Source organism: Amycolatopsis sp. FDAARGOS 1241 (assembly GCF_016889705.1).
Classification (GTDB): domain Bacteria; phylum Actinomycetota; class Actinomycetes; order Mycobacteriales; family Pseudonocardiaceae; genus Amycolatopsis.
On the sequence record NZ_CP069526.1, the window covers coordinates 7,840,001 to 7,955,343 of the forward strand.

A 115,343-nucleotide genomic window follows, 5' to 3' on the forward strand; every position below is an offset into this window, starting at 1 on the left:
GCTCACGTCCGCCGGATCGGGTGATCGACACCGACGCGATCGCGGCGATCACCGCGAGGCCCGCCGCGACGTACCAGGCCAGCGCGTAGTCGCCCAGCTGGTCGCGCACGGCGCCCGCCGCCGAGGCCGCGAACGCGGCGCCGAGCTGGTGGAAGGCGAAGACCCAGCCGAACACGATCGGGCCCGCTTCGCCGAAGGAACGGATGCAGAGCGCGACCGTCGGCGGGACCGTGGCGACCCAGTCGAGCCCGTAGAAGAGGATGAACGCCCACATGCTCGGCTGCACCGAATCGGTGAACAGCTGAGGCAGCATCGCGAGCGAGAGCCCCCGCAGCGCGTAGTAGACACCGAGCAGGATGCGCGGATCGACTCGGTCGGTGAGCCACCCCGACACGATGGTCCCCACCACGTCGAACACCCCGACCAGGGCGAGCAGGTTCGCCGCGGTGGTCTGCGGCATGCCGTGGTCGTGCGCGGCCGGCACGAAGTGGGTGCCGACCAGGCCGTTGGTGGTCGCGCCGCAGATCGCGAAGCCGATCGCCAGCAACCAGAACGACCGCGAGCGCATGGCCTGGAACAGCACCGCGAGCGCCCGTCGCGCCGAACCGCCGCGAGGCGCGGGCTTCGCGACCTCCGTACCTTCCGGCGCGCCGTATGCGACGGTGCCGAGGTCCGCGGGGTGGTCGCGCACCACGAGCAGCACGACGGGGACGACGGCGAGCGCCGCGATCGCGATGACCAGCGACGCCGTGCGCCACCCGTTGCCCACGGCCAGCGCCGCGACGATCGGCAGGAACACCAGCTGGCCCGTCGAGCCGGCCGCGGTCAGCACGCCCGTCACTGCGCCGCGGTGGCGCACGAACCAGCGCGTGGTGACGGTCGCGGCGAAGCTCATCGCCATCGAGCCCGTGCCCGCGCCGACGAGCACGCCCCAGCACAGGATCAGCTCCCAGCTCGCGCTCATGAACACCGTGCCGCCCGCGCCGAGCGCCACGACGAACAGCGCCGTCGCGGAGACGCGGCGGATGCCGAAGCGCTCCATGAGCGCGGCCGCGAACGGCGCGAACAACCCGTAGAGCACGAGGTTCACCGACACCGCCGAGCCGATGGTCGCGCGCGACCAGCCGAACTCCTCGTGCAGCGGGTCGATCAGCACGCTCGGCGCGGCGCGGAAGCCCGCGGCGGCCAGCAGGGCGATGAACGCGGCGGCGGCCACGTACCAGGCTCGGTGGACGCGGGGCGCGGTGCGGGTCTGGACGGTCACGAGCAGACAGTCTGCGGGGTTCTCCCGATACCTCGGAAGTGGCCTGAAGGACATCGTCCGCAAGGATCGGGCCACGAGTACGCTCACCGCCATGCGCTGCCGACGCTTCCTGCCGGCGCTGCTGCTGCTCGGGCTCGTCGGCGGGTGCACAGCGCCCTCGCTGCCCTCGGCCGACGACCTGCTGGGCGCGGCAGAGGCGAACTTCGCCGGTGTCCGCAGCGTCCACTTCTCGGTGGTCGTGAACGGCGTGCTGCCCGGCCTGCCCCTGAGCACGGCCGAAGGCGACGCGACGGTCGAGGGCGGCGGTCGCGCGGCGGGCAACGCCGAGCTGGCCGGGCCCACGAGCGACCGCAAGTTCTCCTTCACCGTCGACGGCACGCACGCGACCACGCACGACACCACGGGCAAGTCCTGGTCCGGCCCGGCGACCTTCACCGTCTCGCGCTTCCTCGGGCCCGACGGCGGGCTCGCGAAGCTGCTCAACTCGCTGCAGCACCCGCAGACGGAGACGCAGGAGCCCGTGCACGGCGTCGAGATGTACCGCGTCGGCGCGACTGTGCCCGCGAAGGTGGCGACAGGGCTGGTGCCGCAGGTCCACTCGGACGTGAACGTGAAGGTGTGGGTCACCACCGCCGAGCCGCGGCGGTTCGCGCGGCTCTGGCTCCAGGTGCCGCCCCCGACCGAGAAGGACAGCCCGGTGATGTACGAGCTCGAACTCTCGAAGGAGAACCAGCCCGTACCCGCTCCCCCGGCGTAGCTAGCTACCCGCGCACCGCGTCCCGTCAGGCGGCGTCGTGCCGTCGACGAGGTACGCGATCCCCGCCTTGTCGACGCAGGAGTTGCCCTGCAGGAACACGGTGTGCTGCGTGCCCTCGAAGGTGAGCAGCGAACCCTTCAACGCCTTCGCGAGGTTCACGCCCGCCTGGTAGGGCGTAGCCGGGTCGTTCGTCGTGGAGATGGTCAGCGTCTTCGGCAGCCCTTCGACGCTCGGCTCGTGCGGCCGCGACGTGTTGGGCACCGGCCAGAACGCGCACGCGTCCTTGGCCGCGCTCGCGGGCCGTCCGTCGTCGAGGAACGGTGCGACCCGCACGTACTTCTCCTGCGCGGCGAGGATCTCCTGAGGGTCCGTCACGGGCGGGTCGTCGACGCAGCGGATGGCGGTGAAGGCGTCCTGCGTGGTGCCGTAACGCCCGTCCGGGCCGCGCTCGTTGTAGATGTCGGCGAGCTTCTCGAGCGTCGCCCCTCGCTGCCGACGCAGCTCCTTGAGGCCCGTGTTCAGGTACTCCCACAGGTTCTGCTGGTAGAGCGCCTGGATCGCGCCGGTCGTGGCGTCCTCGTAGGAGAGCTTGCGGCCATCGCCGACGGGCACCGGGAAGTCGATCAGCGGCCGCGTCAGGTCCTGGAACTGCTTGGTCGCGTCGGCCGGGTTGTTGCCGAGCGCGCAGTCCTGCTGAGCGGCACACCACTTCGCGAACTGCGTGAACGCCCCGCCGAAGCCCTGACCTTGCGCGACGAGCGAGTCCTCGGAGTCCTGGATCGGGTCGACGGCGCCGTCGAGCACGAGCGCGCGAACGTTGCGCGGGAACTCCTCGGCGTAGGTCGAGCCGAGGCGGGTGCCGTAGGAGTAGCCGAGGTAGGTCAGCTTCTCGTCGCCGAGTACCGAGCGCAGCACGTCCAGGTCCTTCGCGACGTCGCGCGTGCCGACGTGCTCGAGCATGTCGTCGCCGTACTTCGTGCGCTGGGCGCACTTGGCGGCGAAGTCCTTCTCGTGCCCCTCCTGCTTGGCCACGCCCTGGGGCGAGCCGTCGGTCTCGCTGTCGTCGGCGCGGTCGGCGTCACGTTCGGGGTCGGTGAGGCAGCGGATCTGCGGTTCGCTCGCGCCGATGCCGCGCGGGTCGAAGCCGACGAGGTCGAACCGCTTGCCGAGGTCGTTGTTCTTGACCTGGTCGATGAGACCGGCCGCGGCGACCGTGCCGGAGGCGCCCGGACCGCCCGGGTTCACGACCAGGGAACCGATGCGGTCGTCCGGTTCGCTCGCCTTGTGCCGCAGCACGCCGAGGGTGATGGTCTGTCCGTCCGGTTTGCCGTAGTCCAGCGGCACGGTCAGCCGCGCGCACTGGATGTCGGACCGGCGGAAGGCGGACTGCGCGTCGTCCGAGGTCGCGTAGGGTGCACAGTCTGACCAGGTCATGCTCTGCCCGTAGAACCGCGCCAGCCCCGGCGGCACCGCCGGCACCGGCCCGACGGGCGGGTGCGATTCCGTTGTCGGGGAGGGCGCGACCTGACCGTCGTTCGACGTGCACGCGGCTAGCGTGCCGCCGAGCAGCACGGCCGCCGCGACGGCGGCGATCCGGTGGGCGCGAGAGCTGGCGCCGGCGAAGGGAGACACGGTTTGATCGTGCCATCCGGCGGCGGAACTCCGGCGCACCACCGGTGCGTTGGGTAAGCGGCGTTGTCCAGAGCGCAGCGGCGACCGGAGACACGGGCAAGACAGGACAGGAGACCAGGGGTGGCACTGATCAGCCGGGTGGGCAAGCGGCTCCGCCGGATCATCCAGCGGCCGGGCAGCGTCGAGCTGACCCGCTACGAAGCGCTGCTGCCCGCAGTCGGGAAGCTCGAACCCGACCTCGAGAAGCTGTCCGACGCCGAGCTCACCGAGCGCGCCGGGAAGCTGCGCGAGAGTCTCGACGGCGCGCAGGCGTTCAGCGACGACCAGCTGGTGGAAGTCGGGGCCCTCGGCCGCGAAGCCGCGCGGCGCGCGCTGGGCGAGCGCGCGTTCGACGTGCAGGTGCTCGGCACGATGGGTCTGCTCACCGGGCACGTGGTCCAGATGGAGACCGGTGAGGGCAAGACGCTCGCCGGCGCGCTGGCGGCCGCGGGGTACGCGCTGCGCGGCAAGCGCGTGCACGTCGTCACCGTCAACGACTACCTGGCCCGCCGCGACGCGGAGTGGATGAAGCCGGTGTACGACCTGCTCGGCGTGTCCGTCGGCTGGGTCGAGCCCGCGCACTCACGTGCGGAGCGCAAGGAGGCCTACGGCCAGGAGGTCACCTACGGCGCCGTCGCCGAGATCGGCTTCGACGTGCTGCGCGACCGGCTCGTGACGCAGGTCGACGACCTGGTGCAGCCCGCCCCCGAGGTGGCGATCGTCGACGAGGCCGACTCGGTGCTGGTCGACGAGGCCCGCGTGCCGCTCGTGATGGCCGGTTCGATCGACCACAACGACGCCGACGAAGAGGTCGCCACGGTCGTGCGGCGGCTGCGGCTGGGCCTGCACTACGAGACCGACACCGACGGCCGCAACGCGTGGCTGACGCCCGCCGGCGCGTCCGTGGTCGAGAAGTCGCTCGGCGGCATCGACCTCTACGACGATTCGGGCTCCGACCGGCTGGCCGCCGTGAACGTCGCCCTCCACGCCCACGCGCTGCTCACCCGCGACGTCGACTACCTGGTGCGCGACGGCAAGGTGCAGCTCATCAACGCCGCCCGCGGCCGCGTCGCCGAGCTGCAGCGCTGGCCGGACGGCCTGCAGGCCGCCGTCGAGGCGAAGGAGCAGGTGGCGGCCACCGACCGCGGCGAAATCCTCGACTCCATCACGGTGCAGGCGCTGCTCGCGCGCTACCCGTCCGTGGCGGGCATGACCGGTACCGCCGTGGCCGTGGCCGAGCAGCTGCGCGAGTTCTACCGCCTCGAGGTCGCGGTGATCCCGCCGAACACACCCAACGTCCGCGAGGACCAGCCGGACCGGATCTTCGGGTCGCCGTCGCAGAAGCTGCGTGCGATCGAGGAGGAGATCCGCAAGGTGCACGAGACCGGGCGGCCGATCCTCGTCGGCACGCAGGACGTGGCCGAGTCCGAAGAGCTCGCCGACAAGCTCGCGAAGGCCGACCTGCCGTGTGTGGTCCTCAACGCGCGCAACGACGCCGAAGAAGCCGCGATCATCGCCGAAGCGGGCAAGAAGGGCGCGGTCACCGTGTCCACGCAGATGGCCGGTCGGGGTACCGACATCCGCTTGGGCGGCACGGACGGCGCCGGCCGTGAGGAGGTCGCCGAGCTGGGTGGCCTGCACGTGATCGGCACCGCGCGCTACCCCTCGAGCCGGCTCGACGGCCAGCTGCGCGGGCGGTCCGGCCGCCAGGGCGACCCGGGCAGCGCGATCTTCTTCGCGAGCCTCAACGACGACCTGGTCCTGTCCAACGCCCCCGACATCCCCGAGGGCATCGACGCCGATCCGGAGACCGGTGAGATCACCGACCCGGCGGCGCTGCGGCAGATCAACCACGCCCAGCGCGTCGCCGAGGGCGTCGACCTGGAGATCCACCGCAACACCTGGCGGTACACGCGGCTGATCGAGCGGCAGCGCACCGAGTTGCTGGAGCACCGCGACAAGGTGCTGCACACGGCGTTCGCGGCCGAGGAACTCGAGAAGGCGCAGCCGGAGAAGTTCGCCGAGGTCAAGGAGAAGCTGGCCGACACCGAGCGGCTCGAGCAGCTCAGCCGCGAGGTGCTGCTCTTCCACCTCGACCAGCTCTGGTCCGACCACCTGGCGTACCTGACCGACGTGCGCGAGAGCATCCACCTGCGCGCGCTGGCCCGCGAGACGCCGCTGGACGAGTTCCACCGCGCGGCGATCCCGGAGTTCCACAAGATCATCCCGGAGTCGGCTTCGCGCGCGGCCAAGACGCTCGAGGAAGCCGAGATCACCGACAACGGCATCGACCTCGCCGACGCCGGCGTGCGCCGCGCGAACACGACGTGGACCTACCTGGTGCACGACAACCCGTTCGACTCGGACTTCGAGCAAACGGTGAAGAAGGTCCGCAGCATGATGCGGATGAAGCGGTCCTGACGTCGTTCCCGGAGCCCGGTCACCGGCGTCGGTGGCCGGGCTTCGTTTTGCCCACATTTCACTCGGCGGGGCCGCGCGGCTGGGTGAGAATGACCGCATGCCGCAACTGCGCATCGCCCTGGCCCAGGTCAACACCACCGTCGGCGACCTCGACGGCAACACCGCGCTGACCGTCGAGTGGACCCGCCGCGCCGCGCAGGCCGGTGCCCACGTGGCCGTGTTCCCCGAGATGTCCCAGACCGGCTACCCGGTGGAGGACCTGGCACTGCGCGCGACCTTCGCGCACGCGTCCCGCGATTCTCTCGGCGAACTCGCGCGCCGGCTCGACGACGCGGGCTGCGGCGAGGTGCTCACCTACGTCGGTTACCTCGACCACGACGAAGCCGGCCCGCGCGACGCCGCCGCGGCACTGTATCGCGGGCAGGTCGTGGCGAAGCAGTACAAGCACCACCTGCCCAACTACGGCGTGTTCGACGAGCACCGCTACTTCAAACCGGGCACGGAACTCGAGGTCGTGCGGCTGCACGGCGTCGACATCGGCATGGTGATCTGCGAGGACATCTGGCAGGACGGCGGCCCGGTCTCCGCGCTCGGCCGGGCAGGTGTCGACTTGGTGGTGGCACCGAACGCTTCGCCGTACGAACGGTCGAAGGACGAGCAGCGGCTGCCGCTCGTCGCGCGCCGCGCGGCGGAAGCCGGGGCGCCGCTGGTGTACACGAACCAGGTCGGCGGCCAGGACGACCTCGTGTTCGACGGCGACTCCCTCGTGGTGGCCGCCGACGGGACGCTGCTCGCGCGGGCGCCGCAGTTCGTGGAGCACCTGCTGGTGCTCGACATGGACCTCACCGCGGGCGGCCACGCCGCCGACGGTGAGCTGGCGGGGCTGCACGTCCACCGCCGCGTGCTGAGTGAGGACCCGGCGCCCGCGTACCCGGCGCTGACGCACCCCGCGCTCAGCGAGCCCCTGTCCGACGAAGCCGAGGTGTGGTCGGCGCTGGTCGTGGGCCTGCGCGACTACGTGCACAAGAACGGTTTCACGTCCGTGACCTTCGGGTTCTCCGGCGGCATAGACTCCGCGGTGTGCGCGGCGCTCGCGGCCGACGCGCTCGGCGGCGACAACGTGTACGGCGTCTCGATGCCGTCGAAGTACTCGACGGAGCACTCCCGCGACGACGCCGCCGACCTCGCGCGGCGCATCGGCGCGCACTACCGCGTGGAACCGGTGGCGGACATGGTGGCGACGTACGTGGACCAGCTCTCGTTGACGGGCCTGGCGGAGGAGAACATCCAGGCGCGCACGCGCGGGATGCTGCTCATGGCACTGTCCAACCAGGACGGTCACCTCGTGCTCGCCACCGGCAACAAGACCGAGCTGGCCGTGGGCTACTCCACGATCTACGGCGACGCGGTGGGCGGGTTCGCGCCGATCAAGGACGTGTTCAAGACGCACGTGTGGCAGCTCGCGCGGTGGCGCAACGAAGAGGCGGCCAAGCGGGGCGAGACGCCGCCGATCCCGGAGAACTCGATCACCAAACCGCCGTCGGCGGAGCTGCGGCCGGACCAGCTGGACACCGACTCGCTGCCCGACTACGCGCTGCTGGACGACATCCTCGACGACTACGTGGAGGGCGACCGCGGCTACGCGGATCTCGTCGCCGCCGGGTTCGAGCCGGCGACCATCGACCGCGTGGTGCGCATGGTCGACCGGGCCGAGTACAAACGCCGTCAGTACCCGCCGGGCACGAAGATCACGTTCAAGGCGTTCGGGCGTGATCGGCGGCTGCCGATCACGAACGCGTGGCGGGAGCGGAAGGCCTGAGCTGCTGAGGGGTCGGCCGAGGTCCTAAAAGAGCGTCGGTTCGTCGGGGAGGGCGCCTTCGATGACGAGCATGCGGCGTTTCGTTTCGACTCCGCCAGGTGCGGAGAAGCCGCCGTGTTTGCTGCCCGCGGCGAGGACGCGGTGGCAAGGCACGATGATCGGGAACGGGTTGTTACCCATTGCCTGGCCGACGGCTTGGGCGGCGCCTGGCATGCCCAGGGCGTGGGCGATGTCGCCGTAGGTCATGGTTTTGCCCGGTGGGATCTGCCGGGCGATTTCGTAGGCGCGGCGGTTGAACTCGGGCTGGCTTTCGAGGTCGAGGGGCAGGTCGGAGAGGTCGGGGCGGCCGCCGGCGAGGAGGTCGGTGATTTTGTCGATGGCGGTGCGGATTTCGGGCGGTGGTTCGGTTCCGGTGACGTCGGTGGCGGCTGGGTGGCGGCGGGAGAGCCATGAGCGCGTGCTTGCCGGGGAGCTGCCGGGGAGGGCGGTGCCGATGATGGTGGTGTCGCGCCAGGCGAGGCCGCAGGTGCCGATGGCGGTATCGAAGACGGCGAATTCAACTGGCATGTGGTCAGGGTAGGAGGTGGGGGTGACAGGAATGGGGTGGTGCGGGCCGCTGTGGCTGGGTTTCGGTGGTGATGCGGATCTGCGCAGGGTGTGTTGCGGGGCGTTGTGGGGTTGATGCGGTCCTGCGCACGGGCGTGTTGTGGGGCGTATGCACCCCGAAGCGCGACTGTGACTACGGCCGCTGACCCCGGGTCAAGGCGGGAAAGCGTGCCTTGACAAGGGGTCGGCGGCCGTGTTTTGGCTTCGGATCGAGGTGCCGGGCAGGGGTTGGGGCAGGACTTCTGGCGTAGGTAGGCGGCGGTGGCGTAGGTGGGGTTGCGTCGCCCTGGGTGGGTGGTGGTTGCTGGGTGCAGGGGGCGTGCGCAGCCGGGGGACGTGGCTGCGGGTCCTGGTGCTAGCGGGCGCGGGTGAACGGGGGTAGCGGCATGACGACGACGTAGGCGATGCCGACGATCAGGAACGCCGCCCGCACCACGAGTTGCACGCGGGTGAAAACGCCTTCCAGGTGGCCGGGTCCCAGCAGCGACGCGGCGAGGACCAGCGCCCACGTGAGCAGCACCAGTGCGAAGCCCGCGACGGCCCACTCGCGCCAGCCCGGTGGCCACCAGAGCACGAGGCTCAGCGAGCCCGCCACGAACGCGAGGTTGGCGAGGAGCCCGACGGCCGTGGTGCCCGGTACGAATGCGTCCGCCACCAGCACGGCGCCGAAGAAGGACACGGAGCTCGCGGTGAGCCGGCCCGTCCAGTGGACGGGTGCGAGGCGCATCAGCGGCGGACCGGCCAGCAGGAATGCGAGACCCGAGAACCCGGAGGTGGTCCGGAACAGCGGCGACGCCGGCAGCAGGTCCTCGGCGGGCTGCTCGGTCGGTGACACGCCCGTGGGCACGAAGAACTCGAGCAACCAGGCGGAATACACCACCACACCGAGTCCGACGAGGACGACCGCAGTGAGTCGCGCAGTGCGCACGCGAACACCCTAAGCGGAGGTGTGCGACGTTGCTCGCCCTGGTGTCACAGGCGTGACTTTTCCCGCACCCCAGGGACAACAGCGGACGCCGTGACGTGGGCGGCGTCAGGCGTGGGGGCGCACGAACGGGAACAGCACCGTCTGCCGGATCGAGGCGCCGCTGAGCATCATCAGCAGGCGGTCGATGCCGAGCCCGAGGCCGCCCGTCGGGGGCATGCCGTGTTCAAGCGCGAGCAGGAAGTCCTCGTCGAGTTCCATCGCTTCGACGTCGCCGCTCGCGGCGCGCAGCGACTGGGTTTCGAGGCGCCGGCGCTGTTCGATCGGGTCGGTGAGCTCCGTGTACGCGGTGCCGACCTCCGAGCCGAACGCGATGAGGTCCCAGCGTTCGGCCAGCAGCGGATCGCCGCGGTGCCGGCGCGTCAACGGCGAAACGTCCGTCGGGTAGTCGGTGTAGAAGGTGGGCAACACGGTCGTGCCCTCGACGAGGTGCTCGTGGGCCTTCAGCACGAGGTCACCGTGTCCGGCGTCCTCTCCCACCGGCACGCCGGCCGCGTGGCACAACCGCCGCAGCGTCGCCACGGAGGTGCCGGAGTCGATCTCCTCGCCCAACGCTTCGGAAACGGCTTCGTGCACCGGGATCACGGGCCAGTCGCCGGAGATGTCGTACTCGGTCACGTGGCCGCCGGTGTCGTGGCGGCGCACCACCTGCTCGCCGAACGCCGCCTCGGCCGCGTGCTGCACGAGCTCGCGGGTCAGGTCGCGCATCGAGTTGTAGTCGGCGTACGCCTGGTACGCCTCGAGCATCGTGAACTCCGGGTTGTGCGTGGCGTCGACGCCTTCGTTGCGGAAGTTCCGGTTGAGCTCGAACACGCGCTCCACCCCGGCGACACACAGCCGCTTGAGGTAGAGCTCCGGTGCGATGCGCAGGTACATCCGCATGTCGTAGGCGTTGATGTGCGTGACGAACGGCCGCGCGTTGGCTCCACCGTGGACTGTCTGCAGCATCGGTGTCTCGACCTCGAGGTAGTCACCCCGGTGCAGGCGTTCGCGCACCGCGCGCACCACCGTGGACCGCAGCCGCAGCATCTGCGCCGACTCCGGGTTCACGGCCAGGTCGAGGTAGCGCTGCCGCACGCGCGTCTCCGGGTCTATGAGGCCCTTCCGCTTGTCCGGCAACGGGTGCAGGCATTTCGCGGTGACGGTCCACTCGTCCACGAGCACGGACAGCTCACCGCGCCGCGACGTCACGACCTCGCCGCTCACGCCCACGTGGTCACCGAGGTCGACACCCGTGCGCCAGCCGGCGAGGTCGAGCACGGCGGCGTCGAGCATCAGCTGCACCTCGCCCGAAAAGTCCTTGATGCGCGCGAAACACAGGCCGCCGAGCGTCCGCAGCGCGAGCACCCGCCCGGCCACGCGCACGCGGTGCCCGGTGCGGCTGTCCGGCGCCAGGTCGGCGAACTTGCGCGTGACGTCGCCGAGGAGGTCTTCGCGACTGAACCCCACGGGATACGGGTCGATGCCGAGCTCGCGCAGCCGGTCCAGCTTCGCGACGCGCACCCGCACCTGCTCCGGACGGCGCGCCGGCTTCGGCACGATTCGCGCGGCTTCCTCGTCGAGTCGCCGGACCTCGGCGACGAACTCGTCGGTCACCGTCTCGTGCCGCAGCACGCGCACGCGGCCGGTGGGCACGAACCCCTCCAGCGCCCCCGCGACGATGCTGACGCGTGGCAGCCGGCGGGCCGAGGAATAGCAGAGGAACCGTGGTTCCCAGTCCGGGCCGTACTTCGCGTTGGACCGGTACAGCGATTCGAGCTGGAAGAACCGCGACGCGAGCCCGAGCACCGAGCGCCACAACCGCAGCACCGGGCCGGCGCCGATGCGCTCGCCTTCGGAGAACACCGCGCGGAACATGGCGAAGTTGAGCGAGATCCGCTGCGCGCCCAGGTGCGGTGACGCGGCGACGACCTCGGCGACCATGAACTCGTTGAGCCCGTTCTCGGCATCGCGGTCGCGGCGCATCAAGTCGAGCGAGAGCCCGCGCCGTCCCCACGGGACGAACGACAGCAGGCCGCGCAGCTCACCCGCGGCGTCGTAAGCCTCGACCATCACGTTGCGCGCGTCGCTCGGGTCGCCGAGCCGGCCGAGCGCCATCGAGAACCCGCGCTCGGTCTCCGCTCCGCGCCACTGCTGCGCGCGCGTGAGCAGGCGTTGCATCTCCGGTTCCGGGATCTCGCCGTGCCTGCGCACCCGCGCGGTGTAGCCCGCGCGCTCGATGCGCTTCACGGCTTGGCGCACGGACTTGCGTTCGGGACCGGAAAGGGAGAACTCGCGGACGTCCAGCACCGCCTCGTCGCCGATCTCCAGCGCGCGCAGCCCCGCCGCCGCGTACACCTTCGCGCCGCGCTCACTCGCGCCGAGGACCCCGGGAACCCAGCCGTACGAACGGGTTTCGTCGAGCCAGGCACGCACCGCGTCGGGCCACGCGTCCGGGTCGCCGACGGGGTCGGCGCTGGCGACGCTGGTGCCGCCGAGCACGCGGTAGGTGACGGCGGCGCGGCCGCTGCGCGCGAAGACCACGCTCTTGTCGCGGCGGGTGGCGAAGTAGCCGAGGGAGTCGTCGTCGCCGAACTCCGCGAGCAGGCGGCGCAGGCGCAGCTCCTCGTCGTCGGTGCGCAGCCGGCGGCTGCGGACGCCGCGGAACAGCGTGTACAGCGCGGCGGTGGCCACGAACGTCGAGCCGAGGTCGAGCACGAGGTCGATCCACGCCGGGCCCTCGCCGACGCCGATCCGGCGCAGCTGCAGGTTCTCACCGGTCGCGTGGTTGACCGCCCAGGCGAAGCGCTCCCACGCGTCGCCGAGCGTGCCGGGGAACGCCTCCGTGAGGCCCCAGCCGATCGCGACCACGGCCAGGAGGCCACCGAAGAGCACTGCCAGCCCATCGCGCCACGCGCCGGGCGCCAGGCGCGCCGGGAACGCGGGGCGCAGCTTGAGCAGGAACCAGATCAGCAGCAGGGACACGCCGTCGGCGATCGTCAGCACGCCGAGCTGCATCGGGATGTGCCGGATCTGCATCGGGCCGAGCGCGAGCAGGTCCGGCGCCCACAGCAGCACGGCCTGCAGCACGAGCGTGATCGCCAGGCCACCGACCTGGAACAGCAGCAGCGTGTACAGCGCGGCTTTCTTGCGCCGCCGCAGCGCCGAACCCAGCACGACGAGCAGCAGCACGATGACGAGGCTCGCGTTGGTCGGCACGCTCAGGGCGGAGAACGCCATGTCGATGCCGTTGAGCACGTGCCCGTGGGCACCGCCGGCGATGAGGAGGACCACGGAGAAGACCGCGGCGAGCTGCACGACGGTCGCGACGAGGCCACCCGCCCTGGCCTGCCAGGCGGGAATGCGCGTGCGCGCGCTCGCTGGGGTTCCCATCGGTGCCTTCCTCGCGAAACGGTCGATGTCGCCTGCAGAGACGTCAGTGAACAGCGGTTGGTTGTCCCACCGCATCACCCGGGAGGCTGGAGCCCGGGTCCTCCTCGAGGAGCACACCACGCCCGTGTGAAGCTCATCGCACGTCCTAGAGTGCGCCCTCCCGGCGTGTCACGCTTTGACCTGTTCTGACTCCACGACCCGGGGACCTCACCGAGGCCTCGAGGGAAGGACGGTCGACGACGATGTCTGCCAACCCGAACGGATCCGACGAGGTAGCCGCCCCGTACGGAACCGGGCCCGCGCCGGCGCAACCCGCCCCCGCGCGCAAGGTGCGCATCCACCACCTGCGTGAGCTCAAGGAGCGCGGCGAGCCGTGGCCGATGCTCACCACCTACGACATGTACAGCGCCCAGCTCTTCGACGAAGCCGGCATCCCCGTGCTGCTCGTGGGCGACTCCGCGGCCAACAACGTGTTCGGTTACGAAACCTCGCTGCCGGTGACGGTCGACGAGCTGCTGCCGCTGGTCCGCGCCGTCACGCGCTCGGTGAAGCGGGCACTGGTGGTGGCCGACCTGCCGTTCGGCTCGTACCAGCTCTCGCCCGAGCAGGCGCTGGCCACGTCCGTGCGGTTCATGAAGGAGGGCCGCGCCCACGCCGTGAAGCTCGAGGGCGGGCGCCGGTTCGCCGCGCACGTCGAGGCGCTCACCTCCGCCGGCATCCCCGTGATGGGGCACATCGGCTTCACCCCCCAGAGCGAGCACAACCTCGGCGGTTACCGGGTGCAGGGACGCGGCGAAGCGGCGGACGTGCTGCTCGCCGACGCGCTCGCGCTGCAGGAAGCCGGGGCGTTCTCCGTGGTCATGGAGATGGTGCCCGCCGAAGCCGCGAAGCGCGTGACGCACGAGCTGCAGATCCCGACCGTCGGCATCGGTGCCGGGCCGGACTGCGACGCGCAGGTGCTCGTGTGGCAGGACATGGCGGGCCTGCGCCGCGGCAAGGCGCCGCGGTTCGTGAAGCGCTACGCCGATCTGGCGGGCGTGCTGCAGAACGCGGCTTCGGCGTTCGCCGAGGACGTGCGGCGGGGCGAGTTCCCGGCCGCGGAGCACGCGTTCCACTGACCCTCCTGCGATCCGGGGCTCACCGGCGGCGAAACCGTTCGGCGAGCTCCGGGTCGTTCTCCCACCAGAGCCCACCGGCGGGCGCCTCACCGGATTCGATCTCCTCGTCGAGGCGCTCGTCGACCTGCTTCGCGCGCTTCTCGTCGTCGCGCACCCAGCGGACGAACAGCGCACCGACGAACGGCAGCCCCGCCACGTCACCGCCGATCCACAGCACACCGGCGCCGATGATCTGATCGGTGCGCGGGTCCGGGCCCCAGCCCGGGTGCGCCGTCGCGTAGTGCGCGGGCGCGAGCAGCGGGCCGAGCCACAGCACGAGGCCGAGCGCGCCGTCGAACACGACCTCGGTGAAGGAGATCCACACCGACACGAGGTGCGAACCGCCGCGCGGCGTCGGGTCGAGGCCCACGCGGCTGTAGAAGTAGAGGAACCCGGCCGCGACGAGCATCGCCCGCACGAGTCCGCCGAGCACCGCGTGGTCGAGGGAAAGGGCGTACAGCGGCGTGAGGTAAATGATCAGGAACGGTGCGATCAGCACGACCGTGACCGAGAGCGGAAACGTCAGGAACCGCGCGAACGGGCTTCGGCCGTGGTGGCGCAACCAGCCGGCGAGCTTCGGCGGCGCGACCCGCATCAACAGCGTGATCGGCGCGCCGAGGGCGAGCAGCAGGGGCGTGACCATGAGTAGCACGGTGTTCTGCGTGGCCCGCACCCAGAAGAGCGTGGTGTCGTAGGTGCCGAGGAACGAGCAGGTGACGACGACGATCGTCGCGAGACCGCAGAGGAACGCCGTGGTCCGCCCGGGCGGCCAGCTCTCCTGCCGGCGTGCGGCGACGAGGTAGGCGGCGCCGAGGGCGAGCACGATCACGACGGCCGGAACGTCGAGCGTCCAGGCCGTGAAGATCGTCGTCCCGCTCAGCGGAGGCAGATTCTGCACCGTTTCGATGAGGCCAGTGTCCCCTTCCGGAAATCGCGCCGGGACACCACCCTCAGAAACTGAAGACGAGCAGGCTGCCGATTCCGGCGACGACGCAGTAGATCGCGAACGGCGTCAAGGTGCGCGTTTCGAAGTATTTCGTCAGAAAACGGACAGAAATGTAGGACGCAATACCGGCGACCAGGCTGCCGGCGAGCGCCGGGCCGAGCGACGGGCTGTTCTCCGGCGTGAACAGCGACGGCAGTTTCAGCACACCCGCGGCGAGGATCACCGGGGTGGCGAGCAGCCACGCGAAGCGGGCCGCGTCCTCGTGCCCGAGACCGCGGCGCAGGCCCGCGACCATCGTGATGCCGGAGCGGCTGATCCCGGGCAGCAGCGCGAGGATCTGCGCGGAGCCGATGAGCACGGCCTCTTTGACGCTGAGCTTCGACAGCCGCGCGTCAGTGGCTTCCTCGACGGTGATCGCACGCATCACGAGCGTGTCCTCGGCGCTGAAGTCGACGGTGTCCTCGGTGTCCTCGATGTCCCGGCTGTCCTGGCTGTCCTGGCTGTCCGCGGTGCCCCTGCCCGTGGTTTTCGGTGCGCTGCGGGAGAAGCGCTCGGCCGCGTACAGCACACCGCCGTTGAGGATCAGGAAGATCGCCGACGGGACGGGTTTGCCCAGGAAGTCGCGCAGCAGGCTTTCGAGCAACAGCCCGGCGATACCGACGGGGATCGTGGCGAGCACGAGCAGCCACGCGAGGCGCTGGTCGTTCGTGCGGACCTCGCGGTCGCGGATGGACGTCAGGAACCCGCCGATGATGCGGACCCAGTCGCGCCAGAAGAACAGCACGAGGGCGAGCGCGGTGGCCACGTGCATCGCGACGAGCACCGCCAGATAGGGCGAATCCTCCCCGATGCTCAGATCGCGCTGCCAGGATCCGCCGATCAGCGCGGGCAGCAGGATGCTGTGCCCCAGACTGGACACGGGAAACAATTCCGACACACCTTGCAGCGCGCCGACGACGATCGACTCGACATACGTGACCGCGGACATTCGCGAGCCTTTCTCGCGTCGGTTCGGGTTTTCCTCGCGCAAGCTACCCACTGCGGGGTAAACCCGGGGCAAGGGGGCGAAAAACCTCGGCGGTCCACCCTGTGCATGTTCACATCCATGAACACTAATCATGTCCTTGACTGGTGTTCGGCTGGTGGCTTAGCGTGGTTACCGACACCTGATGGTGCGACGCACCCGAGGAGGCCGGGATGCCGGGAGCAGCCGGAGCTTCACGCGCCGCTCGCCCCTCGCGGTCCGCGCCACGGTGAACGAATCGCCGACGCGGCCAGGCATGGCCGCCGACGCGACACGGACGGGGGCCCGCTCAGCCCGGCGGCGGGGGCGGGCCTCCACCTTCCTCGACCGGGCGAGGCTCCGGCCCGGTGACCGCCGCCATCCGCGGGCAGCACGCGAGGAATCCGTGCCAGGCAGCGAAAATCACCCGAGTGCCACCCGCGCCACCTGCCACCCGCGCGCGGGGTTTCCGGCAGAGTGGCCGGTATGGACGACCTCTACCCGCCGCTGCAGCCCTCGGCCGAGGGGATGCTCGACGTCGGCGACGGGCACCGGGTGTACTGGCAGGAGGCGGGAAACCCGCTGGGCAAGCCCGTCGTCGTGGTGCACGGCGGGCCCGGCAGCGGGATCGCGCCGATGGCGCGGCGGCACTTCGACCCCAGTGCGTACCGCATCATCCTGTTCGACCAGCGCGGCGCCGGGCGGAGCACGCCGAGCGCGGCCGACCCGGGCGCCGACCTCGCAGCGAACACGTTGTGGCACCTGGTTTCCGACCTGGAACTGCTGCGCAGCGGCCTGAATGTCGAGCAGTGGCAGGTCTTCGGCGGCTCGTGGGGCGCGACGCTCGCCCTCGCATACGCCGAAACTCACCCCGATCGGGTGACGGAGCTGGTGCTGCGCGGCATCTTCACCGCGCGCCAGAGCGAGTTCGACTGGATCTACCGCGGCGGTGCGGCACACCTGTTCCCCGCCGAGTGGGAAGACTTCCTCGCGCCGCTGCCGGAAGCGCACCGGAAAGACCCGCTCAAGGGGTACGGCGAGCTGCTCGCTTCGGAGGACCGCGCCGTCCGGGAGCGCGCCGCGATCGCGTGGAGCACCTGGGAGGGCGCGACGGTCGCGCTCGTGCCCCAAGAGGCCTTCGTGAACCGCTACGCCGACCCGTCGTTCGCGCTCACGTTCGCACGGCTGGCGGTGCACTACTTCGGCCACGGCGCCTGGCTCGACGACGGCCAGCTGATCCGCGACGCGGGCAAGCTCGCCGGTATCCCGGGTGTCCTCGTGCAGGGCCGCTACGACGCGGTCTGCCCGCCCATCACCGCGTACGAGCTGCACCGCGCGTGGCCGGGGTCGGTGCTGCGCATCACGGAGGGCGCGGGCCACGCGGTGAACGACCCGGGCACCCTCGCGGCGCTGCGCAAGGCGACCGACGACTTCCGCTAGGCGTCCAGCAGGACCCGGAACAGGCCCTCGAGCGTCGCGACGAGCGCGGGTTCGTCCGCCTCGTTCAGCGCGGTGCTGCCGATCACCTTGCGCATCAACCAGAATCCCGCGATCAGCGACAACGCGATCGCCGCGCGCTCGGTGCCGCGAGTGCCGGGGACCACGTCGTAGACGTGCCGCTCCACGTGTTTCTCGATGCCCACCCGCAGGATCTCGGCGGCCCGCGGGTTGGGCGCCGACCGGAGCATGAGCAGGAACGGGTCGAGGCTGTCGGCGTCCGGCTGCGTGCGGCGGACGAGCGCGGCGGCGACGTCGCGCGCGAGCGTGGCCGGGTCGCCCGTCAGCACGGTGCGCTCGGTCATCGACACCTCAGCCACCTCGGCGAAGAGCCCCTCCTTCGAGCCGAAGTAGCGGTTCACGAGCATCGCGGTGACGCCGGCGGACTGCGCGATGTCGCGCACGCCCACGCCGTCGTAGCCGAAGCGCGTGAAGGCCTCGACGCCCGCGCGCAGAATCGCTTCGCGAGTCGCCGTGGCGTCACGCCGTCGTGGTGCGGTCATGTATACGAGTGTAGACTAGAGTTATATCTACACCCGTAGACTTATGGAGAAACCGAAATGGACCTGAACCTGACCGGCCGCCGCGCGCTCGTCACGGGCTCGAGCTCGGGGCTCGGTGTGGCGATCGCGGAACTGCTCGCCGAGGAAGGCGCCGACGTGGTGGTGCACGGCCGCGACGAAACCCGAACCCGTGCGGTCGCCGGGAAGATCGGCGCGAAGAGCGTGGCCATCGGCGACCTCGCGACCGAGGGAGGCGCGGCCGCGGTGGCCGATGCAGCCGGCGACGTCGACGTGCTCGTCAACAACGCCGGCGCCTACGAACACCGCGGCTGGACCGACGCGACCCCCGAGGAGTGGACGCGGACCTACGAGGTCAACGTCGTCTCCGCCGTCCGCCTGATCCGCCTGCTCGTCCCCGGCATGCGTGCCCGCGGCTGGGGCCGCGTGATCCAGATCGGCGGTGGTCTCTCGGGCCAGCCGACGGCGACGCTCCCCCAGTACACCGCGACCCTCGCCGCGCGGCACAACCTCGCGGTTTCCCTGGCGCGCGAACTGAAGGACACCGGCGTGACGTCCAATGTGGTCGCTCCCGGCGCGATCCTCGTCGACGCCGTGCAGCGCTACCTCACCGACCTCGCCCCCGAGCACGGCTGGGGCGAGGAGTGGCCCGACATCGAACGCAACGCCGCGCGCGACTACGTGCCCAACGACATCGGGCGCTTCGGACGGCCCGAAGAGATCGCCGGCGCCGTCGCGTACCTCGCGAGCCCGTATGCCGACTACGTCAGCGGGGCCACCCTCCGCGTGGACGGCGGCACCATCCGCTCCGTGGCTTAGATCCTGCCGCCCGACGAGCTGTCGCCGCCGGAGAGCCGCTGCGCGAAGTACACCGGTACCGTCGACACGATGATCAGCACGGCCGCCACGACGTTGACCACCGGGGCCTGGTTGGGGCGGAACAGGTTGTTGTAGATCCAGATCGGCAACGTCTCCATGCCGGTGCCCAGCGTGAACGTCGTCACGATGATCTCGTCGAACGACAGCGCGAACGCCAGCAGCCCGCCCGCCAGCAGCGCCGAGCGCAGCATCGGGAACGTCACCAGCCGGAAAGTGGTGACGCCGTCGGCGCCGAGGTCCATCGACGCCTCTTCGAGGTTGCCGCCCAGGCGCCGCAGGCGGGCGACGACGTTGTTGAACACCACGACGATGCAGAACGTCGCGTGGGCGATGATCGCCGTGAGCAGCCCGAGGTCGATGCCGAGGATCGTGCGGAACGCGTTGTTCAGCGCGATGCCCGTCACGATGCCGGGCAGCGCGATGGGCAGGATGATCAGCAGCGAGATCGAGTCACGGCCGAAGAACTTATAGCGCTGCAAGGCGAACGCCGCCATCGTGCCGAGCACGAGCGCGATCGCCGTGGCCGCGAGACCCGCCTCGACGCTGGTCCACAACGCGTGCAGTGCACCGGCGTTGGTGACCGCGCGGCCCCACCATTCGAAGGTGAAGCTCTTCGGCGGCCAGCCGAACGTGGTGTCCGCGTTGAAGGAGTTGAGCAGCACCACCAGCAGCGGGAAGTAGATCACCGCGAACCCGACCCCGAGTGCCGTCCACAGCAGCACCCGGGCGGTCTTCGACATCCGCACGGCGGTCTCCTAGAGGTTGTCCAGCGCGCCGGTGCGGCGCACGGCGGCCAAGTACACGAGCATGATCACGACCGGCACGAGGGCGACGGTCGCGGCGAACGGCAGGTTGTTGGCCGCGCCAATGTTGTCGTAGACGACGTTGCCGAGCATCTGCGACGTGCCGCCGACGATCTTCACGGCGATGTAGTCGCCGAGCGACAGGGAGAAGGTGAAGATCGAGCCCGCCACGATCGCGGGGAACGCGACCGGCAGGATCACCGACCGGAACGTGCGGAACGAGCGCGCACCGAGGTCACCGGACGCGTCGACCAGCGAGTCGGGCAGCCGCTCCAGGCCGGCGTAGATCGGCAGGATCATGTACGGCAGCCACAGGTAGGCCAGCGTGATCACGGTGGCCGCGACGCCGTAACCGGGGCCGGACAGGCCGAACGGGCTCAGCAGCCAGCTGATCGCGCCGTTGCCCGACAGCATCGTGCGCCACGCGTAGGCCTTCACCAGGTAGCTCGCCCACAGCGGCGTCATCACGGCGATCACGAGGATCCGTTGCGCCTTCGGGGAAGCGAGCTTCGCCATGGCGAACGCCATCGGGAAGGCGATGATCGCGTCGATCACCGTCACCAGCAGCGCGATGCCGACGGTCCGCAGCGTGATCGTGCGGTAGACCGAGTCGGAGAACAGGGTGGCGAAGTTGTCGAACGACCAGTCCGTGACCACCTTGCCGGTGAACACGTCGGTCGACCAGAACGCGGTGACGAACAGGGCGGCGAGCGCGCCGAGGTAGGCGAGGCCGAGCCACAGCAGCGGCGCGGTGAGCAGGATGCCCAGGCGCAACCGGGGTTTGCGGAAGAAGAAGGCCGAAGCGCGGCGGCTCGGCGTGCTCACGGCGGTCATGTCCTGCGCTTTCGGGTAACGCTTGAAGGAGAGGGGAAAAGACCGGGGGCGGCGGGCGAAGGGGGGAGCCCGCCGCCCCCGGAGCCGGGGAGATCAGCCCTTGATCTCGGTCCAAGCGCGGGTCCAGTCGCCGTAGTCCTTGCACTTGACGTCCGTGCGGCCGTCGAGGCACTGCGGGATCGGCGTGGTCCAGTACTGGATCTTCGCGGCGTACGCGGCGTCGTTCGCGTGGTAGGTGTCGCAGAGCGTCTTGTCGGTCATCTCGGCGCAGGCCTTGGAGTTGGCCGGCGCTTCACCGAAGTACTCGGCGACCTGGGCGTTGACCTTGGGGCTGATGATGTAGTCCATCCACTTGTACGCGCACGTCTTGTGCTGCGACTTCGTGGCCACCATCCAGGTGTCCGACCAGCCGGTGGCACCCTCGCTCGGCACCGTGGCGTTCAGCGGCGCGCCCTCGCTCTTCGCGAGGTTCACCGTCACCTGCCAGGCCGTGCCGATCACGGAGTCGCCGTTCTTCAGCGCCTGCGTCTCCTTGAGGTAGTCCGACCAGTACTCGCTGACCTGCGGGCGCTGCTTCTTCAGCAGGTCGACCGCGGCGTTGAACTGCTTGTCGTCCAGCGCGTACGGGTTCTTGATCCCGAGGTCGGGCTGGTGCGCCATCAGGTACAGCGCGGCGTCGGCGATGTAGATCGGTGAGTCGTAGGCGATGATCTTGCCCTTGTAGGGCGTGTTCGTGTCGAACATCGGCGACCACGACGTCGGCTCCGGGCTCACCTTGTCGGTGCGGTAGGTGAGCACGTTGGCGCCCCAGCCGTGCGGGATGCCGTAGGCGACGTTGTTGACGCTGTTCCACGACTTGTTCTTGAGGAACGGGTAGACGTCGTTGTAGTTCGGCACGAGCGCGGTGTTCACCGGCTCGACGTCACCCGAGGCGACCAGGCGCAGCGAGGCGTCGCCCGAGGCGGACACCACGTCGTACTGACCCGTCTTCATCAGCGTCACGGCCTCGTCGGACGTGCCGAAGGGCTTGACGTTGACCTGGCAGCCCGTCTGGTCCTCGAACGGCTTGACCCAGTTGATCTTCGAGTCGTTGGAACCGTCCTCGGCGTAACCGGGCCACGCGAGCACGTTCAGCTGGCCTTCCGGTTGGCCGAGCTGGGTGAGTGCGGCCAGCTTGGGCGGGGTGAACCCCTGTGCGCCCGGTGCCGACCCCGCGTTGGAGTCGGAACCTGACGTCCCGCAGGCCGCGAGCAGCAGGCTCACGCCGCACAGGCCTGCGAGCAGCGTCTTCCTGTTCTTCATGTCGAGAGAAACCTTCCCGTGAGAACTAGCCGGCTTCGGGGACCCGGAAACTGTGTTCGTGGCGCCACCGCAAGCGGACCCGGCCGTCGACGAACTCGGTCGGCTCACTGGTGTTCTGGCGGACCACGGACAACTGACCCCCCGCATCGAGCGCGACAGCGTAGCGCACCGTCGATCCGGCGTATACGACATCCGTGACGATTCCGGTCGCGGAGGTCTCGCCGGGCCCTGCGGGCGAAGAGAGGTCACCGTCGATGCGGATCTTCTCCGGCCGGATGCTGTACACACCCCGCTTGCCGATCACCGCTTCGGCACCACGCCCGCTGAGCAGGTTGGACGTGCCGACGAAGCCGGCGACGAACGCGCTGGCTGGTCTCTCGTACACCTGGACCGGGGTGCCGACCTGCTCGATCCGCCCGGCGTTGAACACCGCGATGCGGTCGCTCATGGTCAGCGCCTCGTCCTGGTCGTGCGTCACGAACACGAAGGTGATCCCGACCTCGCGCTGGATCTGCTTGAGCTCGATCTGCATCGCCTGGCGCAGCTTGAGGTCGAGAGCTCCCAGCGGTTCGTCGAGCAGCAGCACCTTCGGGCGGTTCACCAGCGCCCGGGCGAGAGCGACGCGCTGGCGCTGACCACCCGAGAGCTGCGTGGGCTTGCGGTCCCCGTACTCACCGAGCCGCACGGTCTCCAGTGCCGCCGCGGCGCGCTGGCGGCGCTCCGCCTTCGGCACCCGCTTGACCTTGAGGCCGTACTCCACGTTCTGCCGCACGGACATGTGCGGGAAGAGCGCGTAGTCCTGGAACACGGTGTTCACGTCGCGCTCGAAGGGCGCGAGCGTGCTGACGTCCCGGCCCGCGAGCTGGATCGTGCCCGCCGTCGGCAGCTCGAAGCCGGCGATCATGCGCAGCACGGTGGTCTTCCCCGAGCCCGACGGGCCGAGCATGGAGAAGAACTCACCGGGCGGGATGTCGAGGTCCACGCCGTCTACGGCGCGGACCTTGTCGAAGTGCTTCTGCAGCCCGGTGAGCCGGATCGCCGGCTCGCCGCTCGCGCGCGGCCGTTCGGGCCGACGCGCGGTCGAAGGGGCTTGGTGGGGCATGGCGGGCCTTCCCGTGGATCTGGTCACGCGGTTCCTACAGCGCGCTCATCACGTGTTTGATGCGGGTGTAGTCCTCGAGCCCGTACAGCGAGAGGTCCTTGCCGTAGCCCGACTTCTTGAACCCGCCGTGGGGCATCTCGGCGACGAGCGGGATGTGGGTGTTGATCCACACGCACCCGAAGTCGAGCTTGGCGGACACGCGCAGGGCGCGCTGGTGGTCCTTGGTCCAGACCGAGGAGGCCAGGCCGTAGGGCACACCGTTGGCCGCCTTCACCGCTTCGGCTTCGTCGGAGAAGCGCTGCACGGTGATGACCGGACCGAAGACCTCGTTCTGGGTGATCTCGTCGTCCTGGGTGACGCCGGAAACCACGGTGGCCTCGTAGAAGTAGCCCTCGTCGCCGGCCCGCCGGCCACCACAGTGGACGGTCGCGTGCGCGGGCAGGCGGTCGATGAAGCCGGAGACCTTCTCGAGCTGCGCCGCGTTGTTGAGCGGGCCGAAGGCGACGCTGTCGTCGTCGGGCTTGCCGGTCTTGTTCGCCGCGGCCTGGCGCGAGAGCGCGGCGACGAACGTGTCGTGCACGTCGTCGGCGACCAGCACGCGCGTGGCGGCCGTGCAGTCCTGTCCGGCGTTGAAGTAGCCGGCCATCGCGATGGTCTCGGCGGCGGTCTCGAGGTCGGCGTCCTCGAACACGATCACGGGCGCCTTGCCACCCAGCTCGAGGTGCACGCGCTTGACGTCGCGGGCCGCGGAGCCGGCCACCTCGATCCCGGCGCGCACGGAGCCGGTGATCGACACCATCGCCGGGACCGGGTGCTCCACGAGCGCGCGGCCCGAGTCGCGATCGCCGGTGACGACGTTGAGGACACCCGGCGGGAGGAACTCGCCGCAGATCTCGGCGAGCAGCAGCGTCGAGGCCGGCGTGGTGTCGGAGGGCTTGAGGACCACGGTGTTGCCCGCCGCGAGCGCCGGCGCGATCTTCCAGATCGCCATGAGCAGCGGGTAGTTCCACGGCGTCACCTGCGCGCAGACGCCCACGGGCTCGCGGCGGATGAACGACGTGTGGCCTTCCATGTACTCGCCGGCCGAGCGGCCTTCGAGCACGCGGGCGGCGCCGGCGAAGAAGCGCAGCTGGTCGACGATCATCGGGAGCTCTTCCGACATCGTCAGCGCCACCGGCTTGCCGGTGTTCTGCGATTCGACGCGGATGAGCTCCTCGCCGCGCGCCTCGACGGCGTCGGCGATCTTGAGGAGCGCGAGCTGGCGCTGGGCCGGCGTCGTCTCCTTCCAGCTCTCGAACGCCTCCGCCGCGACCTTGAGCGCGCGGTCGACGTCCTCGGCGCCCGCCACCGGCGCGGTGCAGTACGGGCGCCCGGTCACGGGGTCCACGATTTCGAGGACCTTCCCGGACAGCGAGTCGACGTACTTGCCGCCGACGTAATGCTTGAGTTCCTGCACGCGTGCGCCTCCTGACTCTCCGTGGCAGGGTGAAACATATAACTCCATATTTCACATGACAAGGTCCTGGGGCAGTATTGGCCCCAATCGCACGCCGAGACGGGTGGACCAAACGATGCGCAAGGAGATGCCGAACAGAACGCGGCTCGCGATGTTCGCACCGCTCGACCAGCTGGGCCGCGCCGAAGCGGTCGCGGCGCGGTTGCTCGACGCCATCACCCTGGGCCTCCTCGACGACGCCGAGCAGCTGCCGAGCGAGGCCGAGCTCGCCGCGCAGTTCCGCGTGTCCACCGTGACGGTGCGCGAAGCGCTCGCCGTGCTTCGGCAGCAGGGCTTGGTCGAGACCAGGCGCGGCCGGGGCGGCGGCAGCTTCGTGCGCACGCCCGACTGGCCGTCGCCGAGCACGTGGTCGGCCCGGCTGCGGCTCGTGTCACTCTCCGACCTGCGCGACTTCGGTGACCATTACCTCGCGGTCGCCGGCTCGGCCGCGAAGCTCGCCGCCGAGCGCAGCACCCCCGATGACCTCGAACGGCTGCGGCTCACCAGCGAAGATCTGCTCCGCACCGGCGGGCCCGAGGCGACCCGCGCGGAGCGGCACTTCCACCTCGAGGTCGCGGCGGCGGCGCAGTCACCGCGGCTCACCAACCAGGAGGTTCAGCTGCAGGGCGAACACGGCGGGTTGCTCTGGGTGCCCCTCGAAGGCGACGACACGTGCCGCCAGTCCTACGCTGAGCACCACGCGATCGTCACCGCGATCGCCGCCGCCGACGGCGACAAGGCCCGCAAGCTGACCGAGGAGCACATCCTGAGCGCGCTCGACCGGCTCGTGGATCTGCACTTAAGCCTCGAAACGCCGTAAGCTTCGATGACCCCGCAGCACGAGGTGAGCATCGTGACCGACACCCGCACGTTGATCGGCGACGAGGTCGTCGCGCAGGTATCCGCGCTGGTCGAGGAGATCTTCGAGCGCTTGAAGCCGGTACTGGCCGCCGCCGAGACGCTGCTGGCCGAACCCGGCGGCGCCGGAGCCGAAACACTGCACCGCATCCGGCCCCAGGTGCTGGAGGCACTCGGCGGGCTGGTGATCGGCGCCGGGTTCGTGAGCGCGCCCCACGTGCTTTCGGACCAGGAGTTCGGCTTCGAGTGGTGGACCACCGTCGGCGCAGCCGACGAAGACACGCCGGAGCAGCTGTTCATCAGCCTCGACCCGGAGAGCCCGAACTTCCTCGACTACACGCGCCAGTCGTGGTTCACCGTGCCCCGCGACAGCGGACGGCGCCACATCAACGGCCCGTACGTCGACTACCTCTGCACCGACGAGTACACGCTCACGTTCACGCTGCCCGTGCACCGCGAAGGTGCGTTCGCCGGCGTGGTGGGCGCGGACGTCTACGTGCGCGAATTCGAGCGGACGGTGCGCCGCCGGCTGCTTTCGCTGGGCCAGCGCGCCGCGCTGCTCAACGCGCAGGGCCGTGTGATCGTGTCGAACAGCGTCCGGCAGGCCACGGGTTCCCTGGTGCGCGAGGTCGACGTGCCCGCGTGGTGGACCGCGGGCGCCGAACCGCTGACGACGGCGGCCGGAGCCACGTTGCGCCGGTGCGGCGATTCGCCGATCGCGCTGCTCGTCACGACTTGACCTGCAGGGCGAGCCAGAGTTCGGCTCTCGCGCCCGGCGAGTCGAGGTCCTTGCCGAGGAGTTCGGCCGCTTTGGTCATGCGGTTGCGCAAGGTGTGGCGGTGGACGCCGAGCTGCGTGGCGGCGCGGTCCCAATGCCCGTGGTTCTCGAGCCAGCAGCGGAGGGACTCTTCGAGTTCCGCGCGGCCCAGCAGCGGGGCGAGCAGGTCTGCCGAGAATGCTTGGGCCGCAACGGGGTCGAGGAGGTTCAGGAGACCGCGGCCGGCGTGGTCGGCGTAGCGCAGGAGCGGGGTGCCCTGCGCGCGGGCGGCTTCGGCGGCTTGCCGGGCCTGGCGGAGCGCATCCGGGAACGCGGTGGCGTCGCCGATCCCGACGTGGCAGCCATCGACCGTGGCGGACAACACGCGTTCGGGGTCGTCGGTGACGGCGACGAGGAACTCGCCGGAGTGCGCGAAGAACACTTGCGCGGCAAGGGGTTCGAGGCGGTCGTACACGGTGTTGCGCGCGGCCGGTGAGCCCACGACGGCGAGCACTGTCCACGGTGGATCCGGCGCGCCCTGCGCGGTGCGCAGCACGTCGAGCGCCAGGGCTTGCTCACCTGCGGCCATCAGGTCCAGCAGGCCGGTGCGCAGGCGCGAGAGCGCGCTGCGGTGGGCGCGGTCCTGTTCCAGGGCCAGGGAAAGCAGGGAGACGGCCGTGTTCACGACGTGGCGGCCGGGTGCGTCGAGCGGCTCGCCGGTGCCGACGGCGAGCGCGCCGCGCGTGTGCAGGGTCTGGAGCACGACCTCCTGCTCCCCCAGCGTTACCACGCGGGTTCCGGCGCGCAGGGTCTTGACGTCGAGCTCCTCACCGTGGGCGCGGGCGGTGGCGGACGACGCCTCGCGCACGCGGCCGGCGGCGTCGAAGAGGACGACCCAGCCGTCGACGAGCCGGGCGAGCCGGCGGACCACCCCCGCGGCGCCGGAGCGGCCGACGGCGGTGCGGGTGAGTTCCTGCTGGGCGCGGCCGATGCGGACGGTGGCGGCGTACTCGTCGGCGGCCACGGCCCGGGAGACGGCGCGGGTGAGGGCGATGAAAGGCGTCCTGCGCGGGACCTCCAGCACCGGGAGGCCGACCTCGTCGGCGGTCTCGACCAGCGCTTCCGGGACGTGGTCGTGGCTCAGGCCGACGCCGAAGCCGAGACCGGCGGCGCCCGCGTCGACGAGCCGGCGGACGTAGGCGGCGGACGTCGCGTCGTCGAGCGCGAGGCCGGTCGTGAGCAATAGCTCGCCGCCTTCGAGGAAGGCCTGCGGGTCGGTGAGCTCGGTGGGGTGCACCCAGCCGATGGGGCGGTCGAGCCCGGACTCCCCCGCGACCACGGACAGGCCCAGGCCGGGCTGGGCCGCCAGCGCACGGAGGGTGAGTGCCATAGTGGCCAACTCTACGCGTCGAATTGGCCATCTTGTCCAGCTGACTCCGCGGCCGGGCCGCCTCATCCTGGGAAGCGACCCGGCCCGTTTCCCAGGAGTTGAGCCCATGACCACCACGCCCGCCGCCGAGCTCGTCGCGCCGGCACCCCGTCAGCGCCAGCTGCGCACCGAGATCCCCGGCCCGGCGTCGCGCGCGCTGCAGAAGCGGCGGACCGCCGCGGTCGCGGCGGGCGTGAGCTCCACGTTGCCCGTGTACGTGACGTCGGCCAGCGGTGGGCTGCTCGCCGACGCCGACGGCAACGTGCTCATCGACTTCGGCTCCGGCATCGCCGTGACGAACGTGGGGCACTCCGCGCCGGAGGTCGTCGACCGGGTGCGCAAGCAGGCGTGCTGGTTCACGCACACGTGTTTCATGGTCACCCCGTACGAGGGCTACGTGGAGGTCTGCGAGGCGCTGGCCGAGCTGACGCCGGGTGACCACGCGAAGAAGTCGGTGCTGTTCAACTCGGGTGCCGAGGCCGTGGAGAACGCGGTGAAGATCGCGCGCGCGGCGACCGGGCGCCAGGCCGTGGTGGTGTTCGACCACGCCTACCACGGGCGGACGAACCTGACGATGGCGTTGACCGCGAAGTCGGTGCCCTACAAGCACGGGTTCGGTCCCTTCGCTCCCGAGGTCTACCGCGTGCCGGGCTCGTACCCGTACCGCGACGGGCTTTCGGGCGCGGCGGCGGCGCGGATCGCGATCGACCGGATCGAGAAGCAGATCGGCGGCGACCAGGTGGCGGCAGTCGTGATCGAGCCGATCCAGGGTGAGGGCGGGTTCATCGAGCCGGCGCCCGGGTTCCTGCCGGCCCTTTCGGCGTGGTGCCGCGACAACGGCGTGGTGTTCGTGGCCGACGAGGTGCAGACCGGCTTCTGCCGCACCGGCGACTGGTTCGCGTCCTCGAACGAAGGTGTGGTGCCGGATCTCATCGCGACGGCCAAGGGCATCGCGGCCGGGCTGCCACTCTCGGCCGTGACCGGGCGCGCGGAGCTGCTCGACGCCGTCGGCCCCGGTGGGCTGGGCGGCACGTATGGCGGCAACCCCGTCGCGTGCGCCGCGGCCTTGGGTTCGATCGAGACGATGCGCGCTTCGGACCTGCCGTCTTCTGCGAGGCGTGTGCAGGACGTTGTGCTGCCGCGGCTGCGGGCGCTGGCCGAGGAGACGGGCGTGATCGGCGACGTCCGCGGGCGCGGCGCGATGCTGGCCGCGGAGTTCGTGAAGCCGGGCACCGACGAGCCCGACGCCGGCCTGACCAAACGCGTCGCAGCGGCGTGCCACGCGCTCGGCGTCGTGGTCCTGACCTGCGGCACCTACGGCAACGTCATCCGGTTGCTGCCGCCGCTGTCCCTGTCCAACGAGCTGCTCGACGAGGGTCTGTCCGTGCTCGAGCACGCGGTTCGCACGGAGGTGCGCAAGTGAGTGTTCCGTTCTGGGTCGCCGGCAAGCCGGTGATCACCGGTACGACGGCGGCCGTCCGCCACTCCTACGACGGCAGTGAAGCCGGTTCCCACCACGTACCGTCCGCTTCGGACATCGAGGCGGCGGTGCAGGCCGCGGCGGCCGTCGCGGACGAGTTCGCCACGACGCCCGCGCACGTGCGGGCCGGGGCGCTGGACCACGTGTCTTCTTCGTTGAGCCGACGAGCCGACGAGATCGCGCGGCTGATCACGGCCGAGTCGGGCAAGCCGCTGAAGTGGTCGCGCGGCGAGGTGGGGCGCGCGGTGTCGACGTTCCGCTGGGCGGCCGAGGAAGCGCGCCGGTTCTCCGGCGAATTGCAGCGCCTCGACACCGACCCGGGTGGCACCGGGCGCCTGGCTTTGGTGCGGCGCGTGCCGCGCGGGCCGGTGCTCGGGATCACGCCGTTCAACTTCCCGCTGAACCTGGTGGCGCACAAGGTCGCACCGGCCATCGCGGTGGGCGCACCGATCGTGCTGAAGCCTGCCCCCGCGACGCCGCTGACTTCGTTGCTGCTGGGCGAAATCCTGGCGGAGACGGCGTTGCCGGCGGGCAGCTGGTCGATCCTGCCGCTGGGCAACTCCGAGACGGCCGAACTGGTGAAGGACCCGCGGCTGCCGGTCGTGTCGTTCACGGGTTCGGTACCCGTCGGCTGGGCGATCCGCGACAGCGTGCCGCGCAAGCACGTTTCCCTGGAACTGGGCGGGAACGGCGCCGTGCTGGTCTGTCCGGATTGGACCGACCTGGAGTTCGCGGCACAGCGGATCGCGACGTTTTCCATGTACCAGGCAGGGCAGTCGTGCATCTCGGTGCAGCGGGTGTACGTGCACACGGACGTGTATGACGAGCTGGAGTCGCGCGTGCTCACGCAGGTGGCGGCTCTGCGTACCGGCGACCCCGCTTCGGACGGCGTCGATGTGGGCCCGCTGATCAACGAAGCCGCGGCGACGCGGGTCTCGTCGTGGGTGTCCTCCGCGGTGTCCGCCGGCGGGCGCCTGCTCACCGGCGGCGGCCGCTCGGGCGCGACGGTGGAGCCGACCGTGCTCGCCGACGTGCCCGAGGACGCTTCGGTGATGGCGGAGGAGGTGTTCGGCCCGGTGGTGTCGCTGGTCCGGGTGTCCTCTGTGGACGAGGGTGTCGAGCGGATCAACGCTTCGCGCTTCGGCCTTCAGGCGGGCGTCTTCACGCGTGACCTGCCTACCGCGTTCGACGTTTCCGCTCGCCTGAAGGTCGGCGGCGTCCTGATCGGCGACGTCCCCAGCTTCCGCGCCGACCAGATGCCCTACGGCGGCGTGAAGGACTCGGGCGCCGGCCGCGAAGGCCCGGCTGCCGCGATGGCCGACTTCACCGAAGAACGCGTGACGGTGCTGACCGGCCTGACCCTGTAGAACCGCCGGACGTCGACGGGCCGCCCAGCCCCTGGGCGGCCCGCGACCCTCACAAGTACCGGTCCCAGAACGCCAGCGGCGCCGGTTCCCACCCGTCCGGAAACGTCAAGTCCCCCCCACCGAACTCGTTCGCGATGTAGGACGGCAGGTCGGCGCCGTAGTAGATGATGTCGAAGCCGTACATCGAGAGGACCGGGTTGCCGGAGGAGCCGGGCCTGCCGGGAACGTAGCGGTGGGCATAGATCGGCACGATCTGCTCGGCACCGGCCAGGAACGTCTCGAACACCGCGACCGCGGAGTCCCCGGAGGGTGGGCGTGGGCCCCACGCGTCCTCCCAGTGGCCGGTGCGGATGGCGTTCGTCAGGAGGTCCGTTTCGAACGTGATGAGGTGGTGCACGTCGTCCCGGGGGCCGGCACGCCAGTCAGGCCAGCGGGCGCGGTCGGAGCCCGGCGGGTCGACCGGGAGACCCGCGGCGAGGAACGCGCGGTGGTCGTCGGTGAACGAGATGCCGTGCTCCGCTTCGACGCGGGCGAATTCGGCGTCGGTGAGGCCGGGTTCGATCGGGCAGCAGTCCAGGGCGGCGAGCAGGCGCGCGGCGGTCACACCCAGCGCTTCGGCGTCGGTCACGAGAGCTCCCCCACCGCGCGGGTCAGCGCCGAGTGCGCGTCGACCAGCGACGGGCCGTACCAGGTCAGGTGGCGGCCCGACACCAGGAGCGGCCGGAAGTCCGGGAAGAAGCCCGGGCCGTCGTCCACGGTGAACTCGTACGGTTCGTCCGGCAGGACCACCAGGTCCGCGTCCATGGCGAGCAACTCCGCCAGCGCGGGCCGCGGATACCGGTCATCCGCCGACTCGTAGACGTTCGCCACCCCGACCCGGCGCAGGACGTCGCCCGCGAACGTGTCGCGGCCCAGCACGATCCACGGCTTCCGCCACACCGGCACGACGGCCCGGAACCGCACCGGCGCGACCTCGCGCCACAGCTCCTCGGCCTCGACCAGCCACGCGGGCTCGGCGATGTCGTACACCTGCGTCAGCAACCGCCGCAACGAGCCCAGCGCGGCGGGCACCGAAGCGGCGGCCGCCATGACGAACACCGGGATTCCGTTGGCGCGCAGGCGTTGCACGTCCTCCGGCCGGTTCTCCTCGGAGTTCGCCAGCACGACATCGGGCGCCAGCTCCAGCACCCGGTCGATCTTCGGGTACTTGGAACCGCCGACGCGCGGAACGGCCAAAGAAGACGGATGCGTGCAGTAGTCCGTCGCGCCGACCAGCCGGCCGGGCGCGCTGACCTCGACAGCCTCCGTCAGCGACGGGACCAGCGACACCACCCGCGCCGGCGGCCCGGCGACCGGGACCGGCTCACCGAGGTCGTCGACCAGGTCCGTGCTCCTCATACGCGTTCGAACGACACCTTCCGCTTGTCGACGTCGACCGCCGTGAGCCGGACGCCGATCCGTTCGCCCTCGGGGAACTTCTCGCCCGAGCACTTGGCCATCACGGGCGGGTCCTCGACGAGGATCTCGGCCCGCGTCTCCTCCGCGCGCAGCACCACGGCCGTGAACTCGCGCCCGACGCGCTCCGCCAGCACCCACGCCTCCACCTGGTCGATGCAGGCCCGTTCGACGCGCGCGGCGAGACTGTCCGAAGCGGACATCTGCGGCGGCACCTCGGTCAGCGCCTCCCGGACCCACGACGGCACTTCGCGCCCGGCGGTCACGGCGAGGCACACCTCCGTGCCGAACCGGTCGACCAGCCGCCGGATCGGCGCCGTGACGTGCGCGTACGCGCCGCCGATGCCCGCGTGCGTGGTGAGGCTGGGCAGGGAGCCGTCGAATGACGTGTAGCCGGCGCCGCGCAGGAGGCGCGTGGTATCGGCGAAGATGGCCATGGACGAGGGCTGACCGGGGTCCAAAGAGGACAGGAACTCGGACATACCGACCCCGGCCGGCCACGCCACGTGCACCACGGATGCGGACCGGCGCAGCCACTCCACGGCCTCCGGATCGGGCGGTGGCAGCGTCCGCAGCACGCCGACGCGGGCTTCGAGCATGATCTGCGCCGCTGCCATGCCCGTGAGCAGGGAGATCTCGGCGTTCCAGGCATCGACGACCGTGCGCGGGCGACGGGCCAGCGCCCAGCCGCCGTCGGGGTCGCCGCTGATCTCCTGTTCCGGCAACTGCAGCTCGACGGCCCCGCGCTGCACGGCCAGCTCGCGCCGCAGCCGGCCCAGCTCGGGCAGTGCGGCGACGGACGGGTGCGGTTTGCCGGCGTCGAGCGAGGCCTGCACGCCCTCGTAGTCGAGCTGTTCGGTGGATCGCACGAGCGCGCGGCGCACGCGGGTGGCGGTGAGCTCGCCGGACGAGTCGACGTCGATGGTCCAGAGCACGGCCGGGCGCGTCTCGCCGGGCAACAGGCTGGCGGCGCCTTCGGACAGGACGGTCGGGTGGAGCGGGACGTTGCCGTCGGGCAGGTAGAGCGTCTGACCGCGGCGGCGGGCCTCGTGGTCGAGCGCGCCGCCCGGCGGGACGAACGCCGCGAGGTCGGCGATAGCGTAGTGCACGCGGAAGCCGCGCGCCGTGCGTTCGACGACCATCGCCTGGTCGAGATCCTTGGCGCCGGGCGGGTCGATCGTCACGAACGGCAGGCCGGTGGCGTCTTCCCGGCCTTCGGCGCGCGGGCCGAGCACCGCGGCCTCGGCCTCGGCCAGCACCTCGGGACCGAACGAATCCGGCAGCGAGAACTCCGTCCGGAGCCGACGGAAGTCCCCTCCGGACGCGGGTGTCCTGATCACGAGTGGCACCACACAACACTATCCCCCGCCCGGTCCCCGATCGCCCGTTCGGGCGCGAGCCGCGCGGGTGTACGTTGAGCAGTGCTGTAATGAAAACCATCTTCATTTTGTGAAAGGGTTTCGCCGTGAAGATCGCGTTCGTCGGCAAGGGCGGCAGCGGGAAGACCACGCTCTCGTCGCTGTTCGTCTCGTACCTGGCCGACGCCGGCAAACCGGTGCTGGCGATCGACGCCGACATCAACCAGCACCTCGCCGTCGCCCTCGGCGCGACCGAGGAGGAGGCGCTCGCGTGGCCCACGCTGGGTGACCACATGGCGCTCATCAAGGACTACCTGCGCGGCGACAACCCGCGGATCCCCGACGCGGCCGCGATGATCAAGACCACGCCGCCCGGCCGCGGGTCACGCCTGGTCACGCCGTTCGAGGACAACCCGATCACGGACGCGTGCTTCCGCTCACTGGGCGGCGTGCGGCTCGGCGTGACGGGCCGGTTCGACGAGGACGACCTCGGCGTGGCCTGCTACCACTCCAAGGTCGGAGCGGCGGAACTGCTGCTGAACCACCTGGTCGACGGCCCGGGCGAGTACGTCGTGATGGACATGACCGCCGGCGCCGACGCCTTCGCGTCCGGCCTGTTCACCCGCTTCGACGTGACTTTTCTGGTGTGCGAGCCGACGCTGCGCAGCGTCGGCGTGTACCGCCAGTACGCGGACCACGCACGCGACTTCGGTGTGCACCTCGCGGCGGTCGGCAACAAGGTGACCGACGCCGACGACGTTGCCTTCCTGCAGGCCGAGCTCGGCCCGGCGCTGCTCGGGTGGCTCTCCTCGTCGCGCCACGTCCGCGCCGCCGAGCGCGGCTCGTGGCGCCCGATCGGGGAACTGGAGCCGCGCAACCTCTCCACGCTGGCCTCCATGCTCTCGACGGTGGACGACACAACGCGCGACTGGGCCCGGTACCAGCAACAGGGCGTCGAGTTCCACCTGCGCAACGCGCGGGCGTGGGGCAACGGCCGCACCGGCGCCGACCTGGAAAGCCAGGTCGACCCGCAGTTCATCCTGGGGCCGGGGGTTCCGACGGCTTTGTGACGGCGGCGAGCGGTCCGTTCGTGCTCGCGGCCCACAAGCTTCGGGGCGGGGCGTCATCGCGGCGATATGCGGCCGGGTTGGTTGCGGCTCCGCCGGCTCGCCTGGCGTTGAGTGCTGGGCGGAATGGGTTACGCGTGGCGCCGGGCTCGGCGCCACGCGTGACCGTGGCCCTACAACCAGCTCACCCGGGGTGAACGGGACCGCGGATTGACGCGGACTCACGCCGAGACGAGCTCGGCCGGCGCCGCGTATCCCTCGCAACGAAACCTGCCACGCCGAACCGCAAGCCCCCCTGCCAGGCGACGCGATCCCCGACACGGCTGACGGCAACCACTCGCAATGCCACGCAGCGCCACCCCCGACACAACTGACGGCAGCCACTCGCGGCGCGAAGGGCCCCGCCGGACGGCGTTCCCACCGGTGGGCCCGCATCACAACCAGCTCAGCTGGCGGCGCTGCCACGCCGAACCGCAAGCCCCCTGCCAGGCGACGCAATCCCCGACACGGCTGACGGCGACCACTCGCAATGCCACCCAGGAGCCATCCTGGCGTGCCGACCGCGAGTTCACGTGGCGGTGCGTCGCCAGGAGCAACGCGGGAGACGTCGTCGGTCCGGGCTCGACCGGTCGGGCGGGCTGGCGCGCCGGCAGATCGCCGTCGCCGAGTTTCGAGGCGGCCGGTCGCGGCGCCGCCAACCGGCCCTGCCGCCGCATCACGCTGAGTCAGTGGCGCGCACCCGCAGCACAGGAGGCTGACGCGGCCACCGCACGAATCCGAACTAGCCGCCGTCAGCGGCGCAGTTGCGACGACACTTGCCGGCAGCCGCACGCTGAACTGGCGGCGATTGGTGGCACACCGCGCACCAACAGCGCCGCTATCACCGCACGAAACCGAACCAGTAGCCGTCCACAGTGCAGTTGCGACGCCGCTCGCTGGCAGCCGCAGGTTGGGTTGGCCGCTGGGCATGGCGACGCGATCGCCCGGGCCGCCAGGAGGTGTAGCCGCAGCACACCAGGCCGGCGGCGGGTCGCGGCGGCTCAGCAGGGCCATGCGGCGACGTCGGCGCCTGGTGTGGTGGCGGGCCGGAGGGCCGGCCCGCCGGGGGTGATCAGTCGCCGTTCCATTCGCGGTCGGCGGCGTCGGCACGCTTGGTGCGTTCCCGCGCGATCTCGAGGGCACGGCGGGCCGTGGCCTCGTCCGGGTACGGCCCGAGGAGGTCGATGCTGCGGCTGCGCTGCAGGTGTTCCACCTCGTGGGTGCGGGTGTTGTAGTACCAGCCGGGGTCGGGATTCGGGTCGTCAGCCATGCGTTCAGCCTGTCATCCGGGACGTCACTTGCGCCAGCGGAACGGGATCTCGGTCGGCTCGCCCGTGGGGCCGAACTCGCCGCCGCCTCCGCCGTTGTCGTCGGGGTTGTCCGGGTACTCGTCGAACCATCCGCGGGCAGTCGGTACTCCGCGAGGTGGCGTCGCCTCGTCGTCGGCGTTTCTCCGGTCGGACAGGCCTAGCGGCACGTCGCGCACCGGCGCGCCCTCCGCCGAGCCGCGCTCCCCCGCCAGCTTCCGCTCCATCGACGACGGCTGCGGCAACGCGGGCTTCTCCGCCGGCGCCGGCTGCGACTGCGGCACCTCCGGCACCACCGGCACGGAGGGCTCCTTCCCGGGAAACACGGGCGGCGCGGCGCGATACCCGCGCGCCGTCACGGGCGGCGGCGCGACGGGCCCCGTCTCCTGCCCGGGGAACACCGGCAGCGGCCGCCCGTCCGGCCCCAGCTGCGGCCGGGGCTGCGGCTGGGGCAACTCGGGCCACCGCGCCTGCACCGGCTGCTCCCACCCCCGCGGCGACAGGACGTCCCCGCCCCGCCCATCTGGCTGCGGCAACGCCGGCTGTGCGCTGCCTGGCACTGCCCCGTCGGGCACGCCGGGCGGGGGTCCAGCAGGCGCATTGCCGCCGGGCAACGGTCCTGCCGGCGTGGGTCCGCCCGACTGCGGCTCGCCCGGTGCGGTTTCGCTCGGCGCGGGTCCGCTTGGCGCCGCCGCGCTCGGCCTCGCTTCGTGAGGAATCGCGCCGCCGGGGGCCTGCTCACTCGGCCCGGACCCACTTGGTGGCCCGCCCGGCGCGACCCCGATTTGCGCGGTCTCGCCCGATACCGCAGCACCAGCCGCCAGTTCGCCAGGTGCGGCCGAGCTCGGCGCAGAAAGGCCGGGCGCTAACCCGCTTTGCGCGGTCTGGCCCGATACCGCACCAAGCGCCGGCTCGCTCGGCGCAGCCGGACTCGCCGCAGGACCACCAGGCGCTGGGTCGCTTGGCGCGGTCTCACCCGACACCACACCACCAGCCGCCGACCCGCTCGGCGCGGCCGGACTCGCCGCAGGACCACCGGCCGCGAACCCGAGTTGCGCGGTCTCGCCCGATACCGCACCAAGCGCCGGCTCGCTCGGCGCAGCCGAACTCGCCGCAGGACCACCAGGCGCTGGATCGCTTGGCGCCGTCTCACCCGACACCACACCACCAGCCGCCGACCCGCTCGGCGCGGCCGGACTCGCCGCAGGACCACCAGGCGCTGGATCGCTTGGCGCCGTCTCACCCGACACCACACCACCAGCCGCCGACCCGCTCGGCGCGGCCGAGCTCGGGGCAGGGCCGCCGGGCGCTGGCTCGCTTGGAGTGGTCTCGGTCGGCGCGGCTCCGCCGGGCTCGGGCCCACTTGACGGGGCTTCGGGAGGTTCCGTATCGCGTGGTGCGGTCTCGCTTTGTGCCGTCGGGCCGGGCAGCGTTGTGCCGGGGGGGTCGCTCGAAGCGAGCCCGCTCGGTGGGGGTTCGGATTGCGATTGTCCGGTCGGAGGTGGTCCGGCGAGTGCGGCGCCGCTCGGTGTAGTTGGGTCCGGAGTGGCGCTGCTTGGTGCAGGATGGCCGGAAGCGGTTTCGCCAGGCTGTGCGTCGGTGTTCTGGACTTTCCGTTGGGGGCCCGGGCTTGGTGCCCCGTTGGGCCGCTGATCGGTGGACTGAGTGGCGTGCGGGGGCGGAACCGCGGCGGACCGGTCCCCCGCAGCGTCCGACGGCTCAGGACGTGATGACTCTGTCGATGCCTGGTGGGGCGCCGTTGCTGCGCTGGGCGTGGGCGGTTCGACCGCTGGCTCCGCCGCGGGTGGCTGCGTTGCCGGCTCGGGCTGCGCCGGGGGTTCAGCTGACTGGTCGGTCGGTGCCGTTTCCGTCTCACCAGCGGGTTGCGGCGGCCGAACCGCGGCCGTCTCGGGAGGCTGATGCGCTGTGCTCTCCTGGCGTTCGGTGGCGCCAGGCGTTTCCGGCGTCCATCCGGGGGCGGCACGCTCGTTCGCTGAGACGTGTTCCTGCTGCTCAGCCGGTTCTTGCGGCTGCGCCGAGTCGGTGGCTTCGCTGGGGTGCGGGACCGGGGCGGGTCGCTGGTTCGCGTGCGGATCGGCCGAGCCGACCGGTTTCTGAGGTGGCGCCGGTGGGGTGGTCTGTTGCTGGACCGGTGGGGAAAGTTGCGGTGATTCGCCGGGCGGAAGCTCCTCGGCCGCCGGCGCGGAGAGCGCATCGACGTGCCGGGCCTCCTCCTCGCCGGCGCGCAGAAGCGCCCGCTCGGACTGTGGCTGGTTCGCCTCGGCCTGTCCGGGCGCTGGGCGCTGATCACTTTCGGACGCGTCGGCCTCTGTCAGGTCCTGCGCGTCCGATGGCGCAGCGGCCTGCTGCTCGCCGCGGACCTCGTCAGCGGCTGGTTGCGCGTCGGTGGAGGGCGGCTGAGGCGCAGACTGCTGTTGCCCAGCTGCCGCAGGCTGTTGGGCAACCGGCGGCACGCCCGCGAACGGTTCCGCCGAGCCGACCGGAGATGTCTGATGGTGCACATGGTCCACCGGTGCGGCGGTTCGGCTGGGATCGGCGACGAAGGTGCTACTCGCCGGGGGTGGCTGAGGCCCGGTCACCGCGGACGGCGGCGTGACCTCGGGAGGGTCGACCAGCTCCGGCACCAGAGGCTCGGCCGGCAGGAGCGGTGCCGGCTGCGTGACTGGCGCCCGGTAAGCACTCTCAGGTGGCAGTACGCCCGGCTCGGGCGTCTGGGCGATCGGCGGCCGGCCGGCGGGTGGAGTGATCGGCCCGGGCATCGGCGGAGTGGGAGGTGCCGAAGTCCACCGGTGGTGCGAGGTCACCGGCATCTGGGCCGGGACAGGCGGGACAGCCGGATTCCCCGGAACAGGACCATGCGCCACGGGGTCGGCATGCGGAGTTGGCATGGCCGCGAGGGCTGGGCCGGGCGGAGCCGGGTGCCAGCCCGTTGGTTCGACAACCGGTGCGGATGTGGTCCGCCCGGATTCAGCCGCCGGAGGGTGCTGCCCCGGCACCGCCTGAGCCGCCTGCCAGTTCGCCGACTCAGGTGACGGCGACCCGGCGGGAGGCGGCTGCCACCCCGCCGGTGCGGGGGCCGACGGCCCAGGATGAGCCGACTGCCAACCCGTGCCCCCAGGACCCGAGGGAGCAACAGCACCCGGCTGCCAACCGCCCGGCTCAGAATCCGGCTCAGCACCAGAAGCCGCCTGCCAAGTCGCCGATTCAGCAGCCGCCGGACCAACAGAACCAGCACCACCCGGCTGCCAACCACCCGACTCAGAACCCGACGGAGCACCAGAAGCCGCCTGCCAGCTCACCGATTCAGCAGCCGCCGGACCAACAGAACCAGCACCACCCGACTGCCAACCACCCGACTCAGAACCCGACGGAGCACCAGAAGCCGCCTGCCAGCTCACCGATTCAGCACCCACCGGACCAGCACCCGGCTGCCAGCCGCCCGGCTCAGAACCAGCACCACCCGGCTGCCGACCATCCGGCTCAAATCCCGGCTGGGCAACAGCAGGCGCCTGCCAACCGCCCGACTCAGTACCAGCCGGGCCGGCAGCACCCGGTTGCCACGATGCCTGCTCAGGAGCACGGCCCTGCGACTCGGGAGCGCCGCCGTCGAACGCGGCCTCCGCGGTGTCCGGTGGGGGGACGGTGCGCCAGACCGGCGCGGGACCGATGTTCATGGGTGCCGGGGCCTGCAGCGGCTGGGCGGGGACGGGTGCGGGTGGGCGCGGTTTGGGCTTAGGGATCGGATCCAGGCACGACACGAGCACGGTCGTGTTCAGGGGGTCTTCGACCTTCCGCCCGCTGCGTTCGCGGTAGATCATCTCGCCGTCGGTGTCGATTTCGACGAGGTAGCCGGCTTCGGCGAGTTGTTCTTCGTCCAGGTCGACGAGTTTTTCGTAGCGCGAGGGGACGACTCGGTAGATCGGCCAGGCGAGCTGGGCGTGCTCCGCGTGGAACTGGGCGAGCAGAGCGGCCATCTGTTGCTGCCACGGCAGCGACATCCCTTCGGCCAGGGAACGCGGCAGCACGACGTAACCGGCGTCCACGCCGGGCCAGCCGTGGGCCAGGTGGTCGGCCAGGGGTGTGCTGGAAGCGGGGTGCGCGGCCTGCCGCGGCGGCTGAGGCGCGCCGAACAGCGTCCGCGGGTCCTGGGGCTCGCCCTGGGGCTTGCCGCGTTTGCCGAATTTCCGTGCCACGTGTGTCATCCTCTGCCAGCGCGCGGCCGCGTGCTCGTGGACAGGCCGCGACTTCGGGTGAATCCGCCGCGCCACCAGGTAAACGGCGGCGCCATACCGGTCACCCCGGTCCGTGTCAAGAGCCGGTGACTCCCGAACTCCATGCTAGACGCCGGGACGCACCGCCTGCGGTACCACTTCCGCCTCGTCGAAGGAGAACGGGCGCACGTGCACGGGCACGCCCGTCTGCTGGGCCTCGACGATCTTGCCGTCGCCCAGGTACATCGCGACGTGGTGGATCGTCGACGGGTCGGCCGGGTCCGTGGCGAGGAAGATCAGGTCACCGGGCTGGGCGTCGCGCACCGGGAGCATCGCGCCGGCCTTGTACTGGTCCTGGGAGACACGCGGCAGGATCACGCCGGCCGACTCGTACGCGCGCAACATGAGCCCGGAACAGTCGTACGCGTTGGGACCGGTCGCTCCCCACACGTACGGCTTGCCCAGCTCCCCCAGCGCGAACTTGATGGCCTGCGCCGCCGCCTGGCTCGGCGGTAGCGCCGCGCCCAGGCCCTCGCCGCAGCCGGACGCGTTGACGACCTGGCCCAGGTTCTCGACCAGCACCGAAGCCATCGCTTCCCAGCGGTGGTAGCGATCGGGGAAACCGGAGCGCTCGACGGCCTGCGCGGCGTCACCCGGACGTTCGTTCTGCCAGCCGGGGACGGCGAGCAGCACGTCGTAGAACTTGTTGATCGCGTAGTTCGGGTCGGTGACCTGCGCGGCGCTGCCCCAGTTCATCGACGGGCGCATCTGGAAGATGCCGAGCGAGTCGCGGTCGCCGTAGTCGAGGTTGTGCAGGCCCGATTCCGTCATCCCGGCCTGGATCGCCACCTGCCACGCGCGCGGCGAGAGGCTGCGCTGCTTGCCGATGGCGATGATGAGCGAGACGATGCCGCGCTGCTCGTCGTCGAGGTTGCCTGCCTGGGCCGCGCCCTGCTGGGGCCGGCCTGGCTGAGTGGGGCCGATCGCGGCATCGCACGACGTGTTGAGGATCCCGCCCGCCGCGGCTTCTTGCTGGTCTACCACCACTTTCGTCACGGTGCTGGCGGTGAGCACCGTGGCGAAGACGGCGGCGACGATCACCGTCACGAGGATCGCGATCTTCACCGGTTCAGCTCGCCTGGTCGTAATCCGAAACCCGCCACCCCGCACCGGTGTTGACCACGGTGATGGACAGCTTCGGACCGTCTGTGGGGACGATGACCTTGACGGAGCTGGTGAACGAGGACTGGACGGTGGGTTCGCCGGTCACACGCGTGGCCGGGATGTTCGCAGGGTCCACAGTGGACATCACGGGGAGGAATTCGTCGGTGGTCAGCGCGCGCATGCCGTTGAGCCAGTCGGCGTTGCTGATGCCCGCCGGGTGGTTGACCCACGCGGTGGCCCACTGCTTGGCGACGTTGACGGCCTCGGGGCTCGGCGGCGCGGACGTCGGGGTGAGCAGCGGGCTCGACAGCCGCGTCGGCAGGGTTTCGGTGCTCGGCACGGGGGCCGCGACGCCGGTCGTCGGCGCCGCGGACGAGGTGGCCGCCGGCGCGCCGGGCGTCGCCGTGGCCGGTTTGCCCATCACCTTCGGCAGCACGATACCGAGCGCCGTGACCAGAATCGCCAGGAAGACGATCGTCCCGGCGAGGTGGCGGGGCGACCGGAGCGGAAATCCCCACAGGCGGCGGTAGACCGCGGCCCGGCCGCGGTTGGTGCGGATCGGCATCCGTCACCGCCCCATGACCTGGTCGGTGTCGCGCACCTCGATGCCGCGCGAAGGCCGGTACAGCACGAAAACGGGCTTGCCCGCCACCACCTCGGGGTCCACCCGGCGCGGCTGCGCGCGGATCCCCGGTGGGGTGTAGACGCCTGCTTGGTCCGGAGTGGACTCCGGGTAGTCGCGTTCGGACGAACTCATCCGCGACGGGATCACCACCGGTTCCGGTTCGTCGCTCCAGCGCCGGTCGGCCACCGGAGACGTGTCGACGCGCCGGCTCTCCTGCGACGGCACGCGCCGGCCGCCGATGACGTAGTCGCCGGGCTCCCCCGTCACCGGGTTGTACTGCCCGAACGCCGGCGAACCGCGGCCGCCCGCGGGCAGCGCGGCCTGCGGGCCGCTCGAGCCGACCGCGCCCGGCCACGGCGCACCCGACCACGCGGCGGCGGGCCGGGCCGACCGGGACCCGTTGTCGAGGCGCTGCGCGCTGGCGAAGACCGCGGCCTCCGGCCGGTAGCGCCCGCCGCCGACGGTGGCGCCCATGGGGCCCCGGGCTTCGCCTTCGATTTCGTCGCTGTCGCGGACGTTCTGCCAGAACTCGTCCTGCGGCGTCGGCCCGGCCTTCTTGCGGAAACGCGAGAAGAGCCCCGCACTCGGCCCCGGCACGGCGGCGCCGACCATGCTCACGGACATCTCGACCATTTGCCACAGCCGCCGTACGGGACGTCCGACGAGGAACAGCAACACCGTGATCAGGCCGGCGAGGACCATCTGCGTGAGCAGGTTGAGCGAGTTGCCGGCGTCGAAGATGGCCTGCAGCAGCAGCGCGTGCACACCCGCCAGCACCGAAAGCACGACCAGGTTGAACGCGATCCCGCCGGCGACCTTCAGCACGCGGCGCAGGATGTCCGGGTGCAGCAGCGCGACGAGCCCGATCAACGGCGCCGTGAGGGTGAACAGGCGGATCAGCACCTGCGCGAGCAGCACGGAGGCCTTGGCGAGGAGCTGGAAGAGGGAGTAGACCACGCTCTGGCCCAGCGCGAGGAAACCAGCGCCGGTGCGCCCGCCGGACTCGCCGGTGAAGTAGCCGGTGGCGGGGCCGAGCTTGGTGGAGATGTCCTTGAAGGCCGCTTTCTTGGCGTCGACGACGTTCTGCTTGCCGTCGTCGCCGTTCACGAGCTGGTCGCGGGTGAACGCCTGCGCGTCGAGCAGCGGTTTGCCGAACTGGTCGGCCTGCGGCGCCGTGGGCGAGCCGAACTCACCGCGCAGCCAGTTGTCGTAGACGATCTGCGTATGCAGGTTCGTCGGCAGGATGTCGCGCACGATCCGGTCGGAGGACTCGTCGACGAAGCCCGCTTGGATGTTCGTGGTGGTCTGCACGATCGCTTTGTCGATCGGATCGAAGTACCGCAGCATCGCCAGTGACGAGGCCGCCAGCCACACCCCCGCCAGCGCGTACAGCGCCCGTTTGCTGACCCCGGCGAGATCACCGCGCCAGATGTTGCGGAACAGCATGATCGACATGATCAGCGCGACCAGGCCGAACAGCTGCGCGTAGATGTTGTTGTAGACCTTCTCCGCGCCCGACTTCACCGCGTTGTAGATCGGGTTCAGCAGCCCGCCCTCGAGCACGGTGTAGTGCAGCGAGTTCGTGGCGCCGACGATGTTCTTGCCGATGTTGAACAGCTGGTTGCCGGCCCACGTGTCGATGGTGGAGCTGGGCGAGGCGATGGCGGACAGCGCCGTGCAGTTGGTCTGGTAGGTGTTCCAGACCATGCCCGCGTAGTCGTAGTCGATGTACGCGCTACCCGGCTCGCCGTGGCCCTCCGGCGGGTCGATCGCGCCGACCATCCCGGCGCCGGGACGCTCGGGGTTCGGGGATTCACCACACGCCGCGGCGTTGGCCGACGGCGCCATGATCACCGTCTGCAGGCCGAGGATCGTGATGACGGCCACCATGGCAGCGCGCCGGCTCGGCCGGCGCGCGCCCGGTTTGGGCCCCTCCTTGATCCGCCGCTTGAGCGCGTGCCAGCCGGCGGCGATCGACAGGACGAACGCCAGCGTCCAGACCGTGTTCACGCGGCATCCCTGCCGGTACCACCCTTGCCGCCCGCGCGGGCGTGCCGGTCGGTGTGACCGTGGGATCCGTTGCCGTTCTGCACCGCGCCCTCCACCTCGCCGGTCTCGGACGCGAGCGGGTCCGGGGACCCGAGCAGCTGCTCGTCGGTGAGGCCGACTTCGAGTTCCGCCTGGAATTCGAAGTCCTGCTCGAACTCGTCGTCCTCTGGTGGGGTGGGGACGTAAGGGGCGGGCTCTTCCTCGTGGGGCAGCACGAGGTCGGTGCCGGGCTTGGTGCGCGCGTCGGGCGAGCCCGGGGTGGTGTCCATGACCGAGCGCAACTGGTCGAGGTGCGGGCCGGAGAAGTCGACGCGGATGCGTTCCACGCCGCCGGCGCCGTCGCCGAAGATGAACTGGCGGGGTTCGACGTCGCGTTCCAGGCCGCGTTGCGCGCCCGGACGGCGGCCCAGCGCGGCGACGACCTGCTCGTACCCCACGCCCACCGGCACCTTCAGCAGGCGCAGCGCGTCGGCCTGCGCGTCGTCGTCGTCCAGGCGGCCGACGAAGACGGAGTCGAGCAGGGCGACGAAACCCTGGATCTTCAGAAAGTCGGCCGGGATCTGCGAGGACAGCAGCACCCGGACGTTCCACTTGCGCGAGTCACGCGCGAAGCGGTTCATCAGCACGCGTCCGGTCGGCACCTCCGACAGGAAGAACGCCTCGTCGATCCAGACGCCCTTACGCAGCTCCTTCGGCTTTTCGTACACCGATCGCTGGGTGAGCCACGCCGCGAGGTTCAGCATCTCGACACCGAGCGACTCCGCGTCCGTCCAGTACTCGCGCGGCACACCGTCCTTCGGCAGGGTCAGGCCCGCCATGGTCAGCACGGTCATGCGGTCGTCGCGGCTCTCGGCATACGGGTCCGCGTCGCGTTCCGGGATGAGCAGCGCCATGCGCTCGCGCATCTCGTCGAGGAAGTCGGCGACGACGACGGCGTGCTCGTGGTGCTCGCTCGAATCGCGGCGCAGCGCGTCGATGACCTGCCCCGGGTCGGCGTCGAAACGGCCGCCGACCGCGCGGACGGCGCGCAGCAGCACGATCCGCGTCTGCGCCATGCGCGACACCTCGTACGGCAGCACACCCGTGAGCACGTCGAGCACCAGCCGCCGCCGGGTCGCGCCCGCCAGCGCCTTTTCGCGGCGCCACGAGCGCTCCGGGTCGTCCTCGTCCATGAAGTGCTCGAGCAGCGGGTCGGCCACCACGCGGTACGGGTTGAGGATGCCGGGCTGCGCGTTGAGCAGGTTGATCGGCCGCGCGTACGGCCGCAGCTCCGGCAGGTCGCACAGCCGCGCCAGCGGGCCCGACGGGTCGAGGATCGTCCAGTGCGCCCCGGCGCGCAGTGTCTTGTAGACGATGCCGCCGCCGAGGAACGACTTGCCGCCACCCAGGCCGGCCACCATCGCGGTGAGGCCCGAACCATCGCGGATCTCCTGCGCCATCCACGGGTCCCACGCCACCGGGCGGCGGGTCGCGGTCACGGTCTCGCCGAGCAGGATGCCGCGCCGGTCACCGACCTCCGCGGTCGCCGTGGGCACGGCCGACGCCGTCCAGACCACCGAACCGCGGCGCATGTACGCGGCCGACGCGAGCGGCTCGCCCGGGATGAACTCGCGGGCCATCGCGTACTGGGCCTCGGGGTGCTCGATCGCGACCTTCGGCTTGTACAGGTCGAGCAGCTGCTGCGCCAAGCGCAGCGCGTCGCGCTCCGTCGGCCCCGACACGGCCAGCCGCCACCACGAACGCACCCGCGTGGCCAGCGCGGTGAAGCCCGACGTCATCTCGTCGTCGATCTCCAGCACGCGCCCGGCCTGGCGCGACAGCGACTGCGGCGGCTCCAGCTCGTGCTCGTCGGTGTAGTGCTTGACCTGCGAACGCACCTTGTTCATCTGGCGCTGCAGCTCGCCGGAGACCTCCTCGGGCCGGCGCACGTAGATGCGCGCGGACACCTCGACGGCGGCGGGCAGGCGGTCGGCGTGCTGGATCCACGGGTCGTCGACCTCAGGGATCTGCAGGCCGTGCATCTGGCCGACGGTGAGCACAGCGAGGTGCCGCGACACACCGGCGTTGGACCCCGTGCGGCCGCGGACGGTGACCGTCGGCGCGTACGGGTCGGCGTGGAAGTCGGCCGCATCGGTGAAACTGGCCAGGTCCTCCGGCTCCCACACGGCGCCCGGCACGGCGGGCATGTTCCGCGGCGCGGGCAGGCCCAGCGAGCACGAGCGGTGCATCAGCCAGGACATTTCCTCGGCGTGCACCGGCCTGCCCTCCAGCCCCGCGGTACCGATGACCTGGTCGAGGTGCTCGACCTCCGAGTCCAGCGCCACCAGCTCGGCGTCGACGGCCTCGGGCAGGATCTTGCGCAGCACGGGGGCGGCGCGTTCGACGGCCCGGTCCACCATGCGCCGGGTCTGCACCTGGACGCCGAGGTAGACCTCCTTCTCCGCCATCGACCGGCCCATCAGCTGCTGCTGCTCGCCGATCAGGTAGTCGTCGAAGGACAGGGCGCCCGGCACGTCCTGCGGCCGCCCGACGGCGTTGTGCACGTGGGCCTCGGCCCACATGCGGATCGGGTACGGCCGGTTCGTCACGCGCAGGTGCAGCCACCGGCCCTGCAGCTCGGCGTACTGGCCCGCGATGGCCGCGATCAGGTCGCGGCGCTGCGAGTCCGAACGGAACGACCATCGCTGCGGCGCCAGGCGGTACCAGGCGTACACCTCGTGCCCGGTGCGCAGCAGGTGCCCGTCGATGCTGCGCGCGGCGATTGACGGCGTGTACGCGGGGATGGCCTGCTCGCCCGGCAGCCGCCGGGCCTTGCCCCCCGAGGAGCTGTTCCTCGGCGATGGCTGCCGGACCTGCTGGGGCGTCTCCCAGGCGCCCGTGGGCACGCCTCGATCACGCTTTCCTCGGCTTCCGCCGCGACCGAACAACGACTACCTCCCGGCCCGAGCCGCGGGGCGGCTCCGGCGCGCTCGTGGTGCTCCCTGTGCTCCGGCCGTCGTTCCCGCGCCCTGGCCGTAGCCGTGGTGCCGGTAGGCCCGCTTCCTCTTGTGCTTCGGCAGCGGGCGCTCGGCCCGCACGCGGATGCGGCTGGCGCTCACCGCGCCACCCGTGGCCGCGGTCTTCTCCCGCGGGGTGTTCAGCTCGCGGCCGGCCATCGCGACCACCGCGCCCAGCGGGCGCTCGTGGCTGATCTTCGCGGTGATCAACCGGGTGATCACGATCGTGGCCACGAACGCCCACGCCGTGGAGAAGAACCCGAAGCTCCAGCCGGCCCACCGCTCCACGGTGAGCACGAGCAGGAAGACCGGTATGCCGATGAGCCACGCGACGTAGCGGGCTCTCCAGGGAAAAGTCGCCTTCGGCGGGCCGAGCCAGACGGCGTCGACCCGGTAGACCTCGTCATCCGTCCTGATGCGCACGCCTGCCCCGCCTCAGCCCGTGAACAGGCCGGCGATCCACTGGCCCACGTTGACGCCGGCGCCGCTGACCGCGAGTCCGATGATGGCGAGCGCGATGACGACACCGGCGAGCCGCCGCATGACACCGGCGTTGTCACCCTTGCCGCCACCGAGCCAGAGCAGCAGGAGCGCGACGGCCAGCAACACCAGGGGGATGATGTTGTCGATCAACCAGCTGCGGACGTTGCTGGTGCCGAGTTCGCCGGCGGCCAGCGTCTCGAGGGTGGTCATGGTCGTCATCGCGATACTCCCGGTGCGCGGACGGTACCGCGCGGTTCTGGCTTCGGCGAAGCCTCGAACAACATCATGGCGTCACCTGCGGTAGCGGTCAAAGCGCGCAGTGTGATGTCGACTTGTGGACACGGGCGGGGGGTCGGGGTCGTCTGGTCAGAATTCCTCGCCCTCCATCATGCTGCCCAGGGTGCTGGGGATTAAGACCGGCCACCCGGATTTCGCAGTGGACCGACGAACTCACCCTGTTGGGAGTGCTTTGCTCACTCTGCGTACTTTCCATGCGGACGTGCGGCGGCCTGAACCAGTGTGACATGCCCCGTTCGGCCTCCCCTCCCGAGTCCGCTGAGTGAGCACCACGCTGCTTTCGTGACCCGTCCGCGGCCACGGGCGCAGTGAGGCGCTTGTCACGATACGCGCAAGTCGCGCCAGGGTTTTCACTACATAGCGTGATACAGGACATCGGACACCAAGCAGTACCTCATCGGTCCGCCTAGAGGTTCCGCGGGAACGCGCCGGCCTTGACGACGGCGCGGCTCAGCGGACGGCAGAGCTCGGCCAGCCGGATGGATTTTTCCTCACCGAGGTGCGTCCACGGTTCTTCCGACGCCGCGTTCGTGGCCGCTTCGACGCGCTCACGCAGGTCCGCACCCTTGTCCGTGAGATCGCCGTCGGGGCCGATGACGCCCTGCCGGCTCAGCCGGTTCACGGCGGCGTCCCACTGCTGTTCGCTCCAGCCGCGGGTGCGCTTCGCCATCTCGGGTGTGAAGCCGGCGCCGCTCGCGACGTGGGTGACGAGGGCGTCGAGACCGGTCAGCCCGTGCAGCAGGAGTGCGGCGACGTGGGCGTCGCCGCGGTGCTCGCGCAGGAGCGTGAGAGCGTGCCAGAGAACGAGGTGCGGCTTCACGGGCCACGCGAGGCTCGCGTGGCCCGCGTACAGTGCTCGCCCTTCCGGAGGGCAGCCGTCGGTGGCCTCCCGCGCGAGCTCGGCGGCTTCGGCCACTTCGTCGCTCTGCAGGATTTCGTCGCCGAGGAGGCGCAGGTAGGCCTCGTCGACGGCGTTCAGGCGGGCTTCGAGGACGGCCTCGGGAGTGGCGAGCGTCCAGGCGTGCGGGACGTGCCGCTCGATGACCTCGGGGTTGAAGTTGTAGAACGTCGCGGCGACGACCCCCGCCCCCACCGCCCCCATCGGCGCCGAGCGGCTCGCGAAGTAGGTCATGCGCCCCGGCCGCAGGCCCGCAGCCGTGAGGTGCTGCTCGGCTTCGGGGACGAAGTAGATCAGCGAGTGGAGGGTGTCGAAGGTGCCCTTGAACTTCTTCGCCGCGTCGGCTGCTTCACCCATGGTCCGGGATGCTACCGGGCGGTAGGGGTGCGGTGCGCGCTCGTGAGCCTGGGCCGGCACCGGCACCGCGAAAAGACCGCTCCTGAACAGGGCGGACGAGTTGGCATGTAAGCCGGATCCTGTTCCCGGCGCGGCCGGGCGACGGTCATCCATCTCGGCCTGCCGTTGCCGGCAGGCTCCAGCGGCCTACCCGCAGGCATCGGACGGGCCGTCCTCAGGCGCCTGCGCAGGAGCGTGCGCTCCCTCTTGGCCTTGCTCCGGGTGGGGTTTACCGAGCCACCCCGGTCGCCCGGGGTGCTGGTGGTCTCTTACACCACCGTTTCACCCTTACCGCCGTCCGGGGACGGCGGCGGTCTGTTTTCTGTGGCACTGTCCCGCGGGTCACCCCGGGTTGCCGTTAGCAACCACCCTGCCCTGCGGAGTCCGGACTTTCCTCGGACCGGGTCACCCCGATTCGCGACCGTCCTGCCAACTCGTCCGCGCTACGATCGTACCGTCCGCGCACCGGACGGATGCCCGGCGGGGCGAGCAGTTCGACGGCGCCGAGCGTCGCGGTCACGGCGAGCGCGGCGAGCTCCAGCAGTTGCACGAGGCCCAACACCGCGGACCACCTCCTTCCGCTCGGGAATACGCGCCGCGCGGCGGGGTGGTTCAAGTGGATCTGTACCAGGTCCTTTGTGGAGGATCCCAGCGCGTGGAAGCCCGTTGACCCCGTTTCGGCGCCACTGTTTCACTCGCCGCATGTCCGCACCAGACCTGCACGAGCCCCGGAGATTCGCCTGCTGGGTCCCGAACGTGAGCGGCGGCCTCGTCCCCAGCGACATCGAACAGCGCACCGACTGGGTTACGAGTACAACAAGGAACTCGCCGTCCTCGCGGAGGACAACGGCTTCGAGCACGCCCTGACCCAGGTCCGCTACACGGCCAGCTACGGCGCCGGTTACCAGCACGAATCCACCGGGTTCAGCCTCGCGCTCCTGCTCGCCACGCAGCGGCTGAAGGTCATCGCGGCGATCCATCCGGGTCTGTGGCACCCCGGCGTGCTCGCGAAGTTCGTCGCCAGCGCCGACGTGATCTCCGGCGGCCGCGCGGCCATCAATGTCGTCAGCGGCTGGTTCACGGACGAGTTCACCAAACTGGGCGAACCGTGGCACGAACACGACGAGCGGTACCGCCGCACGGAGGAGTTCATCCGCACCGTCCGCGAACTGTCGACCGACGACCACGCCTCGTTTTCGGGGGACTTCTACCGCGTCCACGACTTCGACATCAAACCCAAGGCCGTGCCCGCGCCGGGCCGGCCCCACCCGGAGATCTTCCAGGGCGGCAACTCCACCGCGGCCCGCGGCGTCGCCGGCCGCGTGTCCGATTGGTACTTCAGCAACGGCAAGGACTACGACGGGTTCAGCGAGCAGGTCTCGGACGTCCGGGCGCACGCCGCCGGCCGCACCGTCCGCTTCGGACTCAACGGCTTCGTCATCGCCCGTGACACGGCCGCCGAAGCCGAAGGGGTGCTGCGGGAGATCGTCGAGAAGGCGAACGTCCCGGCGGTGGAGGGCTTCCGCGCCGCCGTCGCCCAGGCCCGGCAAGTCGACGGCCGACTCGAAGGGCATGTGGGCGGACTCGGAGTTCAAGGACCTGGTGCAGTACAACGACGGGTTCCGCACGCAGCTGGTCGGCAAGCCGGAACACATCGCGGACCGGGCGCTCGAGTACAAAAAGCGCGGGGCGAACCTGTTGCTGCTCAGGTTCTTGCACTACTTGGAGGATGTGGAGCACCTCGGGAAGACGGTGCTGCCGATCATCCCTGAGAAGGAACGGGACCTGGCCAGGGGCAAGGGTGTTCCGGAGCCGGCTGGGGTTTGAGGCTCGGTTGGCGTTGGGGGCGGTGTGTCGAGACCGGGCGCGATTGTCCACGACTCGGGCGCGGTGTGGGCGAGCGGGAAGTGGATTGTCCACACCGTCGGCGAGTTGTGGATGAATAGCGCCGTTTTCTGCTTGGCAACAGGTTTTGTCAGTGGTGGCCGATACGATGGAGCGGGGTCAGCCCCAGGGCGGGTGGGGCCCTGTCCGGTGGGGGCCTGTCCGGTGGGGGCCTGTCCGGTGGGGGCCTGTCCGGTGGGGGCCTGTCCGGTGGGGGCCTGTCCGGTGGGGGCCTGTCCGGTGGGGGCTGCGCGCACTGCCTGGTGGGGGTTGTGGCTGGTGGACGCGGTTCGGCCGCCCCGACGAGCCGGAACCTGCGGCCCGAGCTTGGGAACCTGTGGCACGCAGCCTGCGACCGTGGCGCGAGTCGGCGGCCCACGGGCGAATCGGCGACCGTGGCGCGAGTCGGCGGCCCAGGGGGCGGGATCCGGCGCCGGCACGGCACGGGCTGGCGGCCGGTACCGCGGTGGGAGCCGGGGGCGCGGTGAGAGTGGCCGGTGAGGCAGGCCACGCCGAGCGTGTGGCGAGGAGGCCGGCGGCTAGCGTGCAGCTGTGCCCCAGCCCCTAGCCGCCGTTGTGAGTTTGGTTCTCCTGGCCGTCACGTTGGGGTTCGCGATGGTGCGGCCGCGGGGGTTGCCGGAGGCCGTGGTGGCGGTGCCGGTGGCGGGGGTCGTGCTGGTGCTGGGGCTGGCGAGGCCCGGGGCGGCGTGGGGCCGGGTTGAGGAGATCCTGCCGACGATGGGGTTCCTGGCGGCCATCCTGCTGGTCAGCCACCTGGCCGCGATCGACGGCGTCTTCACCTGGCTCGGCAGCCGGCTCGCCGAGGTGTGCCGGGGTGAGGCCAAGCGCCTGCTCGTGCTGACGTTCGCCGCGGCGGCGGGCGTGACGGCGGTGCTGAGCCTGGACGCGACGGTCGTCCTGCTGACACCCGTGGTGATGGCGACGGCGGAGAAGCTCCGGCTCGAGTCGAAACCCCACGTCTACGCGTGCGCCCACCTGGCGAATTCCGCGTCGACGCTGCTGCCCGTGTCCAACCTGACCAATCTCCTGGCGTTCGCGGCGTCCGGGCTGACCTTCGCGGGGTTCACGGCGCTCATGGCGTTGCCCTGGCTGGTCACCCTCGCCATCGAACTGGCGGTGTTCACGCGGTTCTTCAAGCGAGACCTCCGGGGCCCGCGCAGCACGCAGCAGCCGCGGCACCAGAACGCTCCGGTGTTCGCGCTTCTCGTGCTGACCGCGATGCTCGTCGGGTTCGCCGTCGGGGAGTTCGGGCACGTCGAGCCCGTCTGGATCGCCGCGTTGGCAGCGCTGGTGCTCAGCGCCAAAGCGCTGTCGGAACGCAAGATCAAGCCGTGGCAGGTGGTCACCGAGGCATCGCCGCTGCTGGTCCTGTTCGTGCTGGGGCTGGCGGTCACGGTGGAAGCCGTCCACCAGCACGTGCTCGGTGGTGTGCTCGAACGGCTGCTGCCCACCACCGCGGGCCTGCCCGAGCTGCTGCTGGCGACGGCCGTCGCGGCGGTGCTGGCGAACCTCGTCAACAACCTGCCCGCGACCCTGATCCTGCTTTCGGTCCTGGGCGGCCACCCGAACACCGGCGTGCTGCTCGCCGTGCTGATCGGCGTGAACGTCGGGCCGAACGCGACCTACCTCGGCTCGCTCGCGACGCTGCTGTGGCGTCGCGTGCTGGCGCGCCACGGGCACAAGCCGCGAGCGCTCGAGTTCCTGAAGCTCGGCGCGCTCACGACCCCGCTCACACTCGCCGCCGCGACGACCGCCCTCTGGGTGGTGCTGCCCTAGGAGGACCGCGGCGGAATGGTCTGCCCCGGCTCCAGCGTGGGACCGCAGTCGTTCAGGCCGTTGCCGAAGCGGTAGGCCTCGACGTCCATCATCGTGGTCGCCGCGTAGTGCTGCACGGCCTGGAGCTTGGCCATGTCCGTGACGGCGTCCTTGCGGACCCAGTCACCGTTGCGCAGACCCGGGCCCGGGTAGATGAAGATCGGGTAGTAGTCGCGGTCGATGCGCGGATCGAGGGAGATGCCGTTGCCGCCGGCCCACGGGCCCCACGAGTGGATGAACGTCGGCTTCACCGAGTCGAACACGTAGTCGCGCAGGCCCGCGATGTTGTCGTCGTGGGTGAGGTCGGCGATGGGTGCGTTCACGAGCCCGGCCATGTCCACGAGCTGCAGCCGGCTGGTCATCGACGAGCCGCCGAGGTCCGGCAGCAACAGCGAGGCCTGCTTCAGGCCCAGCATGTCGGCGTAGGTGTTGAAACCGCGGCCGAAGCGGTCGGCGATGAGGCACGCGGGGACGGTCGGGCTCTTGATGAACTCGTCCGACTGCTGCACGAACCCGACCAGCGACGGGATGGCGGCCGCGACCACCACCACGGAGGCGACGGCGCGCCAGCGCACCTTCACCGTGCGCAGCAGCTCCGCGAACGACAGCGTGCCCGCCAGCACACCCAGCACCCACACGGGAGTCGCGAACCGGAACTGCGCCATCCAGTCGGGAACCATCACGCCGAACGCGATCACGCCCAGCGCGAACGGCGTCAGCAGCGCGATCAGCGACCGGCGCCACGGCGCCTTCCTCAGCGCCCAGATCACCACCGCCGCGAGCACGACCACGGCCGCGACACCCGCGTACAGGACCAGCGTGCCGGGCCGGATGACCGACATCAGGTCGGGCAGGCCCTGCTTCTTCGCCACCGACGGGTTCGCGAGGAACCGGCCGCCGAACTCGCTGTGGCGCCAGGCCACATACGCGCCGAACGGGACGGCGAAGGCCACAATGGACAGCACGGCGTAGCGGAGCGAAAGCCAGAAACCCTCCCGCCGCACCCCGAACAGCAGGACGATCGGGTAAGCGCCCGCGTAGATCAGGCCTTCCGGCCGCGTCAAAGCCGCGAACGCGACGATCACGCCCGCGGCCACCGCGACCTTCCACGACAGCGTGCGCTCCTTGCGCACGGCCGTGAACAGCACCGACGCGAGGCCGAGCACGGCGAACGCGAACAGCGAGTTCTCCAGGCCGGAGACGACCCAGATGACGAACGACGGGATCGTCGCCAGGGTCAGGCCCACGGCCAGCGTCGCAGCCCACGCGTGGCGCGGCAGGACCTGCCTGGCGACCACGTGGCACAGGATCAGGATGCCGGCGGTGAACAGCAGGCCGAGCAGCTTCGGGAACAGCACGTAGTCGGGGATCCCGAAGAGCAGGCCGTGGTCGAACAGGCCGGCGAGCTTGCCGAGCGCGAGCAGCACCATCCACGTGGGGTCGGAGAACCCCTCGACGGGCGGCGCGCCCGGCTGCAGCACGGGTCCGAGGCCGTCGGCGAGGCTGCGCGAGTAGGAGAACGTGATGGCCGCGTCGTCGACGATCCAGTGCCCGTAGCGCGTGGCGTGCCACGCGACGGCGGCGACGCCGGCCAGCACCGCCAGGGTGGCGGCCAGCCAGCCGTGACGCAGGCCGCGGGCGGTCTCGGGCACGACCTCCTCGGGGAGGTCGTGTTCGGATGCTTCGCTGAGTGCGCTAGCCGTCATTACCTCGTCACTGTTTCTACTCGCAGAGCTTGCCGAGAAACGCACGAGCCTGCGCCCCCCTCATGAGGGTCCCGCGTGGGACCCGCGCCGCGGCGCCGCGGTCGACACAGCACTCTAGCCAATACCGGATCGAGGGCCGCCGACACGTCGTCCCTGAGCGTGATCCGAGCCACATTTCGACCGCTCACCGGCGACCTGGTCAGGAGAGGTGGCAGATGTCGTTGACGAGGTGCACGGACGAGTTGCCATCCGGGTAGAACTCCACCACCGAGAGCGACGCCAGGTCCAGGTGCAGGCGGAACAGCAGGCTGGGACCCGCGTCGAGTCCCATCCGCAGCACCGTCTTGATGGGCGTCACGTGGCTGACGACGACGACCGTGCGGCCGGTGTACTGGTCGATCAGGTCGCGCAGCGCCTGACCGACACGCTCGTGGACCGCCTCGAAGCTCTCACCGCCGGGCGGGGCGCACGACGAGTCGCGCAGCCAGCAGCGGTGCAGTTCGGGATCGCGCTGCGCGGCTTCAGTGAAGGTCAGGCCCTCCCACGCCCCGAAGTCGGTCTCGACGAAGCCCGGGTGCGTGACGAACCGGGTACCCAGCGCGTCCGCCACGGCTTGGGCGGTCTGCTTCGTCCTGGTCAGGGGCGACGCGACGATCGGCGTGGCCTCGCCGTCGTCGCCGACGAGACCCGGCATCGCGGCCAGCCGCTTCGCCGCGGCAGCCGCCTGGCTCTGGCCGCGTTCGGTGAGCGGCACGTCACCACGGCCGGAGTAGCGGCGGTCGATCGACATCTCGGTCTGGCCGTGGCGCAGGAGCAGCACCCGCGTCGGGGTGCCGCGCGCGCCCGTCCAGCCGGCCTTCGCGACACGGTCGGCCTCCCCGGTCCCGGTGGCCCCGACCTGCGGCTCGGGCCGGGCGCTGCCGGTTTTGCCGGTGCCGCCGTCCATGGCGACGTTGGCCAGCCGGTCGGCGTGGGAGTTCTCTGCGCGCGGGATCCACATGTACGTGACACGATCGAACCGGTCCGCGAGTTCACGCGCGCGCTGCGCGAGCGGCTGCAGTGCGGCGTGCTTGATCTTCCACCGGCCGGACATCTGCTCGACGACCAGCTTCGAGTCCATCCGCACGTCCACAGTGGACGCGCCGAGCTCGGCGGCTGCGGTCAGGCCCGCGATGAGCCCGTTGTACTCGGCGACGTTGTTGGTCACCACGCCGAGGTACTCGTGGTGCTCGGCCAGCACCTCGCCGGTGCCCGCGTCCTTGACGACCGCGCCGTAGCCCGCCGGGCCCGGGTTGCCCCGGGATCCCCCGTCGGCCTCGACGACGACGCGGTCGATCACAGGCCCGACTCCAGGGTGCGGACGAGGATGGCGCCGCAGTTGTCACACTGCACGACGGTGTCCTCCGGTGTCGCCTTGATCTCGGCGATCGTGTTGCGGTCCAGCTCCAGCTGGCACGCGCCGCAGCGGCGCGCCCGCAGCAGCGCGGCGCCGATGCCCTTGTGCTCGCGCACGCGCTCGTACAGCTTGAACAGCGGCTCCGGGAACCGCGGCACGAGCTTCGCGCGGTCCTCGTCGCGGCGGGCGCGGGTGGTGTCGAGGTCCTTGAGCTCCTCGTCACGGCGCGCGACCGCGGCCGCGACGGCCTCTTCGGCCTTGTCGACCTCGGCGCCGGTGCGCTGCGCGTCGAGCTCCAGCGCCTCGCGCTGCTCCATCAGCTCCAGCAGGTCGTCCTCGAGCGCGCTCTGGCGGCGGCCGAGGGTCTGCAGCTCGTGCTCGATGTCGGTCATCTGCTTGGCGTTGACCGACCCGGACTCCAGCAGCTTGCGGTCGCGGTCCTCGCGCGCCCGCACCGACTCGACCTCCTTCTCCTGCCGCGCGATCTCGCGGTCCAGGTCGGAGGCGGCGGTCTGCACGGACACCAGCGCGTCGCGCTTCTCCCGCACGGTCTTCTCACCGGCCTCGATCTCGGCCAGCTCAGGCAGGGTGCGGCGGCGGTGCTCGGTGCGCGAGAGCTCGGCGTCCACCTTCGCGAGTTCGAGCAGCTGGCGCTGGACGGCGGGGTCGGCCTTCACGGTGCTCCTTGTTCGGTGGAGGGGTTCGGTGCGGGAGGGCTCAGCGGGCAGGGGTGGCTCGCACGGTCCACGGGTCGGTGCACCGCGTGGAGACGTGACTGACGACGTTACCCGCAAAGGCCGCGTCGACAAGGGCCGAGGCCTGCCCGCACCACGGCCACTCGCTGGCCCAGTGCGTGACCCCGACCAGCGCGGGCACCGGCCCGGTGCCCGCGAGGTGCTCGCCGGCGGGGTGGTGGCGCAGATCGGCCGTGACGAACGCGTCGACGCCCGCCGCGCTCGCGCGCGCGAGGTAGGAGTCGCCCGCGCCGCCGGACACGGCGACGTTGCGGATCGGCCGGCCGGGGTCGCCCGCGCCGAGCACGCCGGGCACGGTGGCCGGCAACGCGTCGGCCACGCGCTGCACGAACGCCTCGAACGGCTCGGGTTCGGCCAGGTGCGCGAGCCGCCCGATGCCGGTGCGGCCGCCGGGTTCGTGCGGGTCGAGGGGGCCGTCGACCTCGAGGCCGAGGGTGTGGGCCAGCGCGTCGGACACGCCGGGGTCGGCCGAATCGGCATTGGTGTGCGCGCAGTAGAGCGCGCGGCCGCCGCGGATCAGGCGGTGCACGAGGCCACCCTTCGCGGTGTCGGCCGGGACGCCGTGCACGCCGCGCAGCAGCAGCGGGTGGTGCGCGACGATCAGCTGCGCGCCCAGCTCCTCGGCTTCGGCCACCGTCTCCTCGACGGGATCCACGCAGAACAGCACGCGCGTCACGCTCTCCGCCGGGTCCCCGCAGACGAGCCCGACGGCGTCCCAGCTCTCCGCGAGGTCCGGCGGGTAGCTGCGTTCGAGGACGTCGATGATCTCGGCTAGGGCGGGCACCACGGGATCCTCCCACGCCCGTTCTGCGAGACTGCCCACCGTGTCGCACGTCGTGTTCGTCTGCTCCGGCAACATCTGCCGCTCCCCGATGGCCGAGCTCGTGTTCCGCGCCAAGCTCGCCGAGGCCGGCCTCGAGGACGCCGTGACGGTCTCCAGTGCCGGCATCGGGCCGTGGCACCGGGGTGAGCCCGCTGACCAGCGCGCGCAGGCCACGCTCAAGGCCCACGGCTACCCGACGCAGCACGTCGCGTCGCAGGTCGACGACTCCGACCTCGAAGCCGACCTGCTGCTGGCCGCCGACGAGGGCCACCTGGACTTCCTGCGCGCCCGCGTCGTGGACCCGTCGCGCGTGCGGCTGCTGCGCGAGTTCGACCCGACGGCCAAGGTCGGAGCCGAGGTGCCCGACCCGTACTACGGCGACGGCGACGGCGACGGCTTCGAGGACGTCCTGGCGATGATCGAGCGTGCGATGCCGGGGCTGATCGCGTGGGTCCGCACGCACGGTTGAGGCCGGTTTGTCCCGCACGAAATCACAGGTGGGAGAGGTCGCCGCGCGCCCCGCGACGGTGACGGCCTACCGTGGAGGCGTGCGGTTGCGGTTTCTGCTCCGGCCCGGCTGGCTGGCACTGACGGTGGTGGTGTTCACCTTCGCCGTCTGCTGCTACACCCTCCTCGCGCCGTGGCAGTTCCGGCGCGACGCCGAGCAGTCGGCCCAGAACAACGCGCTGACCGCGTCGTTCACCGCCCAGCCCGAGCCTGTGACGCAGCTGCTGCCCGGCGGCGAGAAGCCGGACCAGAACACGGAGTGGCACCTCGCCTCGATCACGGGCACGTACCTGCCGTCGGCCGAGGTCGTCGCACGGCTGCGGACCGTGCAGGGCGAAGGCGCGTACGAGGTCCTCACCCCGCTGCGCGCGACCGACGGCACGGTCTACCTGATCGACCGCGGCTACGTGCGGCTCGACGACCAGTCCGGCGTGCTCCCCTACGCCGCCGCGCCCGGAGGCCAGGTCACCGTGGTCGCGCGCGTGCGCAGCGACGAGGTCGACCCGAAGCACCGCGACGCGTTCTCCGACGCGTCGACGAAGGGCAAGCTGCAGAGCTACGTCGTCGACTCGCAGGTGGTGGCGCGCGCGTCCGGGCTGACGATCCGGCCCGGTTACTTCCAGCTCGACCAGAACCAGCCCGGCGTGCTCGGCGCGCTGCCGCTGCCCCAGCTGGACTCGGGCCCGTTCTTCTCATACGCGCTGCAGTGGCTGGCCTTCGGCAGCATGGCGATCCTCGGCTGGCTGTACTTCACGATCCGGGAGCTGAAGCCGGGCGGCGCCCTGACCGCGGAGCAGCCGGAGCGCACGCGGCGCAAGTCCGTGGCCGAGATGCTGGCCGAGGACGAAGAAGAGGACGAGTTCACCCCGACCGCCTGATTGGCCACCTGCCTTCGCGGCATATTGGCTCTTCTGCGTGGCCACTTGCCCGGCGGATACTCGGGGGCATGCTGATCCACCCTTGGGACGCCGGGGACGACGCGGAATGGCGGCAGTGGCTCAAGGGCCACGACTTCGGCCAGCTCGTGGCCGGCGGCCGCGGCCGCGACCTGCCGGTGGTCGTCCCGACGCACTTCGTCTTCGACGGCGAGGCCACGGTCTGGCTGCACCTCGCGCGGCCCAACCCGATCTGGCCATTGCTCCAGGAGCACCCGCGGGCCCTGCTCACGGTGATCGGCGAATACGCGTTCATTCCGTCGGACTGGAACACCGCCGACGACCCGGCGCTGGGCGTGCCCACCTCGTACTACGCGTCGGCCCAGCTGGCCTGCGACGTCCGGCTCGTCGACGATCCGGCGGAGAAGGCCGCGTTGCTCAACCGGCAGCTGCGCCACTTCGAACCGGGCAGCGGCCGCACCCCCGTCTCGGCCGCCGACGCGCCGGACCGGCGGCTACTGCCGGGGATCCGCGGGATCGAGCTGACCGTCACGTCGGTGCAGGCGAAGTTCAAGTACGGCGGCAACAAGACCCCCGCCGACCGGGAGCGGATCTCGGGCAAGCTGGCGGGCCGCGGTGGCCCGCTGGACGCCGCCGCGCTGGAGCACCTGCAGCGACGGTCGCAAGCGGTCTGAACGGTCCTAGCGCCGGCGCCGGCGGGCGCCCACGAGCACGGCCACGACCACGGACGCGGCGCCCGCGAGCCAGCCGACCACGCGCGACAGCTCCACGGCCCGTGTCACGTGCCCGGCGTCGGGGTTCCGGCCCACGCCCAGCACCGGCAGCTCGACCACGCCGTGGGGATATACCGTGCGCCCGCCGACGCGGATCTCGAGCGCGCCCGCGAACGCGGCTTCCACGCGGCCCGCGTTCGGGCTGGGGTGCGCGATCGTGTCGCGCCGCCACGCGCGCCACGCGCCACCGGCGGACCCGCCGACGACGGGCGCGGCCAGCACGGTGAGCGCGGCCGCGACGCGCGTCGGGACGAGGTGGACGACCTCGTCGAGGCGGTCGACGGCCCAGTGGCCGGCCAAGCGGCGCGCGAGCACGCTGATCGTGCGCGACGCGAGCAGCCCGGGCACGCCCACGAGCGCGCCCCACAGCAGCGGTGTGACGACCACTTCGGACGTGTTCTCGGCGAGGGTTTCCACCGACGCTCGGGAAAGCGCGATCATCCCGAGCCCGTCGGCGACTCGTGGGTCCAATTCGGACAGTGTGCCGCGCGCGGGTTCGAGGCGTCCCTCCTCGAGGTCGCGCGCGAGCTTTGTGCCCTGCGTCGCGAGGCCGGCCGCGCCGACCACCGCCCACGTCGTGACGGCCGTGGCCGCCGCTTGCACCAGTGGGCGCCCGCGGCCGGCGCGTTCGGCGAGCACGCCCGCCGCCACCACGGCGCCGGCGGCTCCGATACCGGCCGCACCGGAACCGGCGACGCACCGGAACGCCGTGACGGGCGGGCGGCGCCGCGGGTTGCCGAGCACACTGTCGGCCGCCAGGCCCAGCACCAAACCGATTGCGCGCGCCGCGCTCACCAGCAGCCCTCCGGGGAACGGGAAGTGTTTTCGGGGACAGCCGCGGATCAGCGGCTCACTGCCCGCCGAGGTTACTCGACACCGCGGCGGCGATTTCGTCGCGTGCCTGGTCCACGATGGCGCGCATGGCGGACTCGGCGCGATCCGCGTCACCGGCGTCGACGGCGGCCGCGACCTCCAGGTGCAGCGCGACGGCTTCGGGCTGCGGTTCCGGGGGCATCAGGCCGTGGGACGTGCGCCCGGCGAGCACCTCGGCGACCACCGACGACAGCTGCGCGAACATCGGATTGCCCGACGCGGTGAGCAGCAGGTCGTGGAACGCGATGTCGTGGCCAAGGAACGTGGTGAGATCACGTGCCTTCGCCGTCTCCTCCAGCCGGCGGCCGAGCGCGCGCAAGCGGCCGCGGTCTTCCGGCGTCGCCCGCAGCGCCGCGAACCGGGCGGCCGACGGTTCGACGCCCGAGCGCAGTTCGTTGAGCGTCCGCAGCGCCGACGGGCGGGCCGCGCCGTCGAGCTGCCAGCGGATGAGCCGCGGGTCGTAGTGGTTCCAGTCGGCCGGGTCACGCACGATCACGCCGACGCGGCGCCGGCTCGTGGTGAGCCCCATCGTCTCGAGCACGCGCACTACCTCACGCGCGACCGTGCGCGAGGCGCCGAAGCGTTCCTGCAGCTCATCGGAGCGCAGCACGGAGCCCGGCGCCAGCTCGCCGTCGGCGATCGCGGCGCCCAGCAGGTCGAGGACTTCCTCGTGCCGGTCACTCCCCATCCCGCCAACCTACCGGGCTGGTTCGATTAAGTAGTACTTCTTGTTGAATAAGTACGACTTTTGAGCTTGACTTTTCCGGACAAAAGGAGGTGCGGATGACCGTCATCGTAGTGATGGGCGTGTCCGGCTCGGGGAAAACGACGGTCGGCGAGCAGCTCGCCGAGCGGCTCGGCGTCGAGTACGCCGAGGCTGACGCGTTCCACCCGAAGGCCAACATCGAGAAGATGAGCGCCGGGCACCCGCTCACGGACGAAGACCGCGAGCCGTGGCTGCGGGCGATCGAGAAGTGGATCGCCGGGCACCAGCGGACCGGCGGGGTCGTGTCGTCGTCCGCGCTCAAGCGCCGCTACCGCGACGAACTGCGCGAGGGCGGCAAGGTCTGGTTCCTCCACCTGCACGGTGAACGCGACCTGCTCGCCGAGCGCATCAAGAACCGCGAGGGCCACTTCTTTCCCGTGTCCCTGCTCGACTCCCAGCTCGCGGACCTCGAGCCGCTGCAGCCCGACGAGCCGGGCCGCGTCGTCGAAATCACCGATCCTCCCGCCGACCTCGTCGAGGCGGCGCTCGTCGCGTTCCGGGAGCGTGCATGACCACCCTCGCCGCCGGCTGGACCGGCCACGACACCCGCCTGATCCTGGCGACGGTGCTCGCCATCGCCGTGATCGTCATCCTGATCAGCCGGCTGAAGCTCCACCCGCTGCTCGCGCTGACGATCGGTTCGGGCGTGCTCGGCATCGTCGCCGGCATGCCCGTGGACAAGCTGCTGAAGAGCTTCGAAACCGGCGTCGGCAGCACCGTTGCTTCGGTCGGGTTGCTGATCGCGTTCGGCGCGATGCTCGGCAAGCTGCTGGCCGATTCCGGGGGCGCGGACCGGATCGTCGACACGATCCTCGGGCGCGTGCACGGCAAGGGACTGCCGTGGGCGATGGCACTGGTGGCCGCGCTGATCGGGTTGCCGATGTTCTTCGAAATCGGCCTCGTGATGCTGATCCCGGTGGTACTGCTGGTCGCCAAGCGCAGCGGGAAACCCGTGCTGCTGCTGGGCATTCCAGCGCTCGCCGGCCTGTCCGTGCTCCACGGCCTGATCCCCCCACACCCCGGACCGCTGGCCGCCGCGGGCGCGCTGGGTGCCAACGTCGGCATCACTCTCGCACTCGGCCTGCTCGTCGGCATTCCGACGGTGGTCGTCGCCGGCCCGCTGTTCAGCCGCGTCGCGTCGCGGTGGGTGCCGGCCGCCGAGCCGCCGAAACGCCTGGTGCCCGAATCGGAGAGCACCGAGCTCGATCGGCGGCCCAGCTTCGGCATCACGCTGACGACGGTGCTGCTGCCCGTGGTGCTGATGCTGCTGAAGGCCCTGTCGGACATCCTGCTGGGCAAGGACGACGCCGTCCGCCGCGTGCTCGACTTCGTCGGCGACCCGCTGGTGGCGCTGCTGCTCGCGGTGCTCGTCGGCATGGTCACCCTGGGCCGCCCCGCGGGCCTGCACCGAACGAAGCTGTCGACCGTGATCAGCGAGTCGCTCGCACCGATCGCGGGCATCATGCTGATCGTCGCCGCGGGCGGCGGGTTCAAGCAGACCCTGGTGGACGCCGGCGTCGGCGGCGTGATCACGAACCTCTCGACCGGCGCCCACCTGTCGCCACTGCTGCTCGGCTGGCTCGTCGCCGTCGCGATCCGCCTCGCGACCGGGTCGGCGACTGTGGCCACGGTGTCGGCCGCTGGCATCGTCGCCCCGCTGGCCGCGACCCTCGACCCGACCCACAACGCCCTGCTGGTCCTCGCCATCGGCGCCGGCTCGCTGTTCCTGTCGCACGTGAACGACGCCGGGTTCTGGCTGGTCAAGGAGTACTTCGGGATGTCGGTCGGGCAGACGCTGAAGACCTGGTCGGTGATGGAGACCGTGATCTCGGTGGTGGCGATCGTCCTCATCCTGCCGCTGGGGGCGCTGCTCTAGCCGGCTTGCGGAGTCCGGTACGGGTACGCGCCCCGCAGCGTCCAGGCCGGGTACTCGATCGGCAGCGCGCTGACGGCGTCCAGCTCGGCGAGATCCTGCTCGTCGAGCCGGACGTCGGCGGCGGCGAGGTTCTCCCGCAGCTGGGCGGGCCGCTTCGCGCCGACGATCACGCTGGTCACGCCCGGCTGTGCGAGCACCCAGGCCAGCGCGGTCCGCGCGACGGTCGTTTCGTGCTTTTCGGCGATCTTGCGCAGGACGTCGACGATGTCGTACCCGCGTTCGCGGTCGATCGGCGGGTTGTCGGCCTGGGCTCGGCGGGCGGAGGCGTCGTGGCCGTCGCGGGTGAACTTGCCGGTCAGGAAGCCGCCGGCGAGCGGGCTGTAGACGAGCAGGCCGAGGTTCGTGTCACGGACCAGCGGCAGGATCTCGCGTTCGAGGTCGCGGCCGACGAGCGAGTAGTAGGCCTGCAGCGAGACGAACCGCGGGTAGCCGCGCAGGTCGGCCACGCCCAGCGCCTGGGCGAGCTGCCACGCGAAGGTGTTCGACGCGCCGACGTAGCGGACCTTGCCCTGGCGGACGGCGTCGTCGAGGGCGGACAGGGTCTCCTCGATCGGCGTCAGGTGGTCGTGGGCGTGGATCTGGTAGAGGTCGATGTGGTCGGTGCCCAGCCGGCGCAGGCTGTCTTCGAGCGCGTTCATCAGGTGCACGCGCGAAAGGCCGACGTCGTTCGGGCCCGGGCCCATGCGCGAGTACGCCTTGGTGGCGAGGACGACGTCGCGGCGACGGCCCTTGAGGATCGTGCCGAGGAACTCCTCGGTTTCCCCGCCCGCGTACATGTCGGCGGTGTCGACGAGGTTCACGCCCGCGTCGAGGGCCATCCCGACCAGCTCGTCGGCCGCCTTGAGGTCCAGCCCGCCGACCACGTCCCACGGCGGGGTGCCGGCACCGCCGAACGTCATCGTGCCCAGTGCGATCCTGGACACGAAAGTTCCGGTGGCCCCGAGTTGTTGGTACTGCACGGTGAGTCCTTTCGGTCTTGGACTTCTCCCACACTAGGAAGGGCGGTGGCCGCGGACCATGAGCGAACGTTCGGAGCTCGTGCTGGATCGTCCGGACCCGCTGTCGGACGTGCTGTCGCTGGTGGCCGTCCGCCCGTCCGCCCCCGCGTCGCTGACAGCCGGCGGCGACTGGGCGGTGCGCTTCGGCGGTGCCGCGCACGCGAAGGTGATCACCGTGACAGCTGGTTCGGCGTGGCTGGTGCCGGAGGATGCGCCGCCGGTGCTGCTGGAGCCGGGCGACTGCTACGTCGTCGGCCGGGATGCCGCGTACGTGACGGCCAGCGCTCCGGACGTGCCGCCGGTGGAGAGCCGTTCGCTGTTCGTGGATTCGGCCGGCCGGGTCGGCTCCGCCGCGGACACCGCGCTGGTGGGGGGCACCCTGGACTTCGCGGACCCGGCCATGGCCGTGCTGCTGGAGGACCTGGGCTCGGCGGCCCGCATCACCGACGCCCACACGGCGGCGGTGCTGAATTCGACCCTGCGGCTGCTGGCCTTCGAGACGTCCGCGGCCCAGCCCGGTGGCGCCGTGATGCGGGAGCACTTGACCCAGATCTTGTCCTTGCAGGTCTTGCGGTCGCTGCTCGGCCCGGGTGGTGCGCCGGGCTGGCTGGGCGCGTTCCGCGACCCCGCCGTCGGTGCGGCGCTGACGGCGATGCACCGGCACCCGGGTGCCCCGTGGACAGTCGCGCGGCTGGCCGCCGTGGCGCGCATGTCGCGGACGGTGTTCGCCACCCGCTTCAAGGCACTGGTGGGCTTCGCGCCGATGGACTACCTGCTGCACCGCCGCATGACCGGCGCGGCCCAGGACCTGGCCGATGGCAAGACCGTGGCTGCTGTCGCGACACGGTGGGGGTACAGCTCGGAAAGCGCGTTCAGCGCGGCGTTCAAGCGGGTCACGGGACGTTCCCCGGCGAGCACGCGCAGTCGCTGATTCGGACAACCGGCGCAATCTGGTTCAGTTCTGATTGACATGTGACCTTTTGGTCACCTAATCTCGCGGTGTGCACGACGACGACCTGATTTTCAAGGCGCTGGCGGATCCCACCCGCCGGTTGCTGCTGGATCGGTTGTTCGAGCACGACGGCCAGACGCTGACGGAGCTGGAGTCCGAAGTGGACATGACCCGGTTCGGGGTCATGAAGCACCTGAAGCTGCTCGAGCAAGCCGGGCTGGTCGTCACCCGGAAGGAGGGGCGGGAGAAGCGGCACTTCCTGAATCCCGTGCCCATCAGGGAGATCCACGACCGGTGGATCGACAAGTACACCGAGCGCCACGTGTCGGCGCTGACGGAACTGAAGGCCGAGCTGGAGAGGGAGCCACCGAAATGACCGAGACGAAGACCGTGCAGGTCAACCGTGTGTACATCCGCGCGACGCCGCAGGCGATCTGGGACGCGATCACCAAGCCGGAGTGGACGCAGAAGTACGGGTACTCCGGCTTGGCCGAGTTCGACCTGCGCCAGGGCGGCAAGCACCGCACCAAGCCGACGCAGGAGTTCGTCGACGCCGGGTTCACCAGTGACCTGCTCGACGGCGAGGTGCTGGAGTCCGACCCGCCCCGGCGGCTCGTGATCACGTGGAAGCTGCTGATGGACCCGAGTCTCATCGCCGAGCCGTACACCACGCTGACCTACGACATCGAAGAGACGAAGACCGCGGGCACCAGACTCACGGTGACTCACGACGTCACCGGTGCCCCCGCGCACGCGGCCCTGGTGTCGGGCTCGCAGGAGAACGTCGATGCCGGGCCCGGCGAGAACGCGGGTGGCGGCTGGGCGTGGGTCCTCTCGGACCTCAAGTCCGTGCTGGAGACAGGGAAGGGCATCGCGGCGGCCTGACCGGGCAGCGGCGGGCGGTGTCCACACCGGACACCGCCCGCTCGCGTCAGCTCCGCTGGGTCGCCGCCTTCAGCGCGGCCTTGGCCACCGCCGAGGCTCCCAGTTCGTCCAAACCGAACAGCGCGGCGCCCACCACCGGGTTCACGTCGACCACCCGCACCTGCGCCCGTGGCGCCACCTTCAGGCAGCGCCGTTCGATCTCGGCGATCACCGCGGGGCCGACCCCCGTCAGCACTCCCCCGCCGAGCACGACCTCAGGCGTGCCCTGGGTCAGGTCCAGCCGCCGCAGGATCACGGCCGCGAACACGCTGACCTCCTCCACGAACCGCGTCACCACCTGTTGCGCGACCTCGTCCCCGTCGGCCGCGACGGCGAACAGCAACGGGCACAGGCCGTGGATCCGGGCGGAGTCGATCTCCTTGAAGTGCAGGCCCTGCACGACGTCGAACACCCGGGGTACCCCGAAGAACCCGCTGACCGCCGCCCGCAGCGCCGTCGACGGGCCCCGGCCGTCCTCGGCCCGCACCGCCCACCACAGGGCCTCTTCGCCGAGGCGGTAGCCGCCGCCCCAGTCGCCGGAGATCTTGCCCAGCGCGGGGAAGCGGTGCACTCGCCCGTCCGGGCCGACGCCGGCGCCGTTGATCCCGGCGCCGCACACCACCGCCACGCCCGTGCCGTCGGAGCTGCCGGCCCGCAGCAGGGCGAGCACGTCGTTGCCCACGTGCAGCGTTGAACTCCAGCCGCGCGCGGACAACGCCTCGTGCAGCGCCGCCTCCTCCCGGGGGAAGTCGAGCCCCGCGAGGTAGGCCGACGTGTGGACGCCGAACGGCCGCGTCGAGGGCAGGCCCGCCGACGTCACCGCCGCCAGCACCAGCGTCTCCAGCGCGGCGACGCACCCGGCGACACCGACGTTCTGCGGCGACGCGCCGGGGCCGCGCGCTTCGGCGAGCACGGCACCCTCGCGCGACACCACGAGCACCTCGGTCTTGCTGTTCCCCCCGTCGATGGCCACGACCGCGGGCGCGGCCGGGTCGCTCATGCGCGCGCCCACGGCAGGAAATCGCGGTTGCGCGTCACGAGCTCGTCGGCCAGCCGGCCGGCCTTGGTGTACTGGCCGATCAGCGGGTGGGCCAGCAGCGCGTCGGCCACACGGTCGCGCCCGCCCTTCACCGCGGCTTCCAGCGCGAGGAACTCGTACGCCGTCACGGCCGCGATCAGCCCGGCGAACCGCGGCTCCACCGCCTGCTGCGGGATCGGCCGCGCCCCGGTGGAATCCACAGTGGACGATACCTCGATCACGGCGTCGTCGGGCAGGAAGCCGAACGTACCGTCGTTGCGCAAGTTCACCACGTGCTCCTCGGCCGGCCCACCACCGGTGAGCGCGTGCACGAGCTGCACCGCGGCCTCCGAGTAGTACGCGCCACCACGCTTCTCGAGCGACTCCGGCTTGGTGACCTGCTCCGGGTCGAGGTAGATCTTGAGCAGCTCCTCCTCGACGTCGCTCACGACCTCGGCGCGCGGCCGTTCGGTGAGCTGCTTGGCCACCTGCGCATCGTGCGCGTAGTAGTACTTCAGGTAGTACGAGGGCACGGCGTTCATCCGCCGCATCCACTCGACTGGCGCGGTCACCTCCTCGCCCAGGTACTCGGCGTGGCGCTCCAGCAGCTCGGGCAGCCGGTCGACACCGTCGACGAGCACCCCGCGTTCCCAGCTCAGGTGGTTGAGTCCGGTGTGGACGAGCCGTACCGCGTCGGTCGACGCACCCAGCAGCTTCGCGAACTTGCGCTGCAGGTTGATCGCGACGTTGCACAGCCCGACCGCGCGGTGCCCCTCCTGCAGCAGTGCGCGCGTGACGATGCCGACGGGGTTCGTGAAGTTCACGATCCACGTGTCGTCACCCGCGACCTTGCGCACGCGTTCGGCGATGTCGAGCACCACCGGCACCGTCCGCAGGGCCTTGGCGAGCCCACCCGCGCCTGTCGTCTCCTGGCCGAGGCAGCCGCAGACGTGCGGGAACGTCTCGTCGGACGCGCGCGCCTTCTGTCCGCCGACGCGCAGCTGGATGAGCACCGCCGACGCACCGTCGACGCCCTCTTCGAGGCTCGCGGTGGTGCGCACCCGGGCCGGGTGGCCGGCGTGGCCCAGCAGCCGCCGGCTGAACCCGCCGACCGCTTCCACCCGGTAGGCGTCGGGGTCGATCAGCACGATCTCGTCGATGTCCAAACTGGACCGCCGCCCCGCGATGCCGTCGACCAGCTCCGGCGTGTAGGTGGACCCGCCACCGACGACTGCCAGCTTCATCCCTTGACTCCCGTGAAAGTGATGCCCTTGACGAACGACTTCTGCGCGAACACGAACAGCACGATCACCGGTGCCATGATCAGCGCGGTCGCGGCCATCGTGAGATTCCACTCCACGTGGTGCATGCCGCGGAACGACGCGATGGCCAACGACAGCGGCCAGTGCTCCTGGTTCTCGCCGGTGTAGAGCAGCGGTCCGAAGTAGTCGTTCCAGGTGAACAGGAAACAGAACATCGCGGTGGCCGCGATTCCGGGCTTGGCCATGGGGAGCAGCACCCGGGTCATGGCGTGGAACTCGTTGCAGCCGTCGATCTTGGCCGCTTCCAGGTAATCCTTGGGGATGGTAAGGAAAAACTGGCGCAGCAGGAAGATCGAGAACGCGTCGAAGAAGAAATACGGCACGATCAGCGGAACGAGAGTGCCCGTGAGGCCCATCCGCACCCACAGGTCGTACAGCGGCACGACCGTGACCTGCGGCGGAAGCATCATCGCGGCCACCGTGAGCATGAAGAACAGGTTCTGGCCGCGCCACTTCAGCTTCGCCAGCCCGTAGGCCGCCGGGATCGCCGAAACGAGCGCGCCGACCGTCGCCAGCGCCGAGTAGAGCAGGCTGTTGCCGAAGTACTCCAGCAGCGGCGCTTTCTTGAACACCTCGACGAAATTCTCGAAGTGCCATTCCGTGGGCCACAGGCTCGCCGTCATCGCCTGGTCGCTCTTCATCACCGCGGTGAGGAACACGAACAACAGCGGCAACATGAAGATCACGCCGAGCGCGATGCCGACCGCGTGCGTCGCGATGAACCCGAGCCGCTTGTCCCAGCGGCGCCGGAACTGCACACGGGGCGGCGCCGGAGCCGGCGCGGGAGCCGAAATGGTGGTCATGCCCCCACTCCGTCCACGCGGGACACCCGCGCCCGGTCGGGGACCTGAACAGGCCGGCGCAAGAATATCTTCATGCTCCCTCCTCCTGGTGCTGGGTTTTGCGCAACTGCCTGACGAGAACCCACGTGAACGCCGCGGACACGATGAACAGCAGCACGGCCATCGCCGCCGCGTAACCCATGTTGAAGTAGCGGAAACCCTGCACGTACAACCAGATCGGGTAGGTCAGTGTCGAGTTCTCCGGCGCGCCGATGAGCTTCGAGTTGCCGGCCACGTCGGCCGTGCCCGCCGAGGCGGACGCCGCGACGATGGCCTGCGTGAAGAATTGCAGCGCGTAGATCATCGAGTTGACCACGCCGAACAGCAGCACCGGCGAAATCGAGGGCAGTGTGACGTGCCAGAACCGGCGGATCGGGCCGGCGCCGTCGAGCTCGGCCGCCTCGTACTGCTCGACCGGCACGTCGAGCAGCGCGGCGAGGATGATGATCATCAGCTCACCCGAGCCCCACAGCGCCAGCAGCGTGAGCGACGGCTTCGCCATCGCGGGGCTGTTGAACCACAACCCGCCGTCGATGCCGACGAGGTGCAAGAACCGGTTCACCGGGCCGAACTGCGGGTTGAACACGAAGACGAACGCGAGCGTCGCCGCGGCCGGCGGGGCGAGCGTCGGCAGGTAGCAGAGCGTCCGGACCAAGCCGACGCCCGACTTCAGCCGCGAGATCACCGACGCGACGCCGAGCGAGAACAGCACCCGGCAGATCGTCAGCACGATCACGAGCCACAGCGTGTTGTACGCGGCGGTCTTCACCAGCGGCTCGCTGGTGAACATGCGCACGTAGTTGTCGAACCCGATCCACTGCGGCGGGTTGATCAGGTCGTAGCGGGTGAATGAGTAGTAGACGGTGGCGATGAGCGGGTACCCGAAGAAGATCAAGAACCCCAGCGTCGCCGGCGCCATGAAGAAGAACACCGTGCGACGGCGCTTGGCCCGGGCCGACCCCGCCCGCACCTTCGCCGGTGCGGACGGGGTCTTGGCTTCCAGAACGGAGGTCATCCGCCGGCGCCCTTCTGCGCCAGTTCGTCGTTGACCTGCGCGTCGACCTGCTTGAGGCCGGCGTCGAGGTCCGGCACGGACCCGGCCTGCCACTTCTCGGCGAAGTCGTTGACCGCCTTGAGGAACGCGTCGCCGATCGGCGTCGACGGGTTGGCGACGAGCTTGCCGCTGCCGTAGATGTCGAGGAACGTCTTGAACTGCGGCGGCACGTCGAGCTTCGGGGAGGTCAGCGAAGCCGTGGTGCTGGGCACGTTCTTGAGGCCGTTGGCCATGTCCACGAGCGTGTCGGTGTCGAGCGTGACCTGCTTGATCAGCTCCCAGGCGGCACCTGGGTTCTTGGCGCCCTTGGGGATCGCGATGATCGTGCCGGTGGCGAAGCCGGCGCCGTAGTGGTCGGCCATGCTGTCGAGCACCGGCGCGGGTGCGGTGGCGTAGTTCAGGTTCGGCGTCTGGTCCTTGATGAACGCGGTGCGGAACTCACCGTCGTACATCATGGCCAGCTTGCCTTTCTGGAAGCCGTTGTCGGCGGAGTACTCGTCGCCCAGACCGGCCTTGAACTTCTCGACCTTGTCGTGGCCACCGTAGAAGTCGATGAGCTTCTTCTGGAACTCGAACATCGCCTTCCAGCCGGGGCTGGACGAGATCGACGACTTGCCGTCCGGGCCGATGAACTGCGCGCCGAAGTTCGGGGCCCAGTACTGCGCCTGGTTGGCGTAGAACGGCATCGACGGGATGAAGCCCATCGTCTTGATCGAGCCGTCGGGGTTGAACTCGGTCAGCTTCTTCGCGTCCTCGAACAGCTCGGTCGTGGTCTTCGGCGGCGAGCTGATGCCGTGCGCCGCGAACATGTCCTTGTTGTAGTAGAGGCCGTAGACGTCGGCGAGCATCGGCATGGCGCAGCGCTTGCCCTGGTAGGACGTGTAGTTGCGGACCGCTTCGGGGATCTGGTTCACGTCGATCTTGTCGCGGTCGAGGTAGGGCTTGAGGTCGGTGAAGCTGCCGGTGGAGCACCAGGCGCCGAGGTTGTCGGTGTAGAAGGAGATGGCCACGTCGGGCGGGTTGCCGCCGCGGATCGACTGGGTGAGCTTGTCGTCGTCCTGGTTGCCCTCGTGGTTGATGGTGATGTTGGGGTACTTGGCCTTCAGCTTGTTCAGCGCGGCGGTGACCACGCCGTACTCGCGGTCGGTGAACTTGCTGTAGACGGTGAGGGTGAGCTTGTCGTCCTTGTTCGGCGGCGCCGCGGCGTCGCCCGAGCCGCTCGGCGCGGCCGCGCCGCAGGCCGTGGTCACCAGCAGCGTGGCGGCCGCCGCGGCGGACAGCAGCAGAGAACCGCGCCTTCGCGCGATCCTGCGGACGCGGGTCGTGGGGGCCATGACCCTCCTCCTCGTGGGGTGGTTACTCGGTCGGGGACGGGGCTGAGCTCGGAAGTGCCGGGTGAGGCGCTCCCGCTGTGCCCTCCGTGGGTCTGCGCGACCCGCGGAGCGTGGGGGTGACGACGCCGAAGACGTCTTCACGGGCGGTGGCGAGCGCGGACTGCAGGGCGCCCGCGCGCACGGCGTTGCCCTGCACTGAAGCCAGCGCGACGGGCGTTCGTGGCAGGACGAGCGCGTGCAGCTTCTCGGCCACGGTGGCGGCGAACTCCTCGCCACCGGCGCGGCTGGTTTCGCCCGACAGCAGGATGAGCTGCGGGTCGGCGACGGCGACGAGGCTCGCCAGGCCCCCGGCGACACGGCGGGCGAGGTCGTCGAGGAACGCTTGGCGGCCTTGGGTCCTCGCCTCGGCGACGGCGGCGGGCCCGGTCTCGGCGCTGAGGCCGTGGGCCTTCGCCAGGCGCGTGATGCCGGGCGAGTCGACGAGGTTGCCGAACCGCGCGCCGGCTTCGGGCCAGCGGTCGCCGGTGTCCACAGTGGCCGGGTCGGGTACGCGCATCCAGTCGATTTCGCCTCCGCCGCCCGTCGCACCGCGCAGCAGCCGCCGCCCGATGACGACGGCGCCACCGACCCCTTCGGAGAGCCAGACCATCACGAAGTCGTCGACGTCCCGGGCCTTCCCAGCGGTCATCTCCTCGACGGCCACGAGGTTCACGTCGTTCTCGATGGTCACGGCGAGGCCGAGCTCTTCGCTGAGCTTCGCGGGGACGTCGAACCCGAGCCAGCCGGGGATGTGCGGCGCGGAGGACAGCAGACCTGTGCGCGGGTCGAACGCACCCTGCGCGCCGATGACGACGTTGGCCAGGTCGTCGAGTGCGAGGCCGGCTTTCCTGGTGACGTGCTTGAGCGCCTTGCCGAACGTGCCGATCACGTCGGCGTTCTCGTGGACGGGCAGCTGCACCTGGTACTCCGCGCCGATCGTGCCCGCCACGTCGGCGATCACGAAGTCCGTGACGTGCGGCGTCAGGTCCACGGCGGCGACGTGCGCGAGGCTGCCGTTCACGGCCCACAGCTGCGCGCGCGGTCCGCGTCCGCCGCCCGCGCGCTCGCCCGCCTTGCCCACCAGGTTGTCCTGCTCCAGGCGCGTGAGCAGTTGCGCTGTGGCCGGCTTCGACAGGCCGATGACCACCTCGAGCTCGGCGCGCGTGAGCGGCCCGCTCCGCAGCAGCGCCTCGATCGCCGCGCGGTCGTTGATCTCGCGCAACATCCGCGGGCTTCCGGCGCGCACTCGTGTCCCCTTAATTAGGATACTTTACAGACGGTTTCGGGCGACTGTAGTGAGCGGGGCCACACCGCGTCAATGGGCGCGTGGAACGAGGGGGTAACGCTTGGCGTCACGGAGGTTTCAGGGGAAGCCCTACGTAGCCAGCCGTGCGCGCGCGGTGTCAGGGGCACTCCGGACGGAGCGCCCGGAAACGACGAGGGCCCTCCCCGGTACGGGAAGGGCCCTCATCACCAGCGAAAAGTCACTCCTCGGCGTCCGCCCACGCCTTCAGCATCACACGGGCGATCGACGAGTTCCCCGGCAGCAGGATCTGCGCCGCACCCTCCGCGATCGGGGTGGTGACGTCGGTGCCGCTGTTGCGGAAGGCCTCGCGCAGCTCGGCCCGGGAGACCCACAACGCTTCTTCGATCTCGCCGTCCGCCGGCACCAAGGGCTGCGAGCGGGAAGCCCGGGCGGTGAAACCCAGCATGATCGAACGCGGGAACGGCCACGGCTGGCTGCCCAGGTAGCGGATGTCCGTCACGTCCACCCCCACCTCCTCGCCGATCTCGCGGGAGACGCAGCCCTCCAGCGACTCGCCGGCTTCGACGAAGCCGGCGAGGACGGAGTAGCGGCCGGGCGGCCAGATGGGCTGGCGCGCGAGCAGCACGTGGGACCCGTTGACCCCGTCTTCGTCGTGGACCAGGCAGATCACCGCGGGGTCGGTGCGCGGGTACTCCTCGTGGCCCTTGGCCTCGCACTTGCTGGCCCAGCCGAAGTGAACGAGGTTCGTGGGCGAACCGTCGCGGGTGCAGAAGCGGGCCTGGCGCCGCCAGTGGCGCAGCGCTTGGGCGGTGGTGAACAGGCCGGCCGACGTGTCGTCCAACTGGTCACCGTAGCCGCGCAGCTCGACCCAGATCTCGCCGTCCGCGCGGGGCACCTCTTCGACCACACCCCAGCTGCCGGCCATCTTCACCGTGTCCGCGTCGCCCTCGGCACGGCCCGGGAGCGACCAGTAGTCGGTGTCCTCCCACTCGCCGAGGAACACCGCGTCGGCCGGCGGTTCCGTGCCGAAGTCGATGGCCTTGCGGGTGGCGAGCGACGAGCCGCCCTCGGCGACCGGGGTGCGGCCGGTGTCGTCGAGCAGCACGACGCGGGCCTCGGACCACTTCTCGAGGAGCCGCTCCGGGTTGGTGCGCAACATCTCCTGGCGGTCCACAGTGGAACGTGACAGTGTCGGCAGGGTGCCGAGGGCGAACGGGACGGTCATCAGGCCGGCTCGCCCGTCTCGGACCCCACGGTCACCTCGCCCAGCGCTGTCAGCTTCGGCGCGAGCACGTCGGCGTCACCGACGACCACGCCGGTGAACCGCGTGGGCGCGAAGAAGTCCAGCGCCGCCTGCGCGACCTGCTCCTCCGTGACCGCCGCCAGCCGCGCCGGGTGCTCCTGCAGCCACTCGACGCCGAGGCCCGTGGACGCCAGCGCCAGCAGCTGCCCGGCCAGCCCCGCCTGCGACGACGTCGACGTGACCAGCGAGCCGATCGCGTACTGCCGCACCGATTCGACCTCTTCGGCCGTCGGCGGCACGAGCACGAGCCGGCCCAGCTCGTAGCGGGTCTCCAGCAGCGCGGCCGCGGTGACCTCATTGGCGGTGTCGGCGTCGACGTTCACCACGGCGTTCTGCCCCGTGAACTCGAACCCCGAGTGGGCGCCGTAGGTGTACCCCTTGTCCTCGCGGATGTTCTCGACCAGCCGCGACGAGAAGTACCCGCCGAACGCCAGGTTCGCCAGCTGCAGCGCCGGGTACCGCGGGTCGGTGCGGGTCACCGTCTGCGCCGAAAGCCGGATCTGCGACTGCACGGCGCCGGCGCGCGGCACCAGCAGCACAGCACCACCGGCCAGCTCCGGCAACGCCGGCAGCACCGCGGCCGACCGGTCCGAGGCCCAGCCGCCGAGCGCGCGCTCCAGCTCGGCCGGCACGGCCTGCGGGTCGAGGTCACCGACCACCACGAGCACGGAACCGCGCGGCAGCACCGAAGCCGCGTGCAGCGCCCGCACCTGCTCCGGGGTGACCACGGCGACGTCGGCCGCCTCCGGGACCTCACGGGTCACCGGGTGGTCGCCGTAGCGGTGCTTCTGCAGCGCCTCGCGCGCGATCGTGCGCGGCTGCGTCCGCGACACCGCGATGCGCTCGATCAGCCGCTCGCGTTCGCGCGTCACCTCGGTCGCGCCGTAGGTGGCACCGGTGAGCACGTCCCCGAGCACCTCGAGCAGCGTCGGGAGGCCGTCGGACAGCGCGGAACCGTTGACGTACAACCGTTCCGGGTCCACGCCCGCGCCGAGGTCACCACCGATCAGCGCCAGCTCGGCGTCGATCTCCACGCGGTCGCGCTTCGCCGTGCCGGTGAGCAGCGTCTCGGCCAGGACCTCCGCCGTGGCCGGGTGCAGCTTGTCGTCCCCCGCGAACGGGATCCACAGCCGCACCTCCACGAGCGGCACGGAAGGCTTGCGCACGGCCAGCACGCGCAGGCCGTTGCTCAGCGTCGTGTCCACGTGGGACAGTTCGGCCGCGGCGCGCTGCTCACCCAGCGCGGGCAGCGGACGCGGGCCGACGGCCGTGCGGCCGATCTCCTCCGCACTGCGGTGCGTAGCCGAGGTCACTGCTCGTCCATCCCTTCGGAGTTGGCGGGCTTCACGACGAGCACGGCGCGCGCATCCGGGCGCAGCGCCTTCGCCGCGGCCGACACGGCTTCACCGGTGACCGCCGACATGCGGTCGGCCAGCCGGTGCACCAGCGACGCGTCGCCGTACAGCAGCTCGAACGCGCCGAACGCCAGCGTGCGCGACACCAGCCGGTCGTGTTCCGAGTGCAGGCTCGCGGCCCAGCGGGCCGTCACCTTCTTCAGCTCCTGCTCGTCCGGCGGCGTCGACGCGAGCTTCTCGAGCTCCTCGTCGAGGGCGGCCAGCACGCGCTCGCGCGCCACGTCCGGCGGGTGGATCGCGGTGATCGTGAACGTGTCGGGGTCGCGCGCCTCGAACGGGCCGAACAGCCCGGCGCCGGCGCCGATGTCGACGACCAGCGGCTCGCGGTGCACGAGGCGCTGCTGCAGCCGGGAGCCGTCACCGTCGGTGAGGACGCCGGCGAGCACGAGGTACGCGAGATAACCGTCGAGGTCGTTGATGGGATCGGGCATGCGGTAGCCCACGGCGAGCGCGGGCAGCGGCGCGTGCGCGTCCTCGTGCTCGCCGTGCAGCTCGGTCGTCGGCACCGGTTCCGCGAACGACGGGCGGTTCGGCGCCGGCCGGTGCGGCACGTCGCCGAAGTGCTTCTGGATCAGCGCTTTCGCGTTCTCCACGACGAAGTCGCCGGCGACGGTGAGCACCGCGTTGGCCGGCGAGTAGTAGGTGTCGAAGAACGCCGCGCAGTCGTCGAGAGTCGCGCCTTCGAGGTCCTCGAACGCGCCGTAGCCGTCGTGAGCGTTGGCGAACGTCGAGTACAGCACCGGCGGCAGGAGGATCCAGGGGAACCCGCCGTAGGGCCGGTTGCGCACGTTGAGGCGGATCTCCTCCTTGACGACCTCGATCTGGTTCGCCAGGTTCTCCGCGGTCAGCTTCGGCGCGCGCATGCGGTCGGCTTCGAGGAACAGCGCGCGTTCGAGCGCCGCCGAAGGCAGCACCTCGAAGTAGTCGGTGTAGTCGGGGTGGGTGGACCCGTTGAAGGTCCCGCCGCTCGACTGCACATGGCGGAAGTGGGCCAGCTTCTCCAGGCTTTCACTGCCCTGGAACATCAGGTGCTCGAAGAGGTGCGCGAAACCCGTCAACCCCTCCGGCTCGGAACGGAAGCCCACGTCGTAGTGCACGCTGACCCCGACAACCGGCGCGGTCGGGTCCGGGGCGAGCACCACGCGCAGACCGTTGTCAATCGTGAAACGGTGAAGCTCGGGATCGGCCATGCCCCCACCCTACGCAGAGGTGGCGGCGCGCTGCTCGACCGGTGGTACCGCTCCCACGCGGTGTCGTGTCCCTGCGGCGGCCGCCACGAGCGCCGCCGTGAACGCCCTGGTCCGGGCGGCGTCGTCGCCGGCGTCGGACCAGTACGCCTGCAGCGAACGCGCCGGGGCCGGCACGTCCAGCGCGAGCGCGTACGGGAGCACGCGGGCGAACACCAGGTCGTCGGCGGGTTCCGCGGCGAGCAGTACGGCGCGCAGGCCGAGGAGCTGTTCGCGCAGGTACGTGCCGCTGGGCGTCCGCAGCGGCAGCCACGACGCGCCCAGGACGAGCGCGGCTCCGGCGCCCAGCACGACGAGGCCGAGCTGGGCGTAGCCGACGGTGAAAGCGAGCACGACGGTGAGAAACGCGCCGTAGCAGCAGCCGCGAATGCCCGCCCGGGCCAGCTGCGCCGGGCGGCGCGAGAGCCAGCCGCGGCGCACGGCGTCGGCGAGCGGGTCGGCTTCGACCGTGAAGGGGGCCAGGCGCGCCGATTCCCCCGGCACGACCGTTACGTACACCGCGCGTTCGAACGCGGTGAGCTGCTCGTCGGGCGGGTTGCGGCGGTGCAGGGCGGGACCGTCGGTGACCCAGAGGTAGTTGCGGACGCAGAGGTCGAGCACGGTCGCGGCGACGTCGACCGCGTCGGCGCGACCGGTCAACAGCACGCCGACGTGGCCGGGCAGCACGCCTTGCGGCGACGAGAACTGCCCGTCCACCTGGAGCTGCACGGGCAACGCGGTCGCGCGGTCACGGCGGCGCACCACGACCAGCAGCGCGATCCCGGCGAGCAGCAGCACCGCCAGGGCGAGCCACGCAGCCACGACCGGGGTCGTCACGAGGAAGGCGCCGGCCAGGGTGCTCGCGGGCACCAGGTGCTCGTTCGCGGGCACCGTGCCGGCGGGCAGCTCCGCGGTGAGCTCCACGCGATCGCCCGGGGCCAGCTTCGACACCGAAACGCGGGTGAGCCCCGAGTGGTCGAGCTGCGCGGCGCCGCACGGCGTGCCGGAGCCGGGCGGGCCGGCCAGGCAGGTCAGCGCGTCGGGCAGGTTCGGCGCCGCGAAGGTGGCGCGCAGGAGCTCGAGCCGGGTGTCCCAGCCGGCGGCGACGTCCCACGTCACCTGCTCGACGCCGAGCGTGCGCCCGACCACTCCGTCGACCGTGTAGCGCACGATCGACGTGCCGCCGCGCAGGTCGAAGGTGACCTGGTCTTCGGTGGTGTCGGCGCTGCCGGCGCCTTCGATGCTCAGGTCGCGCACGGTGAGCAGGCGGTCGTGGGCGTCGTCGGCGGACGTGCGCAGCGGGAGGGTGCGGGTCATCGTCGTGCCGGCCGGGACCGACACGGCCTCGGTGACGGACAGGCTGCCGTCGCGCTGGAGCTTGAGGGTGACCTCGGCGCTCTGCGGCAGCACGGGCAGGTCCTGCGCCTGCGCTGGGGTGGCGGTGAAGACGAGCGCCGCGAGCGCGAGGAGGACGGCGACCCTAAGCACGGGCCAGCACCCGCTGCCGGGTTTCGCGGCGGCGCCGCAGCCAGGTGGCCGCGGCGCCGGCCAGTAGCACGGCCAGTGCGACGAGCGGGATCCCGGGTCCCGTGAGGAAATCGGTGACCGGCGAGACCCGGACGAACCGGGCGTTCTCGGCCAGCGCGCCCGGCGGGACCTGCACCACGAGGTCGACGCGGTCGCCGCGGCGGAGGCCGTCCTGTTCGACGGTGGCCACGCCGCCGGCGCCGAGTTCGGAGAACGTGCAGTGGCGGGCCGAACCGGCGGCGCCGGCGTAACAGTCCACTGTGGATATTGGAGAAGCGGATATTGGAGGCGTGGAGATCGGAGACGTGGGGATGCCCGGCGCGCTCAGCCGGGCGGTGAGCGTGGTGAGGTCCTGGTCCCAGCCGCCGGTGACGGGCCAGCGGACCTGGCCGCCGCCGGCGACGGCACCGTCCACTGTGTACGTCAGGGTGGCGTCGCCGGTGTAGCCGGCGGTGATGCCGCCGGCGTCCTCGGTGAGGTGGCCGGCGCCGGTGACGCGGGCGTCGCGGACGGTGTACACCCGGTTTTCGTCGTCGGTGACGGGCACGCGCAGCGCGATCCGGTGCGTGGCCGGGGCCGTGGTCGTGACGCGTTCGACGACCGTGACGGACCCGTCGGGGTGGGCGGTGGCGGTGGCGGTCACGCCGAGGGCCGGGGCGATCAGCACGGGTGGCTCAGCTCGGCGGGGTGAACGGGTTCTCCGGCTCCGGCGGCCGGCTCTCCTGCGCGGGGGCCGCGCCATTGCGCTGCTGCGGCGGCGAGGACGACTGGTGCGCCGAGGGCGCTGGTTGCCGGTCCGAGGGCGGCGGTTGGTGCCAGGGCTGCTGGAACCCGGTCACCGCCGACGGCACGTGGTAGGCCGGTTGCTGCTGGTAAGGGGGCTGCGGTGCCTGCGCTCCCGCGTACACCTGCTGCGCGAGCCGGGCCTGGTCGCGGTTGCGGCGTTCGGCCAGCACCGCCGACAGGAACACCCACGCCGGCATCCCGTAGGGCACCGCCACACCGATCGCGTGCGCCACCTGCTGGGCGAGCCCATAGCCGAGCGCTTCGGCGGCGTCGGGCCGCAGTTCCTGGAACCGGGCGAGGAACTGGCGGGCGGCGAGCGCCAGGTCGTCGGGCAGCCGGGACAGGTCGAGTTGCGCGGCCCACCCCTCGAGGCCCGGCGGCATCGCGACGTACGCCTGCGCGCTGTGCGGCACGCGTTCGCGGATCACGAGCGTGCCCGCGAGGTAGTCGCCGACGCGGCGGCCGTTCGAGGAGCTCAGCGACACGATCACGGCCACCGCGCCGAGGAAGCCCAGTGCCCAGAAGTCCACGAAGAAGCCCGCGAGCGCGCGGGTGAGAGCGTGGCGGAAGCGGATGGGCCCGCCGTCGAGCCGGACCACGCGCAGGCCGAGCGCGAGCTTGCCGAGCGAGCGGCCGCGGCTGAGCGTCTCGAACAGCACGGGGTAACCGATCACTACGAGCACGAACACCGTCAGCAGCAGCGCGACCGACAGCGCCGGGTCGAGGTCGGGCGAAGCGACGGCGACGACCACCACGACGATCAGCAGGAACGCCGCCTGCACGAGCACGTCGATCAGCATAGCGACGCCGCGGCTGGCGAGCTTGGCCACCCGCAGGTCGAGGACGACGGCCTCTCCGGTGACGAGATCGGACTCTTCCTGCACCGGGCAAGCCTAGTTGCCGGTCCGGCCAAGAGGAGGCGGACACCCAGCCGAGCGCCGCCTGCAGGTCGCAACGATTTCACCGTGGCTGTGACCGGATCGGCAACAGCCACCGCGCAGTGAGCCCTAGGCTGGGGTTCCAGGAGGTGATCGGGTGGACGTCGACGTCTTCGTGGCGGCGCACGGCGCGGAGTGGGCGCGGCTCGGTGAGCTCGTGCGGCAGCGGAAGCTGTCCGGCGCCGAAACCGACGAGCTCGTGACGCTCTACCAGCGCACGGCCACGCACCTGTCGATCATCCGCTCGACGGCGCCCGACCCGGCGCTGTTGGCCCGGCTGTCGGCGCTCGTGGCGCGGGCCCGGTCCGCGGTGACGGGTTCGCACAGCCCCGCGTGGCGCGAGGTGGCCCTGTTCTTCACCCGCCGGTTCCCGGCCGCCGTCTACCTGAGCCGGCGCTGGTGGATCCCGGCCGCGCTGGTGTCGGTAGCGCTGATGGCAGTGCTCGGCGTGTGGATCGCGGGCGACGACTCGGTGCGCGCTTCGCTGATCCCCCCCGACGAGGTCAAGGCGCTGACAGCCCCCGGCGGCCAGTACGAGACGTACTACTCGACCGGCCCGGCGGGCTCGTTCGCCGCCAAGGTGTGGACGAACAACGCGTGGGTCGCGGCGACGTGCCTGTTCCTCGGCGTCGCGCTCGGGCTGCCCGTGATCAGCGCGCTGTGGCTCAACTCGCTCAACGCCGGCATCGCCATCGGCCTCATGTCCTCGGCCGGGCGCGGCGACGTGCTGCTCGGCCTGCTGCTGCCCCACGGCTTGCTGGAGCTCACGGCCGTCTTCATCGCGGCCGGCACGGGGCTGAAGCTCGGCTGGACCGTGCTCGACCCCGGCCGGCGTTCCCGCAGCGCCGCGCTGGCCGAGCAGGGCCGGTCCGTGGTGGTGATCGCGCTGGGACTGGCGTGCGTGCTGCTGGTGTCGGGTGTGATCGAGGCGTTCGTGACACCGTCGGGCTGGCCGACGTGGGTGCGCATCGGCATCGGTGTGGTCGTCGAACTGCTGTTCCTGACCTACGTCTTCACACTCGGCCGCCGCGCCGCCCGCGACGGCGAACTCGGCGATCTGGATCGGCGCTACGCCGGCGACGCGCTGCCCGAAGCGGGTTAGGCCTTCCCCTACAGCCGCCCGGCAGCTTTCAGCGCGAGGTAGCGGTCGGCCAGCGCCGGGGGCAGGTCTTCCGGTACGGCGTCCACCACGTCGACCCCGCGGCGGGACAGGCGGGCGGTGGCGGAAGCCCGTTCGGCGAGCGTCCGTTCCGCCGCGGCCGCGTCGTAGACGGACTCGGCGTCGCCGCGGGCAGCAGCCATTTCGGCGACGCGGGGATCGGCCACAGAAGCGACGATGACGTGGTGCCGCGAGGTCAGCGACGTCAGCACGGGGAACAGCCCCTCCTCCAGCGGCGCCGGGTCGAGGCCGGTCAGCAGGACCACGAGAGCGCGGCGGCGGGTGCGCCGCAGGACCTCGGCGACCATGCCGCGCGCGTCAGTCTCGACCAGCGAGGGCTCGAGCGGCGCCAGGGCGTTCACCAAGGCCGGCAGCAACGCCGGTGAGCTCGGGACCGCGGCCCGCACCTGGCGGTCGTACGCGAGCAGGTCGACGCGGTCGCCCGCGCGGGAGGCCAAGGCAGCGAGCAGCAGCGCGGCGTCCATGGCCGCGTCGAGCCGGGGCGCGTCGCCGACGCGGCCGGCGGAGACGCGGCCCGTGTCGAGGACCAGCACCACGTGGCGGTCGCGTTCGGGGCGCCAGGTGCGAACCATCACGTCGGCCGCGCGGGCGGTGGCGCGCCAGTCGATGGAGCGCACGTCGTCGCCCACGACGTATTCGCGCAGCGAGTCGAATTCGGTGCCCTGGCCGCGGATCATCGCGGCGCTGCGGCCGTCGAGCTGCTGCAGCCGCGCGAGCCGCGAGGGCAGGTGCTTGCGGCTGTGGAACGGCGGCAGCACCCGCACCGACCACGGCACCTCGTGCGAACCCTGCCGCGCCGCCAAACCGAGGGGGCCGACGGCGCGCACGGTCACGCGGAACGCCCGCCGGTCACCGCGTCGGGTGGGGAGCATGGCGGTGGTGACGGCGCGCCGCTCCCCCGCCGGGACGACCACGCGGTGCCGGTCGGCGGCACCGGCACTCGGCGGCCACGCGTCGCGCAGCAGCCCTCGCACGGTGCGCCGGCCCGGGTTCGTGACGGTCAGCATGACCTCGGCCGGCTCACCGAGCCGCACGGAAGTGGTGCCACTGCGGGAAAATCGCAACGCGCGGACGCTGCCGGCCAGCGCCACGTCGACGGCCACCAGCACAAGCAGCACCGCGACGACACCGAGCACGCCGGCGGTGGACGGGAACAGCAGCCCGACCACCAGCGCCCCCATCAGCGCCAGCAGCCCGAGCCGCCCGGTGAGCGCCACCCCTCAGCGCGGCACCGGCACGGAGGCCAGCACCCGGTCGAGGACCCCGTCGGCCGTCACGCCTTCGAGCTCGGCCTCCGGCCGCACGTCGAGGCGGTGCCGGAGCGCCGGTCGGGCCAGCGCCTTCACGTCGTCCGGTGTCGCGTAGTCGCGGCCCGCGAGCCAGGCCCACGCGCGTGTCACAGCGAGCAGACCCGTTGCGCCACGGGGAGAAACGCCCAGCCGGACGGCCGGCAGCTCGCGCGTCGCGCGGCACAGGTCCACGACGTAGCCGATGACCTCGGGCCCGATGGTCACCCGCGCCACCGCCTGGCGCGCCGTCTCCAGCTGCGCCGCGCCCGCGACCGGGCGGAGGCCCGCGGCCGCGAGGTCGCGCGGGTCGAAACCCTGCGCGTGGCGCCAGAGGATGCCGATCTCGTCCTCGCGCGAGGGTGCCGGCATGGTCAGCTTGAGCAGGAACCGGTCGAGCTGCGCCTCCGGCAGCGGGTAGGTCCCCTCGTACTCCACCGGGTTCTGCGTCGCGATCACCACGAACGGGTCGGGCAGCGGCCGCGGCCGCCCGTCCACCGACACCTGCCGCTCCTCCATCGCCTCCAGCAGCGACGACTGCGTCTTCGGCGGCGTGCGGTTGATCTCGTCGGCCAGCAGCAGGTTCGTGAACACCGGGCCCTCGCGGAACGAGAACTCGCCGCTGTGCGCGTCGTACACGAGCGAACCCGTGACGTCGCCGGGCATCAGGTCGGGCGTGAACTGCACGCGCGTCGTCTTCAAGTCCAGCGCCGCCGCCAAAGCCCGCACCAGCAACGTCTTCGCGACGCCCGGCACACCCTCCAGCAGCACGTGCCCGCGGCAGAGCAGCGCCAGGATGAGCCCGGTGACGGCCGCGTCATTGCCCACCACGGCCTTGCCGACCTCGGCGCGCAGGGCGATCAGCGCCGACCGGGCGGCGTTCGCCTCCGCAGGCGCCTGCGTCTGTTCGGTGCTCAAGACCGCTCCACCTCTCGTTCCACAGTGTCCAGTTCGTCCGCGAGCCGGACCAGCCCGGCGTCGTCCTCCGGCGGCGACCCGTAGAGCACGCCGCCGACTTCGGCCGCCGGACGGCCCGTGCGCGCGCTCACCGCCTCGACGACCGCCGCCGCTTCGGCTTCGCGCGGCAAGCCCAGTCTCGTGCGCAGCCGCGTGCGGGCCGCTTCGCGCAACGTCTCGGCCGCGTGCCCGGCCGCCCCACCCCGGCGGTACAGGCGCGCGCGGCCCTCCGCCGTCTCCGCCGCCCGCACCAGCACCGGCAGCGGTTCGTTCACCACCGGGCCGAGCCGCCGCGCCCGCCACAACGCGAACAGCACCACGGCGATCCCGGCCGTGAACGCACCGTAGCGCCAGCCCGACGGGATGACCTCGTAGAAGGATTTCTGCCCGTCGCCGAGCGCGGGGTCGTTCGGCGACGGCACGTACCAGACGAGCCGCTGGTGATCACCGAGCAGCCGCAGCCCGAGCGCCGCGTTGCCGTCGTCGGCGAGGCGGTCGTTGGTCAACGGCGCGCCGGTGCCCAGCAGCGTGACGGTGCCCGTGCGGTCGGCGAACTGCACGAGCGTCGGGTTCCGGCCGTCGCGGTAGCACTGGCGCGCTTCGGAGTCGTCCGTGCGGAAGAGCATGCCGCCGAGCGTCGCGGTGCCCGCGCCGACCGCGGCTCCCACTGTGCACCCGGGCGCCAGCGTCCGGACGTCGGTGGTGCCGGCGGTCGTGACGGTCGGGACCACTGTGGACAGTGCCTTCGCGTCCGGGGCCACGAGCACGAGGTGCGCGACGCGGCGGCGCAGGTCCGGCAAACCGTTGTCCGGAACGCGTTCGGGCGCGGTGACCACGAGCGTGCCGCCGTCGGCCTGCTGCAGCGCTTCGGCGATCGTGTGCACGGGGCGGACGTCCACGCCTTCTTCCTGCAGCAGGTGCGCGAGCGCGTGGCTGCCCCTCGGTTCGTAGGACCCGGGTTCGAGGTCGCCGTTCAGCTGGCCGCCGCGGCTGAGCACGAGCGCCAGCGCGACGAGCACGATCAGCAGCAGGAGCCCGAGCGGCACCCGCGCGCCGCGCCAGATGCGCCGCAGATCAGGGGAAACCGACGTGGTGGTGCTCACGCGCCCACCAGCACCGGGCGCTCGCGGCGGACCCGGTCGTCGAGGTCCGTCAGTGCCCGGTACGCGGCTTCGGTGCCGGGCCGTCCGCCGTAGTGCACGTCGTCGAACTGCCGGGCGCCGGCCGCGAGGTCGGTGGCGAGGTTGGGCAGCAGCGCCCCGGCTTCCGCGGCGGCTTCGTCGGCCGTGCGGCCCGAGCGGGCGTCGAGCAACGCCCGTTCCTCCAGTCCGCGGACGAGCGCACGGAAGCGTTCACGCACGGCGTCGGCGAACTGCCCGCGCGCCGCGGCCTGTTCGGCGGCCTTGCGGTACTCGTCGGCGCTGCGGCGGCGGCCCGAGAAGAGCTGCCGGGCGGCCTGCGCCGCGCGCCCGACCTTCCCGACGCGCAGGCGCACCACCACGATCAGCACGATCACCAGCGCGAGGATCAGCAGCAGTCCCAGCGGTCCCCCGGGAACACCGGACAGGCTGCTGAGCAGTTCGCTGAACTTCTCGCCGAGCCACGTCGCGAGCTGCTGCAGCACACTCGGCCGCGCGTCCGCGTACGCGGGGTTGCTCAGCTCCTCGATCGCCCGCAGGCGAGCGGGGTCCCGGTCGATGTCGACCGGGACGTCGGTGAGGAAGAGGACCGTCACCACGCCGTCCGCGGCGGTGCCGGCGGGGGGTTGAGGCCCGCGGCCCTGGCCAATTCGATGTCCATGCCCTCGCGCCGCATGCGCTGGTCGATGTAGAGGACCACCGTGACGAGCGCGGTGAACGGCGTGACGATCGTCGACGCGATCACCGTGCCCACCGACTGGAGCACCAGCCCGCCGGTGGTCTGCTGAGGGACCTGCGCCTGCGGGTCGAACAGGCCCGAGAACGCGCCCGAGCCGAGGTCGAACGGGATGCCGATGATCGCCGAGATCAGCCAGCCGATCACCGCGGCGAGCAGCAGGATGCCCAGCACACGCCAAAACGCGCCCGACACCAGCGTGCGCGAGCGCCCGAACGCCTGGCGGATCGTGCCACGCTCGAGGACCAGCGCGGGGCTCGCGAGCGACCAGAACACGTACGGGATCACGGCGGGCAGCAAGCAGAAGATCGCGGCGACCGCGGTGGCCAGCCCGTACAGGACCGTCACCGCGAGCAGCGGCAGCAGCCGCGGCGCGGCCTCGCTCCAGGCCGAGCGGAAGTCGACGGGGCGCCCGAGCACGGCCTTGCCCATCACCACGGTGAGGAAGCCGGTGAGGAACGTCTGGCCGAGCAGCGTGATGATCAGCGTCGGGATGAGGCTCAGCGCGGTGGAACCCAGCAGCGAGTACAACGCGTCGAGCTGCTCCTGCTGGGTGGCGGCCGGGCCAAGCGCCGCGACGCGGTTGAGGTCGGGGCTGATCACCAGCGCCACCAAGAGGTTCAGCCCCGCCACGAGCACCGCGACGACCGCCGACATGCCGAGGATCAGCACCGGGTAGCGGCGGATGGCGGTGATCGCGCCGTCGAGGATGTCGCCGACGTTGAGCGGGCGCAATGAGATCACGCCGGGTTTGCCCAGGCCGTGCGGGTTCCACCCGGGGCCGGCGCCGTACGGGCCGGCGGGGTACTGCGGCACCGGCTGGGATTGCTGGTAGCCACCGGGAGACTGCCACTGCGAGCCGGGCCGCTGGGCACCGCCGGCGGGGGACTGCCAGTGGGCGCCGGGCTGCTGGTAACCGGGTGCGCCTTGCGGCGAACCCGGCTGCTGCGGGCTTCCGGGCGCCGGAGAGCCGGGCGGACCGGAAGCAGGAGTTCCCGAGGATTGCCACTGCCCACCGGGATGCTGGGCACCGGATTCCGGCGTGCCAGGCGATTGCGGGCTCTCCGAAGCGGGGCTGCCACCGGTGTTCCCGGTGTTTTCGGGGGACGAGCCGGCCGGGTCGGGACGCGGGAAGCCCTGGCTCGGGGTGGGCGCGTCGTCGCCGGGCCCCGGCGAGCCGGGTGTGTCTGTCATCGAAGCCCCTCGTGGTCACGGCCCGTCACTTGCTGCCGCTCACTCTTCCAGAGGCTCCCAAACCGGGCCAGACCTGGGGTGACACCCGCGTCGGGTGACCACGTGGGCACGAGTGGTGCGTGCGGCCCCCGTTCCCCCGATATGCTGAACCGAAGCCGGGGGCCGCCCGGCCCGTGCCGAGACCCTCCGGGACCGCCCTGATGACGCAACCGCCCTACGGCCAGGTGCCGCCTCGCGGGACCGTTCAACCGCCGCCGGTCCCGGGACCGGGACCAGGCCGGCAGGGACCGCCCCAGGTGCCCCCGCCGCAGGGACCGCCTCCGCAGAACCCGTGGATGAGCCAATATCCGCCGCAGCGCTACCCCGCGCCGCAGCCGCCGCGGCGCTCGCCGGGCGCGATCATCGGGCTCGCGCTGGGCGCGGTGACGGTGCTGGTGCTCGGCGTCGTCGCGATCGTCGCGCTGAACCGGCCGAGCACGGACGTCGGCGCCACCGGTTACCAGAACAACCCGGCGCCCGCGCCGACCAGCCCGCTGGAGCTGCCGCCGAACAACGGCTCGTCGTCCACCGCGTCTTCGGCGCCCGAGACGAGCACCGAGCCGAGCACCGCGGGACCGCGGAAGATCCTCAAGCTGGCCGACCACCCGATCCTTCAGGACCCGAACGCCGGACTGCAGAACCGCGTCTGCGACCTGCCGCCCTGGCAGAGCTCGCAGTCGGGCGCCGAAGCGTTCTTCACCGCGGCCAGCAAGTGCCTCGACGCGGCGTGGGGGCCGTTCCTGGAGGCCTACGACCTGCCGTTCACCCCGCCCGCTCTGCACTTCCCGACGGGCCCGAGCTTCGAGACCGCGTGCGGCACCATCCAGGTCGGCATCGCGACGGCGGCCTACTACTGCGAGAACAACCTGTACGTCCCGTTCGCCGGGCTGCAGACCGACCAGTACGGCAACAACCCGGGCGTCTACCTCGCGCTGTTCGCCCACGAGTACGGCCACCACGTGCAGGAGGTCGCCGGGATCATGGACGCCGCGTGGCAGAAGATCTACGCGGCCGGCCAGAACAGCGCCGAGGGCCTCGAGATGTCGCGCCGCAAGGAATTGCAGGCCCAGTGCTTCTCGGGCATGTTCCTCGGCGCCCACGTCGACCAGGGCGGCACGATCACCCGCGACATGTACAACAAGGCCTGGAACGACCAGGAAACCCGCGGGGACAACACGTCCCACAGCCACGACCACGGCACCAACGCCCACTACGCCTACTGGTGGCGCCAGGGCGCGAAGTCCAACCGCATCGCGGACTGCAACACGTTCGCGGCGCCGTCGTCGCTGGTCAGCTGACGGGTGCGGCTGCCCCCTCGGCGGCTCAGTGCAGCAGGGCGAGCTTGCCCGAGCCGCGGATGACGAGGAACGCGTACATCCCGCCGGAGAAGCACGCGAAGACCAGCAGCACCAGCGCGATCGGGCCGCGGGCGCCCTGCGAGCCGGCCGAGGTGTCGGCCGCGGTGACGCTGATGGTGCCGCTGTCGGCGGCGTCGACGGGGACGCCGACTTCGACCCGTTCGTTCATAGCGTGCCCACAGCCGTTGAGGGTGCCTTCGCGAGGCTTGCCGCCGAGCGTGAACTTGACGGATTCGACCGGGTCGGCCGCGGAGCACTCGGCGGGCTTGGTGACCTGGGCCTGCACCGGCGCGCCGGCGTCGGCGCCGGCGATGCCGAAGAGGCCGGGGCCGGCAAGCCACGCGAGCACGACCACGAGCACCCCGGCGGCGGCGGGAATGCCGACCTGGAGCCACCTCTGCACGGAGGTCTTGCTCGTGACGTCGGGAAGCTTCACGCCGCCATGGTTCCAGATGCCCTGGGCAAAACCCAGTGAGGTACCGGCCGCGGGGTAACCCTCCGCCGACCGGCCGTCACGGTGTGATCAGTTCTCGACCTTGTCCACCTGCGTCACTTTCTTGACGTACAGCAACCGGTCCCCCGGCTCGATCGCGTCGGCTTGCGGGGCGTCGACGCGGTAGAGCACGCCGTCCCGGACGAGGCCGAGCACGATGTCCGGCAGGTGCCGCGGCGAGCCGCCCTCTTCGGACGACTCGGCGGGGCGTTCGGCGATCGCGAGGCCCGACTCCGGCGTGATCAGGTCCTCGACCATGTCGACCAGGCGCGGGGCCGAGGTCGCCATGCCCATCAGCCGCCCGGCCGTCTCGCTCGAGACCACGACCTGGTTCGCACCGGACTGCTTGAGCAGGTGGACGTTCTCGGCCTCCCGCACCGACGCGACGATGTGGGCCTTCGGCGCCAGCTCGCGCGCGGTGAGCGTGACGAGCACCGCCGTGTCGTCGCGGTTCGGTGCCACGACCACCGCCTTGGCGTGCTGCACGCCGGCCACGCGCAGGACGTCGGCCCTGGTGGCGGAGCCGTGCACGGTCACGAGCCCCATCGAGCTCGCCGCGTCGAGCACCTGCTGGTCGGTGTCCACGACGACGATGCGGCTGGGCTGCACCTCTTCGTCCCCGAGCAGCGCGTTGACGGCCGAGCGGCCCTTCGTGCCGAACCCGACGACGACGGTGTGGTCGCGCACCTTCGTCCTCCACTTCTGGATCTTGAATGCCTGCCGGGAGCGCTCGGTGAGCACCTCCAGCGTGGTCCCGACGAGGACGATGAGGAAGAGCACGCGCAGCGGCGTGATGATGAGGATGTTCACCAGCCGCGCGGACGCCGAGGCCGGCGTGATGTCGCCGTAGCCGGTCGTGGACAACGAGACCGTGGCGTAGTAGATCGAGTCGAGGAACGAGAGCCCGTCGCCGTTGACGTCGCGGTAGCCGTCACGGTCGGCGTAGACGATCAGCACCGCGGCCAGCAGCGCGAGCAGCGCGCCGATGATCCGCTTGACGATCGCCCGCATCGGGCTCGTGGTGAGCTCCGGCATCCGGATCACGCCGACGAGCTCGTGATCGGGACGGTCGCTCAGCCGGACGTTCAGGGGCAGCCGTTTCAGGGCCTTCATGCACCGGCTCCCCGCGGGTGTTCGGCGTCACTCACAGCGGGGAGGATAGCCGAAGGTCAACGCCCGCACACCCGTCGCGGTGATCACGTTGTGGCAGGCTGCGGCCCTTGTCCGACTCGCACCGGCTCCCGTACTGGCCGGCGGGCCTGCTCGGCTGCGCCGGTGCCCTGCGGTCGCCCGGGCAGCCGCCGCTCGTGTGGTGGGCGCCGGCGGTCCGAGACCGGGCTTGACCCGCTATTCGCGGGGGACGTTGCGCAGCAGGTCACGCAGGCCTTCCGCGTCGAGCAGGTCCGCCGGGCTGAGGGTATGACCGTGGCGCACGTAGTGGAACGCCGCGCGCACGCGGTCCACCGGCACGTTCTTCAGCGCCGCCCATGCGAGGCGGTACGCGCCCAGCTGCACGGCCAGGGCGGGCAGCCGTTCGGCCGAAGGCACGGAGCCGGTCTTCCAGTCCACCACCGTCCAGCCGCCGTCGGGATCGGCGTAGACGGCGTCCATGCGGCCGCGCACGGTGATCCCCTCGACGTCGGCCGAGAACGGCACCTCCACGGCCAGCGGCACGCGCTCGGCCCACTCGCTGCGTTCGAACGCCTCCTGCAGTTCCGCGAAATCGGAGTCCGGCGCCTCGCCGAGGTCGGCCGCGCCCGGCAGGTCGTCGATGTCCAGCAGCCCTTCGCCCGAGAACCGCTGCTCGAGCCACGAGTGGAACGCGGTGCCGCGGCGCACGAACGTGCTGGGCGGTAAGGGAAGCGGCCGGCGCAGCTTACGCGCGAGCGCGTCGGCGTCGGCCGCGAGTTCCACGAGCTGGCTCACCGACAGCTGGGCCGGCAGCACCACGCGGTCCACAGTGGCCTGAGCGCGGGCGCGTTCGGCGAGCAGCACGTCGGTGTCGGCGATCCAGCCGTCGGGGTCGTCCGGGTTGACGTCATCAGCACTGCCGGCACTGTCCTCTTCGTACTCTTCGGCCGGGGGCTCGTCCGGCTCCTCGGCGAAATCGTCGTACTCGTCGGGTTCGGGGGGGAGCGGCACGTCGTCGTCCTCGGCGGCGACGCTGAACAGGTCGGGCTGCTCGTCCAGCGGCTGGGGCGGCTGGGGCGTCGGCTGCTGTTTCCCCAGCTCCGCCATCGCCGCGAACACCAGCTCGACCCCCTTCGACACCCCCGTGCGGCGGTCGCCGAGCGGGTCGACGGGCCAGCGGGCCGTGCGGGAGTCGGCGACGAGCGGGTTCTCCTCGTCCTCGGCGGGTCCGTCGGCCCACGCGTCGAGCACGCCGATCGGCGGCTCGGCCTCGCGCAGCACGTCGGCGATCTCGGTGAGGAACACCGACGGGCCCTTGGCGCGCGTGCTGCTTTCGTTCCACCAGTGACCGGACACGATCAGCGCGCGTTCCGATCTGGTGAGCGCGACGTAACACAGCCGCCGCTCCTCGTCGGCTTCCCGCGCGGCGAAGCCCTCTTCGTGCAGTTCGAGCGCTTCCTGCACCTCCTTGCGGTCTAACCCGGCGGCGATCCGCAGCTCCGGCAGGTCCGCCGAGTCACCGCGCAGGATCGCGGGCAGCGAGGTCGACGTGCGCAGCCACGACGAGGACCGGCGCTTGCTCGGGAACACCTCGGCGACCAGGTGCGGTACGGCCACGACCTCCCACTCCAGCCCCTTCGCGGAGTGCACGGTCAGGACCTGCACGCGGTCGGGCACGACCTCGACCTCACCCGGCGTGAGGCCGTCCTCGGCGTGCGCGGCCGTGTTCAGGTAGTCCACAAAGGACAGCAGGGTGGCCGTCGGCGCGGTCTCGGCGTAGTCGGTCACGACCTCCGCGAACGCGTCCAGGTGCGCGCGGCCCGCCGAACCGGGACGCGCCAGTGATTCGACGTCCAGCAGCATGGTGCGCTCGACGTCGGCCACCAGTTCGGGCAGCGACTGGTCGAGCCGGCGGCGCAACGCGGCCAGCTCCGCACCGATGCGCCGGATGCGCCGGTACCCGTCTTCGGAGTACCGCTCGGGCGAACCGGGTTCGTCGACGGCGTCGATCAGGCCGGCCTGCTCGGCGCGTTCGGTGACGAGCACCGGCTCTTCGGTGGATTCACCCTGCGGCACCGGGGACGACAGCTCACCCGCCCGGCGCCACAACGCCGCCAGGTCGGCCGCGGCGAGCCGCCACCGCGCGCCCGTGAGCAGGCGCGCGGCCGCGCTGCCGGCGAGCGGGTCGGCCAGCACCCGCAGCGTGCTGACGAGGTCCGCGACCTCCGGCTCGTCGAGCAGCCCGCCCAGGCCGACGACCTCCACGGGCAGCCCGCGCAGCCGCAGTTCCGCCGCGATCGGCGCCATATCCGCGCGGCGGCGCACGAGCACGGCGGCCGTCGGCGGTTTGCCGGACTCGTCCTTCTCGGCGTGCCAGCGGCGGGCCACGGCGTCGGCCGCCCACTCGCGTTCGGCCCGGACGTCGGGCAGCAGTGCCACGGCGATGTCCGCCGGCGCGGCGCCGTCACGTGCCCGCAGCGGTTGCACGCCGAGCCCACGTGCCCGCAGTGGTTCGGCGATCGCGTTGGCCAGTGCCAGGATCTCCGGCGGGTTGCGGAAGCTGGTGAGCAGGCCGAATTCGTGCGCGGGGGCCGGCTGCCCGTCGCCGCGGCGCGGGAAGTCCGTGGTGAAGCGCGGCAGGTTCGCCGCGGACGCGCCGCGCCAGCCGTAGATCGCCTGCGCCGGGTCGCCCACGGCCGTCACCGGCATCGGCGCGTGGTCCCCCATCCCGAACAGCGACCGCAGCAGCACGCGTTGCGCGTGGCCGGTGTCCTGGTACTCGTCGAGCAGCACGGCGCCGTAGCGCTCGCGCTCGCCCGCGACGACGGCGGGATACCCGTCGGCCAATTGCGCGGCCAGCGACATCTGGTCGGCGAAGTCCAGTGCACCCTCGGCGCGCTTGCGCCGGTGGTACGCCTCGACGAGCGGCAGCAGCGCGAGCCGGAACCGTTGCGCCGCCATGACTTCCTGCAGCTTCACCGGCAAGGACGCCCGCTGCCCCTTCGCGCGCGGCGCGTTCTCGATCACGTCGCACAGCCACTGCGTGTACTCGGCGAGCTTGTCCGTGGACACGAGGTGCTCACCCAGCTCGCCGGCCAGCGCGAGCAACTGTGCCGTGACCGACGACGGCACGCGGTCGGTGTCGAGGTCATCGTCCCAAGTGGACACCACGCGGTGGGCGAGCTGCCACGACGACGTCTCCGACAGCAGCCGCACGCCGGGTTGCACGGGCAGCCGCAGACCGTGTTCGGAAAGCAGGCGCCCGGCGTACGCGTGGTAAGTCAGCACGGTCGGCTCGCCGGCCACGACGACCGCGCGCAGGCCGCCCGTCGGATCGATCTTGTCGAGCAGCCCCGAACCGGCCAGCCGCCGCAGCCGGGCGCGCACGCGCTCGCCGAGCTGGCGCGCGGCCTTGCGCGTGAACGTGAGGCCCAGCACGCGTTCCGGGCTCACGATCCCGTTGGCGACGAGCCACACCACCCGCGCGGCCATCGTCTCCGTTTTGCCCGCGCCGGCGCCCGCGACGACCAGCGACGGCTCGACGGGCGACGAGATCACGGTGGCCTGTTCGGGCGTCGGGCGGTGCAGCCCCAGTGCGTCGGCGATCTCCGCGGGCTCCACGGGGTTCGCGAGGAGGAACGAGCTCACGGCCCGGTCACCTGCCGGCCCTCGGGCCGCAGGGGGCAGCAGCCCCGCGCGGGACAGCGGTCGCAGTCCGGGTTCTCCTGGGCTTCGTAGCCGGGCCCGGCCGCGGCGGCCGCGGCCGACCGCACCAGGTCCAGCCACTGCCGTCCGCCGTCTTCGTCGAGCGGCGGCTGGTCGCGCTGGGTCGCGCCGGTCTTCGCGTTGGACTTCGCGACGTACACCAGCCGCGCGCCGCCGGGCGCGTTCTTGCCCTCGATGGCACCTAGCAGCACGGCGAGCTGGTACGCGGCGAGCTGGGGGTGCTGCTCCGCGTCGGCGCCGGACACGGGCACCTTGCCGGTCTTGATGTCGACGATCACCGGCCGGCCGTCCTTGTCGAGCTCGACGCGGTCGACGCGGCCGCGCAGCATGACCCGCACCTCGTCGTCGCCCATCGGCAGCTCGACCTCGATGTCCTGCTCGACCCCAGACTCGATCAGCTCCTTGCGGCTGCCTTCCAGCCACCGCACGAAGTTCTGCAGCATCGCCTCCACGCGGTTGCGCTCGCGCCGCGAAAACCACGGCGCCCCGGCGTCGACGCGCACCCAGGCTTCGTCGAGCGCGGCCTGGATCTGCTCATCGGTGCGCCCACCGGCGACGGCTTGCGCGAGCCCGTGCACGAGCGTGCCGGTGACGGCGGCGAGCTGCGCCGGATCGCTGCCGCCGTGGCGCTCGACGAGCCAGCGCAGCGGGCACTTCACCAGGACTTCCACTGTGGACGGTGAGATCCGCATCAGATCGCCGGGGCCGTGCACCGGCCGGGCGGTGGACGAGGGCAGCAGCCCGTACCACGTGCTCGGGTGCGCGCCGGGCACGCCGGCGTCGGCCAGCCGCGCGAGCTGCGTGGCCGCGCGTTCGCGCCGTTCGGGGTCCGCCTTGTCGTCGCACACGACTTCGCGCAGCTCACCCACGAGCTCGGCCAGCACCAGCGACCGGCCGGGCGGCTTCATGCGGGAGTCGAGGGCACCGTCGTCGGCGCCGTTCTCCTCCAGGTCGTCGAGGAACCGTGACGGCTGCTCGTCCTCCCCCGCGACGGCCGTGACCAGCAGTGTCCGCCGCGCGCGAGCGGCGGCGACGTAGAAGAGCCGCCGCTCCTCGGCCAGGATCGGGGCGATGGCCGACACCCGGTCGTTATCGTCTACTCCGGACAGCACGTCGACGAGCCGTTCCACCCCCAGCACCGAACCGCGCAGCCGCAGGTCCGGCCACGCGCCCTCCTGCACGCCCGCCACGGCCACGACCGTCCACTCGCGACCCGCGGCCGCGTGGGCGGTCAGCAGCGAAACACCTTCACCCGGGATGGCGGCGGGCGCGAGCGTGTCGCCCGCGATGTTCTGCGACGACAGGTAGTCGGCGAACGCCGCGACGCTCGCGCGCGGCAGCCGGTCGACGTAGCGGCCCGCGGCGTCGAACAACGCCACCACGGCGTCGAGGTCGCGGTCGGCCTGCGCGCCGAGTGAACCGCCGCGGTCGACCAGCCGCAGCAGCCGCTCCTGCAGCCCGCTGGCCTCCCACAGCTCCCACAGCACCTGCTCCACGCCGTCGCCACGCATGACGGCCCGGTTCGTGACGCTCAGCAGCTTGCCGACGCGCCGGACCGGCCCGGCCTCGGCCTCGGCGAGCCCGGCCAGGATGTCGCCGCCGCGCAGGGCTTCCACGAGCAGTTCGTCGCTGGAGCGCTGGCCGCCACCCGCGAGCTCCAGCCGCCGCAGCCCGCGGCGCAACCGGCGCAGCGCCAGCGGATCCGCGCCGCCGAGAGCCGACGACAGCAGCATCTCCGCGAGGTCGACGTCGAGCAGCTCCGGCTCCGCCGCGATCCGCAGCACGGCCAGCAGCGGCCGCACAGCGGAGTGCTTGGCCAGCGGCAGTTCCTGGGTGGCGGAGCCGATCGGCACGCCGGCCGCGCGCAAAGCGCGTTGCAGTACCAGGAAAGTCCGCGCCGGCGAGCGCACGAGCACGGCCATGTCCGACCACGCCACGCCGTCGACGAGGTGCGCGCGCCGCAGCTGGTCGGCGATCCAGCTCGCCTCGGCGGCGGGCGTCGGCATGAGCCGCACGCGCACCTTGCCCCCGCGTTTCCCTTGTGTTGACACGAGTTTCCGGTGCGCCGACGCACCCGGCAGCGTCGCGCCCAGCCGGGTCACGGCCTCGCGCACAGCGGGCGCGAGCCGGTGCGAAGTGGTGAGCACAACCGTGCGGTCGCCGTCGTCGTCCGCGTCGGCGAACAGCCGCGGATCGGCGCCGCGGAAGGAGAACACGGACTGGTCGGGGTCGCCGGCCACCACGAACTCGGCGGCGGTCAGCCCGATCTGGCGGATCAGCTGGACCTGCAACGGGTCGAGGTGGTGGGCGTCGTCGACGAACAGGTGCCGCACCCGGGCGCGCTCGCGTTCGCGCAGCTCGTCGTCGTCCTCGAACGCGAGCAGCGCCGACGTGACGAGCTCAGCAGCGTCGAGCGCGGGCGCGCTGCGGACACCGAGCGCGTTGCCGCCCGCGCCCTGCAGCTGTGTGACCTCCTCGTACTGCGCCCAGAAGTGCCCGGCCGCCACCCACTCCTCGCGGTCCTTGCGGTGGCCGAGCTCCACGAGGTCCTCGGGCCCGAGGCCGCGCTCGGCGGCGCGCATCAGCAGGTCGCGCAGCTCCTCGGCGAACCCGGGCACGTTCAGCGCCGGCCGCAGCTGCTCGGGCCAGTCGGGCGCGCCGACCTCCAGGTCACCCTGCAGCAGGTCGCGCACCACTACGTCCTGCTCGGCCCCGGCCAGCAGGCGCGGCGGCGGCAGCTCCTCGGCGCGCGCTTCGAGCCGCAGCAGCGAAAAGGCGTACGAGTGGACCGTCCGCACCAGGGGCTCACTCACCGTGCGCGGCAGCGGCGAGGCGTGTCCGGGACCGGACGTGAGCCGGCGGGTGATGTCGGCACGGAGCGCGTCGGCCGAGCGGCGGGAAGTGGTGAGCACGAGCACGCTTTCCGGATCGGCGCCCTCGGCGATGCGGCGCGCGGCCGCGGTGGCGAGCAAGGTCGTCTTCCCGGTGCCCGGACCACCGAGCACGCGGAGGAACCCCGCGGGCGCCGAGAGCACCCGGCGCGCGCCCGCGTCCCAGGTGAACGTGGGTGCGGCGACGGCGGGCGGGCGCACCAGCCGCGCCTGTCCCTGTGCCGTCCTCCGCCCGTTCACGTCAATGATGGAAGCACGCCGCCACGGGTGCGCGGCGCACCGGCACGCACTTGGCGCCCGGCGGTCGGAACTGTCGGTGTCATGCGGCACAGTGCTGGGGTGGACGACGAACTTCACGAGCGGATCCGAGCCGTCATCAGCGACGTGCCGGCGGGAACCGTCGCGACGTACGGTGACATCGCGGCGCTCTCCGGTGCGCCCTCTCCGCGCCTGGTCGGGCGCGTGCTCGCCGAGGACGGGCACGACCTGCCGTGGCAGCGGATCCTTCGCGCCGACGGCACGCCGGCCCCGCACCTCGTCCACGAGCAGCTCGAACGCCTGCGGGCGGAGGGGGTGCTCGCCGACGGTCAGCGCGTGAACCTGCGGAAGTACCGGTGGCAGCCGGACGGGCCGCCGGAAGACGATGGTCCCCCCGGGCTCTTTGAGGAACGCGCTCTGTGAGGTTGGCCGCACCTAACGGCATTGCCGACTTCCCGCCGCGGCCGGGTCACCGCGGTCCGGCGCGTCACCCCGCACATGGCCAGGGTCACCTTCGACAGCCCGACGCCGGCCGCGTCCGCAGGGTTCGGCCCCGACGCGTACCTCAAGGTGTTCGTCCCGCTCGCGGGACAGGACGAGCCGCAGCTGCCGCCGCCGTCGAGCGGCGGCGACGTGATGTCCTGGTACCGGACCTACCTCGCGATGCCCGACGAGGTCCGGCCGTCGATGCACACCTACACCGTGCGCGCCCAGCGGCCCGACCGCGACGAGGTCGACGTCGACTTCGTGCTGCACGACAACGTCGGCCCGGCGTCGTCGTGGGCCGCGCGGGCGGCGGCCGGCGACGCGGTCGCGTTCGTCGGCCCGCACCGCCTCTACGAGGTGCCCCCGGCTCGGACTGGCAGCTGCTCGCCGGCGACGAGACGGCCCTGCCGGCGATCGGCGCGATCGTGGAGGCGCTGCCCCAAGTCGGCGCGGGCGTCGGTGTACGTCGAAATCCCGGACCGCGCGCAACGGCAGACGTTCGACACCGCGGGCGCGGTCGAGCTGTACCGGGTCGCAGCCACACGGCGAGGCGCTGCTCGACGCGCTGCGGGTCGCGAACCTGCCGGGCGGGGCGCCGTACGCGGGGTGTCGGGTGAGGCGAACGCGGTGCAGCGCACGCGCCGCCACCTCGTGCGCGACCGCGGTTTCGACAAGGCGGCGATCTGCTTCACGGGCTACTGGAGCCACGGCATGAGCGAGGAAGCCGTGGAGCGCAAGCGCGTGGCAGCGGCGTCCTAACCCAGGGTGGCCACGACCAGCTTGACCAGCGCACCGAGCCGTTGCCGTTCGGGTTGGCAGGTCGGGATGCCCGCGGCCTCGAGGGGTGCCGCGGTCACCGGGCCCACGCAGAACGTCTTGATCGCACCCCGCCGCAGGACGGCGACCACCGCGTCCCGGCGGTCCCCGGCGAGCGTCAGGAAGTTGGCGGCGGCCGGGGCGCTGGTGAAGACCACCGCCTCGACCTCGGCCGACAGGATGTCGTGGACGAGCGAGAACACCGGCAGCGGGTTCGGCGGCGAGAGCCAGCGGTAGGGCTGGACGGTGACGACTTCGGCGCCGGTGAGCCGGCTCGTGAACTCCGGGAGCGGCGCGCCGTGCAGCTGGACGGCGACCCGCTCGCCCTCGACGCCCGCGTCGACCAGGGCCTGGAAGAGCTCCGCGTTGCTCTCGTCGGGTGCGGCGTAGTCCTCGCGCAGGCCCAGGCCCCGCAGTGCCCCGACGGCTTTCGGACCGCGCGCGAAGATCCGCGACGCCCGCAGGGCGGTGAGCAGGTCGTCCTTGAGACCCCAGCCGTCGGCGGCGTCGACCCAGCCGCGGAAGCCAGCGCCGGTCGTGACGGCGGTGAAGCCGACGGGCGCGGCGAGCACGGTTTCGGTGCTGCGCTTGAGCTCCGGGTCTTCGGCGAGCGGCACGATGGTGATCGTGGGCGCGTGGCGCACCTCGGCGCCGTGGCGGAGCAGGGCGCCGATGAGGTCGTCGGCGCGGCGTTCGGCCGTGACACCGATGCGCACCCCGTCCAGCACTCCGTCCAGCACGGCGTCCAGTTCACCGTCCAGTTCAGTCATACGTCGCGCCCATCTCCCTGATCGCCTCCGCGAGCTGCGCCCGCAGGTCCGGCGGCTCGAGCACTTCCACGTGCGGCCCGAACCGCAGCAGCTCGCCGATCGCCGGCTCGCCCGGCTCCACCGGCAGTCCGATCGTGAGCCAGCCTTCGTCGTCGGGCTCCGCGCCGCGGTCGAGTGCCTCGCGCAACGCCCGGGCGCCGACGCTGCCCGCGTAGAACGGTACGAGAGCCTGCGCTCGCGGCGACAGGCGCACCGTCGCGAGCCGCGGGTACATGCGGCGCTCGAACTGCGCCGACCACTCCTGCCAGTAGGCGGGGAGATCGAAGTCGGCCGGTCGCTCGAACGGCTCGCCGAGGTCCGTCAGTTCGCGGATGCGCGAAATCCGGTAGGTGCGATCGGTCCCCTCGCACCGGCCTGCGAGGTACCAGTTGCCCGCCTTGAGGATCAGGCCGAGCGGCTCCAGCACGCGCTCGACCTCCTGCTGTCCCCAGCGTTCGTAGCGGATGCGGATGCGGTGGGCCGACCACACGGCGTCGGCCACGGCGGACAGCACCGGCAGGCTCTCGATGCCGCGGTGCCAGCCGGGCACGTCGAGGTAGAAGCGCTCGGCGACCCGGCCGGCGCGGCTGCGCAGCTCCTTCGGCAACGCCGCGTACAGCTTGAGCTGCGCCGCGGCCAGCACCGTGCCGAGCCCCAGCTCCGCCGCGGCCACCGGCAGCCCGGCGAGCGACAGCGACTGCGCTTCCTCCTCGGTGAGCCCGGTCAGGCGGGTGCGGTAGCCGTCGACCAGCTGGTAACCACCGGTGCGGCCGCGGTCGGCGTACACGGGGACGCCGGAGGCCGAGAGCGCGTCGATGTCGCGGTAAACCGTGCGCACCGAGACCTCCAGCTCCGCGGCCAGCTCTTCGGCCGTCATCCGGCCGCGGTTCTGCAGCAGGAGCAGCACGGTCAGGAGTCGGGAAGCGCGCACGAGTCGAGTATGCCCCGAAAACCTGACACGAGCTGACAGGTATGGGCGGTTGAGTGGGCAGCATGAACGAATTCAGCATGAAGAACTGGGACGAGCACCTCGCGAGCGGCGAGGAGGGCGGGCCGCGCGTGGCCTACGCGCACGCCACGATGGAGTACCACGGCGTCATCGAAGGTGAGTCGATGTGCGATTACCTGCTGTACTACGAGGGTGACGGCTACGATGGCGGCGGCACGACGTCCCCGAGCTTCGAGCGCTTCGACGGCGTGGTCGACGGCCGCCGCGGCACCTTCGTCGTCCGCCACGAAGGCGGGTTCGACCCGAAGGGCATCTGGTCGAAGTTCGAGGTCGTGCCCGGTTCGGCGACCGGCGAACTCGCCGGGCTGGCCGGCGCGGGCACGGTGACGGGGGTGCTCGGCGAGCCGACGGTGTCGTACACGTTCGACTACCGGCTGGGCTGAGGAGGCCGCTGTGCTCGAGGTGTCGCGCAAGCAGGTCATGGCGTATCGGGTCGCGCAGCACGGGCTGCACCGGAGCGCCGCTGATCCGGTGCTGTCGTCGCTGTTCGACCTCGGCCTGCAGGACAGCATGCGCGACACCGCGTTGCTCGCTCTGGCCGCGCGCTCGGCCGCCCCGGTGGACCCGGCGTCCCTTGTGGACGATCCTCGCCTGGTCCTGGTGTGGTCGCACCGGGGTGCGCCGCACTTCCACCGGCGTGCGGACCTGCCGGAACTGGTGGCTTCCCTCGTGCCGCTCGACGATGACGACGCGCTGGCCCGGATGCTGTGGCAGAAGAAGGAAATCGGCGCGACGGGCGTGCCCGCCTCGGAAGTCCTGTTCACCGCGGCTCGCGCGATCCGCAAGGTCGTGACGAAGCCGATGTCGAAGGGCGCCGTGAGCGCCGCCGTGACGCGAGAGCTGCCCGACGCGTATTCACGCTGGTGCCGCGGCTGCAACGCCACGCACATCCAGGAGCAGCTCATGCGTGTCGCCACCCTCCCCGGCGGCGTGCGCCTGGAGGCCGGCCAGTCCCCGGCGACGCTGGCGCCCCTGGAGGATCGCGGCCGCATGCGGACCACGCCGGACGCGGCGGCCGCGTCGCGGGTGGTGCGCGACTACCTGACCGTGAACGGCCCCGCCACCCCAGGCGACGCGGCGGGCTTCGCCGGCACGGCGAAGGCGGTGGTCACCCGTACGTGGCCGGCCGAGCTGACCGAGGTCCGCGTGGCCGGGCGGCGGGCGTTCCTGCCTTCGTCCCAAGTGGACGCACTGGAGAACCCGCCTTCGCCGTCGGTGGTGCGGTTGCTGCCACCGCTGGACCCCTTCACGCAGGCACGGGACAAGGCCGTGCTGGTGCCGGACAAGGCGCGCGCCAAGGAGGTCTGGAAGATCCTGGGCAGCCCGGGCGCCCTCCTCGTGGACGGCGAGCTCATGGGCGTGTGGCGCACTCGCGGCTCGGGCAAGCGGCTGGGGTTCACGCTGACGGCCTTCGACCCGCTCCGCCGCGCCGACCGCGCCGCGGCCGAGGAGGAAGCCGCCCGGGCGGCGGCTGCGCGGGGCTACGGGGATTTCTCGGTGACCTGGGCTTAACTTCGGCGGGGCCGGCGGCGCTCAGGAGTCGTCGAGATCGGCGTGGCGGGCGGTCAGGTCCTCGACGAAGCGGTCCAGCAGCGGGCCGAAGGTGGCGCGGCCCTCCTCCGGCCAACCGGACAGGGCGTCGGTGGACCAGCCGAGCACGGCTTGCAGGTAGCGGTCCGCCGCGGCCGTGATCGACCCGGCGGCGGTGCTGCCACGGCCGATGCTGCCGGGCAACGCGCCCAACCGCAGCCAGCTGACCGAACACGCCATGGCGCGGGACGGCATCCCGCTCGACCCGGCCGGCCGTCAGCGTCTTCGTCACGCTGCGGACGGTCGGGAAACCGTTGCGCGTGGGGGAGATCGCGGCGCGCATCCACCGCCGAAGCGCTGGCCGCGCGCAACGCCGAATTGTCGCGGCGCAGCACCCTGCCCACCCACACCGACCGGCCGGAGCACTCGGCGCTGGACCTGCCCGACTTCACCGATCGACTGCCAAGCGGTAGCCGCGCTTGACCACGGTCTGGATCACGGCCGGGCCCCCGAGCGCCGTGCGCAGGCGGCCGATCGCGGTCTCCACGGCGTGCTCCTCACCGCCGGAGGGCAGCGCGGTGGTGAGCTCCCGCCGGGAGACCACGCGGCCGGGCCTGTGGGCGAGCGCGCGCAGCAACGCCATGGGCGCGGGCGCGATGTCGTGCCACGCCCCGTCCAGGACCACGGCCTGGCCGCGGAGCTCGAGGTCGTGGCCGGCGACCGACAGCCGCGGGGTCCGGGCCAGCAGCGCCTCCGCGACGATGCGGGCGAGCGCGCCGATGCGCGATCGTCGCGGTTGGACCGTCGGGATTCCCAGCGCGGCCAGCGGTCCGGCGGTGATGGGGCCGACGCAGGCGACGACCACGCGTGAAGTCAAGGCTTCGACGAGCGCCGGCAGCCGCCCGGTGCGCCGGGCCATGGCGATCGTCGACGCGGCCGCCGGCGCGGACGTGAACGGCAGGGCGTCGACGGTGCCGTCGAGCACGGCGTCCAGCAGCCGGTCGAGCGGGCCCGGGTCCGCCGGGCCGACCCAGCGGTAGACCGGGATCTCGATCACCGAGGCGCCGGCCGCGCGCAGGGCGTCGGCGAAGTACGGCAAGGGCTCGCCGTGCAGCTGCACGGCGATCGTGCGTCCCTCCACACCGGACTCCAGCAGGTGCTGCAGCACCCCGGCGTTGCTCTCCGACGGTGGCGAGTAGTCCTCCGACAGCCCGGCGGCACGCAACGCACCCGTCGACTTCGGGCCGCGCGCCACGAGCCGGGCGCTCGCCAGCCGGTCCAGCAACGCGTCACCGAGGTCCCAGCCCTCGGCGGCCTCGACCCAGCCGCGGAAGCCGATGCCGGTGGTGGCCACCACGAAGTCCGCTCTGGACTCCAGCAGCCGCCGGGTGGCGGCGTGCAGCTCGGTGTCGTCGGCGAGCGGGACGATCCGGATGGCCGGGCCGTAGCGCACGGACGCTCCCTTGCGCACCAGCAGCGCGCCGAGCTCGTCAGCCCGGCGCGCCGCGGTGATCCCGGCCACGAACCCGGCCAGTGGGAGCACGTCCGTCACGGGGAGCTCACCTCGACGACTCCTTCCCGCACCCGCACCGGGTACACCGGCACCGAAATCCCTTCAGCGTCCAGGCACTGTCCGGTGTGGAGGGCGAACCGGTCCTTGTATATGGGTGACGCGACCACCGCCGCTCCTCCGGTGTCCCCCACGATGCCGCGCGACAGCACCGCCGCGCCGCTGCAGGGGTCCCAGTTGGACAGGGCGAACCAGGAGGATCCCACGCGGAACACCGCCACCTGCGCGCCCTCCACGAGTGCCGCGACACCCGAGTGGTCACCCACCTGCGCCGCCAGGCACACCGCGGTCCAGGTCCGTTCGATCGACGTGGTCATCGCTTCACCTCCGGCACGCCCAGCATCACGGGCACCTTCTGCTCCCGTTCCGGGCGGAACGAGATCGACGGGTCCGGCGTGCCCGGCGCGTTGACGAACGAGCTGAACCGCGCGAGCTTCTCCGGGTCCTCGAGCACGCCGCGCCATTCGTCGGCGTAGTCCGCGACGTGCTTGGCCATCGCCGCGTCGAGGTCCTCGCAGATGCCGAGGCTGTCGTCGACGATCACCGCGCGCAAGTGCTCCAACCCGCCGTCGAGCTCCTCGAGCCACGGCGCGGTGCGCTGCAGCCGGTCGGCGGTGCGCACGTAGAACATGAGGAACCTGTCGATCGTGCGGATCAGGGTCTCCGTGTCCACATCGGACAGGAACAGCTCGGCGTGGCGCGGGGTGGCCCCGCCGTTGCCGCCGAGGTAGAGGTTCCAACCATTTTCGGTCGCGATCACCCCGAAGTCCTTGCCGCGCGCTTCGGCACATTCGCGCGCACAGCCGGACACCCCCGCTTTGATCTTGTGGGGTGAGCGCAGCCCGCGGTAGCGCAGTTCCAGCTCGATCGCGAGACCGACGCTGTCCTGCACGCCGTAGCGGCACCACGTCGAGCCGACGCACGACTTCACCGTGCGCAGCGCCTTGCCGTACGCGTGGCCGGACTCGAACCCCGCGTCAACGAGCCGCCGCCAGATCTCGGGCAACTGGTCCACAGTGGCCCCCAGCAGGTCGATCCGCTGGCCGCCGGTGATCTTCGTGTACAGCCCGAAGTCCTGCGCGACCTGCGCAATCACCATGAGCTTCTCGGGCGTGATCTCGCCGCCGGGGATGCGCGGGACCACGGAGTAGCTGCCGTTGCGCTGCATGTTCGCGAGGAACTTGTCGTTGGTGTCCTGCAGCGTCGCCTGCTCGCCGCCGAGGATGTGGCCGTTGCCGAGCGTCGCCAGGATCGACGCGACGGCCGGCTTGCACACCGCGCACCCGGACCCGGTGCCGTGGCGGCTGACCAGCTCGCTGAACGTGGTGATGCGCGTGGCCCGGATGATCTCGAACAGTTCCGCACGCGACTGCGGGAAGTGCTCGCACAGCGCCTTCGACTGCTCGACGCCACAGGCGTTCAGCAGCTTGCCCAGCATCGGCACGCACGAACCGCACGACGTGCCGGCGCGCGTGCACGCCTTGAGCTTGCCGAGGGAATCGCAGCCGTCCTCGTGGATGGCCCGGGTCAGCACGCCCTTGGACACGCCGTTGCACGAGCAGATCTGCGCGTCGTCGGGCAGCGCGTCGACCCCGACCGCCGCGCCGCCGCCCGCGGGCGCCAGCAGCGCGCCGGGCTCCACGGGCAGCGGACGGCCGACCAGCGCGCGCAACGTGTTGTACTCCGCGGCGTCGCCGACGAGCACGCCGCCGAGCAGCGTGCGGCCGTCGTCGGTGACCACGAGCTTCTTGTACGTCCCGGTCACGGCGTCGTTCACCGCGACCTCGAGCGCGCCTTCCGCGGCACCGTGCGCGTCGCCGAAACTGGCGACGTCGACGCCCATCAGCTTGAGCTTCGTGGCTGTGTCCGGTTCGGGGAACGTCGCCCCGCCACCGGTGAGCTGCGCCGCGACGACCTCCGCCATGGCGTAGCCCGGCGCGACGATGCCGTAGACCCGGCCCTCCACGGCCGCGCACTCGCCGATCGCGAAGACCGCGGGGTCGCTCGTGCGGCAGTTCGCGTCTACCAGCACCCCGCCGCGCTCGCCCACGGCCAGGCCGCTCTGGCGGGCCAGGTCGTCGCGCGGGCGTACGCCGGCGGAGAACACGACGAGGTCCACGTCGAGGTCCGTGCCGTTGCCCAGCTTCGCCAGCAGCCGCGAGCCGTCGGCCTCGATGGCGTCCGTGGAGGTTCCCGTGTGGACGGCCACGTCGAGCCGCGCGATCAGCCGGCGCAGCAGAGCACCACCGCCCTCGTCGACCTGCAACGGCATGAGCCGCGGCGCCATCTCGACGACGTGCGGCGACAAGCCCAGGTCCCGCAACGCCTTCGCGGCTTCCAGGCCGAGCAGGCCACCGCCGATGACCACGGCGGACCGGCGGCCCCGCGCCGGCTTCTCGGCGGCCGCACGGATCGCGTCGAGGTCTTCGATCGTCCGGTACACGAACACGCCCGGCAGGTCCCGCCCGGGTACCGGCGGCACGAACGGCCGCGACCCCGTGGCCAGCACCAGCGCGTCGTAGGCCTGCACGTGCCCGGACTCCGTCGTCACGCGGCGAGCGTCCCGGTCCACCGTCACCACGGCGTCGCCGAGCCGCAGCTCCACGAGCGGGTCGTCCGCGTAGTCCGCGCCGGGCAGCGCCAGCGCGGCCGGGTCCCAAGTGTCCACGTAGGACGTGAGGGCGACCCGGTCGTACGCCGGCCGGTTTTCCTCCGCGAGCACCACGACGCGCCACTCGCCCGCTGAATCGGCCGCGCGCAACGCCTCCACGAGCCGGTGCGCGACCATGCCGTGCCCGGCGACCACCACCGTGCGCATCAGACCTGCCCCCCGGCCAGCGCGACTTGGGCCCGCAGTGCGGGTTTGCGCAGGTACACCGCCCACGTCACGCCCACGCAGACCGCGTAGAACACCAGGAACCCGACGAACGCCGGCACCCCGCTGTGCGCGTCGGCGAACGACTGCCGGAAGGCGAGGTTGATGAAGAGGCCGCCCAATGCCCCGATCGCGCCCGCGAGCCCGATCAGCGCGCCCGACAGGCGGCGGGCCTTGAGCAGCTCCGCGGCTTCGTCGCCACCGGCGTCGATGGCCGCGCGTGCCTTCACCTGGAAGATCGCCGGGATCATCTTGTACGTCGAGCCGTTGCCGACGCCCGTCAGCACGAACAGGACGATGAACGCGACCGTGAACAGCACCAGGGACTTCGCCGATGACGCCAGCACCAGCACCACCGTCGCCAGCGCCATCGCGCCGAACGTCGCGAACGTGACACGGCCGCCACCGAGCCGGTCGGACAGCCAGCCGCCGAGTGGCCGCGCGAGAGAGCCCAGTAGCGGCCCGAGGAAGGTCACCGCCGCGGCCTGCAGCGGTGTACGGCCGAACTGGTTCTGCAGCACCAGCCCGAATGCGAAGCTGTACCCGATGAACGAACCGAACGTCCCGACGTACAGCAGGGACATGACCCAGGTGTGTCCATAATGGACGACGTCGCGCATCGCCTTCGTGTCACCGCGGACGGTGGCCAGGTTGTCCATGAACAGCGCGGCGCACAAGGCGGCGATCACGATCAGCGGGAGGTACACGAACAGCACGACCCGCGGCGCCGTGGCCCCGGCCGTGCCGATGACGAGCAGGCCCACGAGCTGGATCACGGCGACGCCGAGGTTGCCGCCGCCGGCGTTGAGGCCGAGCGCCCAGCCCTTGTACCTCTCGGGGTAGAAGGTGTTGATGTTCGTCATCGACGACGCGAAGTTGCCGCCGCCGACGCCACCTAGCGCCGCCATCAGCACGAACGTGCCCAGCGACGTCCCGGGGTGCAGCACGATCGCCGTCAGCACCGTCGGCACCAGCAGCAGGGCGGCGCTGAAGATCGTCCAGTTGCGCCCGCCGAACTTCGCCACGGCGAAGGTGTAGGGCAGCCGCATGACCGCACCCACGAGGGTCGGGGTGGACACGAGCAGGAACTTGTCGGCGGCCGAGAACCCGTAGGCGGGCCCCATGAACAGCACGACGACCGACCACAGTGTCCAGATCGAGAACCCGATGTGCTCGGCGAACACGGAGAACCACAGGTTGCGCCGGGCGATCCGCTTCCCGGTCGACTCCCAGAAGGTCTCTTCCTCGGGTTCCCAGTGCTCGATCCAGCGGGCCTTCATGGTGTCCTCCTCGATCGGGGTCATTGAGCCGCCAGCCAGCCGGCGACGGCGGAGACGGTGTCGTGGCAGCCGCCGCAGCCCGTGGTGGCGCGGGTGGCGCGGGCCAGCGCGGCGACGTCCGTGGCGCCGCCGCGCCACGCCTCGACGAGCCGGCCCTTGGTCACGGCGTTGCAGCGGCAGATCAGGGCCGAGGCCGGCAGGTCGACGGGGCTCGCGGCGGCCGGCGCGCCCGCGGGCAGCGCGCGGCCGAGCAGCACGGCGAGCCGGTCTTCCGGCAGCGGGATCCCGCGGTCATGCAACTGCGTGACGGTCGCGGCGGCGTCGGGCAGGCCGAGCAGGATCGCGCCCGTCACACGGTTGTCGCGGACCACGAGCTTGCCGTAGCGGCCCCCCGACGGGTCGTCGATGGTGAGCACGTCGGCGTCGGTGTGGTCGCCGGCGTGGGTTTCCCCAAGAGCCGTGAGGTCGACGCCCCGCGCCTTGAGCCGCGTGACGACCCGCGTGCCGCGGTAGCGCGCGGCCGTGTCGGCGCCGGTGAGCAGGTCGGCGAGTACCGCGGCCTGTTCCCACGCGGGCTGCACCAGCCCCGCCGGTGCGTGGTCGTGCCGGGCGCAGTCACCGAGGGCGTGGATGCGGCCGTCGCTGGTGCGCAACAGGTCGTCGACGAGCACGCCGCGGTCCACGGCCAGGCCCGCCGCCTCGGCGAGTGTTGTCTCCGGGCGGACTCCCGCGGCCACCACGACGAGATCGGCGGGCACGAAGCTGCCGTCGTCGAGTTTCAGGCCGTCGCCGGGCAGGTGGCGCGCGGCCGTCGCGTCGAAGCGGAAGCTCACGCCCAGCTCGGCGAGCCGCCGCGCGAGCACCCGGCCGGCGCCGGCGTCGAGCTGACGTTCCATCACGTGCCCGTGGGGGTGGACGACGGTGACGTTCGCGCCGCGCCCGGCGAGCCCGCGGGCGGCTTCGAGGCCGAGCAGCCCGCCGCCGAGCACCGCGAGGGGAGCGCCCGGTTGCGCCGCGTCGAGGATGCGGGCGCAGTCGTCGAGGGTGCGGAAGGTCAGCACGCCGGGGCCGGGTTCGAGCCCGTCGACCGGCGGCAGCCACGGTTCGGCACCGGTGGCGAGCACCAGCGCGTCGTAGCCGAGGACGCCGCCGGTGGTCTCGACCACTCGGTTCTCGCGGTCGATAGCGACCACGGATTCCCCCACGCGCAGGTCGACGTTCGCGCGGGCGGCCCATTCCTCGTCGTGCAGCCGCACGGTGGCCGCGGTCATCCCTCCTGCGAGCACCGACGACAGCAGCACCCGGTTGTACGCGGGGTGCGGCTCGGCGCCGACGATCGTGAGCCGCACCCGTTCGGCGTCCGGGTCCCGGCGGCGGATCTCGTCGGCCAGCCGCGCGCCCGCCATGCCGTACCCGGCGACGACCACGTGCCGGGCGCTCATGCGTCCACTTCTTCGTCCACCTTGGACAGCGCGACCGCGCACACCTTGAACTCGGGCATGCGGCTGACCGGGTCGAGCGCGGGGTTCGTCAGCAGGTTCGCGCGGCCTTCGCCGGGGAAGTGGAACGGCAGGAACACCAGGTCGGGCTTGAGCGAACCGACACAGCGGACGCGGGCGACCGTCTCGCCGCGGCGCGACCGCACGCAGGCGCGTCCACCGTCTTCGAGACCGGCGCGCGCGGCCGTCTCGGGGTGGACCTCCACGAACACCTCTCCGACGACGTCGACGAGCTCCGCGATCCGGCGGGTCTGGGCGCCGGACTGGTAGTGCTGCAGCACGCGGCCGGTGGTGGCCTGCAACGGGAATTCGGCGTCGGGCAGTTCGGCGGGTCCCGTGTGGTCGACCGCGGCGAAGCGGGCGCGGCCGTCGGGGTGGGCGAAGCGGTCGAGGAACAGCCGCGGGGTGCCGGGGTGGTCCTCGGCGGGGACGGGCCAGTGCAGCTCTTCGCCCGAGCGGAGCCGGTCGTAGGTGATGCCGGAGTAGTCGGCGGCGCCGCCCTTCGAAGCTTTCCGCAGTTCTTCGAAGACTTCGCGCGCGTGCGTCGGGAACCGGTCGGCGGGTTGGCCGAGGCGAGTGGCGAGGTCGTGGAGCACGTCGAGGTCGGACCGGACGCCGGCCGGCGCGTCGACGGCCTTGCGGCGCAGGAGGATCCGGCCTTCGAGGTTGGTTAGCGTCCCGTCCTCCTCCGCCCACTGCATGACCGGGAGGACGACGTCGGCGCGCTCGGCGGTCTCGGACAGCACGAAGTCGGCGACGACGAGGAAATCCAAGGCGGACAGCCGGTCTTGAACCGCGCTCGAGCGCGGAGCAGACACCACGACGTTGCTGCCGAAGACGAGCAGCGCCTTCGGCCCGTCGTCACGGCCCAGGGCGTCGAGCAGTTCGGTGGCCGACCGGCCCGGCCCCGGCAGGGTTTCCGGGGCCACGCCCCAGACTCCGGCCACGTGCGCGCGGGCGGCGGGGTCGTCGATCTTCCGGTAGCCGGGGAGCTGGTCGGCCTTCTGGCCGTGCTCTCGCCCGCCCTGGCCGTTGCCCTGGCCGGTGAGGCAGCCGAACCCCGAGCCGGACCTGCCGGGTAAACCGAGCGCGAGCGCCAGGTTGATCCACCCGCCGACGGTCGCGGTGCCCGTCGCGTGCTGCTCGGTACCGCGAGCGGTGAGGACGTAGGCGTTGCGCGCATTGCCGAGCAGTTCGGCAGCGCGACGCTGGTCGGCGGCCGAGACGCCGGTCACGCGCTCGGCCCGCTCCGGCCACCACGAGGCGGCGATGCGCCACGCCTCGTCGAAGCCGGCCGTCCGAAGGTCCACATAGGACTTGTCGAGGTGGCCCTCGGCGACCACGGCGTGCAGGATCCCCAGCGCCAGTGCCAGATCCGTGCCCGGCGCGGGTGCGAGGTGCAAGCCGGCGAGCTCGGCCGTCGGCGTCCGGCGCGGGTCGACGACGATCAGCTCGGCGCCGCGCACGTGCTGCACGAACGGCGGCATCGTCTCCGCCGGGTTCGCCCCCGCGAGCAGCACGACGTCGGCGCCGGCGAGGTCCGTCACGAGGAACGGCAACCCGCGGTCCGCGCCGAACGCCTTCAGCCCCGCCGCGGCGGCCGACGACATGCAGAAGCGGCCGTTGTAGTCGATCTGCGAAGTGCCCAGCGCGACACGGGCGAACTTTCCGAGCAGGTAAGCCTTTTCGTTGGTGAGCCCGCCGCCGCCGAACACCGCGACGGAGTCGGCGCCGTGCCGGCTGCGGAGGTCACGCAACCTCGCCGCCACGACGTCCAGCGCCTCGGCCCAGCTCGCGGGGGCGAGGTCACCGCCGCGCCGCACGAGCGGCGTCGTCAGGCGGTCGCCACCGCGCAGGAGGTCACCGGACGTCCAGCCCTTCTGGCACAGGCCCCCGGCGTTGACCGGGAAGTCGCGCGGGGCGACGCGCGTGCCCTCCAGGCGCATCCCGCACTGCAGCGCGCAGTAGGGGCAATGCGTGTCGACGTGCGGCACGGGCGCTCCTCGGGGTCGGCGATGGCCCCGACGCTAAGCACGCCGTGTTACCTGGAAACGCTGGAATGTTTCAGGCAGTTGACATCACTCGCCGCTTCACCCCACCGAGCGGTGAGGTCTAGAGGGTCGCGCTCACCTCGCGCGCCGCCACGCGCAGCCCGTCCAGGGCCGCGCCGGTCGAGCGCGGGTTCAACGCGTTGCCGGCCAAGCGGAACAGCACCGCGCGCAGCAGCAGCTGAGGCCACTCCGGCAGGTGCGCCCACCGGTCGAGCAGGGCACCCGTCGCGCCGCCCCACGCAAGGGCGTCGACGGCGGCCACGGCGGCGCCGTATTCCCCCGGGCGGTAGTACGGCACGAAGTCGACGATCCCGGGAGCCGCGTCGCCATCGAAGAGCACGCCCGCGAGGAGTTCGCCGTGGGCGACCTGCAGCGGCAGCTTGATCGGCCGGCGCGCCGGAGCCAGCACCTCGAACCAGCGGCCGCCCTTGGCTTCGTCGAGTGGGAGCTCGAGCTCCTCCCACGCGATGCGGTCGGCGATCGCGTCGAGGTCGTCGCGGGCGGACAGGAAATCCGGGCGCGGCAGATCGGCGGTGGCGCGGTGGAGCTTCACGGCGGCGAGCAGCGCACCGTCGGCGCGGTGCTCGGGGGTGCCCGCGACGTACCGCCACGCCGACCAGTCACCGACGATCCAGCGGCCGTCGCTCGCGCGCACCGGCTTGGCGACGCGCAGGCCCGGCTCGTCGACGTGGTCGAGCGCGCGGGCGGTCCACAGCGTGCGGGAGCGGTCCTTCACCGGCTTCAGGACCAGGTCGCCGCAGAGCCACGCCGACGAATCCGGCAACGGCGAAACCGCGCCGCTGTCGCCGCCGAACGCCGCGCACACCCGTCCCGGGGGCCGTTCGAGAGTGGACCGCACAAGGTGCCAAGGTACTCGCCCCGGCGCGCCACGATCGTGAAGACGCGCTGGTCACGGACCGTTTTCTCATTCCGGACACGACCGGCCGAAACGCCGTGAGGGCCCCCTCGGAAACCGAGGAGACCCTCACGCGCGGGAACTGTCAGTACGTCGGCAGGCTCGGGTCGATCTGCCTGGCCCAGGCCAGGACGCCGCCGCCGAGGTGCGTCGCGTCCTTGAACCCGGCCGCGTGCAGCGCGGCCAGCGCCTCCGCCGAACGCGCACCCGACTTGCAGTGCAGCACGATCGGCTTGTCCTGCGGCAGCTCGGCGAGCGCCTCGCCCGAGAGGATCCGGTCCTTCGGGATCAGCGTCGCGCCCTTGATGTTCACGATCTCGTACTCGTGCGTCTCGCGGACGTCGATCAGGGCGAAGTTGTCGCCGTTGTCGAACTTGGCCTTGAGCTCCGCCGGCGTGATCGTGCTGCCCGACGCGGCCTCCTGGGCCTCGTCCGACACGACACCGCAGAATGCGTCGTAGTCGATCAGCTCGGTGATCTTCGGGGTCTCCGGGTCCTTGCGGATCTTGACCTCGCGGTACTTCATCTCCAGCGCGTCGTAGCTGATGAGCCGGCCGAGCAGCGGCTCACCGATGCCGGTGATGAGCTTGATCGCCTCGGTCACCATGATCGAGCCGATGGACGCGCACAGCACGCCCAGCACGCCACCCTCGGCGCAGGAGGGCACCATGCCGGGAGGCGGCGGCTCGGGGTAGAGGTCGCGGTAGTTCAGGCCCTTGCCGTTGGGCGCGTCCTCCCAGAAGACGCTGACCTGGCCTTCGAACCGGAAGATCGAGCCCCACACGTACGGCTTGCCCAGCAGCACGGCGGCGTCGTTCACCAGGTAGCGCGTGGCGAAGTTGTCGGTGCCGTCGAGGATCAGGTCGTACTGGCGGAAGATCTCCAGCGCGTTCGACGATTCGAGCCGCTCGACGTGCAGGTGCACCTTGACGAACGGGTTGATTTCGGCGATCGACTCCTGCGCCGACGCGGCCTTGAGCTTCCCGACGTCCGAGACGCCGTGGATGACCTGGCGCTGCAGGTTCGACTCGTCGACCACGTCGAAATCGATGATCCCGAGCGTGCCCACCCCCGCCGCGGCGAGGTAGAGCAGCGCGGGGCTGCCGAGGCCGCCGGCACCGATCACCAGTACCTTCGCGTTCTTCAGCCGCTTCTGCCCGATCACCCCGACGTCCGGGATGATGAGGTGCCGGCTGTAGCGCGCCACCTCTTCCTTCGTGAGCTCGGCAGCCGGCTCCACGAGCGGCGGCAGTGCCGTGTCTGACATCGGGTCCTCCATACTCGCGCGGATCGCGTAGTCAATCCCAGTATCCACAACGCGCGCTGGCAAGGTGGGCTTCCCGGTGTCCGGATCGTGGGACGGGGCTTGCTTTGTGCCGCCCGGTGCTACTGAGCGCGCGGCGTCGGGTTCGGCCAGGCGTTGGGCACGCACGTGTGGTGGTCCGAGGCGACCTTGCCCTTGTCGCCGCCGGGGATGTTGTTGAGCATCGCCACGTAGTCGTCGGCGACGCCGAAGGACTGCTGCATCATCACGGGCGCCGGCTGGCTGTTGCCGGGGCAGCCGACGTGGATATTGCCCAGCGCGTGGCCCACCTCGTGGTTGATCGCGTACTGACGGTAACCTGTCATGTCCGCGCCGTAGACCATCGCGCCCCGCACCCAGCGCGCGAGGTTGATGAGCACCCGGCCCATGCTGCGGCGGTAGCAGGACGCCTCGAACTTGATCTGAAAACCGCACGCGTCGGCGCGGTGCGTGGTGTTCGGCGAGGTCAGGCTCACGCGGAAGCTCGGGTCCGGGTAGCTCGCGTCGACGCGCTGCAGCCGGATCTCGCCGTTCCACGTCCAGCTGCGCGGGTCGGACAGGATCCCCTGCACGGCCGTCGCGAAGCTGTCGTCGCCGGCGTAGCTCGCCGGGTCGATGCCGTCCTCGACCTCGACGGTGTAGGTGTAGAGCTTGCCGCTCTTGCCGACGACCGGGCCCGAGCCGGGCACCACGTGCCACGTGCCCTTGCCGGCCTCGGTGAAGTTTCCGCCCGCCGGCAGTTCGGCCGTCGGCACGTTCACGTCCACCGGCTTGGCCGGGTTCTCCGGGATGGCCTGGCCGCCGTCGATCGCGCCCGCCGCCGCGTCACCCACCGCCGATTCACTACTGCCCGTGCCGGCCGACGAACCGGGCTCGGCGGGGCTGGTCGCGGTGTTCACCACGACCAGCACGGTGATGACAACGAGGATCGGCAGCGCGTACACGCGCCAGCCGTACGTCTTCACGAACCGGCCGACACCGGGCTTCTTCTTGGCCGCCGGCCGGCGCGGCGCCTCGCCGGAGTCGTCCTCCCCCTTCGGCTGCCACGACGCCTTCAGCGGCTCGGCACTCGTGCGGCGCGAGCCGGGGCGGTAGCGGTCGTCGCCCAGGCGCTGCGCGGGCGGCTTCGACGGCCGGAACTGGCCGACGCGCGGCGAGCCCGTGTCCGTGAGGGAGGAGTTCTGCGAGCTCGGTGAGCTCTGTGCTGCTGTCCTGGTACTGCGCGATGAGCTCGACGTCGTACGCCTCGCGGATCCGGCGTACGAGGCCCGCCGGTTCTCTCCTCGTGCGTCCTTCGGCCGGTCCACCGCCACAGGGTGCCACATCCGGACCGTGCTGCTCTCGGCGACTGGCTGATGACCGAAAGCTGATCACTCACTCGTTCGGACTACCAGACGCCCTTCTCCGCAGACTCCCACAACCCGAGAACCGCCCGCGCTACGACGTTCGGGCGTTCCATCTGGGCCACGTGCCCGGTTCGGGGAAGGACGAGCAGCCGGGCGTGTCGGAGCAGCCGGGCGGTGCGCGGCGCGCGCCGTACGGAGATCACCCGGTCGTGCAGGCCCCAGATGACGAGTGTGGGGATGCTCACCTGCGCTGCGACGGCCCACAGCGACGCCTCACCGACCGCCGACCACCGCCGGAAGATGCCGAACGTGCTGCGTGCCATCGCCGGCGCCGCCCAGGCCAGCGCGGCGCGGGCGCCGTGCTCCTGCTCCAGCTCGTCGAGCCGCTGCTCCGGGAACCGCCGCGGGTCGTGGAAGCACAGCTTGATGACCTGCGCCGCGCGTTCCCGGGCCGTCATCGCCGCCAGCCGGCGCCGCACGCGCGAGCCGACCACCGGCAGGTACGCGAACGCCATCATCGGGTCCGACAGCCGCCGCGGGTCCGGGCGGCGGTCGGGCATCGCCGGCGAGATGAGGGTGAGCGTGCGCACCAGTTCGGGCCGCGTGTGGGCCACGAGCAGCGCGATCGCGCCGCCCATCGAGTTGCCGAGCAGGTGCACCGGGCCCGCGTCGAGGCCCTCGAGGTACTTCGCCACGACCTGCGCGTGGGCGTCCAGGCTGAAGTCGAACCCAGCGCCGGGCTCGGAGAACCCGAAGCCGGGCAGGTCGATCGACCGCCCGCTCGCCGTCGGCGACAGCAGGGCCGCGAGATCCGTCCAATTGCTGGACGACCCGCCGAGCCCGTGGACGTAGACGGCGACGTTACCGTCGGGGCCAGGGGTGCGGCGGACGTTCAGCGCAACACCGCCGACTTCCTCGACCGCGCCGGGCCAGGGCGGCAGCACCGGCTCGAGCACCGGCAACGGCCGCGTGGACAGCGGCACGTGGGTCACCGCCGGGCGCACCGCCGTCGCGGCGGCCGGGCGGGTCGTGGATGTGGTCACCACCTCAGGATGCCCGACACTTGGCGGTTCGGGCGTACCGGCGAGTAATCTCAAACCCGCTTCACGCGGTGGTGCGACCGCCCGGCGAAGCCGTGGACGGGAGGAAGAATGACGGAAATGGCGCGACTGCAGCAACGAGGCGTCCGGTTGCCCCGGACTGAACGACGCGCTCAGCTGCTTGCCGCCGCGCAACGCGTCTTCGCCGAAAACGGCTACCACGCCGCGGCCATGGACGAGATCGCCGAAGAGGCGGGCGTCAGCAAGCCCGTGCTGTACCAGCACTTCCCCGGCAAGCTCGACCTGTACATCGCGTTGCTGGAGAGCCACGTCGACGATCTGGTCGGCCGCGTCAAGGGCGCGCTCGACTCGACGACGGACAACCGCCAGCGCGTGCCGGCGACCGTCGGTGCCTTCTTCGACTTCGTGAACAACGACGCCGGCGCGTTCCGCATGGTCTTCGAGAGCGACCTGCGCGGCGAGCCGGCCGTGCAGGAAGCCGTGGACCGCGCGACTTCGGCGAGTGTCGAGGCCATCACGGAAACCATCACTTCGGACGCGGGCCTCGACGAGGACAAGGCGCGCCTGCTGGCCGTCGGTCTGGTCGGCATGTCGCAGGTCTCCGCGCGGTACTGGCT

94 protein-coding genes, 1 other RNA gene and 3 pseudogenes (2 of these 98 running past the window's edge) are annotated in these 115,343 nt (G+C 71.6%); 30 read left to right on the forward strand and 68 right to left on the reverse strand.

All coding sequences use genetic code 11. The features are described from left to right. Positions 1 to 1,264, reverse strand: the 5' portion of a protein-coding gene (locus I6J71_RS38070) for an MFS transporter (RefSeq protein ID WP_239154149.1). The gene continues 17 nt to the left of window position 1, outside the view; only the first 1,264 of its 1,281 coding nucleotides appear in the window; the start codon lies at positions 1,262 to 1,264; the stop codon falls past the left edge of the window. Positions 1,265 to 1,355: 91 nt separating this feature from the next. Between I6J71_RS38070 and I6J71_RS38075 the strand changes: the two genes are divergently transcribed. Next, a complete protein-coding gene (locus I6J71_RS38075) occupies positions 1,356 to 2,021 on the forward strand; it encodes an LppX_LprAFG lipoprotein (protein WP_204091277.1) in 666 nt (221 codons plus the stop codon). Here the strand turns inward: I6J71_RS38075 and I6J71_RS38080 are convergent, their stop codons facing one another. After that, positions 2,022 to 3,593 (reverse strand): alpha/beta hydrolase, encoded by a 1,572-nt coding sequence (locus I6J71_RS38080; protein WP_204097440.1) that lies wholly within the window; start codon positions 3,591 to 3,593, stop codon positions 2,022 to 2,024. 180 nt (positions 3,594 to 3,773) lie between these two features. Between I6J71_RS38080 and secA2 the strand changes: the two genes are divergently transcribed. Together secA2 and I6J71_RS38090 are read left to right on the forward strand one after the other, a co-directional pair. After that, a complete protein-coding gene (secA2, locus tag I6J71_RS38085; RefSeq protein WP_204091278.1) occupies positions 3,774 to 6,113 on the forward strand; it encodes an accessory Sec system translocase SecA2 in 2,340 nt (779 codons plus the stop codon). A 97-nt stretch (positions 6,114 to 6,210) separates the two neighbouring features. Next, on the forward strand, positions 6,211 to 7,932 hold the full coding sequence (locus I6J71_RS38090; RefSeq protein WP_204091279.1) for an NAD+ synthase: 1,722 nt from the start codon (positions 6,211 to 6,213) through the stop codon (positions 7,930 to 7,932). 24 nt (positions 7,933 to 7,956) lie between these two features. On the opposite strand, the gene I6J71_RS38095 is transcribed toward I6J71_RS38090, so the two are convergent. From I6J71_RS38095 to lysX, 3 genes are all read right to left on the reverse strand, one after another. After that, entirely contained in the window at positions 7,957 to 8,499 is a 543-nt protein-coding gene (locus I6J71_RS38095) for a methylated-DNA--[protein]-cysteine S-methyltransferase (RefSeq protein ID WP_204091280.1), read from the reverse strand. 394 nt (positions 8,500 to 8,893) lie between these two features. Continuing rightward, complete coding sequence (locus I6J71_RS38100; protein ID WP_204091281.1) at positions 8,894 to 9,466, reverse strand: hypothetical protein; 573 nt, start codon at positions 9,464 to 9,466, stop codon at positions 8,894 to 8,896. A 105-nt stretch (positions 9,467 to 9,571) separates the two neighbouring features. Then, on the reverse strand, positions 9,572 to 12,895 hold the full coding sequence (gene lysX / locus I6J71_RS38105; RefSeq protein ID WP_204091282.1) for a bifunctional lysylphosphatidylglycerol synthetase/lysine--tRNA ligase LysX: 3,324 nt from the start codon (positions 12,893 to 12,895) through the stop codon (positions 9,572 to 9,574). 242 nt (positions 12,896 to 13,137) lie between these two features. Here lysX and panB point away from each other — a divergent pair, with 242 nt between their 5' ends. Continuing rightward, entirely contained in the window at positions 13,138 to 14,013 is an 876-nt protein-coding gene (gene panB / locus I6J71_RS38110; protein WP_204091283.1) for a 3-methyl-2-oxobutanoate hydroxymethyltransferase, read from the forward strand. A gap of 19 nt (positions 14,014 to 14,032) precedes the next feature. Here panB and I6J71_RS38115 read toward each other — a convergent pair whose 3' ends face one another. Then, a complete protein-coding gene (locus tag I6J71_RS38115; RefSeq protein ID WP_239154150.1) occupies positions 14,033 to 14,950 on the reverse strand; it encodes a cytochrome c oxidase assembly protein in 918 nt (305 codons plus the stop codon). A gap of 52 nt (positions 14,951 to 15,002) precedes the next feature. Next, the gene (locus tag I6J71_RS38120; protein WP_204091284.1) at positions 15,003 to 15,986 is read right to left on the reverse strand and encodes an undecaprenyl-diphosphate phosphatase; all 984 of its coding nucleotides are present in this window, start codon (positions 15,984 to 15,986) and stop codon (positions 15,003 to 15,005) included. 501 nt (positions 15,987 to 16,487) lie between these two features. Between I6J71_RS38120 and pip the strand changes: the two genes are divergently transcribed. After that, positions 16,488 to 17,441 carry a prolyl aminopeptidase gene (gene pip / locus I6J71_RS38125; RefSeq protein ID WP_204091285.1) on the forward strand — a complete coding sequence of 318 codons (954 nt, stop codon included), beginning with the start codon at positions 16,488 to 16,490 and terminating at the stop codon, positions 17,439 to 17,441. Here pip and I6J71_RS38130 read toward each other — a convergent pair. Further along, the gene (locus I6J71_RS38130) at positions 17,438 to 18,001 is read right to left on the reverse strand and encodes a TetR/AcrR family transcriptional regulator (RefSeq protein WP_204091286.1); all 564 of its coding nucleotides are present in this window, start codon (positions 17,999 to 18,001) and stop codon (positions 17,438 to 17,440) included. The two genes, pip and I6J71_RS38130, sit on opposite strands and share 4 nt — an antisense overlap. 57 nt (positions 18,002 to 18,058) lie before the next feature. Between I6J71_RS38130 and I6J71_RS38135 the strand changes: the two genes are divergently transcribed. After that, a complete protein-coding gene (locus tag I6J71_RS38135; RefSeq protein ID WP_204091287.1) occupies positions 18,059 to 18,838 on the forward strand; it encodes an SDR family NAD(P)-dependent oxidoreductase in 780 nt (259 codons plus the stop codon). Here I6J71_RS38135 and I6J71_RS38140 read toward each other — a convergent pair. The 5 genes from I6J71_RS38140 to I6J71_RS38160 all read right to left on the reverse strand — a co-directional run bounded on the left by I6J71_RS38140 (position 18,835) and on the right by I6J71_RS38160 (position 24,395). Next, complete coding sequence (locus I6J71_RS38140; protein ID WP_370542245.1) at positions 18,835 to 19,638, reverse strand: ABC transporter permease; 804 nt, start codon at positions 19,636 to 19,638, stop codon at positions 18,835 to 18,837. The genes I6J71_RS38135 and I6J71_RS38140 overlap by 4 nt on opposite strands. Before the next feature lie 15 nt (positions 19,639 to 19,653). Continuing rightward, a complete protein-coding gene (locus I6J71_RS38145) occupies positions 19,654 to 20,535 on the reverse strand; it encodes an ABC transporter permease (RefSeq protein ID WP_204091289.1) in 882 nt (293 codons plus the stop codon). Between the two features lie 93 nt (positions 20,536 to 20,628). After that, positions 20,629 to 21,837, reverse strand: coding sequence for an ABC transporter substrate-binding protein (locus tag I6J71_RS38150; RefSeq protein WP_204091290.1), 1,209 nt, complete (start codon positions 21,835 to 21,837; stop codon positions 20,629 to 20,631). A 25-nt stretch (positions 21,838 to 21,862) separates the two neighbouring features. Then, positions 21,863 to 22,939, reverse strand: a complete 1,077-nt coding sequence (locus I6J71_RS38155; RefSeq protein WP_204091291.1) for an ABC transporter ATP-binding protein — start codon at positions 22,937 to 22,939, stop codon at positions 21,863 to 21,865. A 34-nt stretch (positions 22,940 to 22,973) separates the two neighbouring features. Continuing rightward, on the reverse strand, positions 22,974 to 24,395 hold the full coding sequence (locus I6J71_RS38160; RefSeq protein WP_204091292.1) for a gamma-aminobutyraldehyde dehydrogenase: 1,422 nt from the start codon (positions 24,393 to 24,395) through the stop codon (positions 22,974 to 22,976). A gap of 115 nt (positions 24,396 to 24,510) precedes the next feature. On the opposite strand from I6J71_RS38160, the gene I6J71_RS38165 reads away from it, so the two are divergent. Next, a complete protein-coding gene (locus I6J71_RS38165; protein WP_204097442.1) occupies positions 24,511 to 25,254 on the forward strand; it encodes a FadR/GntR family transcriptional regulator in 744 nt (247 codons plus the stop codon). Positions 25,255 to 25,260: 6 nt separating this feature from the next. Beyond that, complete coding sequence (locus I6J71_RS38170; protein ID WP_370542030.1) at positions 25,261 to 26,031, forward strand: cache domain-containing protein; 771 nt, start codon at positions 25,261 to 25,263, stop codon at positions 26,029 to 26,031. Here the strand turns inward: I6J71_RS38170 and I6J71_RS38175 are convergent. Then, positions 26,021 to 27,439: a PucR family transcriptional regulator gene (locus tag I6J71_RS38175; protein WP_204091294.1), complete on the reverse strand. Its 1,419-nt coding sequence runs from the start codon at positions 27,437 to 27,439 to the stop codon at positions 26,021 to 26,023. The two genes, I6J71_RS38170 and I6J71_RS38175, sit on opposite strands and share 11 nt — an antisense overlap. A gap of 106 nt (positions 27,440 to 27,545) precedes the next feature. On the opposite strand from I6J71_RS38175, the gene gabT reads away from it, so the two are divergent. Then, complete coding sequence (gabT, locus tag I6J71_RS38180) at positions 27,546 to 28,901, forward strand: 4-aminobutyrate--2-oxoglutarate transaminase (protein ID WP_204091295.1); 1,356 nt, start codon at positions 27,546 to 27,548, stop codon at positions 28,899 to 28,901. Next, positions 28,898 to 30,325, forward strand: coding sequence for an aldehyde dehydrogenase family protein (locus I6J71_RS38185; protein WP_204091296.1), 1,428 nt, complete (start codon positions 28,898 to 28,900; stop codon positions 30,323 to 30,325). Before gabT ends, I6J71_RS38185 begins: the two co-directional genes overlap by 4 nt. Positions 30,326 to 30,374: 49 nt before the next feature. Here the strand turns inward: I6J71_RS38185 and I6J71_RS38190 are convergent, their stop codons facing one another. The 3 genes from I6J71_RS38190 to I6J71_RS38200 are packed head-to-tail and all read right to left on the reverse strand — an operon-like array spanning position 30,375 to position 33,120. Beyond that, on the reverse strand, positions 30,375 to 30,953 hold the full coding sequence (locus I6J71_RS38190; RefSeq protein ID WP_204091297.1) for a hypothetical protein: 579 nt from the start codon (positions 30,951 to 30,953) through the stop codon (positions 30,375 to 30,377). After that, a complete protein-coding gene (locus tag I6J71_RS38195; protein ID WP_204091298.1) occupies positions 30,950 to 31,723 on the reverse strand; it encodes a helical backbone metal receptor in 774 nt (257 codons plus the stop codon). Before I6J71_RS38195 ends, I6J71_RS38190 begins: the two co-directional genes overlap by 4 nt. Beyond that, entirely contained in the window at positions 31,720 to 33,120 is a 1,401-nt protein-coding gene (locus I6J71_RS38200; RefSeq protein ID WP_204091299.1) for an RNB domain-containing ribonuclease, read from the reverse strand. Before I6J71_RS38200 ends, I6J71_RS38195 begins: the two co-directional genes overlap by 4 nt. 125 nt (positions 33,121 to 33,245) lie before the next feature. Between I6J71_RS38200 and I6J71_RS38205 the strand changes: the two genes are divergently transcribed. Beyond that, positions 33,246 to 34,208 (forward strand): AAA family ATPase, encoded by a 963-nt coding sequence (locus I6J71_RS38205; RefSeq protein WP_204091300.1) that lies wholly within the window; start codon positions 33,246 to 33,248, stop codon positions 34,206 to 34,208. A 1,108-nt stretch (positions 34,209 to 35,316) separates the two neighbouring features. Here the strand turns inward: I6J71_RS38205 and I6J71_RS38210 are convergent. The 10 genes from I6J71_RS38210 to rnpB all read right to left on the reverse strand — a co-directional run bounded on the left by I6J71_RS38210 (position 35,317) and on the right by rnpB (position 49,128). Then, positions 35,317 to 35,514: a hypothetical protein gene (locus I6J71_RS38210; protein ID WP_204091301.1), complete on the reverse strand. Its 198-nt coding sequence runs from the start codon at positions 35,512 to 35,514 to the stop codon at positions 35,317 to 35,319. Positions 35,515 to 35,538: 24 nt separating this feature from the next. Further along, complete coding sequence (locus I6J71_RS38215; RefSeq protein WP_204091302.1) at positions 35,539 to 36,027, reverse strand: hypothetical protein; 489 nt, start codon at positions 36,025 to 36,027, stop codon at positions 35,539 to 35,541. Positions 36,028 to 39,909: 3,882 nt separating this feature from the next. Beyond that, the gene (locus tag I6J71_RS38220) at positions 39,910 to 40,908 is read right to left on the reverse strand and encodes a C40 family peptidase (RefSeq protein ID WP_204091303.1); all 999 of its coding nucleotides are present in this window, start codon (positions 40,906 to 40,908) and stop codon (positions 39,910 to 39,912) included. A 4-nt stretch (positions 40,909 to 40,912) separates the two neighbouring features. Further along, positions 40,913 to 41,512 carry a hypothetical protein gene (locus tag I6J71_RS38225; RefSeq protein WP_204091304.1) on the reverse strand — a complete coding sequence of 200 codons (600 nt, stop codon included), beginning with the start codon at positions 41,510 to 41,512 and terminating at the stop codon, positions 40,913 to 40,915. Between the two features lie 3 nt (positions 41,513 to 41,515). Then, positions 41,516 to 43,582: a magnesium transporter gene (locus I6J71_RS38230; protein ID WP_204091305.1), complete on the reverse strand. Its 2,067-nt coding sequence runs from the start codon at positions 43,580 to 43,582 to the stop codon at positions 41,516 to 41,518. Further along, on the reverse strand, positions 43,579 to 46,548 hold the full coding sequence (locus tag I6J71_RS38235; RefSeq protein WP_204091306.1) for an ATP-binding protein: 2,970 nt from the start codon (positions 46,546 to 46,548) through the stop codon (positions 43,579 to 43,581). Before I6J71_RS38235 ends, I6J71_RS38230 begins: the two co-directional genes overlap by 4 nt. Positions 46,549 to 46,551: 3 nt before the next feature. After that, complete coding sequence (locus I6J71_RS38240) at positions 46,552 to 47,040, reverse strand: hypothetical protein (RefSeq protein WP_204091307.1); 489 nt, start codon at positions 47,038 to 47,040, stop codon at positions 46,552 to 46,554. A 12-nt stretch (positions 47,041 to 47,052) separates the two neighbouring features. Next, positions 47,053 to 47,319, reverse strand: coding sequence for a hypothetical protein (locus I6J71_RS38245; RefSeq protein WP_204091308.1), 267 nt, complete (start codon positions 47,317 to 47,319; stop codon positions 47,053 to 47,055). Between the two features lie 484 nt (positions 47,320 to 47,803). Continuing rightward, positions 47,804 to 48,652 (reverse strand): hypothetical protein, encoded by an 849-nt coding sequence (locus I6J71_RS38250; RefSeq protein WP_204091309.1) that lies wholly within the window; start codon positions 48,650 to 48,652, stop codon positions 47,804 to 47,806. Between the two features lie 92 nt (positions 48,653 to 48,744). Then, an RNA gene (gene rnpB, locus I6J71_RS38255) (RNase P RNA component class A) lies at positions 48,745 to 49,128 on the reverse strand. A gap of 265 nt (positions 49,129 to 49,393) precedes the next feature. Here rnpB and sfnG point away from each other — a divergent pair. Then, positions 49,394 to 50,518, forward strand: a pseudogene (sfnG, locus tag I6J71_RS38260) (dimethylsulfone monooxygenase SfnG). A gap of 672 nt (positions 50,519 to 51,190) precedes the next feature. Continuing rightward, on the forward strand, positions 51,191 to 52,372 hold the full coding sequence (locus tag I6J71_RS38265; RefSeq protein ID WP_239155538.1) for an ArsB/NhaD family transporter: 1,182 nt from the start codon (positions 51,191 to 51,193) through the stop codon (positions 52,370 to 52,372). On the opposite strand, the gene I6J71_RS38270 is transcribed toward I6J71_RS38265, so the two are convergent. The 4 genes from I6J71_RS38270 to I6J71_RS38285 all read right to left on the reverse strand — a co-directional run bounded on the left by I6J71_RS38270 (position 52,369) and on the right by I6J71_RS38285 (position 57,052). Continuing rightward, the gene (locus tag I6J71_RS38270; RefSeq protein WP_204091311.1) at positions 52,369 to 54,117 is read right to left on the reverse strand and encodes a hypothetical protein; all 1,749 of its coding nucleotides are present in this window, start codon (positions 54,115 to 54,117) and stop codon (positions 52,369 to 52,371) included. The two genes, I6J71_RS38265 and I6J71_RS38270, sit on opposite strands and share 4 nt — an antisense overlap. A gap of 199 nt (positions 54,118 to 54,316) precedes the next feature. Next, the gene (locus I6J71_RS38275) at positions 54,317 to 55,456 is read right to left on the reverse strand and encodes a bifunctional RNase H/acid phosphatase (protein ID WP_204091312.1); all 1,140 of its coding nucleotides are present in this window, start codon (positions 55,454 to 55,456) and stop codon (positions 54,317 to 54,319) included. Continuing rightward, positions 55,453 to 56,190 (reverse strand): zinc ribbon domain-containing protein, encoded by a 738-nt coding sequence (locus tag I6J71_RS38280; protein WP_204091313.1) that lies wholly within the window; start codon positions 56,188 to 56,190, stop codon positions 55,453 to 55,455. Before I6J71_RS38280 ends, I6J71_RS38275 begins: the two co-directional genes overlap by 4 nt. A gap of 40 nt (positions 56,191 to 56,230) precedes the next feature. Next, positions 56,231 to 57,052 (reverse strand): Nif3-like dinuclear metal center hexameric protein, encoded by an 822-nt coding sequence (locus I6J71_RS38285; RefSeq protein WP_204091314.1) that lies wholly within the window; start codon positions 57,050 to 57,052, stop codon positions 56,231 to 56,233. A gap of 40 nt (positions 57,053 to 57,092) precedes the next feature. Between I6J71_RS38285 and I6J71_RS38290 the strand changes: the two genes are divergently transcribed. From I6J71_RS38290 to I6J71_RS38300, 3 genes are all read left to right on the forward strand, one after another. Beyond that, the gene (locus I6J71_RS38290; protein WP_255570610.1) at positions 57,093 to 57,560 is read left to right on the forward strand and encodes a low molecular weight protein-tyrosine-phosphatase; all 468 of its coding nucleotides are present in this window, start codon (positions 57,093 to 57,095) and stop codon (positions 57,558 to 57,560) included. A 79-nt stretch (positions 57,561 to 57,639) separates the two neighbouring features. Continuing rightward, positions 57,640 to 58,476, forward strand: coding sequence for an SURF1 family protein (locus tag I6J71_RS38295; RefSeq protein ID WP_204091316.1), 837 nt, complete (start codon positions 57,640 to 57,642; stop codon positions 58,474 to 58,476). Positions 58,477 to 58,544: 68 nt separating this feature from the next. Further along, complete coding sequence (locus I6J71_RS38300; RefSeq protein WP_204091317.1) at positions 58,545 to 59,168, forward strand: FMN-binding negative transcriptional regulator; 624 nt, start codon at positions 58,545 to 58,547, stop codon at positions 59,166 to 59,168. A gap of 6 nt (positions 59,169 to 59,174) precedes the next feature. Here I6J71_RS38300 and I6J71_RS38305 read toward each other — a convergent pair whose 3' ends face one another. Together I6J71_RS38305 and I6J71_RS38310 are read right to left on the reverse strand one after the other, a co-directional pair. Continuing rightward, the gene (locus I6J71_RS38305; RefSeq protein ID WP_204091318.1) at positions 59,175 to 60,062 is read right to left on the reverse strand and encodes a cobalamin biosynthesis protein; all 888 of its coding nucleotides are present in this window, start codon (positions 60,060 to 60,062) and stop codon (positions 59,175 to 59,177) included. 55 nt (positions 60,063 to 60,117) lie between these two features. Beyond that, entirely contained in the window at positions 60,118 to 60,828 is a 711-nt protein-coding gene (locus tag I6J71_RS38310) for a FadR/GntR family transcriptional regulator (protein ID WP_204091319.1), read from the reverse strand. 95 nt (positions 60,829 to 60,923) lie between these two features. Here I6J71_RS38310 and I6J71_RS38315 point away from each other — a divergent pair, with 95 nt between their 5' ends. Beyond that, positions 60,924 to 61,418, forward strand: a complete 495-nt coding sequence (locus I6J71_RS38315; protein WP_204091320.1) for a gluconokinase — start codon at positions 60,924 to 60,926, stop codon at positions 61,416 to 61,418. Next, positions 61,415 to 62,782: a gluconate:H+ symporter gene (locus I6J71_RS38320; RefSeq protein ID WP_204091321.1), complete on the forward strand. Its 1,368-nt coding sequence runs from the start codon at positions 61,415 to 61,417 to the stop codon at positions 62,780 to 62,782. The genes I6J71_RS38315 and I6J71_RS38320 overlap by 4 nt, the downstream gene beginning before the upstream one ends. Here the strand turns inward: I6J71_RS38320 and I6J71_RS38325 are convergent. After that, positions 62,779 to 63,765, reverse strand: a complete 987-nt coding sequence (locus tag I6J71_RS38325; RefSeq protein WP_239154151.1) for an aldo/keto reductase — start codon at positions 63,763 to 63,765, stop codon at positions 62,779 to 62,781. The two genes, I6J71_RS38320 and I6J71_RS38325, sit on opposite strands and share 4 nt — an antisense overlap. A 94-nt stretch (positions 63,766 to 63,859) precedes the next feature. On the opposite strand from I6J71_RS38325, the gene I6J71_RS38330 reads away from it, so the two are divergent. The 3 genes from I6J71_RS38330 (at position 63,860) to I6J71_RS38340 (ending at position 65,677) form a co-directional block, all read left to right on the forward strand. Next, the gene (locus I6J71_RS38330; protein WP_204091322.1) at positions 63,860 to 64,771 is read left to right on the forward strand and encodes an AraC family transcriptional regulator; all 912 of its coding nucleotides are present in this window, start codon (positions 63,860 to 63,862) and stop codon (positions 64,769 to 64,771) included. 70 nt (positions 64,772 to 64,841) lie between these two features. After that, entirely contained in the window at positions 64,842 to 65,168 is a 327-nt protein-coding gene (locus I6J71_RS38335) for a helix-turn-helix transcriptional regulator (RefSeq protein ID WP_204091323.1), read from the forward strand. Further along, positions 65,165 to 65,677 carry an SRPBCC domain-containing protein gene (locus tag I6J71_RS38340; protein WP_204091324.1) on the forward strand — a complete coding sequence of 171 codons (513 nt, stop codon included), beginning with the start codon at positions 65,165 to 65,167 and terminating at the stop codon, positions 65,675 to 65,677. The genes I6J71_RS38335 and I6J71_RS38340 overlap by 4 nt, the downstream gene beginning before the upstream one ends. 46 nt (positions 65,678 to 65,723) lie before the next feature. Here the strand turns inward: I6J71_RS38340 and I6J71_RS38345 are convergent, their stop codons facing one another. The 12 genes from I6J71_RS38345 to I6J71_RS38400 form a co-directional block, all read right to left on the reverse strand. Beyond that, positions 65,724 to 66,716, reverse strand: coding sequence for an N-acetylglucosamine kinase (locus I6J71_RS38345; protein ID WP_204091325.1), 993 nt, complete (start codon positions 66,714 to 66,716; stop codon positions 65,724 to 65,726). After that, positions 66,713 to 67,978, reverse strand: coding sequence for a 6-phospho-beta-glucosidase (locus I6J71_RS38350; RefSeq protein ID WP_204091326.1), 1,266 nt, complete (start codon positions 67,976 to 67,978; stop codon positions 66,713 to 66,715). Before I6J71_RS38350 ends, I6J71_RS38345 begins: the two co-directional genes overlap by 4 nt. Then, the gene (locus tag I6J71_RS38355) at positions 67,975 to 68,859 is read right to left on the reverse strand and encodes a carbohydrate ABC transporter permease (protein WP_204091327.1); all 885 of its coding nucleotides are present in this window, start codon (positions 68,857 to 68,859) and stop codon (positions 67,975 to 67,977) included. Before I6J71_RS38355 ends, I6J71_RS38350 begins: the two co-directional genes overlap by 4 nt. Positions 68,860 to 68,929: 70 nt before the next feature. Next, on the reverse strand, positions 68,930 to 69,913 hold the full coding sequence (locus I6J71_RS38360) for a carbohydrate ABC transporter permease (RefSeq protein ID WP_204091328.1): 984 nt from the start codon (positions 69,911 to 69,913) through the stop codon (positions 68,930 to 68,932). Continuing rightward, positions 69,910 to 71,286: an extracellular solute-binding protein gene (locus I6J71_RS38365; protein ID WP_204091329.1), complete on the reverse strand. Its 1,377-nt coding sequence runs from the start codon at positions 71,284 to 71,286 to the stop codon at positions 69,910 to 69,912. Before I6J71_RS38365 ends, I6J71_RS38360 begins: the two co-directional genes overlap by 4 nt. A gap of 22 nt (positions 71,287 to 71,308) precedes the next feature. Next, positions 71,309 to 72,550, reverse strand: coding sequence for an ROK family transcriptional regulator (locus I6J71_RS38370; RefSeq protein WP_204097444.1), 1,242 nt, complete (start codon positions 72,548 to 72,550; stop codon positions 71,309 to 71,311). Between the two features lie 259 nt (positions 72,551 to 72,809). Beyond that, positions 72,810 to 73,817, reverse strand: a complete 1,008-nt coding sequence (nudC, locus tag I6J71_RS38375) for an NAD(+) diphosphatase (RefSeq protein WP_204091330.1) — start codon at positions 73,815 to 73,817, stop codon at positions 72,810 to 72,812. Beyond that, on the reverse strand, positions 73,817 to 75,208 hold the full coding sequence (locus I6J71_RS38380; RefSeq protein ID WP_204091331.1) for a pitrilysin family protein: 1,392 nt from the start codon (positions 75,206 to 75,208) through the stop codon (positions 73,817 to 73,819). Before I6J71_RS38380 ends, nudC begins: the two co-directional genes overlap by 1 nt. Continuing rightward, positions 75,205 to 76,500: a pitrilysin family protein gene (locus tag I6J71_RS38385; protein ID WP_204091332.1), complete on the reverse strand. Its 1,296-nt coding sequence runs from the start codon at positions 76,498 to 76,500 to the stop codon at positions 75,205 to 75,207. The genes I6J71_RS38380 and I6J71_RS38385 overlap by 4 nt, the downstream gene beginning before the upstream one ends. 9 nt (positions 76,501 to 76,509) lie before the next feature. Further along, on the reverse strand, positions 76,510 to 78,024 hold the full coding sequence (locus I6J71_RS38390; RefSeq protein WP_204091333.1) for a DUF2207 domain-containing protein: 1,515 nt from the start codon (positions 78,022 to 78,024) through the stop codon (positions 76,510 to 76,512). Further along, positions 78,017 to 78,730 carry a DUF2207 domain-containing protein gene (locus tag I6J71_RS38395; RefSeq protein WP_239154152.1) on the reverse strand — a complete coding sequence of 238 codons (714 nt, stop codon included), beginning with the start codon at positions 78,728 to 78,730 and terminating at the stop codon, positions 78,017 to 78,019. Before I6J71_RS38395 ends, I6J71_RS38390 begins: the two co-directional genes overlap by 8 nt. Before the next feature lie 7 nt (positions 78,731 to 78,737). Beyond that, positions 78,738 to 79,733: an RDD family protein gene (locus I6J71_RS38400; protein WP_204091335.1), complete on the reverse strand. Its 996-nt coding sequence runs from the start codon at positions 79,731 to 79,733 to the stop codon at positions 78,738 to 78,740. 151 nt (positions 79,734 to 79,884) lie between these two features. On the opposite strand from I6J71_RS38400, the gene I6J71_RS38405 reads away from it, so the two are divergent. After that, positions 79,885 to 80,889 carry a stage II sporulation protein M gene (locus tag I6J71_RS38405; protein WP_204091336.1) on the forward strand — a complete coding sequence of 335 codons (1,005 nt, stop codon included), beginning with the start codon at positions 79,885 to 79,887 and terminating at the stop codon, positions 80,887 to 80,889. A gap of 8 nt (positions 80,890 to 80,897) precedes the next feature. Here the strand turns inward: I6J71_RS38405 and I6J71_RS38410 are convergent, their stop codons facing one another. The 5 genes from I6J71_RS38410 to I6J71_RS38430 are packed head-to-tail and all read right to left on the reverse strand — an operon-like array spanning position 80,898 to position 86,279. Next, the gene (locus I6J71_RS38410) at positions 80,898 to 82,184 is read right to left on the reverse strand and encodes a DUF58 domain-containing protein (protein WP_204091337.1); all 1,287 of its coding nucleotides are present in this window, start codon (positions 82,182 to 82,184) and stop codon (positions 80,898 to 80,900) included. A 3-nt stretch (positions 82,185 to 82,187) separates the two neighbouring features. Continuing rightward, complete coding sequence (locus I6J71_RS38415) at positions 82,188 to 83,171, reverse strand: MoxR family ATPase (protein WP_204091338.1); 984 nt, start codon at positions 83,169 to 83,171, stop codon at positions 82,188 to 82,190. Then, entirely contained in the window at positions 83,168 to 84,313 is a 1,146-nt protein-coding gene (locus I6J71_RS38420) for a DUF4350 domain-containing protein (RefSeq protein WP_204091339.1), read from the reverse strand. Before I6J71_RS38420 ends, I6J71_RS38415 begins: the two co-directional genes overlap by 4 nt. After that, on the reverse strand, positions 84,310 to 84,945 hold the full coding sequence (locus tag I6J71_RS38425; RefSeq protein ID WP_204091340.1) for a DUF4129 domain-containing protein: 636 nt from the start codon (positions 84,943 to 84,945) through the stop codon (positions 84,310 to 84,312). Before I6J71_RS38425 ends, I6J71_RS38420 begins: the two co-directional genes overlap by 4 nt. Further along, the gene (locus I6J71_RS38430; RefSeq protein WP_204091341.1) at positions 84,942 to 86,279 is read right to left on the reverse strand and encodes a hypothetical protein; all 1,338 of its coding nucleotides are present in this window, start codon (positions 86,277 to 86,279) and stop codon (positions 84,942 to 84,944) included. Before I6J71_RS38430 ends, I6J71_RS38425 begins: the two co-directional genes overlap by 4 nt. Positions 86,280 to 86,614: 335 nt before the next feature. On the opposite strand from I6J71_RS38430, the gene I6J71_RS38435 reads away from it, so the two are divergent. Beyond that, positions 86,615 to 87,616 (forward strand): neutral zinc metallopeptidase, encoded by a 1,002-nt coding sequence (locus I6J71_RS38435; protein ID WP_204091342.1) that lies wholly within the window; start codon positions 86,615 to 86,617, stop codon positions 87,614 to 87,616. Positions 87,617 to 87,641: 25 nt separating this feature from the next. On the opposite strand, the gene I6J71_RS38440 is transcribed toward I6J71_RS38435, so the two are convergent. The 4 genes from I6J71_RS38440 to I6J71_RS38455 all read right to left on the reverse strand — a co-directional run bounded on the left by I6J71_RS38440 (position 87,642) and on the right by I6J71_RS38455 (position 96,118). Continuing rightward, positions 87,642 to 88,112, reverse strand: a complete 471-nt coding sequence (locus I6J71_RS38440; RefSeq protein ID WP_239154153.1) for a hypothetical protein — start codon at positions 88,110 to 88,112, stop codon at positions 87,642 to 87,644. 87 nt (positions 88,113 to 88,199) lie between these two features. Beyond that, positions 88,200 to 89,282 carry a TrkA family potassium uptake protein gene (locus tag I6J71_RS38445; protein ID WP_204091343.1) on the reverse strand — a complete coding sequence of 361 codons (1,083 nt, stop codon included), beginning with the start codon at positions 89,280 to 89,282 and terminating at the stop codon, positions 88,200 to 88,202. A gap of 234 nt (positions 89,283 to 89,516) precedes the next feature. Further along, positions 89,517 to 92,948, reverse strand: coding sequence for an ATP-dependent DNA helicase (locus I6J71_RS38450; RefSeq protein ID WP_204091344.1), 3,432 nt, complete (start codon positions 92,946 to 92,948; stop codon positions 89,517 to 89,519). Further along, the gene (locus I6J71_RS38455) at positions 92,945 to 96,118 is read right to left on the reverse strand and encodes an ATP-dependent DNA helicase (RefSeq protein ID WP_204097446.1); all 3,174 of its coding nucleotides are present in this window, start codon (positions 96,116 to 96,118) and stop codon (positions 92,945 to 92,947) included. Before I6J71_RS38455 ends, I6J71_RS38450 begins: the two co-directional genes overlap by 4 nt. 138 nt (positions 96,119 to 96,256) lie before the next feature. Between I6J71_RS38455 and I6J71_RS38460 the strand changes: the two genes are divergently transcribed. The 4 genes and pseudogenes from I6J71_RS38460 (at position 96,257) to I6J71_RS50045 (ending at position 97,420) form a co-directional block, all read left to right on the forward strand. After that, entirely contained in the window at positions 96,257 to 96,598 is a 342-nt protein-coding gene (locus tag I6J71_RS38460) for an MGMT family protein (RefSeq protein ID WP_204091345.1), read from the forward strand. 75 nt (positions 96,599 to 96,673) lie between these two features. Next, a pseudogene (locus tag I6J71_RS50035) lies at positions 96,674 to 96,946 on the forward strand (siderophore-interacting protein); the annotation flags it as partial. A gap of 8 nt (positions 96,947 to 96,954) precedes the next feature. Further along, a pseudogene (locus I6J71_RS50040) lies at positions 96,955 to 97,065 on the forward strand (hypothetical protein); the annotation flags it as partial. Between the two features lie 55 nt (positions 97,066 to 97,120). After that, a complete protein-coding gene (locus I6J71_RS50045; RefSeq protein ID WP_255570917.1) occupies positions 97,121 to 97,420 on the forward strand; it encodes an SIP domain-containing protein in 300 nt (99 codons plus the stop codon). On the opposite strand, the gene I6J71_RS38470 is transcribed toward I6J71_RS50045, so the two are convergent. Together I6J71_RS38470 and I6J71_RS38475 are read right to left on the reverse strand one after the other, a co-directional pair. Continuing rightward, positions 97,417 to 98,247 carry a uroporphyrinogen-III synthase gene (locus I6J71_RS38470; protein WP_204091346.1) on the reverse strand — a complete coding sequence of 277 codons (831 nt, stop codon included), beginning with the start codon at positions 98,245 to 98,247 and terminating at the stop codon, positions 97,417 to 97,419. The genes I6J71_RS50045 and I6J71_RS38470 overlap by 4 nt on opposite strands. Beyond that, the gene (locus I6J71_RS38475; protein ID WP_204091347.1) at positions 98,240 to 99,217 is read right to left on the reverse strand and encodes a YafY family protein; all 978 of its coding nucleotides are present in this window, start codon (positions 99,215 to 99,217) and stop codon (positions 98,240 to 98,242) included. Before I6J71_RS38475 ends, I6J71_RS38470 begins: the two co-directional genes overlap by 8 nt. Positions 99,218 to 99,279: 62 nt before the next feature. Between I6J71_RS38475 and I6J71_RS38480 the strand changes: the two genes are divergently transcribed. Further along, positions 99,280 to 99,678 carry a DUF3224 domain-containing protein gene (locus tag I6J71_RS38480; RefSeq protein WP_204091348.1) on the forward strand — a complete coding sequence of 133 codons (399 nt, stop codon included), beginning with the start codon at positions 99,280 to 99,282 and terminating at the stop codon, positions 99,676 to 99,678. 10 nt (positions 99,679 to 99,688) lie between these two features. Further along, complete coding sequence (locus tag I6J71_RS38485; RefSeq protein WP_204091349.1) at positions 99,689 to 100,807, forward strand: DNA glycosylase AlkZ-like family protein; 1,119 nt, start codon at positions 99,689 to 99,691, stop codon at positions 100,805 to 100,807. Between the two features lie 21 nt (positions 100,808 to 100,828). Here I6J71_RS38485 and I6J71_RS38490 read toward each other — a convergent pair whose 3' ends face one another. The 11 genes from I6J71_RS38490 to I6J71_RS38540 form a co-directional block, all read right to left on the reverse strand. Continuing rightward, a complete protein-coding gene (locus I6J71_RS38490) occupies positions 100,829 to 101,080 on the reverse strand; it encodes a hypothetical protein (RefSeq protein WP_204091350.1) in 252 nt (83 codons plus the stop codon). A gap of 193 nt (positions 101,081 to 101,273) precedes the next feature. After that, positions 101,274 to 102,377 carry a uroporphyrinogen-III synthase gene (locus I6J71_RS38495; RefSeq protein WP_204091351.1) on the reverse strand — a complete coding sequence of 368 codons (1,104 nt, stop codon included), beginning with the start codon at positions 102,375 to 102,377 and terminating at the stop codon, positions 101,274 to 101,276. Then, positions 102,374 to 102,712 (reverse strand): nitrite reductase small subunit NirD, encoded by a 339-nt coding sequence (nirD, locus tag I6J71_RS38500; RefSeq protein ID WP_204091352.1) that lies wholly within the window; start codon positions 102,710 to 102,712, stop codon positions 102,374 to 102,376. The genes I6J71_RS38495 and nirD overlap by 4 nt, the downstream gene beginning before the upstream one ends. After that, positions 102,709 to 105,213 carry a nitrite reductase large subunit NirB gene (nirB, locus tag I6J71_RS38505; RefSeq protein WP_204091353.1) on the reverse strand — a complete coding sequence of 835 codons (2,505 nt, stop codon included), beginning with the start codon at positions 105,211 to 105,213 and terminating at the stop codon, positions 102,709 to 102,711. The genes nirD and nirB overlap by 4 nt, the downstream gene beginning before the upstream one ends. Further along, positions 105,213 to 106,550: a NarK/NasA family nitrate transporter gene (locus I6J71_RS38510; protein WP_204091354.1), complete on the reverse strand. Its 1,338-nt coding sequence runs from the start codon at positions 106,548 to 106,550 to the stop codon at positions 105,213 to 105,215. Before I6J71_RS38510 ends, nirB begins: the two co-directional genes overlap by 1 nt. A 20-nt stretch (positions 106,551 to 106,570) precedes the next feature. Then, a complete protein-coding gene (locus tag I6J71_RS38515; RefSeq protein ID WP_204091355.1) occupies positions 106,571 to 107,992 on the reverse strand; it encodes an FAD-dependent oxidoreductase in 1,422 nt (473 codons plus the stop codon). Further along, positions 107,989 to 110,043: a molybdopterin oxidoreductase family protein gene (locus tag I6J71_RS38520; protein ID WP_239154155.1), complete on the reverse strand. Its 2,055-nt coding sequence runs from the start codon at positions 110,041 to 110,043 to the stop codon at positions 107,989 to 107,991. The genes I6J71_RS38515 and I6J71_RS38520 overlap by 4 nt, the downstream gene beginning before the upstream one ends. A gap of 118 nt (positions 110,044 to 110,161) precedes the next feature. Continuing rightward, positions 110,162 to 110,959, reverse strand: coding sequence for a TIGR02569 family protein (locus I6J71_RS38525; protein WP_204091356.1), 798 nt, complete (start codon positions 110,957 to 110,959; stop codon positions 110,162 to 110,164). A gap of 142 nt (positions 110,960 to 111,101) precedes the next feature. Further along, a complete protein-coding gene (gene moeZ / locus I6J71_RS38530) occupies positions 111,102 to 112,283 on the reverse strand; it encodes an adenylyltransferase/sulfurtransferase MoeZ (protein ID WP_204091357.1) in 1,182 nt (393 codons plus the stop codon). Positions 112,284 to 112,402: 119 nt separating this feature from the next. After that, positions 112,403 to 113,626 carry a DUF3152 domain-containing protein gene (locus I6J71_RS38535; RefSeq protein ID WP_204091358.1) on the reverse strand — a complete coding sequence of 408 codons (1,224 nt, stop codon included), beginning with the start codon at positions 113,624 to 113,626 and terminating at the stop codon, positions 112,403 to 112,405. Positions 113,627 to 113,706: 80 nt separating this feature from the next. Next, positions 113,707 to 114,708 carry an alpha/beta fold hydrolase gene (locus I6J71_RS38540; protein WP_204091359.1) on the reverse strand — a complete coding sequence of 334 codons (1,002 nt, stop codon included), beginning with the start codon at positions 114,706 to 114,708 and terminating at the stop codon, positions 113,707 to 113,709. Between the two features lie 108 nt (positions 114,709 to 114,816). Between I6J71_RS38540 and I6J71_RS38545 the strand changes: the two genes are divergently transcribed. Continuing rightward, positions 114,817 to 115,343, forward strand: partial view of a TetR/AcrR family transcriptional regulator gene (locus tag I6J71_RS38545; protein WP_204091360.1) — the 5' portion only. It continues 100 nt past the right edge of the window; 527 of the gene's 627 nt are visible here — the first part of the coding sequence; its start codon is at positions 114,817 to 114,819; its stop codon lies beyond the right edge, outside the window.

Excerpts from the sequence above, each read along its gene's own strand:
- I6J71_RS38075 (WP_204091277.1), top strand. The coding sequence starts at position 1,356 with ATGCGCTGCCGACGCTTCCTGCCGGCGCTGCTGCTGCTCGGGCTCGTC.
- I6J71_RS38090 (WP_204091279.1), top strand. The coding sequence starts at position 6,211 with ATGCCGCAACTGCGCATCGCCCTGGCCCAGGTCAACACCACCGTCGGC.
- I6J71_RS38095 (WP_204091280.1), bottom strand. The coding sequence starts at position 8,499 with ATGCCAGTTGAATTCGCCGTCTTCGATACCGCCATCGGCACCTGCGGC.
- lysX (WP_204091282.1), bottom strand. The coding sequence starts at position 12,895 with ATGGGAACCCCAGCGAGCGCGCGCACGCGCATTCCCGCCTGGCAGGCC.
- panB (WP_204091283.1), top strand. The coding sequence starts at position 13,138 with ATGTCTGCCAACCCGAACGGATCCGACGAGGTAGCCGCCCCGTACGGA.
- I6J71_RS38120 (WP_204091284.1), bottom strand. The coding sequence starts at position 15,986 with ATGTCCGCGGTCACGTATGTCGAGTCGATCGTCGTCGGCGCGCTGCAA.
- pip (WP_204091285.1), top strand. The coding sequence starts at position 16,488 with ATGGACGACCTCTACCCGCCGCTGCAGCCCTCGGCCGAGGGGATGCTC.
- I6J71_RS38130 (WP_204091286.1), bottom strand. The coding sequence starts at position 18,001 with ATGACCGCACCACGACGGCGTGACGCCACGGCGACTCGCGAAGCGATT.
- I6J71_RS38135 (WP_204091287.1), top strand. The coding sequence starts at position 18,059 with ATGGACCTGAACCTGACCGGCCGCCGCGCGCTCGTCACGGGCTCGAGC.
- I6J71_RS38140 (WP_370542245.1), bottom strand. The coding sequence starts at position 19,638 with ATGTCGAAGACCGCCCGGGTGCTGCTGTGGACGGCACTCGGGGTCGGG.
- I6J71_RS38145 (WP_204091289.1), bottom strand. The coding sequence starts at position 20,535 with ATGACCGCCGTGAGCACGCCGAGCCGCCGCGCTTCGGCCTTCTTCTTC.
- I6J71_RS38150 (WP_204091290.1), bottom strand. The coding sequence starts at position 21,837 with ATGAAGAACAGGAAGACGCTGCTCGCAGGCCTGTGCGGCGTGAGCCTG.
- I6J71_RS38155 (WP_204091291.1), bottom strand. The coding sequence starts at position 22,939 with ATGCCCCACCAAGCCCCTTCGACCGCGCGTCGGCCCGAACGGCCGCGC.
- I6J71_RS38165 (WP_204097442.1), top strand. The coding sequence starts at position 24,511 with ATGCGCAAGGAGATGCCGAACAGAACGCGGCTCGCGATGTTCGCACCG.
- I6J71_RS38170 (WP_370542030.1), top strand. The coding sequence starts at position 25,261 with ATGACCCCGCAGCACGAGGTGAGCATCGTGACCGACACCCGCACGTTG.
- I6J71_RS38175 (WP_204091294.1), bottom strand. The coding sequence starts at position 27,439 with ATGGCACTCACCCTCCGTGCGCTGGCGGCCCAGCCCGGCCTGGGCCTG.
- gabT (WP_204091295.1), top strand. The coding sequence starts at position 27,546 with ATGACCACCACGCCCGCCGCCGAGCTCGTCGCGCCGGCACCCCGTCAG.
- I6J71_RS38195 (WP_204091298.1), bottom strand. The coding sequence starts at position 31,723 with ATGAGGAGCACGGACCTGGTCGACGACCTCGGTGAGCCGGTCCCGGTC.
- I6J71_RS38210 (WP_204091301.1), bottom strand. The coding sequence starts at position 35,514 with ATGGCTGACGACCCGAATCCCGACCCCGGCTGGTACTACAACACCCGC.
- I6J71_RS38225 (WP_204091304.1), bottom strand. The coding sequence starts at position 41,512 with ATGCCGATCCGCACCAACCGCGGCCGGGCCGCGGTCTACCGCCGCCTG.
- I6J71_RS38245 (WP_204091308.1), bottom strand. The coding sequence starts at position 47,319 with ATGACGACCATGACCACCCTCGAGACGCTGGCCGCCGGCGAACTCGGC.
- I6J71_RS38250 (WP_204091309.1), bottom strand. The coding sequence starts at position 48,652 with ATGGGTGAAGCAGCCGACGCGGCGAAGAAGTTCAAGGGCACCTTCGAC.
- I6J71_RS38265 (WP_239155538.1), top strand. The coding sequence starts at position 51,191 with ATGGTGCGGCCGCGGGGGTTGCCGGAGGCCGTGGTGGCGGTGCCGGTG.
- I6J71_RS38270 (WP_204091311.1), bottom strand. The coding sequence starts at position 54,117 with ATGACGGCTAGCGCACTCAGCGAAGCATCCGAACACGACCTCCCCGAG.
- I6J71_RS38300 (WP_204091317.1), top strand. The coding sequence starts at position 58,545 with ATGCTGATCCACCCTTGGGACGCCGGGGACGACGCGGAATGGCGGCAG.
- I6J71_RS38310 (WP_204091319.1), bottom strand. The coding sequence starts at position 60,828 with ATGGGGAGTGACCGGCACGAGGAAGTCCTCGACCTGCTGGGCGCCGCG.
- I6J71_RS38315 (WP_204091320.1), top strand. The coding sequence starts at position 60,924 with ATGACCGTCATCGTAGTGATGGGCGTGTCCGGCTCGGGGAAAACGACG.
- I6J71_RS38320 (WP_204091321.1), top strand. The coding sequence starts at position 61,415 with ATGACCACCCTCGCCGCCGGCTGGACCGGCCACGACACCCGCCTGATC.
- I6J71_RS38330 (WP_204091322.1), top strand. The coding sequence starts at position 63,860 with ATGAGCGAACGTTCGGAGCTCGTGCTGGATCGTCCGGACCCGCTGTCG.
- I6J71_RS38340 (WP_204091324.1), top strand. The coding sequence starts at position 65,165 with ATGACCGAGACGAAGACCGTGCAGGTCAACCGTGTGTACATCCGCGCG.
- I6J71_RS38345 (WP_204091325.1), bottom strand. The coding sequence starts at position 66,716 with ATGAGCGACCCGGCCGCGCCCGCGGTCGTGGCCATCGACGGGGGGAAC.
- I6J71_RS38350 (WP_204091326.1), bottom strand. The coding sequence starts at position 67,978 with ATGAAGCTGGCAGTCGTCGGTGGCGGGTCCACCTACACGCCGGAGCTG.
- I6J71_RS38355 (WP_204091327.1), bottom strand. The coding sequence starts at position 68,859 with ATGACCACCATTTCGGCTCCCGCGCCGGCTCCGGCGCCGCCCCGTGTG.
- I6J71_RS38360 (WP_204091328.1), bottom strand. The coding sequence starts at position 69,913 with ATGACCTCCGTTCTGGAAGCCAAGACCCCGTCCGCACCGGCGAAGGTG.
- I6J71_RS38365 (WP_204091329.1), bottom strand. The coding sequence starts at position 71,286 with ATGGCCCCCACGACCCGCGTCCGCAGGATCGCGCGAAGGCGCGGTTCT.
- I6J71_RS38370 (WP_204097444.1), bottom strand. The coding sequence starts at position 72,550 with ATGTTGCGCGAGATCAACGACCGCGCGGCGATCGAGGCGCTGCTGCGG.
- nudC (WP_204091330.1), bottom strand. The coding sequence starts at position 73,817 with ATGACCGTCCCGTTCGCCCTCGGCACCCTGCCGACACTGTCACGTTCC.
- I6J71_RS38385 (WP_204091332.1), bottom strand. The coding sequence starts at position 76,500 with ATGGCCGATCCCGAGCTTCACCGTTTCACGATTGACAACGGTCTGCGC.
- I6J71_RS38430 (WP_204091341.1), bottom strand. The coding sequence starts at position 86,279 with ATGACAGACACACCCGGCTCGCCGGGGCCCGGCGACGACGCGCCCACC.
- I6J71_RS38435 (WP_204091342.1), top strand. The coding sequence starts at position 86,615 with ATGAGCCAATATCCGCCGCAGCGCTACCCCGCGCCGCAGCCGCCGCGG.
- I6J71_RS38445 (WP_204091343.1), bottom strand. The coding sequence starts at position 89,282 with ATGAAGGCCCTGAAACGGCTGCCCCTGAACGTCCGGCTGAGCGACCGT.
- I6J71_RS38470 (WP_204091346.1), bottom strand. The coding sequence starts at position 98,247 with ATGACTGAACTGGACGGTGAACTGGACGCCGTGCTGGACGGAGTGCTG.
- I6J71_RS38480 (WP_204091348.1), top strand. The coding sequence starts at position 99,280 with ATGAACGAATTCAGCATGAAGAACTGGGACGAGCACCTCGCGAGCGGC.
- I6J71_RS38490 (WP_204091350.1), bottom strand. The coding sequence starts at position 101,080 with ATGCCGTCCCGCGCCATGGCGTGTTCGGTCAGCTGGCTGCGGTTGGGC.
- nirD (WP_204091352.1), bottom strand. The coding sequence starts at position 102,712 with ATGACCACGTCGATCGAACGGACCTGGACCGCGGTGTGCCTGGCGGCG.
- nirB (WP_204091353.1), bottom strand. The coding sequence starts at position 105,213 with ATGCGCACGGTGGTGGTCGCCGGGCACGGCATGGTCGCGCACCGGCTC.
- I6J71_RS38510 (WP_204091354.1), bottom strand. The coding sequence starts at position 106,550 with ATGAAGGCCCGCTGGATCGAGCACTGGGAACCCGAGGAAGAGACCTTC.
- I6J71_RS38515 (WP_204091355.1), bottom strand. The coding sequence starts at position 107,992 with ATGAGCGCCCGGCACGTGGTCGTCGCCGGGTACGGCATGGCGGGCGCG.
- moeZ (WP_204091357.1), bottom strand. The coding sequence starts at position 112,283 with ATGTCAGACACGGCACTGCCGCCGCTCGTGGAGCCGGCTGCCGAGCTC.